Genomic DNA, 114,622 nt, shown 5'->3' with positions numbered 1-114,622 from the left:
GGCGAGGGGGCCGGATGGACGGGGGGTCCGGCCCGTCGGGGACGGGTGCGCCTCAGGCCAGGGCCGCGGCGCGCGCGTCCGGGTCGCTCGAGCGCTCGTGCTCGATCAGGGACCCGATGATGTCGTCCAGGCTGCGCTGGGGCCGGTAGCCGATGAGCGAGCCGGCCAGCGAGGTGTCGGGCATGCGGCGCTGCATGTCCTCATAGCCCTCGCCGTAGGCGTCCTCGTAGGACACGTAGTCGATCCGGCTGGACGAGCCCGTCTTCGCGATGACCCGGTCGGCCAGGCCCTTGATGGAGACCTCCTCCTTCCCGCCCAGGTTGACCGCCCGGTTGTAGGCCGCCGGTGTGTCCAGCAGCCGCACCACGGCCGGGACCACGTCGAACACCGACCCGAAGCAGCGGCGCTGGGCGCCGGTGCCGTAGACGGTGATCGGCTCGCCGCCCATCGCCTGGGAGACGAAGCGCGGCACCACCATGCCGTAGCGGCCGGTCTGGCGCGGCCCCACGATGTTGAAGAAGCGGGTGATGACGCAGGGCAGGCCGGACTCCTCGCCGTAGATGTAGGCGACGAGTTCGTCCAGGCCCTTCGCGGCGGCGTAGGACCAGCGGCTCTTGAGCGGCGATCCCAGGATCCGGTCGGCGTCCTCGGTGAGGCCGTCGACGTCGTTCTTGCCGTAGACCTCGCTGGTCGAGGCGACCATGAACCGGGCCCGGCGGCGCGCGGCCGCGGCCACGACGTTCTCGGTTCCGTGCAGGTTGGTGTGCAGCGACTGCAGCGGCTTGTCCACGATGGTGTGCACGCCCACCGCCGCCGCCAAGTGGAAGACGGTGTCGCACTCGGCGATCACATCGTCCACCAGGCGCGCGTCCAGGATCGATCCTTTGACCAGCTCGAACCCGGGGTTCCCGGCGAGCTGGGCCAGGTTGGACTCGCGTCCGGTGGACAGGTCGTCGAGCGCCACCACGGTATGCCCGTGGGCGATGAGGTGGTCGCACAGGTGCGATCCGATGAAGCCTGCTCCTCCGGTGACAACGGCCTTCAACGTAGCTTCCCCTCCTGAGGGTCACGGTGCTCTGTGTGCGCGCCGGCGCGGGGGCGCCGGCGGTATGCGCCGCTCAGGCGAGCATGCGCATGGCGTAGAAGCCTTCGGCCAGAGCCACCCCCGCCTGCATGCCGCGCAGCACGGCGAGGCTGCGCAGCGTCGGTTCGGAGCGGGTGTGCGGGTGTTCGTGGATCTGGGTGCCGTACAGCCGCATCCCGGCCAGCTTGGCCTCCATGTCGGCCTCGTCGAGGCCGACCATGAGGCTCGGGGAGCCGGCGGCGTCGTAGCGCCACTGGTCGGCGGCCTCCTCGTAGGCCAGCACGACGGCCGGGTGGTGCCGCTTGCGGATGTTCGACGGGCGCAGGGCCGTGTGCACGGCCTCGGCGGTGACCTGGTGGTCCTGGTTGTAGCTGGTGCGGTGCGGGGCGATGACGACCGTGGGCTCGACGGCGGCGATGGAGACCGGGCTGTGCCGCTCGACGGCGTTGGCCAGCTCGAAGCGTGGGAGGGCGTCGAGCTTGAGGTGGTACTCGTCCCCCGGGAACGCGATGTGCCAGTCGTCCCAGCGGAAGTGGTCGGCGACCTCCTTGATCTCGGCATGGCGCTCATTGGCCGTGGAGAAGCCGCGCGGGGAGACGTCGGCGGTGTCGCCCACGGTCATGAACTGCACGTAGACCTCGGCGCCGGCGGCCTTGGCCCGGTGCATCAGGCCGCCGCAGCCCAGGGTCTCGTCGTCGGGGTGGGGGGCGAAGATGAGGATGCGTTGCTGAGACCAGTCGATCGTCATGACTGCGTTCCTTACCAGCGGGGGATCGTGTCCTCGGCGCGCCGTGCGCTTGCCACGGAGACGTCCGGTGGACGGTGTCGGTTGCCACACCGGGGCGGGCACGGGTCGGCCTGTCCCCGGCGGGGTGCGGGAAGCGGGGAGGAGCCGGCCGTCAGCCGGAGCGGGCCTCGCGCAGGACGCCGATGCCGTCGGGTCCGACGTTGAGCAGCAGGTCCAGGGCGGCCATGCGGGGCAGGAACTCGGCGCCCCGTCTGCTGTGCTGCGGGTACTCCGGGTGGCGGAACCCCTGCCACTCCACGGCGACGCCGTAGCGCTGGAAGATCTCCTGGTCGACGTAGTCGCGGGCGCCGTCCCCCGAGAGCATCGTCCCGGCCCCGACCTTGGCCGAGAGCTGGGCGAGGAGCTCGCTCTTCTGCCCGGGGAACTCGCCGAGCTCGCTCGCGCGCACCACGGGCGTGTCGATCCCGAAGGCGTCCAGGACCAGTGACGTGGTGGCCCAGGCCAGGTCGGCCAGGTGGGTCCAGTCCCGCTCGTACACCGAGAGGACCCGCTCGCCGTAGTCGTCCCAGAACGGCGCGTTGCGGTAGCAGTGTTCCGCCAGGGAACGCCTGTGCTTTTCCCGCCAGGGGTGGGAGCTGTCGATCTCCTTGTCCATAATGCGCTCGTGGCGGCCGCGCTGGATAACCGGGACGGTGAGCAGCACGGGCCCGTTCTTCGAGGCGACGTAGTTGCGGTTCTGCCACCCTTTCCGCTCGTACTGGACGTGATCGAGCACGACGAAAAGATCGCTCCTGTCGATCTTGTCGATGAGGCCCAGCCAAGGCAGATAGTGCGGCTGGTGCATGGCGACGCGCACTGAGGTTCCTCTCCGAGGCGGGGACTGCACGCTCTGTCCGGGCGCGGATGCCGGTGCCGGGGCCGTCGCCCCTGCTCGGCGGTCCGGTCCTGCTCCTCTGGGGGATCTACGGGTCGGTTCTACAGCATCTCGGGATCGGCTCGCTGGAAAACGAAGAAAGTGCGTAGCGTGGGCGGTACCGTGCCGTCCCTCCCGTATTGCATCAACGGGGCTCACCCGCCGCAAGGCCGCGTCTACGATTCGAGTGGCCTACTTAGGTCGCCCGTACCGGTGAACTTCCGCTGTGGAGGAAACGTCAACCTAATGCTGGTCTTGTCGGTTATCGTCGGTCCGAAACGGGTCGGCGGTCCCCCGACGAACGTCCCACTCGGCTCTTGCGTCCCCCCGGCCCATCTGGAGGCGTCCCCGTGCGTACAGCTCGGTTCATAGGAAGCTGGGCGGCAGGGCTCATCGCCCTGACCCTGGCCGTGTCATTGTTCGTGCAGTGGTTGCAGTTCGCCCTGGCAGCCGGGGGCGGCGGTGCCACCCCGCTCCTGCTGTGGATGGCGTTCGGGGTCAACCTCCTGGTGTGGAGCCTGGTCGGCGCGGTCCGCCTGGGCGACGACACGGTCCGCGGCGTCGCCGCGCGGCGGGCGCTGCGGCGCGGACCGCGTCGTCGCAGGCCGGCCGTTGGCGCGACCGAAAACAGCGGCGCCGAACAGCGGGTCCTGGTCCGGGCACGCCCCGCCGAGGCGGCGGCGGACGGCGGTGCGGCCGGATCCGGCCCCGTCTCGGGGGCCTCCGGCGGTACCGGGCCGGTCGCGGGGGGCGTTCAGGACGGCTCCCCGGACCCCGGCGCCGCCCTCGCCGAGGCCGACGGCGCCGGCGGGGCGCCCGCCACGGCCGTCGCCGACCCCGAGCAGCTCGCGATGGCGGTGATCATCCCGGCGCACAACGAGGAGCCGGTGATCGACGGGGCCATCGCCTCGGCGCTGCGGCTGTTCAACCGGTGGGACATCTACGTGGTCTCCGACAGCTCCCGCGACGCCACCGCCGACATCGCCGCAGAGACCGGTGTCAACGTGCTGGAGCTGCTCACCAACCGGGGCAAGGCCGGGGCGATCGAGGCGGTCATCGAGGAGTTCGACCTGACCGGCAACTACGACGGGGTGGTCATCCTCGACGCCGACACCGAGCTGGACGAGCGGTACGTGGAGGGGGCGCGCCGGCAGCTGGCCGACCCGACGGTGGCCGCGGTCGCCGGGTTCGTGGTCGCCGAGTGGAAGCCCTGGGAGCGGACCATGGTCGGGCGGCTCATCTCCGCCTACCGGGACCGGCTCTACTGGATGCTGCAGTACCTGCTGCGCTTCGGCCAGACCTGGCGGCACACCAGCACCACCTTCATCGTGCCGGGGTTCGCCAGCGCCTACCGCTCCAGCGTGCTGCGGCGGCTCGACATCAACCCCAAGGGGCTGGTGATCGAGGACTTCAACATGACCTTCGACGTGCACCACAAGCGGCTGGGGCGCATCTCCATGCGGCCCGACACCAAGGCCTACTGCCAGGACCCCTTCACCATGGGGGACTACGTCAAGCAGGTGCGGCGGTGGACCCTGGGCTTCTGGCAGACGGTGCGGCGGCACGGGGTCTGGCCGAGCCTGTTCTGGTTCGCGCTGTTCTTCTACATCCTCGAAGTCCTGCTGGTGGCGGTGACGCTGATCCTCATCTCGCTGCTCGCGGTGTTCATGCTGCTGCCCGTGGTCACCGGCGGAGCGGTGCTCTCGGCCGGGTGGTACGCCACGGCCTACGGCGCGGTGGGGGCGGTGCTGCCGCTGACCGCGATCGCCGTCGGGCTCTTCGTCCCCGACTACGTGCTCACCTGCGTGATGGCCACCATCCGGCGGCGGCCCAGCTACCTGCTGTACGGGCTGTTCTTCCTGCCGATGCGGCTGGTCGACTCCTACCTGACGCTGCGCACCATCCCGCAGGCGTGGACGGCGTCCTCGGACGGGCGCTGGAAGAGCCCCACCCGGGCGGCAGGGCGGCTGTAGGCGGGGCGGCCGGAGGTGCGCCCCGGGGGCGCACCTTCCGCCCGACCTGCACCGACGAGCGTGACCAACCCCGCGCAGGACAGGCGTTGTACAGCACTTAGGGTCGAAGGGCAAGAGGGGGTCCGGAGACGGTCGTGCCAGGCCGGCGCCGGGCCCGCCTTACCGTCCGAGCCCACGAGGTGCCCTGTGGACAAGAAGAGCCTCCCTTTCACGCTGTACCGCGTGCTGGCCTACATCACCGGTATCGCCCTGATCCTGCTCGCGTTCGTCGCGATGCCGGCCAAGTACCTGGTCGGCGAGGCGTCGGCGCTGGCGCTGGTGCCCGCCCCCGCGGGGATGGAGCACCTCTTCGGCCCCGAGTCGGTGCTGATGCTGTTCATCGCCATCCCGCACGGCTACATCTACATGGCCTACGTGCTGGTGGTGATCTGGCTGGCGCTGGGCCGCCGCTGGAGCGCCGGCAAGACCGTGGGCGTGGCGCTGGCCGGGACGATCCCGTTCGTGGGGATGGTCGTCGAGCACCGGCTGGCCAAGGCCGAGAAGGCGAAGATGGAGGCCGAGGCGGCCCGGACTCAGGGCGCGGCGGCCGAGGCCTGACCCTCCGGGGCGCCCTGGGCGGCGTGCTCGTCCGCGCCGTCCTCCAGCTCCCGGCGCATCAGGGAGATCCAGAAGACGATGACGGCGCCGCCGAACACCGTCCACTGCGCCGCGTAGCTGACGTTCTTCCAGTTCCAGGCGATGCCCGGCTCGGGGGTGGGCGGCGGCGCCGGGGCCATGGCGATGCCCCCGTCGGGCACAGCGCCGTCGGCCGGCTCCTGTTCGCCGACCACGAGGTAGCCGCCGTAGAGGCGGTAGGGCCACTCGTTCACCAGCAGCGACGGTGCGATCCGCGCGATGTGCCGCTCGGGCAGGTCCATCGGGACCACGCCCTCGTCGTCCTTCTGCGGGGGCTGCAGCCAGCCGGTGACGGTCACCTCGCCCTCCGGCGGGGCGGGGAGGCGCTCGGTGAAGCCCGGGTCCTCGGCCTCGTCGGCCGGGATCCAGCCGCGGTTCACGGCGACCGCGGTGTCGTCGCCGGTCACCAGCGGTGAGACGACGTAGTAGCCGAGCTCCCCGGGGTCCTCGGCGTCGGCGCCCTCGGAGTAGCCGGGGGCCAGCAGCGGCTCGGTGTCGGCGAAGCTCCCGGTCGCGGTGACGGCGGTGTTGCCGAGGGTCTCGGGCATGTACGCGGTGGGCTCGACGACCTCGTCCAGCTCCTGGGCCCCCGACAGCTCCTCGGCCGGGTTGACGATCTCCCCGCGCTCGGGCTGCTGGGCCCGCTGGAACTGCCAGTAGCCCGCGGCCAGGCAGACCGCGAAGGCGAGGAGCGCCACCAGGTGGAGGCCGATCCACCTGGGAGTCAACAGTCGGAATCGCACGTTCCCCAGGCTATGTCCGCCCCGGAGGGACCCGCCCCCGCCCCCGTGACTGGGCCCCCAGGGGCCCAGTCACGGGACGACCCCTGTCCGCTTGGTCCCGAGTAGAGGCATCGATGGCGATTACTTTAAGTAATTTTCTGTGACGGAGGGTTGTTGAAGGCCGGTGACGTGGGTAATCTATGTACCAGCGCGGGAGGGAAATCACCGAAAACGCGCTTCGCGAGCTTTAAAGGCCGCGACTCCAGGGGGGAGGAGTCGCCGGCCGTTCCCAGGCGAGGGCTGCCTCCGTGATTTTGAGGGGGGACACGGAGGCGGCCCTCGCATTTTCTTGCCTGAGAGCGGCCCGACGGCCACGCCCGCCCTCACCCCCGGTCACCCCGCCCGGCCCGGCGGCAAGGGCCGCCCGCAGGGCCGTCGGCTCACCAGAGCGCATCGATAGTGGTGACATCACCACTATCGGCGGCCTGAAGTGGTGAAACCACCACTATCGATCACCGCCCGCTCCCCGGCGGACCCCTCGCAGGGCAACGGCCACCCCACGGAGCCGGCGGCGACCTCGGTGAGAGGACGCGGAGTCAGGTGGGCAACCCCACCGCCCGCCGCGGTCCCCTCCTCCCTCAGTCCGTGAGTGTGAGTGCGGTGAGCGGTCCGGCGAAGCCGGGCGGTGGGGACTTCAGCTGGGCTTCGAGCCGCTCAAGGCTGGTTTCGTGCAGGGTCGGCGCGGCCCGTGGGACGCCGATGTTGGTGGCCACCCATGCGGCGGGGCGGCCGTGCTCGTCGGAGGAGCGCCAGATGCGCCAGAGTCCGGCGTGCTCGGCGTTCAGGCGCCGCAATGCCGCATCGTCGGGGGTGGGCGGAACGCGGCATTCAGCGGTCGCGTGGTCGGAGCGGACGGTGGAGACGTCGGCGGTCGGTGTTCGCTCGGACAGCTCGACGCGGCCCTCCACGGCGGTCGCCCAGTCGTAGAGGTCGGCCAGGTCGTCGAAGCGGATCGGCTCGGCGGGGCTCATCGCGCGGCCACCGCCACGGCGCCGCGCGGGCGGGGGCGGTTGGTGCGCTGCCAGACGAGCATCGTGATCGCGTCGAGCGTCGGGCGCTCGTGCAGGCCGGAGGCGTCCATCGCGTAGAAGCGGCCGGAGGTCTCCCCGAACCAGATCACCATCTGCGGGTACCGGGCCTGCAGCCGCGCAGCGGCGGCGTGGGCGTCGGCGTACTCGGGAGAGCGCCCCCATCGCGTCGCGACCTGCCCATGGGTGCGGTTAAGGTCTGCCATGTCGTCAGCTCCAGTCAGCTGGTGGCCACGCCCCCGGACGCCTGCCAGCGTCGCGGGGGTCCTTCAAGAGCACGGCGTTTCACCTGTTCAAAAGCCCAAGTGGGGATCGCCGTGGTCGACATGGCAGGAGACTATGGGCGCTCAACGCGCTGCAACAGACACGGAGCGTGTCTGTTCGGCTTGCGGGTGCGGTCTAGGGACATGTGTCGTGTCCCTAGGGCTATCCGTCGACGGCCAGATGTGCGGCGAGCTTGCGCTGCTCCTCGGTCAGGGTGCGCTTCCGCGTCTTCAGCACGTCTGCGAGCGTGTCGGCGGCGAGCCGCTGGTGCTTGAGCCATTCCGGAGCGTCGGAGTACAGCGCCATCAGCACGCGTGTGGCCTCGTCGCCGCGGTGCAGCGTCGCGTTCGCCCGGGCCACGTCCAAGCGGTGGCGGTTCCAGTTGTCCGACGTCGCTCGGCCGACGCCGTCCGGCAGGCGCGACGACATCGTCAGGACACGGTCGGGGCGATCGGCGACCATCTCGTTCTCGATCGCCTTCAGCGCCACCGTCAACGGTCCGAACGTGCCCCAACCGCGCAGGTGATCGGTGACCCCGGTGCCGACGGCGCTCCCCGCCGTCCGGGCGAGCCGTGCCAGTTCCGTGGCCTCATCGGGGCGGTTGTTCCGTGCGGCCGCGGCCGAGGCGCGCAAGAGCAGCCAACCCCAAGCGGCCAGTTCCTCACGGGGGGCGCAGGAGATGCGTGGTTCCATGCTGTCGGCGGTGTGGGAGGCGAGTTGCTCGGCCTCGTCCAGGCGGCCCTGCCGCAGCAGTATCCACGCCTGCCCGATGATCCCGGAGGCGGCGTTCAGCCTGTCGCCTGCGTCGGCGGCGTCTCTGACCGCGTCCCGCAGCGCCATGTGCGCCAAGTCGTAGGCGCGAACCTGAGTGAGATAGCGCCCCGCCATCTGGAGGACTTCGGAACGTACCGCCAATGCCTCTGCCCGCTCCGGGCCGGAGGTGTAATGATCGACGGCGGTGTGCGTCGAGCGCACCAAAGCGGGCAGCAGCTCGCCCATGGCAGGGTATTTGTCGCGGTGATATGCGATCGCGGCCGACTCGGCCGACGCCCGCAGCCGGACGAGGTCGGGTTCCTCGTCGGGCATGTCGAGGCCGGCACGTCCCGAGAGGGTGATCGGTGGTGAGATCGCCTGCCGCAGCGGGAGCAGGTCGAGCTTGTCGTCATCGGCGCGCGGGTTCTGCCGAGGACCCGCAGAGTCGAACAGGGCCGAGGTCCTGACCTTCAAGGCGCGCGCGAGGGCATGGTAGGTCTCCAGGCGCGCCGTGCCTCCGCGTTCGATCTTCTTGATCACGCCGGGACTGAGTCCCGCCAGTTCAGCGAGCTTCTCCTGGCTCAGGCCGCCTCGTCTCCGGAACCTCCGGAGCCGTTCCCCGATCGCGCCGACGTCGTTCATGGGCGTCCCCCTTGCCGACGTGTGCTCCGTGCGGCCCAGCATAGGCGGCCGTACTGTCAGGGAACCCGTTCCGGAGGACCGGGGGCCGCCCGGGCTGTCGGGCCGGGCGGCCCCCGGGGGTCGGCTAATGGCCGCTCACCGTGAAGCCGAAGCGGTTGGCCTGAGGTGTGGCCGGTTCCCACTTGGTGCCGCCGCCGTCGCCGAAGGGCAGGGCGTGCACCGCGCCGTGGCCGTCCTCCCGGGGTGCTCCGGCCAGCAGGACCTGGTCGTCACCGGCGCCCGCACTGCCCACGGAGGCGCCGAACCGGTCGCGGTCCTCCGGCTCGTCCGGGACGCCGCCCGCGCCCTGCTGGTACCAGCGGTCCTCGTAGCCGACCGCGTCCAGCGAGAACGACTGGACCGCCCCGGCGTCGAGCGCGCCGGCGATGTCCTCGGTGGGCACACCGACGGCCAGCCGGGCGTCCCCGCCCGCGACGGGCCGGGTCACCCCGTGCAGCACGCTGCCGAAGTAGTCGTCGGTCTCGATGCCGTCCGAGGTCCCCGGCTTGCCCTGGTGGAGGGTGCGCTGCGGTTCCAGCCCCTCGCCCGAGGTGCGGAACACCTGGGCCATGCCGCCGTTCTGCACGCCGGCCAGGTCCTCGCCCGGCACCCCGACGGCCACGTAGCCGCCTTCCGGGGTCACCACGAACCGCGGGTCGGTGCCGAACAGGTCGCCCGCCTCGACGCTTCCGGCCACCCCGGGCGAGCTCTGGTCCCACCAGGTGGACGGGTATTCGTACACCGCCTCGGCGATGTCCTCGACCACGGTGACGGCGCCGGCCTCCTGGGTCGAACCCAGGTCCTCGTACGGCAGGCCGACGACCAGGTCCCAGCGCCCGGTGGAGCCCGAGACCTCGGCCAGCTCCACGTCCGAGCCGAACAGGTCGTCGGCCTCGGGGCCGCCGGGCACGCCCGGGGTGTCCTGGTCGAACCACCGGGCCGCCCCGATCCTGTCCGGGCTGGTGATCCAGATGGCGGTGGCGGAGCCGGCGTTCCGGGTGGAGCCGATGTCCTCGTACGGGGTGCCGGCCACGATGGTGGCGGCGTCGGGCCCCTTCGCCGGGGCGGCCGCCAGCTCGTAGCCGAACTGGTCGGCGGTCTCGTGCGCGCCGGGGATGCTCGTGGTGTCCTGGTCGATCCACATTGTGGGATGCCCCTGCCCGAGCCCGTCGGGCGAGCCGTACAGCACCACCAGGGCGCCGGTGTCCGCGACACCGGACAGGTCCTCGCCGGGGATCCCCACGACCAGGTCCGTGCAGCCGTCGCTGTTCAGATCGACCGCCTCGGTGGCGAAGCCGAACCGGTCGCCGTCCTCGGCCCCGCCCGGGACGCCGGGCGTCTCCTGGGTGATGCGGCCGCGGTCGCCCGCCCCGACGCCTCCGTCGGCCTCTCCGTACAGGACCGTGACGGCCCCCGCGTCCGGATGGCCGTCCGCGCTCGCGAACGGGTCGCCGGTGGCGAGGTCCGCGTGTCCGTCGCCGTTGAAGTCGCTGGTGCCGGGGGTCAGATCGCCCGAGCAGGACTGCGCGGGCCGCTCCGACGCGGACGGCTCATCCGCGGCGGCGGGAGCGGGCGCGGCGAACGCGCCCGTCACGACGGCGACACCGAGGACTCCCAATTCTCCGATTCTCATGAGGTCGGATCTCCTCGTGTGGGGGGGATAGGGGATGCCCTCTCCCCTAACCGGTGGGCGCCGGTGCACACGTGCCGTCGGACCCGTCGGGCCTGTGCGGTCAGCGCGGCCTGTGCGGTCAGTGCGCTCACTCCAGGCGGCCCCCGGCGAGGATCCCGTCCATCGCCTCGATCCCGTAGTTGTCCACCAGCAGGATCTCCGACTCCGGAAGGAACCGGTAGCGCCGGTCGTACCCGAACAGGATCGGGCTCCCGTCGGCCGCCGTGCTGTTCTCCGGGTCGATGCACACCGCCGTCACCTCGGCGTAGGCGGCCCTCTTGTCGCCCACCGGCCTCGTCGTGAACGCGGCGCACTCCCCTGCCTCCGCGGCGATGTCGGTCCGCCGGGTCACCACGCCGATGGGGCAGGGGGACGGGTTCGTCGACGGGTCGTACGGGATCGCCGGCCCGTCGGCGCTCAGCGCCATTCCGTGCCCCGCCCCCGCGATGGCCTTGGGGCCGAGGACCTTCACGTGCGGACAGGCGGCCTCGTCGGAGTTGCCGAAACCGGCCCTGTCGGCCTCGCACTCCCCAGGGATGAGGATCGTCCACTCCTCAGGGCCGATCCCGATTTCCGCCGGGTGACTGAAGTCGTCCTCCTGAACCCGTACCTCCCAGTCTTCAGGGACGGTCAGCGCCAGGTTGCGGTAGGCCGCCTCCTTCCCCTCGGGGGCAGGAGGGGAGGAGGACGCGGAAGGGGAGGGCGAGCCGGAAGGGGACGGGGAGGGGAGACCTGTCGGGCGTCGTCCGTGCCTGACCCGCATCCGGCGGCTGATGCGAACACGACACAGACGATCGCGGCGGCTTTAGGGGCGAGCATGGTGCCTCTCGGGGGATGGGGACGGGCGGCCCCGGCCGTCGTATGCTGCCGATGAGTATGCCTACTCATGCCGGGACGCCCTGCGCAGGGGAGGATGGCGGTATGGACACGATGGTGAAGAGCGAGACCTCTTCCACGGTTCTCCAGGGCGGAGCGCTCCTCCTCGGTGCGGCCCCCGCAGCCTGGTGGATGTCCCGGACCCCGCCCGCCGAGGTGGCCGCGCGCCACGGGTTCCCCCTGTCCGAGGCCGATTACGCGGTCGCTCCCCCGGCGGTGCCCGAGGGAGCGGTCATCGCGATCGGCATCGCCGGGACCGCGGTCGCGCTCGCCGGCCTCGCCCTGCTCGTCCGGCGCGCCGCGACCGGGCGCATCGGCGGCCTGCACCTGGCCGCCGTCCTCCTCCTGGTGCCCCTGCCGGTGATGGCGGGCGTGTGGTGGGCGATCGCCACCGCACCGGTCATCGGCGCCAACATCGGCTTCGGCGCCGCGACCGTCGTGTTCCCGGTGGTCGGTGCGGTCTTCCTGGCGGCCGCCTGCGTCACGGGCCTCCTGGCGCGGCGCGGGCGCGCATAGCCCGCGCCCCGTGTCCCCTCAGGCCTCCGCGCTGCCGATCCTGGGGAAGGGCTCGGTGGAGAAGACCACCTCCACCGGCACCTCGAAGAACTGGGCGATCCTCAGTGCCAGGTACAGGCTGGGGCTGTACTCGCCGCGTTCCAGGTAGCCGATGGTCTGGTAGTGCACCCCCAGGGCCTCGGCCAAGGCGCGGCGGGAGATGCCGCGCTCCGCGCGCAGCACCGCGATGCGGTTGTAGATCCGCTCCGCGTTCGCCCCGGCCTTCGACCGGTTGGACACCGCACCACTAGACACGCTGCATCGCCTTCTGCCGCGCCTTCTCCACGTTCGATCCGGACACCCGGCGCGCCATCCGGCGCAGCAGCCACGGTGCCAGGGCCAGCCCGGCCACCGACCACGCGCCCAGCACCCCCACCATCTCCAGGTGCCGCCAGGACTCGCCGATCTCCGCGCTGAGCATACTGTCGGGCAGTACCGCCGAGCGCAGCCCCAGTCCGATCCAGTAGATCGGGAACGCCTGCGCGATCGCCTGGACCCACCCGGGCAGGACCGTGATGGGGTAGAAGACGCCGGAGATCATCGTGAGCCCCATGACCGGGATCATCCCGATGCCGTTGACCAGGCGGGGGTTGTCGAACATCGACCCCAGGACCGTCCCGGCCGGGATCGAGGCGACCATGCCGAGCAGGAGCACCCCGAGCAGCAGCGGCCACCCGGTCGCCAGCCCGGCGGCGAGCCCGTCGAACAGGAACAGCCCGGGCAGCACCAGCAGGGCCACGGTGGTCAGGACCAGGGCCGCCGCGAAGACGACCTTGCCGACCAGGTAGACGGCCATGCCGTCGGGAAGCGCCTTGGCCCGCAGCAGGGTGCCGTCCTCCCGCTCGGTCGCGAGCACCATCGCCGTCGACAGCACCCCGACGAAGACGACGGCCATGCCCAGCACGCCCGGAAGCGAAGCCGTCGCGGCGGCGACACCGGTCCCGTCGACGGTCTGGTCGCGCACGAACGACAGCCCGATGATGAACGCCGCGACGAACACCGCGGTGCCGAACATCTCCTGCCTGCTGCGCAGGGAGGCCAGGAGGGCGAGCCTCCCCTCGGCCAGGCCGCGCCGCAGGATGTGCCCGTTCAGGTTCATCGCCTTCATCGTCCGATCCCCTCCGTCCCGTCCAGCACCGCGGCGGCCTCGTCCGCCCGCCCCGACTCGTGCCGGGCCACCAGCTCCATGTAGGCGTCCTCCAGGCTGGCCCGCTTCACCTCCAGGTCGGCGACCTCGTCGCCGTGCTGCGCCAGCAGCTCGCGGACGAACGCGGTCCCGTCCTGGGCCGTGTGCACGAACCGCTGCCCGGCCCGCGTCCAGCGCACCTCGCTTTCGCCGCCGACCTGCCGGGCCAGCCGCTCGGCGCTGCCCTCGGCGACGATCCGCCCGCCGGCGAGGATGAGGATGCGGTCGCCCAGCTTCTCGGCCTCGTCCAGGTCGTGGGTGGTCAGCAGGATGGTGGTGCCCTCCTCGTCGGACATGCTGTGCAGCAGGTCGTGGAAGTCGCGCCGGGCCTGCGGGTCGAACCCGGCGGTGGGCTCGTCCAGGAAGAGCACCTCGGGGCGGCCGACGATGCCGATGGCCACGTCCAGGCGCCGCCGCTGCCCGCCGGAGAGCGAGGCGATCCTGGCGCCGGCGTGGCCGGCCAGCCCGACCTCCGCCAGCAGCCCGTCCACGTCCCGCGGGCGCGGCCGCTCGGCCGTGGAATAGGGGGTGTAGTGCGCGGCGAAGTGCGCCAGCAGCTCGCGCACCCGCCAGTTGCCGTGGTCGCGCCAGGACTGCAGGACCACCCCGAGCCGGGCCCGCCACGCCTCGTTCCCGGTCGCGGGGGCGGTGCCGAGCACCGACACCTCGCCCGCGGAGGGCATGCGGAAGCCCTCCAGGATCTCGACGGTGGTGGTCTTCCCTGCGCCGTTTGGACCGAGGAGCACGATGACCTCGCCCGGGTCCGCGCGCAGGTCCACCCCTTTGAGCACGTCGTTGGTGCCGTAGCGCATGCGCAGCCCGCGTACCTCGATGGCGGGCCCCGCCCCCGGGGAGCCCGCCGGGACCCGGGTGGGCCCCTCGTCGGTGAGAGCCATGGACGCCGTCCTTCCGTGGGAGGTGTACGTTCATTTGTAGCACATGTACTACATATGCTCGTAAGGCTGCTGTCCGGATGCGGACAGCGGTGCGGATCTCGCCGGAGACGGGCCCGACGGCGCCTGATCCGCAGTCGGGGCGGCGGCGCCGCGGCCGTATCGGCGGAACCGACCGGCCTGTTCACGGGCTGTTCGGACGCGGTGACAGAATCGGTCGACCGCTCCGGTTCCCGCCACAGCGGCGTGAAGGGAAGCTCTCGTGTCCGACGGTTCCGATCCCCCTCCTCGGCCCGCGACCGCGACGCGCCCGCCCCCGGTGCCCCGGACCGGGACGGCCCCGGCCACGCCGCGCGCAGCAGGCGGGACTTCCGCTTCTTCCTGGCCTCGCACGTCAGCAACGAGCTCGGCGGCGCGGTCACCGAGGTCGCCCTCCCGCTGACCGCGGTGGTCCTGCTCGGCGCCGCCCCCTTCGAGGGGGCCTGCTCGCCGCAGCCGAACAGGCGGCCTTCCTGCTCCTCGGCCTGCCCGCCGGGGTCTGGGTCGACCGGATGCGCCGGCGCACCGTGATGATGGCCGCCGACGCCGCGCGCCTGGTGCTGCTCGCCTCGGTCCCCCTGGCCTACGCGTTCGGGCTGCTGGACCCGGCGTTCCTGGTCGGTGTCGCGCTGCTGCTGGGGTGCGCCCGGCTCTTCGGGGACGTGGCCGACCGGACGTACCTGCCCAGCCTGGTCGGGGCGGACCGGCTGGTCGACGGCAACTCGCGCCTGCAGGCGGTGCGCTCGGCCTCCGGGTTCGCCGGGCCGGGGATCGCCGGAACGCTGGTCCAGGTGCTGGGCGCGGCGGGGACGCTGGGCGCCAACGCGCTGACGGCGCTGGTCTCGCTGTCCTTCCTGGGGCCATCCGCACCCGCGAGCCCGCCCCGGAGCCCGTGCGCGGCGCCGGAATGGCGGGGCGGATCCGCGAGGGCGTGGCCTACCTGCTCGGCCACCGGCTGCTGCGGCTGATCGTGCTCAACACCGCGCTGATCAACCTCTTCATGAGCGCGATCTTCGCCCTCGAGGTGCTGTTCCTGACCCGCACCGCCGGCCTTCCCCCGGCGGCGGTGGGGTGGATGATGGCCGGGGCGACGCTGGGCGCGATCGCCGGTGCGGCGGTGACCCGCCGGCTGTCCGAGGCGATGGGGCAGGCCCGGCTGACCTGGGTGTCCGGGCTGGTGACGATGCCCTTCGGGCTGCTGCTGCCGCTGGCCGCGCCGGATTGGAAGGCCGGGCTGTTCGTCCTCGGCTCGGCCGTGCTGGCGGCGGGGACCGCGATGTACAACACCTGCCAGATCGCCTACCGCCAGCGGGAGTGCCCGCCCGAGCTGCTGGGGCGGCTGACCGCGACCATCCGCACCATCGTGTGGGGGCTGATCCCGCTCAGCGCGCTGCTGGGCGGCGCCGTGGCCGAGCTGATCGGGGTGCGCGAGGCGATCGCGGTGTTCGCGGTGGGCATGGCCCTGAGCCCGCTGGTGCTCGTCTTCTCCCCGCTGCGCCGGATGCGCGACTTCGCCGTGCCCGAGCGGGAACAGGGCGGCGGCGAAGAGGGGGACGGAGGCGAAGGCGGCGCCACCGAGGAGGCACGGCCTCCGGTGGCGGGGAGCTGACCCGGCGACCGGAGGCCGCACGGCCGGTCGTGCCGGATCCGGGCCCGGGGTGCGGGGAGCTCTTCGCCCTCCGGGCGAACACGGAGCGCGGGGAACATCGATCCGGGGGCAGCGGTGCGGCCGCTCCGCGGCCCCCGGTGTCGCCGGCCGGCGTGCTCGCCGGTTCCTACTCGCCGGCCTTCAAGGAGGCCGTCATGGCGGCGAGCGTGCGGGTGATGAAGTCCGCGGCCGCCTCCTTGTCCACGCCGGCCCCGGACAGCGGCCCGTTCCCGTCCTCCTGCTCCAGTAGGGCGAGCAGGATGTGCTCGGTGCCGACGTGGCCGTGGCCCAGGCGCAGGGCCTCCCGGAAGGTGAGTTCGAGCGCCTTGCGCGCATCGGTGCCGAAGGGGACCGGCTCGGGGACCTCGTCGGCGGCGGCCGGCAGCGCGGCCTCGGCGGCCTGCCGGAGGCCGTCCAGGTCGACGCCCTGGTCGGCGACGGCCCGGACGGCGATCGCGTCGCCGTCCGCGAGCAGCCCCAGGACGAGGTGGCCGCACACCAGCTCGGCGCTGCGCGTCCGCTGGGCCTCGTTGCCGGCCGCGACGACCGCGTTCCGCGCGCGGGGGGTGAAGCGGGAGAAGCCCTCCTCGGGGTCGAGGGGCTCCTTGGGCACGAAGCGCTTCTGGGCCGCCTGCTTGCTCACGCCCATGCTCCTGCCGATCTCGGTCCAGGAGGCGCCCGAGCGCCGGGCCTGGTCGACGAAGTGGCCGATGAGGTGGTCGGCGACGTCCCCGAGGTGCTCGGCGGCCACGACGGCGTCGGTGAGCTGCCGCAGCGGGTCGGTGCGGGACTTCTTGATCGCGTCGATGAGGTCGTCCAGCCGCACGGGGACCGTGTTCTGGACCGGTTCGTTCTCGCTCATACGTCAACGGTAAGTTGACGTTCTCTTGTCGTCAACCGTGTGTTGACGGTAATCGTGCGGCGGCCCGCCGCCGCGGGTGCGGCGGGCGCGTGCACCGGAGGGGAGGGCCCCGTCCGGTCCGGGACGGCCGCGCCGGACCGTCCCGGACCGTCCCGGACCGGGCCGAACGGCGGCCGGCGTCCTCAGTCCTCCGTACGGTCGCCCCATTCGACGGCCTCGCCCATCACCGCGGTCGTGGTGGCGCCGTCCAGGGACTCGCGGATGATGTCGGCGTGGCCGCAGTGCTGCGCGGTCTCCCGGATCAGGTGCAGCAGGATCCGCCGCGCCGACCACGCGGCGTCCTCGGGGAACCACGGCGCCTCGGGCAGCCTGGCGGGGTGGTCGAGCGAGGGCAGCGCGGCCACGGCCCGCTCCGTCTCCGCCTCCACCTCGGAGTAGAAGGCCAGGACGTCCTCCAGCGACTCGTCCCTGACCAGCCGGAAGTCGTCGCCCCAGGCCGCCTCGCGGTCCGGGTCGCCCTCCGTGCGGCCGTTCATGATCGCGATCCAGCCCTTTTCGGTCCGGGCGACGTGCTTGACCAGGCCGGCGAGTGTCAGCTCGCTGGCGGTGGTGCGGCGGCTCGCCTGCTCCCCCTTCAGGCCGCGGACGGTCAGGCGGAGGAAGCGGCGCTGCTCGCGCAGGATCTCCAGGATCTCGTCGCGCTCGGTCGTGTGCGCGGGCGCGGTGTGCTCGGCCATGGGGTCCGCCTTTCACGCGGTCGTTCTCAGAGTCGTTCTCGCGGTCGTTCTCGCGGTGACGTCCCGACGGTAGAAGGCATTGCGGTCGGTTTCGGTCCGCGATGACGCAGGCGTGGTGGCGGCGCCAGGGGACTGTGGCGGGACGGGGTCCTCCACATCCGGCCCGGAAGACCGGTCGGCCATCATGACCGGCACGCGGCCCGTCTTTGACCGCCCGATGGTGCGCGCCTGCCTAGATTCGCTGAATGGGACCCGAGCGCATGGGGGAGCGGGCGCGGCGGGACCCAAGCGCATGGGGGTGCGGGCGTGATGGGATCGGCTGCGGTGTCGGTCGTCCACCTGGTGCGGCTCTCGGCGGTCGCCGGACTGCTCGTCGCCGCGATGGTGCTGGCCACCGCCGGCGGCGGGGCGGTGGTGGCGCGGGACGCCGCCCGGTCGGCGCTGCAGATGCCGGAGGGGTTCGCCCCCTCGGGCATGATGCAGCAGTCGGTGCTGCTGGACGCCGACGGCGAGGAGTTCGCCACGGTGCACGACCGCCGCCGCGAAGCGGTGGCGCTGGACGCCATCGCCCCGGTGATGCGCCGGGCCGTGCTCGCCGTAGAGGACCGCCGCTTCTACGAGCACGCCGGGGTCGACATGCGCGCGGTGTTCCGCGCAGCGCTGGCCACCCTCGGCGGCAGTACCCAGGGCGGCTCCACCATCACCCAGCAGTACGTCAAGAACGTGCTGGTGGAGGCGGCCGAGACGCCCGAGCAGGCCGCGCGCGCCACCGAGACGACCCTGGCCCGCAAGATCCGCGAGCTGCGCTACGCCCTCGGGGTGGAGTCGGCGCTGCCCAAGGAGCGGATCCTGGAGGGGTACCTCAACATCTCCTACTTCGGCAACGGCGCCTACGGGGTGCAGGCCGCCGCGCAGCGCTACTTCGGGGTGGACGCCGCCGACCTGGACGCCGTGCAGGCGGCGACGCTCGCCGGACTGGTCAAGGGCCCGGCGGTGTACGACCCGGTGGAGCGCCCCGAGGCGGCGCTGGACCGCAGGGCCACGGTGCTGCACAGCATGGCCGAGGTCGGCGTGATCAGCGAGGAGGAGGCCGAGAGCGCGGCGGACCGGCCCCTCGGCCTGGACATGACGCCGCTCGGCGGCGGGTGCTTCGAGAGCGACCACCCCTACTTCTGCGAGTACGTGATCGCCTGGATCGAGAACGACCCCCGCTTCGGGGCGACGGCCGAGGAGCGCGCGCGCTGGGTGCGGCGCTCAGGACTGACGATCCGCACGACTCTGGACCCCGACGCCCAGCAGGCGGCCCAGCGCGCGGTGGACCGCCACGTGCCCCGCCATGCGGACGCGGGCAAGGTGGCGGTCCAGGCCATGGTCGAGCCCGGAACGGGGGACGTCACGGCCATGGCGCAGAACCGGGAGTACGGCTTCGACGGCGACGAACCGGACCAGACCTCCCTCAACTTCGCCGTGGACGCCGGCCACGGCGGAGGGACCGGTTTCCAGGCGGGCTCGGTCTTCAAGGCCTATACCGTCGCCGCGGCACTGGAGAAGCGGATGGGCGTCGCCACCACGTTCGACTCGCCCGAGTCGACGACGGTGACGGGGCAGCGCACCTGCTCGGGCGAGCGCCTCGGGGAGTGGAAGGTGCGCAACTCCGGGGACAGCGACGAGGGGCGGCAGGACATGGAGGAGGGCGTCAAGCACTCCTCCAACACTTACTTCGCCCAACTGCAGAAGCGGGTCGGGCTGTGCGACACGGTCCGGATGGCCGAGCGCCTCGGCGCCAAGCGCGCGGACGGCAAGCCCTTCGGCGAGTGGAACTCCTTCACGCTGGGGGACCAGGAGGTCGCGCCGCTGGACGTGGCGGTCTCCTACGCGACGCTCGCCGCGCGCGGTGTCCGCTGCGAGCCGCGCCCTGTGGCCGAGATCGTCGCCGCGGACGGAGAGGAGCACCCGGTCGACCCGGTGTGCGAGCGCGCGCTGGAGGAGGCGACCGCCGACGCCGTCAACGACGTGATGCGCGCCCCGCTGACCGACGGCGGGACCGCGCACGGGCTCGCTCCCGGGCGCCCGGCGGCGGGCAAGACCGGCACCACCGACGCGTTCGCCGCCGCCTGGTTCGCCGGGTACACGCCCGACCTGGCCTCGGCCGTCGCGGTGGGGGACCCGCGCGGCGGCGCCCGCCACCCGCTGCGCGGGGTGTCCATCGGCGGCCGGTACCACTCGGTGGTCTACGGCTCCACGATCCCCGGGCCCATCTGGCGGGACGGCATACGCGGCGCCCTGCGGGGGACCGACGCCACCGCCTTCCCCGAGCCCCGCCCTTCCGCGCTGCGGCCGGGGTTCTCCGTGGGGTCGGCGCCCCGGCGCCAGCCGGGACCGCCCGTGCCCGACGTGCGGGGCCGGAGCTTCGAGGAGGCCGAGGCCGTCTTGGAGAAGGTGGGGTTCCGCGTCCGCGAGGGCGGCGTCCGCGTCCCCTCCGAGCATGGGGAGGGCATGGTCGCCTCGACCAACCCCTCGGCCGGGACGCCCCTGCCCGAGGGGGCGGTGGTCAACATCTTCCGCTCGCGCCCGGCCTGAACGCGCGTCCGCCGGCCACGGCGCCCGGGGCACCGGGGGCGGCACGGCGCGCAGACCCGCGACGGGCTTCCCGGCCGTCCCCAGCGCGCAGGGAACCGCGGAGTCCTCCTGCCGAGGGCCGTGTCCGGAGCGCATTCTCAGTGCTCATGTGGCGTGTGTCACTCATGTGCTAGGTTGGGCGATCATGTCGTGAGGATCGGCCCCCGGAGGGGTCGCATGACCGCAGTTCCCCTGCAGCACCGATTCGACGGGCCGCCTGACGGCCCGGTCGTCCTGCTCCTTCCCCCCTTCGGCGTGAAGTGGACGGTGTGGGAGCCGCAGATGCCCGAGCTCACCCGCTGCATGCGCGTACTGCGCATCAACCACCGGGGCCACGGTGCCACGCCCGCGCCGCCGGGCGGCGTCGGCCTCGACGACCTCGGGCGGGACGTGAGCCGACTGCTCGACGTCCTGGACCTGGGACCGATCCGGGTGGTCGGCGCCGGCATGGGGGGCGCGTCGTTGGCCACCTGGCTGGCGGTGAACGCTCCGGAACGGCTGCGGCGGCTGGCCTACCTGTCCGGGGCGGCGCGGGTGCCGCGCGCCGGGGAGTGGTTGCGCACGGCGGCCCGGGCGCGCACGGAGGGCATGGCCGCGGTCCGGGGGGAGGCGACGCTGTCCTGGTTCACCCCCGGCTTCGCCGAGGAGCGCCCGGACGTGGTGCAGCGGGTGGGCGAGGAGTTCACCGGGGTGGACCCGGCCGGGTTCGCCGACTGCTGGGAGGCGGTCGCCCCGGCCGACCAGTTCCCGTGGATCGCGCGGATCCGCGTGCCCGCCCTGGTGGTGGCCGGGGCGCACGACGCGCAGCTGCCCCCGGGGTACGGCCGCAGGCTTGCCGCCGGCATCCCGGGCGCCCGGTTCGAGCTGGTGCGCGGCGCCGCCCACATCGCCGGCGTGGAACGCCCCGAACGGGTGAACGAACTCCTCCTCGACCACCTGGCGGACTGACCCGGGCCCGGATCCTCGTTGATCTCGGGGAACCCGGCCTTATGACGGCCCTCTTAAGCCCGACTTCCCCGAGATCAACGAGGGAGGGTGCGGCGGTGCCGCGCACTGGAGCCGGGATGGCGGTCGTTTCGACGGCATTTCGAGTTCGGCAGGGGAAATGCGATTTCTGTCGTTGATCCGCCGGAATATGGTCGAATGCCGGAACTACGGTGCGCGTTCCCCTGCGCGGGCGCACGCGCGGTCGACCGGAGCAACCCCGACGCGCCGCTCCCGCCCGGCCCTGTCCCGGGGATGCGGGGCGCGGGCGGTTATCATCGCCTGGTGGCGGTGGGGCCCGCCGCCCCGCGCGGTGCGCGGGGGAACCGCGGCGATCGGCCGCCAACGGTCCCTGTCAGCGACGGCCCCGTACCCGGGGCGGCCCGCGACTGCTGATGGGAGACGTCCATGACCACCGAACCCGCGCGCACCGGGGCGACCGCGGCCCCGGACCGGGGGCCCATCGACCCCGACGTCGACCTGCGCTCGCCGCGCCAGGTCCGCGAACTCGCCCGCGCCCCCGGGGCCGTGCTCGGGGCGGTCGCCGCCGGGGGCGCGATCGGCGCCCTGGCCCGGCACGGCGCCGACGTCCTGGTGCCGCACGGACCCGGCGGCCTCCCGCTGTCCACGCTGCTGGTCAACGTCACCGGGGCGCTGCTGATCGGGGTGCTCATGGTGGTGGTCGAGGCCCGCCCCGGCTCCCGGCTCATGCGCCCCTTCCTGGGCACCGGGGTGCTGGGCGGCTACACCACCTTCAGCACCCATGCGGTCGACGCCCAGCAGCTGCTGGAGGCCGGCCGGGCCGGCTGGGCGCTGGCCTACCTGGCCGGCACCCTGCTGGGCGCGCTGGCCGCGGTGGCGCTCGGCGTGGCGGCGGCGGAGGCGGTCGCCACGGCCGTCCGGAACCGGAGGGGGAACCGATGACCTGGCTGATGGTCGCCCTGGGCGCCGCCGTGGGCGCCCCGCTGCGCTACCTGACCGACCGCTTCGTGCAGGCCCGCCACGACTCGGTGTTCCCGTGGGGCACCCACGCCGCCAACGCCACCGCCTGCCTTCTGCTGGGCGCGGCCGCCGCGCTGGCGCTGCCGCCGGCGCTGCAGGCCTTCGCCGGGACGGGCCTGCTGGGGGCGCTGTCCACCTACTCGACGTTCGGCTACGAGACCTTCCGGCTGGCCCGCACCGGCGCCCGCTTCCTGGCCTTCGCCAACGCCGCGGCCTCGGTCGCCTCCGGGCTCGGGGCGGCCCTCATCGGCGCCGCCCTCGCCCGCGCGATCACCGGGTGAGGCCCGTCCCCGCCCGCGCCGATACCCCCGTTGATCTCGGGCGAGTCGGGGTAATACTCGCCGGTATTACCCCGACTCGCCCGAGATCAACGGCGAGGAGGGGGTGCGCACCGGGGCGGGGTCGCCGATCACGTCGCAGCGGTCGCACCGCTCACAAGGACGCGGCCGAGAGTTCCACCACTCCAGCGGACACGACCGGTCAGGCGGCCGGGGCGGTCGCGGCCTCGGGGCGCGGGGCCGGGCGGCGGCCGCGGAACTGCAGGGCGACCAGGGCCGCCGTCACCGCGATGCCGACCAGGTCGGTTGTGGTGCCGGGCATGAAGACCAGCACGCCCGACACCAGGAGCAGCGCCCGCTCCCACAGCCGGGCGGGCCGCAGCAGGAAGCCCTCCAGCGCCACCGCGAACGCCACCAGCCCCACCATGCCGCCGACGACGGAGAACACGATCTCGCCCAGGCTCCCGTCCAGCATGATCGCCGAGTAGGCCATCAGCACCGGGATCAGGTACAGCCCCTTGGCGAACTTCCAGGCGGCGAACCCGGTGCGGGTGGGCGAGGCGCCGGCGATGCCCGAGGCCGAGAACGCGGCCAGCGCCACCGGCGGGGTGACGTTGGAGTCCTGGCTGTACCAGTAGACGATCATGTGCGCCACGATCAGCGGCAGCCCCAGCTCGGTCAGTGCGGGGCCGGCCAGCACGATCAGCACGATGTAGGCGGCGGTCACCGGCAGGCCCAGCCCCAGCACCAGGGAGGCCAGCGCCACCAACACCAGGGTGAGCAGCAGGCTGCCGGCGGCCGCGCCGACGATCATCCCGGACAGCTTCAGCCCCAGACCGGTCAGGCCCACCACGCCGACGATGATCCCGGCCACGCCGGTGGCCACCGACACCGCCAGCACGTTGCGGGCGGTCAGCGCGAACACCTCGCCCATGTCGGCCAGGGTGAGGCGGCTGGCGCTGCGCAGCATCGCCACGGCGAACAGCGCGCCGATGGCGTACATGCCCGCCTGGAGCGGCGGGACGTAGGCCAGCAGCAGGGTGATCAGCAGGACCAGCGGCGCGATGAAGTGCCACCCGGCGGCCAGGGTGGTGCGCAGCCGCGGGATCTGGTCGGCGGGCAGCCCGCCGATGCCGTTCTTGCGCGCCAGGATGTCCACGAAGAGGAAGACCACCGCGAAGTACATCAGCGCCGGGATGATGGCGACCTTCACGATGTCGGCGTAGGGCACGCCCATCATCTCGGCCATGACGAACGCCCCGGCGCCCATCACCGGGGGCAGCAGCTGCCCGCCGGTGGAGGCGGCCGCCTCCACCCCGGCCGACTCGTGCCGGGAGTAGCCGACCCGCTTCATCATCGGGATGGTGAAGGCGCCGGTGGTGACCGTGTTGGCGATCGCGCTGCCGGTGATCGAGCCCATCAGGGCGCTGCCGACCACCGCCCCCTTGGCGGGGCCGCCGGTGTAGCGGCCGGTGAGCGCGTAGGCCAGGCCGATGAAGAAGTCGCCGCCGCCGGACTTCTGCAGCAGCGCCCCGAAGAAGATGAAGGCGAAGACGAAGGTCGCCGCGACGCCCAGGGGGACGCCGAAGACGCCGTCGGCGGAGAAGTAGGTGTAGGCGACGATCCGCTGGTACAGGTAGCCGCCGTGGGCCAGGGCGCCGGGCAGCAGCGGGCCGATCCAGGCGTAGAAGAGGAAGACCGCGCCGAGGAAGGCCATGAACGGGCCGATGGTGCGCCGGCAGGCCTCCAGGAGCAGGACCAGGGCGATGGCGCCCACCGCGATGTCGGCCGGGGTGGGGGCGGCCACGCGCTCCAGCAGCTCGGTGCGGTTGAGGACCGGGTAGAGCGAGACCCCCACCGCCACGGCCACCAGCAGCAGGTCCACCGCGGCCATCGGGGCGCTGCGCGCCCAGCCGAACCGCGCGGCCGGCTTGAGCAGGAAGACCAGCACCAGCACGAACATCAGGTGGACCACGCGCTGGACGTAGATGTCGATGCCGACGAAGAGCGCGGTGTAGCCCTGGAAGAGCCCGAAGGCCACCGCGATGGCCAGGGTGGCCGCGCCGACGGCGCGCGCCGCCCCGCCCTCGCCCCACCGCTGGGCGGCCATGCGCTGCCACAGCGGGCCGGTGCCCTCCTGCTCGTCGTCGGCGACCGGGAGGCGGCCGCCGGCGGTGGCGGAGCCCGCCCCGGACGGGGCCGCGTCCTCGGCGGGCCGCTCGCCGGGGGCCTGCTCGCCGGGCTGTCCGGCGCGACTGTCGTTCATGGGTTCTCTCCGAGGAGGGCCCGCCCATGGGGCGGGGAGGGATCGGGCCCCGGGAGCGGGGCGGGAGCCGGCGGGCGGGCCGGGGCGCCCCGCGGGTGCGCGGCGGAGGGCCCCGGCCGTCGGCTCAGGAGCCGGACTCGGGCAGGACCTCGGCGGGCAGCTCCACGCCGTTGTCCTCCGCCCAGCGGACCGCGCCCGGGTGCATGGCCACCGAGGACTCGGCCATGGTCTCGGGGACGAAGTAGTCCTCGCCGTTGGCGTAGACCGCGGTCAGGTCGCCGACGTTGCCGTAGATCGCCTCCAGCACGTCGTAGGCGGCGTCCTCGGGGAAGTCGGAGGGGACCACCAGCAGGTTCCACAGCGCGATGGTGTCCACGTCGTCCTCGACGGTGGAGTAGGTCCCGCCCTCGATGACGTGGTCGCTGTAGTAGGGGTAGCTGTCGGTGATCTGTTCCCGCTCGTCGTCGCAGAAGGGGACGAGGTGGATGGGGTCGGTCGCCTCCAGCTCCAGCAGGGTGTTGTGGCCCTCGCCCACCACCCACGAGCCGGCGTCGATGGTGCCGTCGCGCAGCGCGGTGGAGGTGTCGGCGTAGTCCAGGTGCTGGACGTCGGTGCTGGTGAAGCCGAGCTCCAGGGCGTTGAAGATCAGCTCCGAGGCCAGGGCGTTGCCGCTGCCGGCCGGGCCGGCCGAGAACCGGTCGCCGTCCACGTCGGAGAAGCACTCATAGTCCTGGTCCTCGTTGATGGATTCCAGGGTCACCGCGTGGTAGACGTTCGGGTAGAGCGCGGTCAGCACCTTGCCGTCGACCGGCGTGCCCTCGAACTCCATCTGTCCGGCCACCGCCTGGGAGACGGCGTCGGACTGGGCGATGGCCATCTGCGCCTCGCCGCTGTCGATCAGTTTCATATTGGCCACCGAGGCCTCGGTGGAGGTGGCCGAGGCGGTGACGCCGTCGACCTCGGCGGAGATCACCTCGGCCAGCGCCCCGCCGAGCGGGTAGTACACGCCGGAGGTGCTTCCCGTCCCGATGGTGACGCTGCCGTAGTCGTCGTCCCCGCCGCCCTGTTCGGCGGGCTGGGCGCCGCAGGCGGCCAGCAGGACGGCACAGGCGGGGAGGGTGGCCAGGGCCAGGGGGTTGCGCATCGTGTGGGGGGTCCTCTCGAAGGCGGGGCGGGCGCGCGGGCGCTCCGGGGGCCGACGCCCCCGCCGGGCCGTGTCACTCTCCCGGTCGGGCCCGTCTGCTGCCCCTTCGTGAGTTATTTGTCTGATTCATCGTTGAGATGCGCGAGAAGTCTAGTGATCTTCGGCCGGATTATGCCAGTGGGTCGGATGCGGCCGGAGGGATTCCGGAATTCGTCCCTGATCCGGATATGAGAAAACCCCACGGGAAATCCTCCGGAATTCAGAGGCCTCACGTGGGGTCCGGTGGTGTCCGGGCGCGGCCGCGCCGGTCAGCAGGGCAGGAACGGATCCGGTCCGGCCCAGCCCTCGGCGTCGCGGCGGCGCACCTCGGCCAGCTCCTCCTCGGAGAGCACCCGCGGCGCGCCGAGCGTGCGGGCGCGGGCGTAGACCCCGCACAGCCACTCCAGCAGGCGCATGTTTTCGTAGGCCCGGTCGGCGTCGGCCCCGGTGGCGGCCCCGCCCAGGCAGGCCAGCAGCGCGGCGCTGCGGCCCTTGAACGCCTTGACCGCCTGGTCGGCGAGGTCGGCCGAGCCGTAGGCGGCGTAGCCGGCGACCGGGACCGCTCCGCCCAGCCGGGCGGCGGCCTGGTGCACGGGCGGGAGCTCGGCCAGTACCGCCGAGAGCGCCGAGGCGTGCTCTCCGGCCGCCTGCACCAGCGCGCCGGGCCGGGCGCAGCGGTGCACGGCGATGTGCAGCGTGGTGTCGGCGGCGGGGGCGCGACGGCCCTCCAGCACGCCGCCCTCCAAGGAGAGCACCGGGCAGTCGGCGGGCTCGACGCGGTCCAGCGGGACGCCGGCGGGGGTGACGGCGATCAGGTCGCCGGAGCGGACGCTGACGGTGCCGGCCCCGCCGGTGGCGAGGCCCTCGGCGGCCAGTCGGCGGGCGGTGCGGGAGACGTCCCTGCGCTCTTGCTCTAGAAGCATGGTCGCTCGCGTGGTCGGGCCGGTGCGGTGCGGCCGGCGGTTGCGGGGTGCGTGGGGGACTGGGCGTGCCCGGCGGCGGTCCGCCGTATTAGGCATGCCTTATCTACGTTACCCCTCCTTGGGGCGGTGTTGTCCAGGGTGGGGGAGGGGGCCGGGGGCGGACGGTGACGCGGGCCGTCACCGAGGGTCATCACTTACAGTGACCAAATCTTGATCTGTTGCGTGATGTGAACCACGGTTGCGTGTCGGCCTTGCGGATGTTTTCGCAGGTCAGCATCGTGATTTTAGAAAGTCACGATCGAATAACGCCTAGTTTAAAGTGTTTTGAGGCGTTTCTGCTGGGCAAGAGGGGTCCGTGATGCAACCCTACGTAACCCTTCCGAGTAAGCAGTACCTGTCGGATGCGGGATCGCCCGCCGCCACGAGCATGTTCGTCGGCGGTACCTGGCGCGCGGCGGCCCAGGGCGGCACCCGTGACGTCCTCAACCCCTACGACGCCTCGGTGCTCACCGTGGTCAGCGAGGGGACCCGGGCCGACGCCGACGCCGCGGTGGCCGCCGCCCGCCGCGCCTTCGACGAGAGCGACTGGCGCCTGCGCCCGGACGCCGAGCGGGGCGCGATCCTCGGCCGGATCGCCGACCTGCTCCAGCGCGACCGCGAGGAGATCGCGGTCATGGAGTCCCTGGACACCGGCAAGACGATCGAGGAGGGCCGGATCGACGTCGACGACGTCACCGGCGTCTTCCGCTACTACGCCGGGCTGGCCGACAAGGACGCCGGGCGGATCGTCTCCACGCCCGAGGGGATCTTCAGCCGCGTCGTCTACGAGCCCGTGGGCGTCTGCGCGATGATCACGCCCTGGAACTACCCGCTGCTCCAGCTGGCCTGGAAGGTGGCCCCGGCCATCGCCGCCGGCAACACCATGGTGATCAAGCCCAGCGAGATCACCCCGGTGACCACCTGCAAGCTGGTCGAGCTGTGCCTGGAGGCGGGCGTGCCCGCCGACGGCGTGGTCAACCTGGTGCTGGGCACCGGCGCCGAGGTCGGCTCGGCCATGGTCGAGCACCCCGACGTCGACCTGGTCTCCTTCACCGGCGGCCTGGCCACCGGCAAGCGGATCATGGCCGCTGCGGCCGAGACCGTCAAGAAGGTCGCCCTGGAGCTGGGCGGGAAGAACCCGAACATCGTCTTCCCCGACGTCGACCTGGACACCGCGGTCGACTACGCGCTCAACGCGGCCTTCTTCCACTCCGGCCAGGTCTGCTCGGCCGGGGCGCGGCTCATCGTGCACGAGGACGTCCACGACGCCTTCACCGCCGAGCTGGCCCGCCGCGCCGAGGCCATCGTGATCGGCTGCGGCCAGAAGGAGGGCGTGCAGTGCGGCCCCCTGGTCTCGGCCGAGCACCGGGCCAAGGTCGAGGCCGCGGTCGCCCGCGGCGTCGAGGAGGGCGCCCGGATCATCGCCGGCGGCAAGCGCCCCGACGACCCCGAGCTCGCCGACGGCTACTTCTACCGCCCGACGGTCTTCACCGGCTGCTCGCGCGAGATGGACATCGTCCAGACCGAGGTCTTCGGCCCGGTCGTCACCGTCGAGACGTTCCGCACCGAGGCCGAGGCGATCGAGCTCGGCAACGACACCGACTACGGCCTCTCCGGCGGGGTGTGGACCAACGACCCGGGCCGAGGCGACCGCGTCGCCGCCGGGCTGCGGCACGGCACCGTGTGGATCAACGACTACGGCCCCTACTTCCCGGGCGCCGAGTGGGGCGGCTTCAAGCGGTCCGGCATCGGGCGCGAGCTGGGCCACGCCGGGCTCGACGAGTACCGCGAGGCCAAGCACATCTACCGCAACCTCGCCCCCGAGCCGCAGCGCTGGTTCGGCGAGGTCTGACCGGCCGCGCCCCGCGGAACGCCTCGACCGGAAGACATGGAGCGTCCATGACTCAGAACGCGAAGACCTACGACTACGTGATCGTCGGCGGCGGCACGGCCGGCTCGGTGATCGCCAACCGCCTGACCGAGGACCCCTCGGTCAGCGTCTGCGTGATCGAGGGCGGCCCCTCCGACCGCGACCTGGACCGGGTGCTGAACCTGCGCGAGTGGCTGGGCCTGCTGGAGAGCGACCTGGACTACGGGTACACCACCACCGAGCAGCCGCGCGGCAACTCGCACATCGTGCACTCCCGCGCCCGCGTGCTCGGCGGCTGCTCCTCGCACAACACCCTGATCAGCTTCCGCCCCTTCGCCCAGGACCTGGACGAGTGGGTGGCGGCCGGCGCCGAGGGCTGGGACAACGCCACCGTCCAGGCCTACGCCGACCGGATCAAGAACAACATCGTCCCCATCGCCGAGAAGGACCGCAACGACCTGGTCAAGGACTGGGTCGAGGCGGCCTCGGAGGCCACCGGCGTGCCGGTGGTGGAGGACTTCAACGCCGAGACCTCGCACGGCGGCGGGTTCCGTGACGGCGTCGGCTTCCTGTCGATCGCCTACGACCCCTACACCGGGCGGCGCTCCTCGGCGTCGGTCGCCTACCTGCACCCCGTCATGGACGTGCGGGAGAACCTGACGCTGATGCTGGAGACCTGGGCCGAGCGGATCGTCTTCGACGGCGACCGCGCCACCGGCGTCGAGGTCGTCACCTCCGACGGCGAGCGGGTGACCGTCTCGGCGGACAGCGAGGTCATCCTCAGCGCCGGGGCGATCGACACGCCGCGGCTGATGATGCTCTCGGGCGTCGGCCCCAAGGACGACCTGGAGCAGGTCGGCATCGACGTGCGGCACGACCTTCCCGGCGTCGGGGAGAACCTGATGGACCACCCGGAGTCCATCATCATGTGGGAGACCGACCGGGACGTTCCGGACGAGACCGTCATGCACTCCGACGGCGCGCTGTTCATCCGGCGCGACGAGTCCGATCCGCGCCCGGACCTGATGTTCCACACGTACCAGATCCCCTTCGACGACAACACCAAGCGGCTGGGCTACGAGTCGCCGGGGTGGAAGCGCGCCATGTGCATGACGCCGAACATCCCGCGCTCGCGCTCCCGGGGGAAGCTCTGGCTGAAGAGCTCCGACCCCCGGGAGAAGCCGGCCCTGGACTTCCGCTACTTCACCGACCCCGAGGGCTACGATGAGCAGACCATCGTGGACGGGCTGAAGATCGCGCGGAAGATCGCCGAGACCGAGCCGTTCAAGTCCTGGATCGCCCGCGAGGTCGCTCCGGGGCCGGACGTGGTGACCGACGAGCAGTTGTCGGAGTACGGTCGGCGGGCGGCGCACACCGTCTACCACCCGGCCGGCACCTGCAAGATGGGCGCCGCCGACGACGGTGCCGCGGTCGTGGACCCGCGGCTGAAGGTCCGCGGCCTGCGCGGCCTGCGGATCGCCGACGCCTCGGTCTTCCCGAGCATGCCCTCGCCGAACCCGATGGTCACGGTGCTGGCCGTCGGCGAGCGTGCGGCCGACCTGATCCGCGCCGACCGCGCCTAGCGCGGCCGGCCCGTCCCCGACCGTCCCCCCGACCGGGCGCCGGCCCTCCCGGCGCCCCTGAACCCGACGACGCGCCGCCCTGCGCACCGCCCTGTGCGGTGGTGCGCAGGGCGGCCCTCAGAGGTGGCTTTCTGTCATGAGTTCCGTAGTGAACGATCCACAACTCAACAGCGAACAACCGAATACCCCCGCCGACGGGGAGGCCAAGCTCTCCGTCCAGAACCTGTGGAAGGTCTTCGGCAAGCGCGCCGAGCGCATCATCGGAGGCGAGCACGAGCGCCGCCCGCGTGAGGAGGTCCGCGAGGCGACCGGCTGCACCATCGCGGTGCGCGACGTCTCCTTCGACGTCCGCCCGGGCGAGACGTTCGTGGTGATGGGCCTGTCCGGGTCGGGCAAGTCCACCCTCATCCGCTGCCTGACCCGGCTCATCGAGCCGACCTCCGGTTCGCTGCTGCTCGACGGCGAGGACATCCGGCAGATGTCCCCGGCCGCGCTGCGCGAGCTGCGCCGCCGCAAGGCGGCCATGGTCTTCCAGCACTTCGGCCTGCTCCCCAACCGCACCATCATCGACAACGTCGCCTACGGGCTGGAGGTGCGCGGCGCGTCCAAGGCCGAGCGCCACGCCCGGGCCTCCGAGATGATCGAGATGGTGGGCCTGTCCGGCTACGAGTCCTCCCGCCCCGGCCAGCTCTCCGGCGGCATGCAGCAGCGCGTCGGCCTGGCCCGCGCCCTGGCGGTCGACCCCGAGGTGCTGCTCTTCGACGAGCCCTTCAGCGCCCTGGACCCGCTGATCCGCCGGGACATGCAGAACGAGGTGCTGCGCCTGCAGAACGAGCTGCGCAAGACCTCGGTGTTCATCACCCACGACCTGGACGAGGCGCTCAAGCTCGGCGACCGCATCGCGATCATGCGCGACGGCGACCTGGTGCAGGTGGGAACCGCCGAGGAGGTCGTCGGCGCCCCCGCCGACGACTACGTCCGCGACTTCGTCTCCGACGTCTCGCGCATCGAGGTGCTGACGCTGCGCTCGCTGATGCGCCCCGCCCGCGACGACGAGCCGCTGGACGGCCCCGAGGCCGCCCCCTCCACGCTGGCCGGGGAGGCCGTCGCGGCGGCCGCCGGCGCCACGGCGCCGGTGCGCGTCACCGAGGACGGCCGCCTGCTGGGCGTCGTCGGCCGCGAGGACCTGCTGCGCGTCATCGCCGAGGACCGCGCGCAGGCGCCCGCCGCCACCGCGGGGGTGTGAGCATGTCCGCTCCCACCGTGACCTCCGAGACCCCTGAGAGCCCTGAGACCCCCGGGACCGAGGGGCCGGGCGGTGCGGACCGCGCGGAGACGGCCGCCGCCCCCGCCCCCGAACCGGCCCCGGCGCTGCGCGCGGCCCTGTCCCGCACCTGGGTGCAGGCCGCCGCGGTGGTGGCCGTGCTGGCCGTGGCCGCGGCCCTGCCGCTGCCCGGCAGCGCCACCGCCTTCCCCGGCGGGCCCGGGGAGGCGCTGGACGGCTGGCTCAAGGAGCTCTACTCCTGGGTGGTCTCCAACCGGGACACCAGCCCGCTGTTCGTCTACGGCTTCAACTACCTGTCGGTCTACCTGGGCTCGGCCGTCGTCCTCATCTCCGACCTGCTGGCCACGCTGACCTGGACCGGGGTCGCCGTGATCGGCGCCCTGGGCGCCTGGCGGCTGGCCGGGTGGCGGGTGATGCTCGTCGTGGCGGCCGCGTTCGCGGTCTTCGGGCTGACCGGCCTGTGGGACGAGGCCATGCTCACCCTGGCGCTGATCACCGCCGCGGTGGCGCTGGCGCTGGTGGTGGGCCTGCCGCTGGGCGTGTGGGCCGGGCGCAGCGACCGCGTGGAGCGGGCGCTGCGGCCGGTGCTGGACTTCATGCAGACCATGCCGGCCTTCGCCTACCTGATGCCGATGCTGCTGCTCTTCGGCATCGGCAACCCCTCGGCGGCCGTGGCGACCGCGATCTACGCGCTGCCCCCGGCGGTGCGCATCACCTCCATGGCGCTGCGCGGCGTCGACAAGGGCGCGGTCGAGGCCGCCGAGTCGCTGGGCTCTACCCGGTGGCAGATGCTGGCCAAGGTCCGGCTTCCGCTGGCCAAGCGCACCATCATGCTCGGCGTCAACCAGACCATCATGCTGGGCGTGTCCATGGTCGTCATCGCCTCGGTCATCGGCGCGGGCGGCCTGGGCGACGCCATCTACCAGGCCCTGCAGAAGGGCGACATCGGCCGCGCGCTGGAGGCCGGCCTGGCCATCGTCCTGCTGGCGATCGCCATGGACCGGGTCACCGGCGCCATGGGCGCCGGGCGCCCCGTGCCCGCCCCGTGGCAGCGGATCGCCTTCGCCGGCGCCCTGGTGGCGTCGCTGGCCGTGTTCCTGCTTCCCACGCCGCTGCGCGCCCCCGACGGGTGGCCGCGCGCCTGGCAGCTGGACCTCGCCGGCCCGGTGAACGCCTTCTACGAGGCGCTCAAGGACGCCATCGGCGGCTTCACCTCCCTGGTGGGCGACTGGACCGTGGTCTGGGTGCTCGAACCGCTGCACATGCTGCTGGCCGGCCCTCCGTGGTGGCTGGTGATCGCCGCCGCCGCGGTGCTCGGGTACCTGTTCGCCGGGGGCCGCGCGGCGGCCGTCGGCGCGCTGTCGCTGCTGGCCGTGGGCCTGATGGGGCAGTGGGGCAACGGCATGGACACGCTGTCCCAGGTGCTGCTGGCCGCCGTGCTGGTGGTGGCGCTGGGCCTGGTGCTGGGCATCGCCATGGCGCGCAACGACCGGCTCGCCGCCGTGCTGCGCCCGGTGCTGGACGCCATGCAGACGCTTCCGCCCTTCGTCTACCTCATCCCGGCCGTGGCGCTGTTCAGCGTGGGGCGCGTCCCCGCGCTGGTCGCCGCCGTGGTCTTCGCTCTCCCGCCGGTGATCCGGCTGGTGAACGACGGGATCCGCGGGGTCCCGGCCAACACCGTTGAGGCGGCCCGATCCCTGGGCTCCTCACGGGGCCAGCTGCTCTCCAAGGTGCAGCTCCCGCTCGCCCGGTCCGCACTCCTGATGGCGGTCAACCAGGCGATCATGCTCATCCTCTCCATGGTCGTCATCGGCGCCCTGGTCGGCGGCGGCGCGCTCGGATACGACGTCGTCTTCGGCCTCAAGCAGAACGAGTTCGGACAGGGACTGACCGCCGGCCTGGCCATCGTGTGCCTCGGCCTCCTCCTCGACCGCATGACCCAAGGTAGGAAGAACAATGCGTAGAACCACCTCCCCCATCTCCCCCCGTACCGCCTCCTTCGCGCTCAAGGGCGTCGCGGCCGCCTCGGCCGTCGCCATGCTGAGCGCCTGCGGCGGGGCCACCAGCGGCGACGTCTCCGGCAGCGACGAGACGGTGAACATCGCCGTCAACGGCTGGGTCGGCTACGAGGCCTCCGCCGCCGTCCTGGCGCACCTCCTCGAAGAGGAGGCGGGCGTCAAGGTCGAGCAGAAGAAGCTCGACGAGCAGCCCTCCTGGCAGGGGCTCAACGACGGCGACCTGGACGTCATCGTGGAGAACTGGGGCCACGAGGACCTGATGGAGCAGTACGGGCCCGACGGCAACGACACCGTCGTGGACGGCGGCCCGAACGGCAACATCGGCACCCTGGGCTGGTACGTGCCCGAGTACCTGGTGGACGACAAGCCCGAGCTGGCGACCTGGGAGGGGATCAAGGACAACACCGACCTGTTCCAGACCCCCGAGAGCGGCGACAAGGGCGAGTTCCTGGCGGCGGACCCGGCGTTCGTCACCCAGGACCAGGGCATGATCAACCACTTCGAGATGGACCTGGAGATCGTGCACGCCGGCTCCGAGGCGGCCCAGATCACCGAGATGCAGGAGCGGTACGAGGAGGAGGAGCCGTTCCTGGCCTACTTCTACGACCCGCAGTGGCTGCACAACGAGCTCGACCTGGTGCACGTGGAGTTCCCCGAGTACGAGGACGGCTGCGCCGAGGACGAGGACGACGTCTCCTGCGGCTACCCCGAGTACGACCTGAACAAGATCTTCCGCAAGGACTTCGCGGAGGAGGGCTCGGTCGCCTACCAGCTGCTGGACAACTGGAAGTGGACCAACGAGGACCAGAACGCGGTCGCCAAGATGATCGCCGACGAGGGCATGGACCCCGAGGAGGCGGCTGAGAAGTGGGTCACCGACAACGGTGACGTCTGGAAGGAGTGGATCCCCGCGGACGCGTGACCCGCGCGGATCCCTAGAATTGTCTGGTATGTGCGGCGACGGGCGGTGTTCCCGTCGCCGCACATGTCTGTCCGGTTGTCGGCCGGACGTCCCCGTGCCCGGCCCCGAACCCGAGACGATCACCGAGGCGGTTTCCCCATGTCCGCAGTCCCCACCCGATCGACCACGCCCTCGAGGGCGGTGCAGGCCCTCGCCCTGACCCTCGCGGCCGCGCTCGCCGCCTCGTGCGGCGCGGAGGAAGGCGGCGGCGACGCCGGCGGCTCCGACGGCTCGGCCCCCGTCCGCATGGCGGTCAACGGCTGGGTGGGCTACGAGGCCTCGGCCGCCGTCCTGTCCTACCTCATCGAGAAGGAGCTGGACCGGAAGGTCGAGTACGTGGAGGACGACGAGGTGTCCTCCTGGCACGCGATGGCCGAGGGGTCGGTCGACGTGATCCTGGAGAACTGGGGCCACGAGGACCTGATGGAGCTGTACGGCGCCGAGGAGAGCCCCCTGGTGGTGGACGGCGGCCCGAACGGCAACGAGGGGCGCATCGGCTGGTACGTGCCCCAGTACGTGGTGGACGAGTACCCCGAGGTCGCCACGTACGAGGGCCTGGCCGAGCACACCGACCTGTTCCGCACCGGCGCGGGCGAGGGCCCCGGCCGGTTCCTGGGCGCCGACCCCACCTTCGTCACCCAGGACCAGGGAATGATCAACCACTTCGGCCTGGACCTGGAGATCGAGTACGCCGGGTCCGAGGAGGAGCAGATCGCGGAGGTCGAGGCGGCCTACGCCGAGGAGGAGCCGGTCCTGTTCTACTTCTACGAGCCGCAGTGGCTGCAGGAGGAGATGGACCTGGTGAAGGTGGAGTTCCCCGAGTACGTCGACCTGTGCGAGATCGACTCGGAGGACATCGCCTGCGACTACCCCGAGTACGAGCTCAACAAGGTCTTCGCCAAGCCCTTCGCCGACGCGGACTCGCCCGCCTACCGGCTGCTCGACAACTGGACCTGGACCAACGAGGACCAGGACGAGGTGGCCAAGATGATCGCCGACGAGGGCATGTCCCATGATGAGGCGGCGGCCGCCTGGGCCGAGGAGCACCCGGACATGTGGAAGGAGTGGATCCCCGCGGACGCCTGATCCCCCGGGCGCGCGGGAACCGGTCCTCCACGGCGGCCGGGCGGGAGCGGACACCGCTCCCGCCCGGCCGTTCGCCGTTTCAGGGCTCGTGCAGGACTCATGGAACGGGCGCGGCGATCGGGAGCGGTGAATCCTCCGTTCCCGCCCGGCCGCGAACCCCGGTAGCGCCTCAGCAGCGTCTCAGTAGCGGCCGACGCCGCCCTGCGGCGGATAGGGGGCCTGCTGCGCCTGCGGGGCGGGGGCGCCGTTCGGCGCGCCGGGGCGGACCTGGCCGGGCTGCGGCTGCGGCGCCTTGTCCGCGCCGGTCCCGACGTTCTGCCGCTTGAGCGTCCACTTCGAGGGGGAGAACACCAGCGCCAGCACGGCGAAGATGATGAAGGTGTTCGAGATCAGCACGTCCTCGGCCACCATCTGCTCGCCGCCGGTGGCGAACACGAGCATGGAGACGCCCCCGAACACGGCGATGATCAGGCAGATGACCTGCAGGGCGTGCAGAACGATGCGCAGTGCGATGTTCACGGGCTTCTCTCCTCGGTGGTCAGCGGACGGAGGTCGGGGCGGGCAGTACCGCCGCGCCCGTCCGGGGGCCCTTCGGTCGTCATCGGGGCAGGGGCTCCTCGCTCGTGGTCGCCGCTCCCTCCGCGGATCAGCGTGCGGCGGTGAGGGGGACGGCGTCGTCGGAGCCGCCGGGGACCGGGGGCGAGCCGACGGCGTAGCCGCCGTCGATCTCCACCGTCCGGACGGCGCCCCACGACCGGTAGGGCTGCACGGGCAGTCCGTCGGCGAGCACCCGGGCGCTGCCCTCGCCGTCCGGGGGGAGGCTCAGGACCCGGACGACCTCGTCGTCCCCGTCGCCGTACTCGGCGACCGCCAGGATCCGGTCCCCGTCCGCGCCGACGACCTGCACGTCGTGGTCCTCGATCCGCCGGTCCCAGAGCACCCTTCCGGCCTCCAGGTCGATCGCCAGCACGCGCTCGTCGGTGTCCCAGTCGCCGGGCGAGGCGTACAGCACGCCGTCGTGCACCGTCGTCGCGGTCTCCGCATCGCTCAGGCTCCACTCCCCGCCGACGGCGCCCACGCCCGTCTCCCCGGTCGCCGCGATGCGCCTCCAGCCGCCCTCGCCATCGGCGACCAGGAGCGCGTCCTCGGGCGCGCCGCCCTCGTCCTCGTCGTCCAGCAGCAGCGACGCGGCCGAGGAGTACACCACCGCCACCGGGTCGGCGCTGACGAGCGCGGTCGAGGCCAGGAGGTCCAGGGGCAGGTCGTCGGGGAGGGCCTGGGCGCCGGAGACCTCGCCCGTCTCCATGTCGAGGACGGCGGTGAACGGGGCGCCCTCGTCGGGGCCGGACGCGCACGTCCCCAGGAGCGCGGCGGTTCCGCCCCCGTCCGGCAGGACCCGCGTGCGGTGGGAGGGGCAGTCGCCGCCGGGGCCGGGGACCTCGGTCTCGGCCCAGAGCACCTCCCCGTCGGCCGCGTCCAGCCCGACCAGCATCGGCCCCCAGGAGGCCAGCGCATGCGGACCGGCGGCCCGGACCCGGACGTCCCGCGGCGACAGCCCCTCGACCCCGTCCAGGTCCGGAGGCGACCAGCGCCACCGCTCCTCGCCGGTGTCCAGGTCCAGGGCGACCAGCGTGCCGCAGGCGGCGCCGTCGTCCCCGGTCCCGCCCTCGCGCTCGACGAGCACCAGCCCCAGGTCCCCGTCGGCCCCGGCGGTGCCGGCGGCCGCCGCGCACAGGCCCTCGCCCTCATCGAAGCGCCAGGCCCGCTCACCGTCCTCGGCGCCGTAGGCGGTCACCCCCGCGCGGTCGGCGCGCACCGCGCCCCCGCCGCCCGGCCACAGGGCGAAGGCCTCGCCGAAGGGGGAGCCGCCGGTGGGCGGGGCGTGGGCGTCCTCCAGTGGGGCCTGCCAGGCGGGCTGTGCGGCCTCGGAGGCGCCCTCGACCGAGATCGGCGCGTCCAGGAAGACGCTCAGGTTCCTGCTGCCCCAGTAGTAGACGAGGCCCGGCATCAGAGCGAGCCCGACGAGGAGGAAGGGGAGGCGCTTGAGCGTGAAGAGGCCCTTGAAGTCCTTGCGGCCGGGGCCGGAGAGCATCCGGAGCCAGCGGGAGTCGTGGGCGTACAGGCCGGAGCGCACGTGCCTGCGATCGATCGGCACGCCCCATTCGTCGCGGGGGACGTCCGCCCCGCCCTCCTCGTCGCGGCCCGCGCCGGGGTCCGTACCGCGGGCCCTGCGGCGGGCCTCGCGGGCGCGCCTCTTGAGTTCGTCTTCGTCCATGGGGGATGCGTTCTCTCCGGGTGTTCGTGGAACGGCCGGGGCTCCCGTTCCCGGTCACTTCGGACGCCGCCGTGTGCCGGGGGTTCCGTCGCCGGTCGCCGGGCGGTGCCGGAACCGGGGGGATCGATCCGCGCACCGGTTCGGAGGCACCACGGGACCGAGGGAACGCCCCCGCCGTACGGAGAGGAGGGATGGACGACGGAGACGCCCTCGGTGCGGTCCCCATGATGCCCGCAGGGGAGCAGGGGGCGGCAAGGTGTTTCGACGGCCGTGGAAACACCCTGGCCGGCGGGGGGAGAGGCATGCGCGCGGCCGTTCGGCCCGGCCCAGGGGCGGGCCTCCCGCCCCTCGGCCGGGCCCGGGGCTCAGAGCCCGTCCAGGAAGCCCGTCACCAGCCGCTCCCAGCCTTCGGCGTCCTCCTCCCAGATGAGGTGGCCGGTGGACAGCTCGGCGGTGCGGGCCCCGCGGATCCCGGCCGCGAGCTCATCGGAGTTGCCCGGGAGCACCAGCTCGTCCTTGAGGGTCTTGATCACCAGCACGGGGACGTCGATCGAGGCCAGGTCTCCGCGGACGTCGTTGGAGAGCAGCAGGTCGACGTGGTCGAGCGCGCCCGGCGGGTCGAAGGGCGGCCCGGCGGCGGCGATCTCGGCCCGCCACGCCTCGAAGGTCCGCCGGTTCTCCCCCTCGGCGAAGGCCAGGCCCGCCGAGAGCACCAGCGCCTCCACCCGCTCGGGGTGGCGGGCCGCCGCGCGGATCGCCACCTGGGTGCCCATCGAGAAGGCGAGCACGGGGAAGGTCCGGGCGCCCGCCCGGTCGGCGGCCGCCACCAGCCGGTCGGCGAGGTCGTCCAGGTCGAGCGGGCGCGGGTCGGGCGGGGTGGAGCCGCTGCCCGGGTAGTCCGGCGCGATGACGGTGCGCCGGGCGGTCAGCGCCCCCATGATCGGGCCGAAGTTGTCGGCGGTGTTCCCGGTCGCGCCGTGCGCGAGCAGCAAGGCCGGGCCCTGCCCGGCCACGGTCGTCGCGAGCGGGGCGGAGGGCGCCGTCCCGCCGGAGGTGTCGTCGTTCATGGAGTGGAATCTAGGCGCAGTCCCGTCCGGGCCGGGCGTGCGGCCGGTCACCCCTGCCCGCCGTAGGGGCCGTTCGGCGGGGCGGGGGCGGTGTAGCGCGCCTGCTGAGGGGGTGCCTGCCGGGCGGGGGCCCCGTTCTTGCGCTCGACGGGTGGGATCGACCACAGGGTGGGCGAGAACGCGATCGCCAGGAGCCCGAACATGGTGAACGACCCGATCATCAGGTGGTCGTTGGGGCCCGGGTCGTCACTGGCGGCGATGATCGCGATGGTGCCGATGACGGCGAATCCGAGGCAGACGGCCTGCACCAGGTGCAGGACGACGCGGGCGACGGTGATCATTGATGTGCTCCTTGTGCGGTGGTTCGGGCGGGGCCGGGCGCAGGGCGGTTCCCTGCGCGTGCCCCGCGGCTACATCCGTGCGGCCTCGGTGATGAGGAGGGCCAGCGCGGTCGCCTCGGCGGCCGCGGCGAGGCCCGCCACCGCGGCCAGGCGGCGCCCGTCCGGCGCTGCGGCCGAGGCCCGGGCGGGGCCGATCGCGACGTCCGGGCCGGGACGGAACAGCTCCGGATGGTGCAGGCCGGCCAGCGCGGCGGTCGTCCGGACGGCGTCCTCCGCCGACGGACCGCCTCCGCCCAGGCGCAGCAGGAAGGGGGCCAGGGGGCGCCCGTCGCCGCCGCGCGCGTCCTCGGGGCCGGCGTCGACACAGAGGGCGAAACCGGGCAGGCCGATGGGCCGCCGGCGCAGGAACAGGTCGAGGACCCCGCACCGGCGCGGCCAGGGGCCGGCGTTCGCCACGGCCTCCCGGTGCAGGACCAGCGCGACGTCCTCCCAGGGGACGGCGGCCGCGCGCTCCTCCCGCCAGAGCAGGCCGTGCTCGGTGAGCACCAGGCCGTCCGCGTCCACGGCCACCTCGCGCCGCGCGAGCATCCCCGGCAGGGCCAGGAGGGCGCCGGTCAGGAAGCCGACCGCCGCCAGCGCCACGACCAGGCCTGCGGCCCGTCCGAGCGGGGCTTGTGCGGCCGATGCCAGAAGCAGGGCCCAGCCGACGCCGTCGGTCTCCCGGTGGAGGGGGAGGACGGCCGCCACCGCGACCGGGGGGACGGCGGCGCCGGCGAGGCAGACCGCGAAGGCGTTCCGGTACAGGGTGTGGGCCCCCGGGATCCTGACCGTTCGCGGCCGGGGCCGCCGTGGCGGGGCCTCTCGGCGGCCGCACCTCACTGGACCGAGAATTGGACGACGGCGGCCGCCGCCAGTCCGATGAAGGAGGCGCCGAGGTAGCAGAGGGATGCCGGGGCCGCGATCCGGGTCGCCCAGGGGGCCGAGGGCCCGATGACCGTACCCGGGGCCGGGTGGAACAGGTCCGGGCGGTGGGTCCCCGCGAGTCCGGCGACCTGCCGGACGGCGTCCTCCAGGGACGCCGAGGAGGCCCCGATGCGCAGGAGGTGGGAGCCGACCGGGCGGCCGTGGGCGTCGTGGGCGCCGTCCGGGCCGGTCGGGCGCGACGTGGCGAAGGCGGGCAGGGCGGTGAAGGGGCGGTCGGTGAACAGGTCGAGCACCGGGCGGGAGACGGTGGCCTTCCTCCTCCGGAATTCGGCCGTACGGAACACGGCGAGCCGGACCGCTTCCCAGGGGACCCGGGTGGTGCGCCCGGACCGCCACAAGGAGGGGGGCTCGGTGACCTCCAGAGCCGCGCCCCCGACGGTGACCGAGCAGCGGGCGAGCGCGGCGGGCAGAAGGCCGACGGCGACCGTGACCAGCCCGACCGCGGCGATGCCCAGGCAGGCCAGGGCGAGCCAGGCCGGGACCGGAAGCCGCTCGGGGGAGGCCAGCGCGGCCGCGGTGGCGGGGAACTCGGCGGCCAGGACCGCCAGGGGGGTGGCCAAGGCGACCTCGGCGAAGAGGCACAGCACGACGTGGCCCGCGCGGTGGGCCCGTCCCAAGGGCACGCTCTGCGGCGCCGCGGCGGGCAGGGGCGTCGGGGAGGCGTCGCGGGGGTGCATGGGCTCCTTCACCGGGGGTGGCATGGGCCGCACCGCGCGGCCCGCGGCAGGCGGGAAGGGCGGGCGGAAGAGGCAGGGCGCCGACCGCGTGCGGGGCCCTGCCGCGAGGTCCGTCGGCAGGGCCGCAGTCGGCATGTGGGCCCGCTGGGGGCGGCGCCGCAGAGCATGCTTGCAGTGGGAGAACGCGGAGGGCAACGGTTTTCGATCACCGTCGAAAGACACTGCGGGGCGTGGTGCGCAATGGCGGATCGGCCCGCGCGTGTCCGGGGCCGTGCCCACCGACCTCCGGACGGCGACCGCCCGGCGACCGCTCAGGTCCGGACAGAGGGAATCGACACCACGTCAGTGCAAGGACCTGCGGAGATGGTGCGGAAAAGGGGGCCACGGGAACCCCCTGCCCGCCGCCCGGCCGGGTCCGTCCCGTCCCCGGCCGGGCCCGGCCGGGGACGGCCATGGGGGCAGGTCAGTCGTCCAGAACTTCGGTGAAGTGGAAGGCGGGGATGCGCATACCGGAGGAGAGGTAGAACCGGTGTGCGGGGTGGCGGTCGGTTCCCGAGTCCAGGTGCACCTGGCCGCACCCTTGGGCACGGGCCTCGGCGCGCACCCAGTCCATCACCATGCGCCCGAACCCGGAGCCTCGGGCGTCGGCGACGGTGACCAGGTCGTCCACGTACAGGTAGCGCCCCCACATCAGCGAGGTGCCGACGCGGAACCCCGCGACGGCCCGGGCGGGACGGTCCGGGCCCTCGAAGACCCCGGCGAGCCGGTACCCCTCGGGCCGGAGGACGTCGTCGACCGTCTTGGCGAACGCGTCCGCGGAGGTGAGAAAGGGGCGCAGCTCCGCCATGGCGGCATGCGCGAGGTGCGTCCGCCCGGTCGGAATCTCCTCGACGAAGGGGGAAAGGGGGGTGTCGGTCATGACCGGGACCCTACTGGAGCCCTCGTTCAACGGCTGCGACGACGTCACCGCCCGCCGACCACCACCGACCCCGGCGCCCCGCTCCGCCCTGCTCCCGGACGGCTGCGCCCCTGCGGATCAGGCAACAGGCGGCGACGAAGTGGCGGGAGCGACCCACGCGACAGCACTGCCGACCGACGGGGCGTGTGAGCGGCCGGGGCCGACCGGCAGCGACGACAGAGCGGGGCGGTTCCCCGCTCCTGCTGGTCGGCCGCCGGGTCGCTCGCGGTCCAGGTAGAGGGCGGCGACGGAGCAGCCGGTGCCCCACTCACGGCCGCTCGCCGGGCGCCGGGCCGCCGCCGGTCCAGGTCAAGAGCGGCGACGGAGCAGCAAGTACCCCGCTCACGGCTGCTTGCCGGGTGGCGGGCCGCTGCGGATCCGGGCGGGAGGGCCGTGTCCACCCGGGGCAGAGGGTCGTGTCCGCTGGCGTGGTGGAACCCTCCGGGCCCCGGCCGCCCGCACCGGCACCCCCGTTGATCTCGGGCAAGTCGGGGTAATACCGGCGAGTATTACCCCGACTTGCCCGAGATCAAGGCCAAGGAGGGGCGCACCCGGGCGCGCGAGCCCCTCTGGGGCGCCTCGAACCGGACATCTCGTGGCGCATCGGGCGCCGGGCAGAGGGCGGGTGTATCGATAGTGGCGAAATCACCACTCAACTGCACATCGGGTGGTGATACCACCACTATCGATGCGTTGGCCGCTCCTCCCGCCCCGACCGGCGGCGGCCCGCCGCCCGGCAAGCGGGCGCGAGCGGGGTACCTGCTGCTCCGTCGCCGCCTCTGGCCTGGACCGCGAGGGGTCCGACAGTCGACCGACAGGGACAGGGAACCGCCCGGCTCCGTCGTCGCCGCCCCTCCCGCCCTGACCGGCACAGACCCGGTGGCCGGCAAGCAGGCGTGAGCGGGGTACTGCCTGCCCCCTTCGTCGCCCCCGCCCCGACCGGCGGTGACCCGCCGCCCGGCAATCGAGCATGAGCGAGGGCCAGCCGCTCCGTCGTCGCCTGCTGGTCCTGGCTGTTCGTGTGCCCGGTGGTCGGCAGCGCTGCCGGTGGGCCCGCCGCCTCTGCGTCGCTGCCCGATATCTGTACCGCAGGGGCCCCGCCGCTCGGGAGGCAGGCAAGAGTGGGACGCCTGTCGCCACGGGGAAGTTCGGCGGGCGGGCCTGGAGGGGAGGAGGTCCGCCCGCCGGGCGGTCACAGGGCTCCGGTGCGGGATTCGGCGGAGGCCATGCCCAGCCAGGTGTGCGGGTTGCCCTCCCAGCACCAGCCCAGTTTGGGGGAGCGCTTACCGATCCACACGGCCGGGACGCGCCGGTCGCCGCAGCGCGATCCGGCCAGAGAGAAGCACTTGTTCTTCTCCAGCGCCTCCGGGAAGAGCGTCACGAACGCGATGCCTTCCTCGATGGTGAGCGGCGACCGTCCTCGGCGGCGGATCTCTTCCAAGGCGTCGTTGGGAACCGCCCCGCAGAACTCCTCGCCCCGGTCGGCGCCGAGGAGCAGGTAGGCCCGGGGTGCGGTGCCGGGCTCTCCCGGCCCGGTCGGCGTTACGGGTGGCGGTGCCGACTCGGGGACGGTCGTGAACCGGGCCAGTGCGCCCTCCTCGAAGGTGTGGTCGACGAAGCCCGGCCGGGTCCCGCGGATGAGCCTGGTCAGCGGCATCGTCTCCTCGATCGGGACGGCCTCCCGCGTGATCACCAGCAGGAACGGCGCCCGGCCATGGGCGGGTGGCTCGGTGGCCTCGCCGGACTCGGTCGCGCCGTGGGCCCCGGACGGCGCGTGCGCGAGGGCGTGCGCGCGCAGGGGCTCCACGAACGCGGCGAAGCCCTCCGCGTCCGTGCCGCAGAGCCCGGGGTAACCCTTGTCGACCAGGACGCGGACCTGGCGGTCGAACTCCTCTGAGGCGGCGCGGGCGGCGCCGGTGGTGCGGGGAGGCGCGTTCTCCCCGGTAGTCGGGGCGTCGGGGATGGTCGTGGCGGCGGGTGTGTGGGCCCTCCTCTCGTCGTACGCGGTGTCGGCGGTCCGGGGTGTGCGCGTCACGGGCACGGGGGGCGTCCCTTCTTGGTCGTACAGCGTACGAGGAACCTAACGCGGGGCGGGCCCGTCTTGTTCCCGAGGGAGGGATTTTTCGAAGTGGCGGGGATTCAGCCCGTTTCGCGTAACGGACGACCGAGGACAGCGTCGAACCGTCCACTCATATGGCCGTGGGTGTCCGTTTCCGCCCGGCGCACCGTCGAGGGCGAAGCCGCGGTGCCAGGGGCGGCGCGACCGCGTCCTCCACGCGGGACAGGCCGGATCCCGGGCCCGGACCCGGGCCTGAGGCGGGATGACGGATGTCATCGCCGCCGCACACCGGTCCGTCACCGAGCGCCGGTGACAGTGGTGTCTGGCCGTCGGCCCCCGTCCGGCGGGATGCTTGAGGCCGCGGACAGGAGAGGGAGGACGGAGACATGAACGAGCCGACGGAGCGGGGCCCCGACCGGCACGGGGACTCCGACGGAGGCGCCGCCGCCCCGGACGGCCCCTGGTACGCGCCCCCGGGCGGCCAGGCCCCCTCCGGTGGGGCCGTTCCGCCGCCCGTACCTCCGCCCCCGGAGCAGGCCGCCCCCGGCGGCTACCCCTGGGGTGCGCCCCCGGTGGCGGCCCCGCCGCCGCCGAAGGTCGACCCGGTGCCCGAGGGCGAGCCCTACCACCTGCTGGCCCGCACCGCGCGGAACCGGTGGTGGCGGCCGGTCGTGGGGACGCTGCTCATCTTCGGCTCCGGCCTGGTGACGGTGGTGGGGCTGAGCATGGTCCTCGTCGTGGCGGCGGCGTTCGCCGGCGTCGACATGACCGACCCCGAGGCGCTCTTCAGCGAGATGCCCGTCGCCACCCTCGTGGCCACCGCGCTCGGGCTGGCGCTGGCCCTGCCGCCGGTGCTGTTCGCCGTGCGGTTCGCCCAGCGGCGCCCGGTGGGCTCGGTCTCCTCGGTGGCCGGCCGGCTGCGGTGGCGCTGGATGGGCGTGTGCGCCGGTGTCGCCGTGGGCGCCATGCTGGTGGGCTGGGGGGTCGCGCTCACCTATGACCTGCTGTCCGGACAGGGCCTGGGGGAGTTCGGCGGCTGGGCCGGCTGGGCGGCCTTCCTGCCGCCGGCCGTGGCGATCGTGCTGCTCATCCCCTTCCAGGCGGCCGCCGAGGAGTACGTCTTCCGCGGCTGGCTGATGCAGGCCTTCGGCGCCTTCATGCGCACCCCGTGGCCGGGGGCGCTGGTCAGCTCGGTGATCTTCATGTCCCTGCACGGCTACCGGGACTGGGGGATGGTCTGGGTCCTCCTCTTCGGGCTCTGCCTGGCCTGGGTGACCATCCGCACGGGCGGCCTGGAGGCGGCGATCGGCCTGCACGTGGTGCACAACGTCGGCGGGTTCCTGCTGGCCGCCTCGGCGGGCGAGGCCGCCTCCCCGCTGGACCAGGGGGCGGTCTCCTGGGAGATCATGCTCGGCCCGGGGGTGGAGCTGGTCCTCTACCTGGCCGTGGTCTTCTTCCTGGCCAAGCGGATGGGCGTTCGCACCCGGTCGTGACCCGGGGCCGGTGCCCGGCCGGACGGACACCGGCCGGGACGCCCCGCTGCGACGACGGGGGGCCGGCGGTGCGGGCGGCGACGGTCGGCCCGCTGCCGGATGCCGCAGTGGAGCGCATCGCGCCCGGCATGCGGCGCGGCACCTCCGGAGGGCCGCCGACAGGTCCCCTCGGCTGGGCGGGACAGGCCCGGCCGGTGGGTGCGCGTGGCCCGAACGGCCCGTTCGAAGCCCTCCTCCGACCGCGGCGCCGGGCTCAGGACGCGCAGCGGATCCGGGAGCGGGGCGGCGGCAGTCCCGCAGGTGGCGCGGTGCGGGTGATCCAAGGGCCCGTTCGCGGAGGCGGGGTGCTCATCCGGTCTCCGCCGCCGTCGACGGGGCGGGACCCCGGCGCCGCCTCAGCGTTCGTGGCGCAGGCGCTGGCGCACCCAGTAGATGTTCAGGCAGGCGCCCAGGAACCCGGCCGCGAAGACCACCGCCAGCAGCGTGTGGTGGGCCCACACCACCGCCAGCACCGTGGCCGAGAGCAGGACCGCAGCGCCGAACCAGGCCAGGATCAGGCGGAAGGCCAGGGCGCTGGCCGGGCGGTCGTGGCTGCCCAGGGCGCCCTTGAGGCGGCCGCGCCTGCCGCGGCCGCCGCGGTGCCCCCGTCCCGCGGCTCCCCGGCGCAGCCCGCCCGAACCGCCCGCTCCGCCGTGCGCCATGCCCGCGTCCGTCATCATCCACCTCCGAAGAGATCCCCGGCCGCGCCCGGAGGGGGAGTCCGAGCCCTTCGCCGCCGGGCAGCGGACCCGGTCCCGTCTTCAGGCTACGCCTGGGGCGGCGGGCCGCCGAGGGGCCTTCGGTACCGGAGAGTCCGCGGGGTGCCGCGGTCGGCGCCTCGACCGTGCCCGCTCCCCGCCTCCGCTCCCTCCGGCGGCGCTGTGCGAGGGACCCGCCGCGCGGCGGGGCTGGGCCGGTCCGCCGGACGCGCCCTACTCGGCGTCGAAGATCCCGGGGAGCGTGGCGGTGTGCGCCCGGCGCAGCTCGTCGACGGGGATCTCGAAGCCGCCGCCCTCGTAGGCGACCGCCACCGCGGTCCCGCCGACCGTGCCGATCGCCGCGGCGGGGACCCCGTTCCGGGAGCACAGCTCGCGGAAGGCGTCCTCGGCGTCCGGGCGCACCGCCACCACCGCGCGGGCCGTGGACTCGCTGAACAGCATGGTGAAGGCGTCCTCGACGCCGCCCTCCAGGCGGACCGAGCACCCGGCACCGCCGCGCAGCGCCGACTCGGCCAGCGCCACCGCCAGCCCGCCGTCGGACAGGTCGTGCGCGGCCGCCGCCACCCCGTACTCGGCGGCCGAGGCCAGCACCTCGCCCAGCGCCCGCTCGGCCTCCAGGTCCACCCGCGGCGGCAGCCCGCCCAGGTGGCCGTGGACCGTCCCGGCCCAGGCCGAACCGCCCAGCTCCGCGCGGGTCTCGCCGAGCAGGTACAGCGCCGCGCCGTCGTCGGCGGCGCGGAACGCCGAGGTGAGCCGGTCGTGCACGTCGCCGATCACGCCCAGCACGCCGATCACCGGGGTGGGGTCGATGGCGCTGTGGCCGGTCTGGTTGTAGAAGCTGACGTTGCCGCCGGTGACCGGGGTGCCCATGTCCCGGCAGGCCTCGGCCAGCCCGCGGGTGGACTCGGCGAACTGCCACATCACCCCCGGGTCCTCCGGCGAGCCGAAGTTCAGGCAGTTGGTCACCGCGATCGGCCGCGCGCCGGTGGCGGCCACGTTCCGGTAGGCCTCGGCGTAGGCGGCGCGGGTGCCGGTGTAGGGGTCGAGCCGGGTGAAGCGGCCGTTGCCGTCGGTGGCCAGCGCGATGCCCCGGTCGGAGTCCTCGGCGATGCGGACCATGCCGCCGTCGGCCGGGGCGCCCAGCACCGTGTTGCCCATCACATAGGAGTCGTACTGCTGGGTGACCCACGTCGGGTCGCACACCCCCGGCGCCGCCAGCACCGACAGCAGCTGCTCGCGCAGCGCCGCGGCGTCCTTGGGCCGGTCCAGCCGGTCGGGGGTGTCGGCCTGCAGCGCGTCCTGCTCGGCGGGGCGTGCGTAGGGGCGCTCGTAGACCGGCCCCTCGTCGGCGGCGGTCCGCGGCGGGAGGTCGACGATGGTCTCGCCGTGCCAGGTCATCCGCAGCCGCCCGCCGCGCTCGGCCTCCTCCGGCGACACCTCGGTCACCTCGCCGATCACCGCGGCCTCGATGTTCCACTTGGCGCAGGCGGCCAGGAACGCCTCCAGCTTGGCGGGCTCCACCACCGCCATCATGCGCTCCTGGGACTCGCTCATCAGGATCTCCTCCGGCGTGAGCGTGGAGTCCCGCAGCGGAACGCGGTCCAGTTCGATCCGCATCCCGCCGGTGCCGCCCGCGGCCAGTTCGGTGGTGGCGCACGAGACGCCGGCCGCGCCCAGGTCCTGGATGCCCACCACCAGGTCCTCGGCGAACAGCTCCAGGCTGCACTCGATGAGCAGCTTCTCCAGGAACGGGTCGCCGACCTGGACACTGGGCCGCTTGGCCTGGCTCTGGTCGTCGAAGGTGGCGCTGGCCAGCACCGACGCGCCGCCGATGCCGTCGGGGCCGGTGGTGGCGCCGAAGAGCACCACCTTGTTGCCCGGGCCGGGGGCCTGGGCGAGCTTGATGTCCTCGTGCCGCATCACGCCCACGCACAGCGCGTTGACCAGCGGGTTGGCCGCGTAGCCCGCGCCGAAGCCCAGCTCGCCGCCGATGTTGGGCAGCCCCAGGCAGTTGCCGTAGAAGGAGATGCCCGAGACCACCCCGGGCAGCACCCGGCGGGTGTCGGGGGCGTCGGCCGGGCCGAAGCGCAGCGCGTCCATCACCGCGATGGGGCGCGCGCCCATGGTGAGGATGTCGCGCACGATCCCGCCGACGCCGGTGGCCGCGCCCTGGTGCGGCTCGACGTAGGACGGGTGGTTGTGCGACTCGATCTTGAAGGTGACCGCGCGGCCCTCGCCCACGTCCACCACGCCCGCGTTCTCGCCCATGCCGACCAGGAGCGCGTCGGACTCGGGGGCCGTCTCCCCGAACCTCTTCAGGTGCACCTTGGAGCTCTTGTAGGAGCAGTGCTCGCTCCACATGACCGAGTAGATCGCCAGCTCGGCCGCTGTCGGGCGGCGGCCCAGGATCCGCCGGACGCGCGCGTACTCGTCGTCGGCCATGCCCAGTTCGGCGTAGGGCTGGGGGGTGTCCGGCGTGGTCTCGGCGTGGGCCACGGTGTCCATGGCGCGGGTGTGGGACATGCGGAGATCTTCCGTTCGGTGCGCTGCGGTTCGTGGTGCGCCGCGGTCGGCGCGCGCGGTGGTCGTGCGGGTGCGCGGCGGGGCGCCGCGCGGGGCCGCCGGGGCCCGGGGGCGGCGGGCCGGGGCGGGGGCGTGCTCGGCGGGCGGGCTCAGTAGTGGGCGAGCACCACCGCCGCCGGTGTCGAGGAGTCCTGGGAGGCCGTGCTGGCCAGGGCCATCACCGAGCCGTCGGAGAGGACGAACTCGCCGGCGGGGACCTCCTCGTCGGGGTCGGCGCCCTTCGGGAGGAGCGGCTCCCACCCCTGGTCCATCAGGTGTCCGCGCACGTCCTCCAGGGCCTCCTCGGCCTCGAGGTCCCCGTCCCCGGCGGCCTCCAGGCCCACGGTCCGGTAGCACTCGCCCGGACGGTCCGGCGAGGCGGCCTGGCACTCCTGCCCCAGGTCGACGAAGCCGACCGAGGAGGGCGAGGTGCCCAGGGCGGACACCGGCGGGGCGTCGCGCGGCGGCTCCTGCTCCTGCGGAGACGGCGTGCTGAGCGCGTTGAACAGCCCGGCCGCGCCGGTGGCCACCATCGCGAGGACGACCAACCCCACCACCACGGCCATGGTCCGGCGGGACCGCATCAGCGCCATCATCGGGGTGCACCGCCTCCGGTTTCGCGTATCGGTCCGCTCGGTCGGCTCAATCCGCGCCGACCGGCACGGATCCGGCCAGGTGCGCCAGGACGGAGGTGAAGAACCCCAGCCCGTCCTCGGAGGGCCCGGTCAGGGCCTCGACGGCGTGCTCGGGGTGGGGCATCAGACCCACCACGTTGCCGTGCTCGTTGGCGACCCCGGCGATGTCGCGGTCGGAGCCGTTGGGGGCCCCGCCGCTGTAGCGCACCACCACCCGGCCGGAGGCCTCCAGGGCGTCCAGGGTGGCGGCGTCGGCGGTGTAGCGGCCCTCGCCGCTCTTGAGCACCACCGTGATCTCCTCGCCCGGGGTGTAGCGGGCGGTCCAGGCGGTCGCGCCCGACTCCACCCGCAGCCGCTGCGGGCGGTTGACGAAGTGCAGCGACCGGTTGCGGGCCAGCGCGCCGGGCAGCAGGCGGCTCTCGCACAGGATCTGGAAGCCGTTGCAGATCCCCAGCACCGGCAGCGCGCCCGAGCGGGCGGCCGGCACCAGTTCGCCCATCACCGGGGCGAACCGGGCGATGGCGCCGCAGCGCAGGTAGTCGCCGTAGGAGAAGCCGCCGGGCAGCACCACCGCGTCCACCCCCTTGAGGTCGGCCTCGGCGTGCCAGAGGGGGACCGGCTCGGCGCCGGCGATCCGGACGGCGCGCATGGCGTCCCGGTCGTCGAGGGATCCGGGGAACGTGACGACGCCCACACGGGCTGTCATGGGCACTCTCCGATGATGCGTCGGTGGTGGTGCCGCGGCTCGCGGCGCGGCGGACGGACCGGCCGGTGCCCGCGCGGCGGGCGGGACCTGGTCACGAGGTTACCGGTAGCCGGGGGCCGGGCGCGTCCCGCCCCCCGGGCCGGAGCTCCTCGGTGAGCAGCACGGTGGTGCGCCCCGGGCGGCCCGGCGGCGGCGTGCGGACCTCGACCTCGGAGACCAGTCCGCGCATCAGCGGCAGGCCGCGCCCGGACTCGGCGTCGGGGCCGGGCGGGCGGGGCGGCGGCACGGAGAAGCCGCGGCCCCGGTGGCTGACGGCGATCCGGCACCGCTGTTCGTCGGCGCTGACCTCGACCCGGTACTCCCGCGCCCCGTCGTTGTGCTCCACGGCGTTGGCGCACGCCTCCGAGGCGGCGGTGAGCAGGCGGAAGACGCGTTCGTCGTCGAGCCCGAGGGAGTGCAGCACCTTGCCGACGCACTCGCGCATCACCGGAACGGAGGAGGTCTGCGTCGGTAGGGCGAACGAGACGTCGACGTCCATCGTGGAAGTCACCCGGTCCCCGCTTTCGGTGGCGCTACCGGTTCCGCTTCCCGAGGCCGGGGCGATGAAACGGGTACTTCGGGGGCGAGCGGCGCGGAATCGGGCACCGGCGCGTGCGGGGACGTGCCCCTCCGCACCGGGGGCGCGCTCCCGTCGCGGGGACGGCGCCTCCCCCGGCGGCCCCGTGGACCGTTCGGCGCTATTCGGCCACGCGCAGCTCGAAGTCCTCGATCACCGGGTTGGCGAGCAGGGTCTCGGCGAGCCGGCGGACCTCCTCCAGGCGGGCCGCGTCGGCCTCGCCGTCGATCTCCACCTCGAAGCGCTTGCCCTGGCGGACCTGCTCGACGCCGGAGAAGCCGAGGCGGCCGCAGGCCCCCACGATCGCCTGCCCCTGCGGGTCCAGGATCTCGGGCTTGAGCATGACGTCGACGATGACGCGGGCCACAGTTCCTCCGGCATGGTCTGGGAGTGGAGTCGAGGGAGCAGGGAAAGCGTACGGTACCTGCGGCGTCGCACAGGTAGCGGGACGGCGGAAGGGAGCGGGGCGGCACGGGCCGGGCCTGCGAAGGCAAAGGATCGCGGCCGCCTCGCCCGCAACCGCGGGAAGAGAGGTGATCCGTGACGGGCATCACCCGGGCAGCGGTCATCATTCGGCGCTAGTCTGCGCGTCTAACAGTTCGGTACCGATCGGTACCGACCACCGGTCGTCCTAAGGGGGAGTTTTGACGACCATCGAGATGGAGCGCACCGCCCCGCACGCCGAGGAGCAGAAGGGCCTCGACTTCGCGGAGGCCGTGACCCCGTACGCGGACCAGCTCTACCCGACGGCGCTGCGGATGACCCGCAACGCCGCCGACGCCGAGGACCTGGTGCAGGAGACCTTCGCCAAGGCCTTCGCCAACTTCCACCAGTTCCGGGCCGGCACCAACCTGAGGGCCTGGCTGTACCGCATCCTGACCAACACCTTCATCAACGGCTACCGCAAGAAGCAGCGCGAGCCGCGCCAGGACTCCACCGACGAGATCAAGGACTGGCAGCTGGCCGCCGCCGAGGCGCACACCTCCACCGGGGCCCGGTCCGCCGAGGCCGAGGTGCTGGACCACATGCCCGACTCCGACATCCGCTCGGCGCTGGCCGCGCTCCCCGAGGAGTTCCGCCTGGTCGTGTACCTGGTCGATGTCGAGGGCTTCCCGTACAAGGAGGTCGCCGCGCGCATGGGCACCCCGCTCGGCACGGTGATGTCGCGGCTGCACCGCGCACGCCGGCAGCTCCGGGAGCAGCTGGGGCACTACGCCCGCGAGCGCGGGGCGGGCGCCGCCGCCTGAGCGGTCCCGCCCGCCGTCCGCGGCGCGGTCCGCCCCCCGGTTCCGGCCCTCCTCGATCCGTCCTCCCGCGACGCTCACCTCAGGTGACCACCGGTGACCGTCGCCACTCCGGACGGTCACTCTCGGTAGGCATATTTGCGGCGTTCGTGGCCGGTCCCCACTCCCCGGGGACCGGCCGCGCGTGTGTGCAGGGGGTGCCCGCCGCGGGTCCTCGGGGGTCCGAATTTTTCTTCGGACGGCCTTGTGGATCCTAGGAAGTCCTGGTAGTTGCGCTTTCTCCGGCGTCGGGGATCATGGGCCCGCAGCCGAAAAGGTGACGCCGGGGCTTGCGCCGGGCATGGTGAGGTCTGTCACGATATGCACCAGGGCCGCCCGTCAGACCCGTTACCCCGGGTGAGCGGGCGGAGGACCGGCCGGGCAGCGTCCACCCACGCGGCGTCGGCCCCGAGTACCCGAGGAGCGACAGGTGTCGGACACCACCGCGCACGACGAACCGGAGCTCGTCCAGCTCCTGACCCCCGACGGGGAGGTGCACACGCACCCCGACTACCCGCTGGAGATCGGCGGCGAACAGGCCCGGTCGCTCTACCGCGACCTGGTCCTGGTGCGCCGTGTGGACACCGAGGCGGTCGCCCTGCAGCGCCAGGGCGAACTGGGCCTGTGGGCGTCCCTGCTGGGCCAGGAGGCCGCCCAGATCGGCTCCGGCCGCGCCCTGCGCGATGGCGACATGGCCTTCCCCTCCTACCGCGAGCACGGCGTCGCCTGGTGCCGCGGCGTCGCCCCCAGGGAACTGCTGGGCATGTTCCGGGGCGTCACCAACGGCGGGTGGGACCCCGCCGAGCACGGCCTCCAGCTGTACACGATCGTCATCGGCAGCCAGGCGCTGCACGCCACCGGCTACGCCATGGGCGTCCAGCGCGACGGTGCGCTCGGCGAGGAGGGCGGCGACGCGGTCATCGCCTACTTCGGCGACGGCGCCACCAGCCAGGGCGACACCAACGAGGCGTTCAACTTCGCCGCGGTGAACAACGCGCCGGTCGTCTTCTTCTGCCAGAACAACCAGTGGGCCATCTCCGAGCCGCTGGACCGCCAGTCCCGGGTGCCGATCTACAAGCGCGCCTCCGGGTTCGGCTTCCCCGGCGTGCGGGTCGACGGCAACGACGTCTTCGCGACCCTGGCGGTCACCCGGGCCGCGCTGGAGAACGCCCGCGAGGGCAACGGCCCGACCCTGATCGAGGCGTTCACCTACCGGATGGGCGCGCACACCACCAACGACGACCCCACCCGCTACCGGGCCTCCGCCGAGCTGGAGGAGTGGAAGCGCAAGGACCCCATCCTGCGTCTGCGGGCCTACCTGGAGAAGCAGGGCCTGGCCGACGAGGAGTTCTTCGCGGGCGTCGACGAGGAGGCCGACCGGATCGGCGAGCAGGTCCGCGCCGAGTGCCGCGCCCTGCCCGACCCGGCCCCCCTGGAGATCTTCGACGAGGTCTACGCCGAGCCCAACGTCCACATCGACCGCCAGCGGGCGGACTTCGCCGACTACCTCGCGTCCTTCGAGGACGCCGGGGCCGAAGGGGGTCGCTGACCGATGAGCGCCAACCTCACCATCGGAAAGGCCATCAACGCGGGGCTGCGCCGCGCCATGGAGGCCGACCCCAAGGTCCTGGTCATGGGCGAGGACGTCGGCCGCCTGGGCGGCGTGTTCCGGGTCACCGACCAGCTGCACAAGGACTTCGGCGCTGACCGGGTCATCGACACCCCGCTGGCCGAGTCGGGCATCGTCGGCACCGCCATCGGCCTGGCGCTGCGCGGCTACCGGCCGGTGTGCGAGATCCAGTTCGACGGGTTCTTCTTCCCCGCGGCCAACCAGACCTTCACCCAGCTGGCCAAGCTGCGCCGCCGCTCGGCCGGCAAGGTCAGCGTGCCGATCGTGCTGCGCATCCCCTACGGCGGCGGGATCGGCGCGGTCGAGCACCACAGCGAGTCGCCCGAGGCCTACTTCGCGCACACCGCGGGGCTGCGGGTGGTCACCGTCGCCAACGCGGTGGACGCCTACTGGATGATCCAGCAGGCGATCCGCAGCGAGGACCCGGTCGTCTTCCTGGAGCCCAAGCGGCGCTACTACGAGAAGGCCGAGGTGGACACCGACGCGGCGCTGGAGAGCGCGGAGCCGATGGGGCGCGCCCGCATCGCGCGCCCGGGCACCGACGCCACCCTGCTGGCCTACGGGCCCATGGTCAAGACCGCCCTGCAGGCGGCCGAGGCCGACGAGGAGCGCTCCATCGAGGTGATCGACCTGCGCTCGATCGCGCCGGTGGACTACGACACGGTGACCGAGTCGGTGCGCCGCACCGGACGCCTGGTGATCACGCACGAGGCGCCGCTCAGCCACGGCGTGGGCGGCGAGATCGCCGCGCGCGTCACCGAGGAGTGCTTCTACCACCTGGAGTCCCCGGTGATCCGGGTCGCCGCCTTCGACACCCCCTACCCGCAGTCCCGGCTGGAGGAGCACTACCTGCCGGACCTGGACCGGGTGCTGGACGGGGTCGACCGGGCGTTCGCGTACTGAGCCGAGGGAGTCGGAGAAGAGCATGGCGCAGAGTGGCATTCAGGAGTTCCGGCTGCCCGATGTCGGCGAGGGGCTGGTCGACGCCGAGATCCTGCAGTGGTACGTCCAGCCGGGCGACCGGGTCGAGGTCAACCAGATGATCTGCGAGATCGAGACCGCCAAGGCCGCGGTGGAGCTGCCCAGCCCGTACGCGGGCACGGTGCACGAGGTGCTGGCCGAGGCGGGGGCCACGGTCGAGGTCGGAAGCCCGATCATCCGGGTGGACGACGGCAGCGGCGGCGGGGCGTCCGCCTCCGCGGAGTCCGCCGGGGCCGGGTCCGCCGGGGACACCGAGGAGAAGGAGAAGCCCCTCGTCGGCTACGGCGAAAAGGCCTCCTCCACCAAGCGGCGCCCGCGCCGCCGCCCGGCGGCCGCGGCCAACGGCGGCGCGCAGGCGAACGGGAGCGCCCCCGAGGCGCCGGCGGCCCCCGCCGCGGAGGCCCATGAGGCGCAGGGCCCCGTGCTCACCAAGCCGCCCGTGCGCAAGCTGGCCAAGGACCTGGGCGTGGACCTGCGGGCGGTCGATCCCACCGGCGAGGGCGGCCTGGTCACCCGCGACGACGTGCGCCGCGCCGCCGAGGGCGCGGCACCCGCCGCACCCGCCGCACCCGCCGCGCCTTCGGAGGCGCCGGCCGCCGCCCCCGCGGCCCCGGCCTCCGCCGCGCCTTCCGCCGCACTGTCCGTCGACCGGTCGGCGCTGGAGGAGCGGATCCCGGTCAAGGGCGTGCGCAAGCGCACCGCCGCGGCGATGGTGGGCAGCGCGTTCACCGCCCCGCACGTCACCGAGTTCCTGCAGGTGGACGTCACCAGGACGATGAAGGCGGTGCGGCGGCTGCGCGAGCGGCCCGAGTTCGCCGACACCAAGGTCTCGCCGCTGCTGATGGTGGCGCGGGCACTGCTCACGGCGGTCCGGCGGCACCCCGAGGTCAACGCCTCCTGGGACGAGCAGGCGCAGGAGATCGTGCTCAAGAAGTACGTGAACCTGGGCATCGCGGCGGCGACCGAGCGCGGCCTGGTGGTCCCCAACATCAAGGACGCCCACGCCAAGCCGCTGCCGGACCTGGCGCGGGACCTGCAGGCGCTGACCGAGGCGGCGCGGGCGGGCAAGACGTCCCCGGCGGACATGACCGGCGGGACGATCACCATCACCAACGTCGGCGTCTTCGGCGTCGACGCGGGCACCCCCATCCTCAACCCGGGCGAGGCGGCGATCCTGGCCTTCGGCCAGATCCGCGACATGCCCTGGGCGCACAAGGGGAAGCTGAAGCTGCGGAAGGTGACGACGCTGTCCCTGTCCTTCGACCACCGCCTGGTCGACGGCGAACTCGGCTCCAAGGTCCTCCGCGACATCGGCACCATGCTGGAGGACCCCGAACAGGTCGCCCTGGCCTGGGGCTGAGGTCCTGAGCCGGACTCCGGCGGCTCGGGAGGCGCACGGCGCCGCCCGAGCCGCCGAGTACGGTCGCATCGGCGGGTTCCCCGGCTTCACGCTCCTGTCCCTCGCCTCGGCCGACAACGATGAGCGGGCGCACATGCCGATCCCGGCCGGGGCACCCCACCGCTGAGCGGAGCGATGACACGGTCGACGCGCCCGTGCCGCCGCGGCGGCACGGCAGGGGGATCAGGCGGATCGGTGCGTCGCCGGGGCGGGGAGGCCGCCGTCCTCCGCGAGGGCGACACCGCCTCCGAGGTCGATGGTGCCGTCGGGGCCCGGGCGGGTGCGGATGAGGGACGCACGGCCCTGCCGGATGTCGAGGGGGCGCCCCAGCTCGCCGGCCAGGACCAGGGCGGCGGCTCCGGTGGCCTCGTCCTCGACGATGCCGTCGCCCCGGCGGGGGAAGCCGCGCGCGCGGACCAGCCCGGCCTCCTCGTCGGCCCACGCCCAGGCGTACAGCCACCCCTCGCCCTCGGGCGGGCCGGGCAGGGCCTCCAGCGCATCGGGGGAGGGGTGGCGCTCGGTGCGTCGCCCGGCGGCCCATTCCGGGCGGGCGCGGATCCACACGGTCCCGTCGGCGTCCTCCCGCACCGGCACGGTGCCCGCCTCGGGGCGCAGCGCCTCGACGGGGTGCCCGGACCGGCGGAGCAGCCAGGCGGTTCCCACCAGCGGGTGGCCGGCGAAGGGCAGGCGCACGCCCGGGGTGTAGATGTCGACGGCCCCGGTGTCCGGGTCGTCGACGAACACGGTCTCGCTGAAGCCCAGCCGCGCGGCCAGCGCCTGGCGCTCCTCCCGGGCGGGGAGCGCGCCCCCGTCGGGGACGACGCCCAGGGGGTTGCCCCCGGCGCCGTCGGGGCCGGTGAAGACGCGCAGGACGCGTACGGTCGGGCCTGCGGTACTCCGGGTTGCGGCGGTGTCGTCGTGCACAGGAGGATTCAACCACCGCCTCGGAGGCGGACGGGTCCGCCCCCCGGCCCGCGGCGGTGACCCCTGTCCGTGTCCGGCCGCACCGAGGGCCTCCCTCCGTGCCCGCACGGGTGGTAAGACGACGCGTGAGGGCGCAGCCGCAGGTGAAGGGAGCATGGTCGCGTGACCATCGTCGAGTTCCTCAACGCACGCTTGGACGAGGACGAGAGGGCCGCGCACGCAGCCTCCCCCGCCACCGGCGGACCCGGGCGCGCCCGTGCGGACGCGGCGGCCAAACGGCGCATCGTGCAGGAGTACGTGCGCGCCTACCGGGCGGGCCTGAACGCGATCGGCGGCCGCGGCGAGCCCGCGAGCGACGACTCGTGGGGCGCCCTCCACGCCTGGCGGAAGGCCTTGGAGCACCTGGCCTGGGCGTACTCGGGCCACCCGGACTTCGACCGTTCGTGGCTGACGCAGGAGCAGGGCGTCCCGAACCGGTGAGGCGCAGGGCCGCGGTCCACAGCCTGTGGACCGCGGCTCTCCCGCCGCGCCCGGTTCGTCCCTCCGGTCCCCGGGCTCCGCCGCCGTGGAACCGGTCAGGCGCCCGCGGCCTCCCCCTCCTCCACGTCCTCCAGCTCGGCGATCTCCATGGCCTTCTCCACGAGCGCCTCCACGATCTTGGACTCCGGCACGGTCGCGACCACCTCGCCCTTCACGAAGATCTGCCCCTTGCCGTTGCCGCAGGACACGCCGATGTCGGCCTCCCGCGCCTCCCCGGGGCCGTTGACCACGCACCCCATCACCGCCACCCGCAGCGCCGCCGGGAACCCGTCGAAGGCGGCCGCCACCTCCTGGGCCAGCGTGTGCACGTCCACCTGGGCGCGCCCGCAGGAGGGGCAGGAGACGATCTCCAGCCCGCGCTCCCGGAGCGCGAACGCCTCCAGGACCTGGATGCCGACCTTGACCTCCTCCACCGGCGGCGCCGACAGCGACACCCGGACCGTGTCGCCGATCCCCCGGCTGAGCAGCGCCCCGAACGCCGCCGCCGACTTGACCGTGCCCTGCGGCGGCGGCCCCGCCTCGGTCACCCCCAGGTGCAGCGGGTAGTCGCAGCGCTCGGACAGCAGCTCGTAGGCGGGCACCATCACCGCCGGGTCGTGGTGCTTGACCGAGATCTTGAGGTCCCGGAACCCGTGCTCCTCGAACAGCGAGCACTCCCACAGCGCCGACTCCACCATCGCCTCGGGGGTCGCTCCGCCGTGCCGCGCCAGCAGGCGCGCGTCCAGCGACCCGGCGTTGACGCCGATCCGGATGGGCACGCCCGCCGCGCCCGCGGCGGCGGCGATCTCGCCGACCCGGTCGTCGAAGCGCTTGATGTTGCCCGGGTTGACCCGCACCGCCGCGCAGCCGGCGTCGATCGCCGCGAACACGTACTTGGGCTGGAAGTGGATGTCGGCGACCACCGGGATCTGCGACCGGGCGGCGATGACCGGCAGCGCCGCGGCGTCGTCGGCGGTGGGCACCGCCACCCGCACGATCTGGCATCCCGCCGCGGTCAGCTCGGCGATCTGCTGCAGGGTGGCGTCGACGTCGGCGGTGACGGTGGTCGTCATGGACTGCACCGACACCGGGGCGCCGCCGCCCACCGGGACGCCGCCGACGTCGAGCCGTCGGGTGGGGCGGCGCTCGGGGGCGCGGGGCCCCGTCCACGGCTCGGGGTCGGAGGGCAGGCGGGGGAGGCCCAGTTCGGTCGGGCTCATCGCGGGCTCCTTTCCCGGCGGACCCCCGAGTGCCCGGGGGCTGCGGCCCGGGACCCGCCGTGCGGAAGGTGGTCGAGGACGGCGGCGGCGATGCCCGCCGGGTCGAGTCCGTGCTCGTCGAGGATCCCCGCGCGCGGCCCGTGCGGCAGGAACCGCGGCGGCAGCGCCAGGGTGACCGTCCGGGTGGCCGACCCGCGCCGGGCCAGCTCCTGGCCGAGCCGGGCGCCCAGGGAGTTGGCGGCGGTCGCGTCCTCGGCGGTCACCACGAGCGGGTGCGCGGCGGCCAGCTCCACCAGGGCGTCGTCCAGCGGGGCGATCCACCGCGGGTCGGCCGCGGTGGCGGGCGCCCCGCGGGCGGCCAGCATGCGGGAGGCCTCCAGGCAGGCCCCCGCCATCGGCCCCGTCCCGAGCAGCAGCACCTCGGCGGCGGGGTCCTCCCACAGCAGGTCGCAGTGGCCGATCCGGGCGCGGGCGGGCACGTCCGGGCCGGCCGACGCCTTGGGGTAGCGCAGCGCGGCGGGGCCGCCCTCCTCGGCGAGGGCCTCGCGCAGCAGCTCCCGCAGCGAGGAGCAGTCCCGGGGCGCGGCCAGCCGCATCCCCGGCACCACCGGGAGCAGCGCCGCGTCCCACATGCCGTGGTGGCTGGGCCCGTCCGGGCCGGTCACCCCGGCGCGGTCCAGCACCAGCACCACCGGCAGCCGGTGCAGGGCCACGTCCATCAGCACCTGGTCGAAGGCCCGCCCGAGGAAGGTGGAGTACAGCGCCACCACCGGCCGGGCGCCGCCCAGGGCGAGCCCGGCGGCCGAGGTCACCGCGTGCTGCTCGGCGATGCCCACGTCGTAGACCCGGTCGGGGAAGCGGCGGGCGAAGGGCTCCAGCCCGGTGGGGCCGGCCATGGCGGCGGTCACGCAGACCACCTCCGGGCGCTCGGCGCCGATCGCGGCGATCTCCTCGCCGAACACCGAGGTCCAGGACGGGCCCGAGGGGGAGCGGGAGCGCCCGGTGCGCGGGTCGACCACCCCGACGGTGTGCAGGCGGTCGGCGCGGTCCCGTTCGGCGGGCGGGTACCCGAGCCCCTTGCGGGTGACGCAGTGCACCACCACCGGCCGCCCCAGGGCGGACGCCCGGCGCAGCGCCTCCTCCAGCGCCTCGGTGTCGTGCCCGTCGACGGGGCCGAGGTAGGCGAGTCCGAGGGCGGAGAACACGTCCCCGGCGCCCGGCGCCTCCCGCCCGTCCCGTTCCCTGCCGTCCCCGCCGTCCCCTGCGGCGCCGCGCAGCCGCTCCAGGTGCGCGGCCAGGCCGCCCGAGGTGCGGGCGTAGGAGCGGCCGTTGTCGTTGAGCACCACCACGACCGGGCGGTCGGGGGCGGCGCCCAGGTTGTTCAGCGCCTCCAGGCTCATCCCGCCGGTCAGTGCGCCGTCGCCGACCAGCGCCACCACCCGGCGGCGCCGGTCGCCGCGCAGGGCCAGCGCCTTGGCCAGCCCGTCGGCGTAGGACAGGGCGGTGGAGGCGTGCGAGTTCTCGATGACGTCGGCCGCCGACTCGGCGCGGCTGGGGTAGCCGGAGAGCCCGCCCTCCGAGCGCAGGCCGTCGAACCCCTCCCGCCGTCCGGTGAGCAGCTTGTGCACGTAGGACTGGTGGCCGGTGTCGAACAGCAGCACGTCCCCGCCCTCGCGGACGTCGAAGACCCGGTGCAGGGCCAGCGTCAGCTCCACCACGCCGAGGTTGGGCCCCAGGTGGCCGCCGGTCCGGCAGACCCGGTCGATGAGGAAGGCGCGGATCTGCCCGGCGAGGTCGGGCAGCAGTCCGGCGGGCAGGGCGCGCAGGTCCGCGGGGCCGCCGACGCGGTCCAGCAGCGGCGTGCGGGGCCCGGTCCCCTCGTCGCCGCCGCCCGCCGCGGCCTGCGGCCGTGGTGTCCCCTGTGCCCGCGTCATCGGCGCCTCACCGGGGCGGGCAGGGTGAAGTGCACCGTCTCGCGGGCGGTCTCGTACTCCTCGACCGACAGCGGGCCCAGCCCCCGCAGGGCGTCGACCACCGCGTCCACCAGGGCGGGCGGGGCCGAGGCGCCGGCGGTCAGGCCGATGGCGCGCGCCCCCGCCAGCCACTCGGGGCGGATGTCGCCGGGGCCGTCGATCAGGTGCGCCGGTGTCCCGTGCCGCTCGGCCAGCTCGACCAGGCGCACCGAGTTCGAGGAGTTGTCCGAGCCGACGACGAGCACCGTGTCGGACTCGGCGGCGATGGCGGCCAGGGCGTCCTGCCGGTTGGTGGTGGCGTAGCAGATGTCGTCGGAGGCGGGCCCGCGCAGCGCGGGGAACCGGGCCCGCAGCGCGTCCACGATCTCCGCGGTCTCGTCCACGGCGAGCGTGGTCTGGGTGAGGTAGGAGACCCGGCCGGGGTCGGGCACCTCCACGCGGGCGGCCTCCTCGGGGGTCTGCACCAGGACGGTGCGGGAGGGCGCCTCGCCCAGGGTCCCCTCGACCTCCTCGTGCCCGCCGTGCCCGATGAGCAGCACGGTGTCCCCGCGCGAGGCGAACCGCCGGGCCTCGGCGTGCACCTTGGTGACGAGCGGGCAGGTCGCGTCGATGACGGACAGGCCGCGGCGGTCGGCGTCGTCACGGACCGCGGGCGAGACGCCGTGGGCGGAGAAGACCACGGTCTCCCCTTCGGGGACGGCGTCGAGCTCGTCCACGAAGACCGCACCGCGCTCTTCCAGTTCGGCGACGACGCGGGTGTTGTGCACGATCTGCTTGCGCACGTAGACCGGGGAACCGCGCTGTTCGAGCGCGCGCTCGACGATCTCGACGGCGCGCTCCACTCCCGCGCAGAAGGAGCGCGGGGCCGCCAGGAGCACCTGGCGGGGCGCCCCGGCCACCTCCTGCCAGGCGGAGAAGGCGGCCTGGACGGCCTCCCCGGCGGCGGGGCCTCCGTCGGGCCCCTCGACCTCGACCCCCAGCCCGACGCCGGAAGCGGTGCCGGAGGCCCCCGCTCCTCTCGCGGTGCCCGCCCGCCCATGTGCGCCCTCGGGCCCGGGAGCGTCGAGAACGGTGGCGAGCACGGCACCCGCGCCGCCGCCGGTTCCGGGCAGGGCGACCGGGCCGCGCCGGACGGGCACCCCGGCGCGGGTGAGGGAGCCGGCCAGCAGGTCGGCCGCGGGGCAGGGGACGGGCGGTCCGTCATCGGGGACCAGGACGTCGGCGACCAGCGCCGCCGTGCGCCAGGGGGGACCGGGTGGTCCGTTGTCGCGGAGCGCCGGTTCGGCGCCGCCGGAAGGGGCTGCGGTCATGGCTTGCCTGCCTTTCTTCGGGGAGTGCGTTCCCGGCCCTCTGCGGGGCGGGGCGACCTGGGGCGCACGGCACGGACGGGCGGTCCCCGCGGTCAGCCGTCGCGGTGGGCGGCCAGGCGGGCCAGGGAGGACAGCTCCTCCCGGTGGCGGCCGTACGGCACCGCCGTCCGCAGGGCCTCCAGGGCGTTCTCCAGCAGGGCGTCCGCGCGCTCGACGGCCCAGGTGCGGCCGCCCGCCTCCTCCACGAGGGCCGCCGCGCGCTCCGCCTCCTCGTCCGAGAGCCGCTCCTGCCCGCTCATCAGAGCGTGCAGCTCGTCCCCCGCTCCGGTCCGGGACGCCACCGCCGCCACCACCGGCAGGGTCTTCTTGCGGCTGCGCAGGTCGGAGTGGACCGGTTTGCCGGTCGCCTCCGGGTCGCCCCAGATCCCCAGCAGGTCGTCGGCGATCTGGAAGGACAGACCCAGGTCCGCGCCGAAGTCGCGCATCGCCCCGACGCGGGCCGGCCCCGCGCCCGCCCACAGGGCGCCGAGCGCGGTGCAGCAGGCCAGCAGCGCACCGGTCTTGCCGCGCGCCATCGCCAGGCACTCCTCCAGCCCGACGTCCCCGCGGCGCTCGAAGGACAGGTCGGCCGACTGGCCGCCGATCAGGTCCTGCACCGCGGCGCCCACCATCCGCCCGGCCTCGGCGGCGCGGTGCGCCCCGACCTGCGAGCCGCCCCGCGAGAGCACCTCGAAGGCCAGGGTGAGCAGCGCGTCCCCGGCCAGCACCGCCGGGCCCGCGCCGAAGACGGTCCAGGCCGTGGGCCGGTGCCGCCGGGTGGTGTCGCCGTCCATCACGTCGTCGTGCAGCAGCGAGAAGTTGTGCACCAGCTCCACGGCGACCGCGGCCGGCAGCGCCCGCCGCGCGTCGCCGCCGACCGCCTCGGCGGACAGCAGCACCAGGGCCGGGCGCAGCGCCTTCCCGCCGCCGTCGGCGACGGGGCGGCCGTCCTCGTCGCACCAGCCGAAGTGGTACCCGGCGATCCGGCCCATCGCCGGGGGCAGGCCCTCCACGGCCTCCCGCAGCGCCGGGCCGGCCAGGTCGCGGGAGTCGGTGAGCACGTCGGCGGCGCCGCGGGCGGGGCCGGCGGCGCGCCGCGCCGCCGCATCCGCCGCGGCGGCGGGGTCGAGGGAAGCGGCGGGGGACTCGGTGGCGGATTCTGTGGGGGACATGGAACCTCCCAAACGGGTCGGCGCGGCCGGGCGGACCGGTCGGGACCGGTGAACGGCCGGCGCGGGCGGTGGAGGAGACCACCGGCCGGCGGGCCGGGGCTCTGCATGCGCGTCCGTGGAATCGGTGCGGTCAGGGGTCGTCGGGGGCCTCGGCCCGGGACGTCGCGGCCCGGAGCGTCGTCCGCGCCTCGTCGGCTCCGTCACACGGGTCCTTCACACGGGTTCCTCGCCGGTCTGCTCCTCTCGGTCGTCGGGTGGCCACGGGGGTGCCTCCACCGACCGGGCCACGAACCCCCGTCGACGATCGAGGGGGTGGTCGGTGGACGCCTTTCGGTAGGCGAAGGCGCCGTAGGGGCAGGGCCGCATGCCGGGGAGCGCTCGGATGCCGCCGCCATCGGTCGCCCCCTTCCCGTGCGCGTGCGCCGTCGCCGGACACGGGGAACCTCCGCCCCGTGCGGCGGGTCACCGGCCCAGTTCGACGTCCTCCAGCAGCCCCAGCGCGTCGGGCACCAGCACGGCGACCGAGTGGTAGGCGGTCACCAGGAAGCGGCGGATCGCCTGGTCGCCGATGTCCATGGCGCGCACCGACACCCCCGGCACGTGCTCGTCGGGCAGCCCCGTGCGGTGCAGCCCGATCACCCCCTCGTCCTGCTCGCCGGTGCGCATCACCAGCACCGACGTGGTCCCCGAGCGGCTGATCGGGATCTTGTCGCAGGGCAGCAGCGGCACCCCGCGCCACGTCGTCACCGCCTGCCCCTCCACCCGTGCCGTGCCGGGCATCACCCCGCGCCGGGTGCACTCGCGCCCGAAGGCCGCGATCGCCTTGGGGTGCGCCAGGAAGAACTCCGACTTGCGGCGCCGGCTGAGCAGCTCGTCCAGGTCGTCGGGGCCGGGCGGGCCCGACCGGGTGGACACCGTCTGGCGCGGGTCGGCGTTGTGCAGCAGCCCGAACCCCCGGTCGTTGACCAGGTCGTGCTCGCGCCGCTCCATCAGGGCCGCGACCGTCAGGCGCAGCTGCTCGCCCTGCTGGTCCATCGGCTCGCTGTACAGCTCGGCCACCCGGGTGTGCACCCGCAGCACCGTCTGGGCGATGCCCAGCTCGTACTCGCGGGGCGCGGGGTCGTAGTCGACGAACGTCCCGGGGATCGTCGGCTCCCCGCGGTGCCCGGCCGCCATCGCGACCGCCGCCTCGCCGAGCTTGTTGGTCCGCGGCCGGGGCGCCGACGCGGCCCTGCGCACCACCGCCTCCAGCGCCGGCACCCGGTCACGCAGCGCGGCGAAGTCGGCCGCGGACAGCGCCAGCACCGTGCACGCGGTGGCGGCGGTCAGGGTCGCGTCCCACGGCTCGGCCTGCGAACGGGGCCCGGACAGCGCCGCCGACCCGGCGACCTCCCCCGAGGAGAGCAGCCCCAGCCGCGCCGGGTCGCCGAACTCCCCGGAGCGGGTGCGGCGCACCTTGCCGTGCGCGACGAGCAGCACCCGGTCGGCGGGGCTCCCGGCCTCGGCGATCACCTCGCCGGGCCGGTAGCGCACCGCGGTGAAGGCGTCGGCGACCGCGTTCAGCGCCTCCATTCCCTGCGGGCTCCCCTCGTCGGCGCCGCGCAGCAGGGACAGCTCGCGCAGCCCCGCCGGGAGGGGGCGGTGCTCGGTGCCGACGCGGACGATCGGGACCCGCCCGTCGCCGACGGTATGGGTGAGCCGGCGGTTGACCCGGTAGGCGCCGCCGGGGACGTCCGTCCAGGGCAGCATCCGGGACAGCCAGCGGGGGGTGGTCTCCAGGGTGGCCGGCGGGGTCTTGGTGGTCGTGGAGAGTTTGCGCGCGGCACCGGTGGTCAGGCTCTGCGGGGGCGGGGGGACCCCGTCCGCGGCCGCGCCGGGGCCGTCGTGCGTCTGGGTCATGGTGCGCACCGTTCGTCGAGGGGCGGTCGGTCGAAGAGGGGGTGGGCGGGGCCGGAGACGCGGGCTGCCGCGGGCGGCCGGTCGGCTCTGGTGCGGTCGGTCTCGGTCGGGGGCACGGGGCCGCCGCGCGCGTCGGGCGCGTCGGGGCGGGGCGGACGGGCGGCCGCGGTGCCCGGGCCGCCCGGGCCGCCGAGCAGGCGGCGCAGGGCCGGGCCCCCGGACCCCGGCGCCGCCGGGGCCCGGTAGCGGCCCGTGGCCCGGGACCACTCGTGGTCCCCGGCCAGCCAGAGGCGGAGGTCGTTCATGTACCGCTCTACCCGCGCCGCGGCCCCGCGCCCCAGCTCCAGCTCGGCGCAGAGCGCCGGGACGTCCTGCCGCGCGGCCCGCTCGAACTCCTCCAGACGGGCGTCGGCCGCCGCCGCCACCATCCGCGCGCCCTCCTGTGCGGAGGTCCCGAAGAACCGCTGCGCCACCAGCACGCCGTTGTTGACGTCGCCCTCCTCCTCGATCTCCTTGCGGAAGGAGAGGATGTCGTTGCGCAGCGGCCCCACGTCGGCCCAGGACTCGGTGAGCGCCCGGACCGCGTCGTCGGCCAGGAACTCCTCGGGCAGCGGGTCGCCCCCCTCGCCCTCGGCCGCCAGCCGGGCCAGCCCCAGGGAGAAGGAGGTGCCGGCGGTGCGGCGGCGCATCTCGATGTAGTCGATGGGGTCGGGCACCCGGTGCTGGGCGTCGTTGGCCAGCTCCCACAGCCAGGACTCCGCGAACCCGCCGACCAGGTCGGGGAAGGCATCCCGGGCGGTGGGCCCCAGCAGCGGCGCGGTGCGCCGCCACAGGTCGGCCAGGCCGCGCTGGGCCGGGTCGGCCGGGGCCGGGCCCGCCGCCGGGTCCGGCCCCAGGAACGCCCGCAGCCCCTCCAGGTAGGCCCGCGCCCCCGCCCGGTCCCGGCGCAGCTTGAACTCCTGGACCACCATGTCGTCGAGGTAGAAGCCCCACACGTGCCAGTCGCCGACCAGCTCCAGCTCCTCGGCCCCGGCCCGGGGGTGGGTGAGGGCGGCGAACCGGCCGTAGTCGGCGTCCTCGAAGGCGCCGGGGCCCCACACCGGGGTGGAGAGCATGCCCATCGCGCCCGCCCACTCCCGCACGTGCGCCCGCACCTGCTCCAGCCGGGGGTTGGTCCGGTGCGGGTAGGGCATCGTGAACTCCGGCGCCTCGACGGGTTCGGCCGGGGCGCGCGGCACCGGGCCGTGCGAGGCGGCCAGCGCCCGCGCGCCCAGGGCGGCGGTGGCCCCCGCGCGCACCGCGGCCGTGCCCGTCCCGGAGGGGACCGGCAGGCCGCTCGCGGCGGCGGTCGAGGCCGCCCCCGGGTAGCGCCCGGACTGCAGGTGCCACTCGTCGGTCCCGGAGAACCACTCCTGCAGCCCCTTGACGTACCGCAGCACGCGGGCCTTCTCCTCCTCGTCGAGCGCGTGCTCGGCGAACAGCGCCGGCAGCTCGGCCACCGCGGTGTTCTCGATCAGCCGCATCCGCGACCCGACGACGTCGCGCATCACCTCGGCCGCACGCTGCGGCCCGCAGCCCAGGAAGGTGTCCATCACCAGGACGCCGTTGTCGAGCTCGCCCTCCTCCTCGACCTCGCGCTGGTAGGAGTACACGTCGTTGTGCATCCCGGCGGCGTCGGCGAAGGCGTCGGTGATCACCCGCATCGGCCGGGTGCGGGCGACCCGGGCGGGCAGCTCGGCCCCGATCACCGCCTCCACCAGCCCGGCCGACCACTCGGCCCCGCCGGCGCGGCGCCGCATCTGCAGGTAGTCGATGGGGTTGGCGACCTCGTCCTTGGCGATGGAGACCAGCTCGCGCAGCGACTCGTCGGTGAGGTTGCGGGTGTAGCCCAGGAACCGCTCGCGCCAGTCCCGGGACATCGCCGGTGCGGTGCGCCGCCAGAGGTCGGCCAGGGACCGCTCGACGGGGGCGGCGGTGGCGGGCACCCGGGCCTCCGGGTCGAGCGGCATGAACGCCCGCAGGCCCAGGAGGTAGTCCCGGGCGGCCCGCCGGTCCCGGGTCCGCTTGAACATCTCCAGGAAGTGGTCGTCGAAGTAGAACACCCACACGTACCAGTCGGAGGCCAGCTTCATCAGCCGCTCGTCGCAGTCGGGGTGGGTGTAGGCGGCCAGCAGCGGGAAGTCGTGGGCCTCGTACTTCCTCCGGCTCCACACGGGCGCGCCGTCGGGCCCGGTGTCGTCGAAGATGCCCATCTCCTCGCTCCAGGCTCTGGAGTGCTCCCGCGCGGCCTCCACGTGGGGGTTCAGCCGCGCGGGGTAGAGCGCGTAGAACGGCGGGATGCGGTAGGGGTGCATCAGGCCTGCCCGTGCTCCCGGCCGATCTCGACGTGCTCCAGGATCCCCAGCGCGTCGGGCACCAGCACGGCCGCGGAGTAGTAGGTGCTGACCAGGTAGGAGATGATCGCCTTCTCGTCGATGCCCATGAACCGCACGGACAGCCCGGGCTCGTACTCGTCGGGCAGGCCGGTCTGGTTCAGCCCGATCACGCCCTGGTTCTGCTCGCCGGTGCGCATGAGCATGATCGAGGAGGTGCGGGTGGAGCTGACCGGGATCTTGTTGCACGGGAAGATCGGCACCCCGCGCCAGGCCGGGATCTGGTGCCCGCCGTGGTCGACGGTCTGCGGGTAGAGGCCGCGCTCGGAGCACTCGCGCCCGAAGGCGGCGATCGCCCGCGGGTGGGCCAGGAAGAACGCCGGCTCCTTCCACACCAGCCCGAGCAGCTCGTCCATGTCGTCGGGGGTGGGCGGCCCGGTCCGGGTGGGGATGCGCTGCTCCAGCGCGGCGTTGTGCAGCAGCCCGAAGTCGCGGTTGTTGACCATCTCGCTCTCCTGGCGCTCGCGCAGCGCCTCGATGGTCAGCCGCAGCTGCTCGCCGACCTGGCTCATCGGCTCGTTGTACAGGTCGGCCACCCGGGTGTGGACCCGCAGCACGGTCTGGGCCACGCTCAGCTCGTACTCGCGCGGCGCCAGCTCGTAGTCGACGAAGGTGCCCGGCAGGTCGGGCTCGCCGACGTGGCCGGAGGACATGTCTATGGCGGCCTCGCCGTGCTCGTTGACGGGCGCGTCGAGCCCGGACAGGAAGGCCTCGACGTGCGCGCGCAGGTCCTCGGAGCGGTCGGCGAGCTCCTGGAAGGCCGTCCGGTGCAGGGAGAGCACGGTGGTGGGGGTGACCGCCTTGACGGTGATCTCCCACTGGTCGTCCCCGCCCACCAGCGACAGGTCGCCGAAGTGGTCGCCGTCGACCAGGGTCTCCAGCACCACCGGGTCGCCGAACTCCCCGGCGCCGATCTCGTTGGCCTTGCCGTGCGCCACCAGGTGGACCCGGTCGGCGGCGTCCCCGGCGGTGACGATCGGCTGGCCCGGCTCGTACTCGTGCTGCTCGAAGCGGGCGGCCAGCTCCGCGAGCAGGGCGTCGTCGTCGAACCCGCGCAGCAGGGGGAGCTCGCGCAGCTCCTGGGGGATCACCGAGATCTCGGCGCCGCGGGTGGTGAAGGTGACCCGGCCGTCGCCGACCACGGCGCTGAGCCGGCGGTTCACCCGGTAGGCGCCGCCCGCGGTGCGCACCCAGGGCAGCAGCCGCAGCAGCCAACGGGAGGAGATCTCCTGCATCTGCGGCTGGGACTTGGTGGTCGTCGCCAGGTTGCGCGCCGCGGCCGTACCGAGGCTGCGCTGGGGCTGGGGGGCGCCGTCCTGGGGTCCGGTACCGGTTTCGAGCTGCTCGGTCACAGTGCACCGCCGTTTCTGCAGTCGCGTGGACGTGTCAAAGGGGGGCGCCCGGGACGGTCCGCCCGGACGGCTCCGCGGGGGCGCGGATTCCTCCGGAAGGTCCGTTCGGGCGTACGGGGGTCGAAAGCCCGCTCGGTCGACCGACGTCCTACCCCCGCCTTTCTGGGGACATGCCGGAGCATATTCACGACGGGCGGTGAAATGCGTGCGATCCGGTGTGGTGTGTGTGATTCGGTCCCGGGTGGAGCGATCCGGAGAAGTGCGGTGTACCCCCTTCGGGCTGCGAAGGAACGGGGGAGGTCCGGGTTGCGGCCATGCATCAACCATTTCCGGAAAGAAGTGGTGAGTGCGGGTTTTCGTCCCTGTGGATCCGCCATGTATTCGGCGTACATCCCCGGAGGCGGCGCATCCTCATCCTCTTTGTCTGAGTGAATTGTTTTGAACCGTTGATCGGGTATAGGAGGACACGGCGGGCACAGCCGGAATGCGCGTGCGGGCGCAGAGTGAGGGGAATGTCCGACGGTAGGGTCGGAGTCGGATTCGGCCGGAGGGGGTGCGCGGTGGCGCGGTCGGTGCGGCGGTGGGCGCTGGACGTGCTCGTCTTCCTGTTCGTGTTCGCCTGGGCGCCGCTCATGGTGCTGGTCGCGGCGGCCGAGGAGGTCCCGCGCCAGGTCCCCCCGGCCCTCGTCACCCTCGACCAGCTCGCGTGGCTGGTCTCCCTGGGGGCGGTGTGGCTGCGCCGCCGGTGGCCGGTGGGGGTGGCCGTGGTGCTGGTCGCGCTGAGCACCTTCTCCGAGTTCGCCGGCGGCGCGATGCTGGTGGCCCTGTACGGGGCGGCGCTGCGGCGCCCGCCCCGGACCGCCCTGGCGATCGGCGGCGCGGCGTCGGCCGCGGCCCTGGTCTTCGGGGTGCTGCGCCCCGACCCCGCCCTGCCCTACGCCTTCAACCTGCTGTTCAGCCTGGTGGCCGGCGGCGGGACGTCGTTCGCGGTGCTGGGCTGGGGCATGTACGCCCGGACCCGCCGCAGCCTGGTGGACTCGCTGCGCGAGCGCGCGGTGCGGGCCGAGGGGGAGGCGCGGGCCCAGGCCGAGCGGGTGCGGCTGGCCGAGCGGGAGGCGGTGCTGCTGGCCGACCGGGCGCGGCTGGCCGAGCGCGAGCGCATCACCCGGGAGATGCACGACGTCCTGGGGCACCGCCTGTCCCTGCTGAGCGTGCACGCCGGGGCGCTGGAGTACCGTCGCGACGCCCCGCCCGAGGAGGTCGCCCGCGCGTCCGGGGTGATCCGGGAGAGCGCGCACCGGGCCTTGGAGGACCTGCGCGAGGTGATCGGCATGCTGCGGTCCGACGGCCCGGACGGCGGTGCGGGCGGTGCGGGCGGCGCGCCCGGCCTGGAGGAGGCCGGGCCGGGGGAGTGCCCGCAGCCCGGGCTGGAGGCGGTCGGCGGCCTGGTGGAGGAGTCCCGCCAGGCGGGCATGGACGTGGCCCTGGAGGAGGAGGTCGGCGCCCCCGGTGAGGCGCCGGGGGCGGTGGGGCGCAGCGCCTACCGGATCGTGCAGGAGTGCCTGACCAACGCGCGCAAGCATGCTCCGGGCGCGCGGGTCGCGGTGCGGGTGTCCGGCGGGCCGGGCGCCGGGCTGGAGGTGGAGGTGGTCTCCGGGCCGCCGGGGGAGGCCGGGGGAGGCTCCGCGCCCCCTGCCGGCGCCGGGTCGGGCAGCGGCCTGGTCGGACTGGCCGAGCGGGCGGAGCTGTCCGGGGGGCGCCTGGAGCACGGGCGCCGCGCCGACGGCGGGTTCGGGGTGCGGGCCTGGCTACCCTGGGCGGCATGGTGAGCACCCCGCAGGACACCGGGCAGGGCGGCGACTCCGCCCACGGGCCGCGCACCCGGGTGCTGCTGGCCGACGACGATCCGATGGTCCGCTCCGGGCTGGCGCTGATGCTCGGCGGGGCGCCCGACATCGAGGTGGCCGGCGAGGCCGGGGACGGCGACGAGGCCTGTGCACAGGTCCGGCGGCTGCGCCCGGACGTGGTCCTGATGGACATCCGGATGCCCGGAACCGACGGCCTGGCGGCGACCGAGGCGCTGCGCGCCGCGCCGGACGCGCCCGAGGTGCTCATCCTGACCACGTTCGACACCGACGAGCACGTGCTGCGGGCGCTGCGCGCGGGCGCGGCCGGCTTCCTGCTCAAGGACACCCGCCCCGAGGAGATCGTCGGGGCGCTGCGGCGCCTGCGCGCCGGTGAGCCGGTGCTCTCCCCTGCGGTCGCCCGGCGCCTGATCGCGCACGTGGCCGGCGGCGGGGACGAGGCCCTGCGGCGGCGCGACCGGGCGCGCGGGCGGCTGGCCCTGCTCAGCGACCGGGAGCGCGAGGTGGCCTCGGCGATCGGCCGGGGCGCCTCCAATGCCGAGATCGCCGAAGCGTTGTTCATGAGCCTGCCCACCGTCAAGACCCACGTTTCCCGGATCCTCGCCAAGCTCGATCTGAACAACCGTGTGCAGATCGCGCTGCTCGCCAATGACGCCGAGCAGCCCTCCTGAGGCGACGGCGCTGAATCCGCAGGTGGTCGACCCTTCCGCGGATATCCTGTCCGAAAGTGGACAATTGTGAAAAGTCGGGATGAGGCCGGGGCCTATAAGGTGTCCGAAGGCGGCCACCGCCCCCGTGGCGGCGGAGAGCGGGCCGCTGCCGTTCACCGCCGAAAGGAAGAGAACACAGCAGTGATCCGGGTGATCCTGGCCGAAGACATGCACATGGTCCGGGGAGCGCTGGTGTCCCTCCTCGGCCTTGAGGACGATATCGAGGTGGTGGCGGAACTGGTCTCGGGGGACGAGATCCTCCCGGCCGTTCTGCGGCACCGGCCCGACGTCGCGATCATCGACATCGACCTGCCGGGCAAGGACGGGCTCACCGCCGCGACCGAGATCCGGGACAAGGCGCCCGACACGCGCACCCTCATCCTCACCAGTCTGGGCAAGCCGGGGACGATGCGGCGCGCCCTGGAGGCCAAGGTCGGCGGCTTCCTGCTCAAGGACGCCCCGCCCAAGGAGCTCGCCGACGCCGTGCGCGGGGTGAACTCCGGGCGCCGGGTCGTCGACGGGGAGCTGGCGCTGGCCGCCTTCGAGACCGAGGAGTGCCCGCTGACCCCCCGCGAGCTGGACGTGCTCCGGCTGGCCGCGGACGGGATCGACGTCACCGACATCGCCGGGCGGCTCTTCCTGACCGCCGGGACGGTGCGCAACTACCTGACATCGGCGACCACCAAGCTCAACGCCCGCAACCGGGTGGACGCCATCCGCATCGCCGGGGAGGCCGGCTGGATCTGACCGGTCGGCCGCCGGCCCTCACCCGGCGCCGACGTCGCCGGTGGGGATCTCGGCGATGCCGTCCAGCCGCAGCGCCCGGGCCGAGGTCTCGCCGTCCCCGGTGACCAGGACCGAGGCGGCCAGGCGCATGTCCTGGGCGGCCTGGCGCAGCCGCTCCTGCAGCGCGCCGGTCAGCAGCAGCGCGGTGGCGTAGGGGCTGGCCTCGACCGACCGCGGGATGGCCGGCATCCGGGCCGCGATGGTGATCAGCACCGCCGGGGCCGGACCGCCGCCGCCGGCCACCCGGGCGCAGTCCAGCAGCGCCCGTACGTCCTGCTCGTCGGAGTTGACCAGCCACAGATCGTGCCCCCGCGGGGAGTAGCGGTAGATGCCGCGCTCCACGTCGCGGCTCCGGTTGACGGTGACGTAGAAGTCCAGCGAGCGCTCCGTCCCCAGCACCGCCGGGACCGCGTCCAGCACGCCGGGCGCGCCCTGGTCCAGGGCCCGGGAGAGCAGCGTGCCCAGGTCGACGGCGCGCAGCGGGCGGCCCGGCCCCGGGGGCGCCGAGCCGCCCGCCGGCGCCGCCGCACCGGGGAGGGGGACCCGCCGGGGCGGCGGCCGGTGCCCGCGGGTGGCCCGGGCGGCCGCGGCCAGCGACCGGCCGTCGCGCCCGGGGCGGCGCCGGGAGTGGAACAGCAGGTCGTGCGGGGACCAGGGGGCCAGCCGGGCATCGGTGTCCTCCAGCAGGACCGGGCGGCCCCCCTCGGACCCGCGCCGGCCCCGCACCGCCACGCCGGCGGCGGTGAGGTGGGCGAGCACCTCCCACAGCACCGGGGGCGGCACGTCGTCCAGCGCCTCGGCCAGCTCCTCGGGCCCCACCGGTGCGGCCAGCGCCCCGATCACCCGCAGCGCCTCGGGCCGGTGCAGCACCACGCGGTGCAGCGCCAGCGGGGACTCGGCCAGCATCCGGGTGCCCGAGGTGCGCACCACCGCGTACCGGGACACCCGCACCACCAGCCCCGGCGCGGGCTCGGTCGGCAGCGGCGGGGCGAACCGGGCCCGCGGCGCGACCGGCTCCACGGACAGCACCGGCCCGCCCAGCTTGCCGTCGGACAGCGAGTGGACCACGCACCCGTCCAGCTCGTGCAGCACGCGCCGGAGCTCCCCCCGCTCCCGGTCCCGCTCGGGGCCCTCCGGGGGGAGCACGTTGTCCGGGCAGACCGGGCCCAGCGACATCCGGTCCAGCAGCGTCCGCACGGCGGGTCCGGGTTCGGCGACGCGGACGTCCCCCCACTGCGAGGCGACGGTCAGCGAACCGTCGCCGCCCTGTTCGACCAGGGCGCCGTCGATGAGGGAGAGCAGTCGCTGGGGGTGTGCCCCGCCGCCGTGCTGGAACATCTGCCGTCCAAGGGTCACAGGAATATGGGGACCGGGTTCAGCTCCTCGTACGGCGTCGGCGCGGTGAGCCTGCCCAGCTCCACGGGGACGTCGAAGAGGCGGCCCGGGGCGAACCGGGACCAGAAGCCGCGCAGGCCGGGCACGATGACCTTGGCCACCGGGAGCCCGATGTCCGGCCGGGTCTGGTCGAGCACCAGCGTCTCCAGGCCCGCCGCGGCGAACCGGTCGCGCAGGGTGCGCACGTCGGCGGCGAGGTCGCCGCCGGCGGCCCCGGTGTAGTCGGCGGGCCGCAGCGGGCGCCGCTGCGGGTCGGGCAGCAGGTAGGGGGCGCCGTCGGTGCCGGGCCCGGCGAGCCAGCGGGCCGCGTCGGGGTCGTCCGAGCCCCGGACCCCCTCCGCGCACGGGATCATCTGGCAGGCCTCGGCCACCGCCCGGCGCAGTGCGGTGCGGGCGTCCAGGTGGGCGCCGAAGCCGAACATCACGTTCTGCGGCCCCGGGCCGGTGTTACGGTACACGGCGGCCATCGCGGGCACGCCCAGGTCGGAGGTGACGTCCAGGACCCACAGCCGCCGCCCGGCGCCGGCGAACGCCTCGCGCATCCGGTCCACCCACGGGTCGGCGAAGGCGTCCAGGTCCACGCCCGGCTGCCGGGTGCGGTTGTACCACCACAGCGCCACCGCGTCCCGCTCCACCAGTTCCAGGGCGCCCTGCAGGACCGCGTCCTCCAGGCTGGTCCCGGCCGCGTTGCCGTTGGAGTCGGCCACCACCGGGGCCCAGCCCGGCTCGTGCGGCGCGCCGAAGTAGAGCAGGGCGGTGGGCAGCAGGCGCGTGCGCTCGCCGGTCAGCGACCACACCGGGGTCCAGTCCAGGGGGGAGTGGTCGTCGAACGGGTCGCACACGTGCTGGAAGGGGCCGTGCTCGGCGTTCCAGCGCTCCCGGCCGGGGTACTGCCGGGGGTCGTAGAGCATGCACGCGTCCGGGTGCACGGCCCGGTCGGCCAGCTCGGCGTAGCTGCCGCGGACCACCTCCTCGTCGCCGTGGTAGGCGCCGCTGTGCCGCTCCAGGGCCTCGCACAGCGCGCTGACCCGGGCGTGCAGGTCGGTGGTGCCCTTGCCGCCGTTCTCCGCCCGGGTGACCATGCGCATCTGCTCCAGGTCGGTCCAGGCGGCGGCGATGTTGGGGCCGCTGCGGTAGATGTGCGCCCCGGGCGGCGCGGAGGGGTCGGCGCGCAGCTCCTTGACCAGGCCGGTGACCGGGCTGACCAGGTGGCCGAAGTCCGCCAGCACGTCCTCGGCGGCGCGCGAGCGGTGCCCGGTGGCGCCATCGGCCGTCTTGGGGCGGGGGTGCAGCTCCACGGGGCGCCGTGTCCGGGCGCGCACCATGCCGGGGTCGCCGCAGTAGGCGCACTGCGGGCGGGCGCGCAGCTCGTGGTGGCGGGTCTGCAGAGTGAGGCTGTCCAGGGTCCACACCGCGCGCTGGTTCCCGTCGCGGTGGCCCGCCGTCCACTTGGCCGCCTCCAGGGCGATGATCCCCAGTGCCGCTGAGGAGAGCGCGGGGACGGTGGGCGAGGGGCACGCGACGGGACCGGTCAGGCGCAGGTCGCGCTGGGCGCGCAGCTCCGCCTGGCGGTGGAAGCGCAGCCGGTGGGCGAGGCAGTGCCAGCAGGCGCCGCCCTGGCCCGGGGTGAAGAAGGGGCCGATCCACACCCGGGCCCCGGTGGGGCGGGCGAGCAGCCAGGGGCGGCCCCGGGCCCGGTGCGCGGCGTCGATCTCGTCCAGGCCGGCGTCCAGGTAGTCGCCGCAGAGCACCACCGACAGGGCGGAGCCGTCGGCCGGTGCGTAGCCGGTGCCGGGGCGGTGCGCGACCGCGTCGGCGGTACGCAGCCCGGTGCCGGCCAGGGCGCGCAGCGCCGCGGTGGCGTCGGCGCCGCCGACGGAGACCGGCTGGACGGGGGCGGCGTCGGTGGCGCGGGCGACCGCGGCCGGCACCAGCCCCGCGGCCTCCCAGTAGGCGGCCTGGGCGGGCGGCTGCGGCGCGGTCGGGGCGACCAGGCCGGCCTCGCGCAGACGGCCGACGATCCGGTCGACGGCGTCGGGGGGCAGGCCTGCGGGCGCGCTCCGCCGGAGCGCGCCGAGGTCGCGGGTGCCGTCCAGGAGCGGGGCGAGCGCCTCGATCCCGGCGCCGCGCAGGGTGGTCACGCCGGTCTCGGAGAACAGGTAGACGCCCTCGCCGGGGACGGTCTCGGCGCGCAGCCCGGCCCGGAAGCCCAGCGGCTCCGGGGCCGCGCCCCGGTCGAGGGGTTCCCGGCTTCCGCGGTCTTCGCGCCGGTCGCTGTCGGGTACGGCCGGGCGCATCTCAGACCGCCCTTTCGGCAGCGGCGGCAGTGGCGGCAGCGGCGGCAGAGGCGGCGCGGTCCAACGGCGTCGGTGTCGTCTCGGCGGTCGGTGCGGGGGTCATCCGGGGGGCCTCCTGCGTCCGGGGCGGAGCGTCCTGGGGTGCGTCGGTAGGGGTCCTTCGTTCAGGTCGAGCGGGCCGACTCATTGTGGCCCTCCTCAAGGCCGCACCTGCAGTGCGTTCGTCATGCAGGTGCATGTGAATTCCTCATGGCGCCGGGCGGAGGCGCGGCCGTCGATTCGGTCTCCGGGGGCGCCCACCGCCGCCGCGGGCAGGTGTCAGGGAGCCGAGCAGGCCGGTCGGCCCGGCGAGGGCCGCCATGAGCGCCGCGCCCATGGAGCCGGCCGTGCCGGGGTGAAGGTGACAAACTCCGGGCCGCCCGGCGGACGGGCGGCCCGGGGTCTGCTGCTCTGGTGGCCGGACCCGCCGCGACCGGTCAGGGCGGGCCCGTTCGGGTCGTGCAGGGCTCCGGGGACCGTGCCGGCCGGTACGGCCCCGGACGAGGTCCGCCCAGCGCAGGACATAGGGGGTTCTGCGCTGGGCGGTTCAGCGGAGGCGCCGGGTACCGGCGTTCACACCGACGCGGAGGCGGGGGCCGGTGCCCGCTCCGGGGCGGGGGCAGGGGTGCGGCGCGGTGCCGGCAGGCCGCAGCGGCAGCCGGTGGCGCCGGCGACGACCTCGGAGGGGAGGGTCCAGCTGTCGAAGACGTCGATCTGCAGCTCGGCCTCGGCGGGGGACTGGGGGGAAAGGGCGGTGGGGGACATTGCCGTCTCCTTTTCGATCCGGTTTGTGGTGATCCGAACAGGAGACATTCTCTACAGAAGGGGCTAGTCGGACATAGTGCGCATCTCACGGCCGGACGCATGGGTTTGTCATGTCGCACCCGTGAACCGCGGCCACCCGCCCCTGAGCAGGGCCTGCGCAGGCCTGCGGGCACGGGCGCGGACGGTGGTCCGCCCGCGCCCGCCCGGCGGTCCTCTCAGCCCGGGGCCCGGTCCCGGGGGACCAGCTCCAGCAGCATGAACCGCGCGGTGTGCCCTTCGCCGTAGGTGGTCGTCCTGCTCCGGAGCTCCTCCACGCGCAGGTCCGCCTCCTCGGCCAGGGCCTCGAGGCGGTCCCGGTCACCGTTGGTGTTGAAGCCCAGGAACAGCCGGCCCCGCTCGGTCAGGCGTTCCCGCCCCTGGGCGAGGTAGGCCCGGTGGGAGGCGTACTCCCGGTCGAAGATCGACCACTCGATGTCGCTGGTGTAGGTGAAGGTCGCCGGGGCGGGGATGGCGCTGGAGTTCCAGAAGACGACGTCGAAGCGCTCGTCGGGGTCGAGGGCGTCGAACATGTCGCTGCGCACGCTGCGGACCCGGTCGGCCACGCCGTGCCGGGCCGCGTTGACCGCGGCGTTGCGGACCGCGGCGGCGCTGATGTCGGCGGCGGTCACCCGGGCGCACCCGCGCAGGGCGGCGTACACCGCGGTCACCCCGGAGCCGCAGCCCATCTCCAGCATCGAGCCGCCCTCGGGCAGGGGCAGCCATTCGGTGTAGGACGCGGTCGAGTGCGAGTGGAACGGGGCGAACACCCCGGGCAGCAGATCCCAGCGGAGCCCGAGGAGGTCGAATTCCTTCGGGCCGTCCGCCTCGCCCTCGGCGCGGTGCCGCTCGGTCTCGGTCAGGCCGATCTGAAGGTCGGCGTTGTCACCCACTGTGGTGTCCTCTCATCCGGAACGGCCACGATCGTGTCCGGTTCCGGCCGCCGGGGCCAGGGGCGGCGTTCCCACTGTGTCACGTATGCGCGACCGGTCGTCGCCGACCGGACGCGCTCCGTGTGCGGCGGGGGAGGTGACAAGCCGGACCCGCGGCGGGGGTCGGCACGGCCGCCGTCTGCCAATCTCGGCGAGGTACTGGAGTCCAGGAGGAAGGACGGTGATCGACATGCCCGACGGCGGTACGGACGTGCTGCCCCCGGAGGCTGTCGGTGAGCGCTACGACGACCTGGGATGGCTGTACGACCTCATTCTCGGCGGAAACCTGCACATCGGCTGGTTCGACGACGAGGCGCCCGGCATCTCGCCCTCGGACCGGATGACCGACGTGCTCATCGGCCGCACCCCCGTCGCGGGCGGGGACGCGGTGCTCGACCTGGGGTGCGGCACCGGGCGCCCGGCGGTGCGCCTGGCCGAGGCCACCGGCTGCTCGGTGACCGGCGTCACCGTCAGCGCCGACCAGGTGCGGTCCGCCCGCGTCCGTGCCGAGGCGGCGGGGCTGGAGGACCGCGTCCGGTTCGAGGTCGCCGACGCCTACGGACTGCCCTTCCCCGACGCCTCCTTCGACGCCGTGTGGGCCGTGGAGACCTTCATGTACCTGGGGGACCGGGAGGCGGCCATGAGCGAGGTGCGCCGGGTGCTCCGGCCCGGCGGGACCCTGGTCCTCGCCGACTATGTGGAGCGGGAGGGCGCGGAGTTCTCCGACGACGAGCGCCGGACCCTCATGGAGGGCTACACCGTGACGTCCTTCCCCCGCTCCGTCGAGTACGCGATGCTGATGGCCGGCGCCGGGCTGCGGATGGAGGAGTGCGTCGACGCCACCTCCCACCTGCGGCGGTTCGACGCGTCCGTGCGGCGGGTGATCTCCGACAACCTGGGCACCGTGGGCCGGCGCGCCGGCGACGGGTTCGCCCGGGAGTTCGCCGTGCTGAACGAGCGGCTCGGCGTCGTGCGGCGACACCACCTGGGCTACCTCGTGTGCCGCGCCCGGGGATGACCGCGCCGTGCCGCGCGCCCGTCCGCCGCGCTCCGGTCCGGGACCTGACAATCGGGGGCCGCGGGCATGGCGGTGCGGGACACGGCACGGCAACCTCCACAGTGGCCGGGTTCTCCGGCGCGTGCCGATTCGGTGCGTTCAGGCTCACCATCCGCAAGGAGAGACGCGATGACCTCCACATCCGGACCGGCAGGGGCCACGGCGGCCGAGTGCCGCATCTGCGGCGGAGCGGTCGAGGAGTTCCTCGACCTGGGCCGCCAGCCGCTGTCCGACGCCTTCCCCGAGCCGGGTGACACGGACGGGGAGTTCTTCTACCGGCTCGCCGTCGGCGCCTGCGGGTCCTGCTCGATGGTCCAGCTGATGGAGGAGGTGCCCCGGGAGCGGATGTTCAACGGGGACTACCCCTACTTCTCCCAGGGGTCGGCGGTGATGCGCGAGCACTTCGCGGCCACCGCCCGGCGCTTCCTGGAGACCGAGGCGACCTCCGCCGACCCCTTCATCGTGGAGATCGGCTCCAACGACGGCATCATGCTCGGCACCGTCCGCGACGCGGGCGTGCGCCACCTGGGCTTCGAGCCCTCGGCGAGCGTGGCGGAGGTGGCCCGAAAGGCCGGCGTCCAGGTCCTCGGGGCGTTCTTCGAGGCGGCCACCGCGCGGTCGGTGCGCGCCGAGCACGGCCCGGCCGACGTCATCTTCGCCGCCAACACCCTGTGCCACATCCCCTACATGGACTCCATCCTCGAAGGGGTGGACGCGCTGCTCGGCCCCGACGGCGTCTTCGTCTTCGAGGACCCCTACCTGGGCGACATCGTCGCCAAGACCTCTTTCGACCAGATCTACGACGAGCACTTCTACCTGTTCTCGGCCTCCTCGGTCCGGGAGATGGCCCGGCGCTACGGGCTGGAGCTGGTCGATGTCGAGCGGCTGCCCGTGCACGGCGGCGAGGTCCGCTACACGCTGGCCCGCGCCGGGGCGCGCACCCCCGCGCCGGCGGTGGCGGCCCTGATCGCCGAGGAGGAGGCGTCCGGCCTCCACGCCCCGCAGACCCTGCGGGCCTTCGCCGACGCGGTCCGGCGCATCCGCGGCGAGCTGTCGGCGCTCCTGGTCCGGCTCAAGGAGGAGGGCAAGACGGTCGCCGCCTACGGCGCCACGGCCAAGAGCGCGACCGTCGCCAACTTCTGCGGGATCGGCCCCGAGCTGGTCTCCCGCGTCTACGACAGCACCCCGGCCAAGCAGGGGCGGCTGACCCCCGGCTCGCACATCCCCGTGGTGCCCGCCGACCGCTTCGCCGACGAGTACCCCGACTACGCGCTCCTGTTCGCCTGGAACCACGCCGAGGAGATCATGGCCAAGGAGTCGGCCTTCCGGGAGGCCGGCGGAACGTGGATCCGCTACGTCCCGAACGTGCACACGGTGTGAGCGTCCCGGGCGCGCCTCGGCGCGCCCGCCGGTGCGACGGCGGAGGGGCGGGGCCCGCGGGCCCCGCCCCTCCGCCGTCGCACCGGCGGACGGCGTCAGTCGGCGGCCAGGCGCTCCAGGTCGCCGACCACCTCGGCGGGCGGGGGCATCGCGGCGATCTCCGCCGCCAGCTTCCCGGCGCTCTCGGCGTAGCCGGGATCGGCCAGCACGGTGCGGCACGCGTCCACGATGTCGTCGGCCGACTGCCGCCCCTTGGGCAGGTCGATCACCGAGCCCATGCGGACCTGGGGCTCCATCTCGCCGACCGAGGGGATCTCCCGGACGATCACCTGCGGTACCCCCGCGGCCATCGCGGTCATGTTGGTGCCGGTGCCGCCGTGGTGGACCACCAGGTCGCAGGTGGGGGTCACGACGTCCAGCGGGATCCAGCCCGCGTGCGGCCCCGAGCCGTCCGGGCCGCGCAGTTCGGCGGCCACCTCGTCGGGCACCGCGACCACCACCTCCACGCCCAGCGCCCCGAGGCGCTCGGCGAGCAGGCGCAGCCCGGCGACCTCGATGGTGTGCAGCGTGCCCGCGCTGCTGACCCGGCTGCCCGAGGTCAGCAGCACCCGCTGCGCGGCGCCCTTGGTGTACATCCACGGCTCCAGCGGCCGGTACTGGTTGCCCGGGATCCACCGGATCGGCCGCCCGGCGGGCGCGTCGGGGCGCCGCAGGCTCGGCGGGGCCACGTCCAGGCGGATGTCGGGCTCGGGGACCGCGTCCGCGCCCAGCTCGGCCAGGGCCGGGCGCAGCACCTCCAGCGCCGCCTCGTCGTAGACCCGCGAGTCCAGCAGGCCCCACGGCTGCTGCACCGTGGGCAGCCCCAGCTCGCGCGCGAGCAGGGCGGCGGAGTAGAAGATGCCGCCGCCCACCACCACGTCGGGCCGCCACTGCTCGGCGAGCCGCAGCAGCGGCTCCCGGGTCTGCAGGGCGAGCTCGGCGTACCAGCGGCCGACGTAGCGCATCTGCTCGGCGGGGTCGTCCGGCTGGTCGGTGGACAGGGCCTGCCGGTCCCGCGGCGAGACCGAGACCGGGGGCAGGGCCGCCATCGCGATCGTCGGCACCACCATCTCCGGTCCGGCCATGATCACCCGGTGGCCGGCGTCCAGGGCGGCTCGGGCCAGCGGGGCCTGGGGGAACACGGCCCCCTTGCTGCCGCCGGTGAGGAACATTGCGCGCATCGGTATCTCCTCGGTCGAAGGGGAGCGGAGGAAGGGAGCGGCCCCCCGACGCAGGGCGCGCCGGCGGCCCACCGGGCACCGGCGCGCGTCCCGCGTACGGCGGGGCGGAGAAAGCGGGGAGAAGGGGCAGAGGGCTCAGAGGGCTCAGAGGGCTCAGAGGGAGGCGAGGACCTCGCGGACGGCGGCGATCACCTTGTCCTGGACGCCGGCGGGCAGCGAGGGGTACATCGGCAGCGAGAAGATCTCCTTGGCCAGTGCCTCGGTCACCGGCAGGTCGCCCTCCCCGTAGCCGAGGTGGGCGAAGCCGGTCATGGTGTGCACCGGCCACGGGTAGCTGATGTTGAGGTTGATGTCGTAGCCCTTGAGGGCCTCGATGATCCGGTCCCGCTCCGGGTGGCGCACCACGTACACGTAGTAGACGTGGTCGTTGCCCGGGGCCGTCGCCGGGAGCCGCAGAGCGGTGTCGCCCAGCCCCTCCTCGTAGCGGCGGGCCACCGCGCGGCGCCCCTCGATGTAGCGGTCGAGCCGGGTGAGCTTGCCCCGCAGGATCTCGGCGTGCACCTCGTCGAGGCGGCTGTTGTGGGCGGGGGTCTCCAGTGTGTAGTAGACGTCCTCCATCCCGTAGAAGCGCAGGCGCCGCAGCCTCTGGTCGGTCTCGGCGCTGCCGGTGACGGTCGCACCGCCGTCGCCGTAGGCGCCCAGCACCTTGGTGGGGTAGAAGGAGAAGGCGGCCGCGTCGCCCATGGTCCCGGCGAGCCGGCCGTGCCGGCGGGCCCCGTGGGCCTGGGCGCAGTCCTCCAGGACCGCCAGGCCGTGCTCGTCGGCCAGGCGCCGCAGCGGCTCCATGTCCACGCACTGCCCGTACAGGTGCACCGGCAGCAGCGCCTTGGTGCGCGGGGTGATCGCCGCGGCGACCTTGCCGGTGTCCATGAGGAAGTCCTCCTCGCGGACGTCCACGAACACCGGCTTCGCGCCGATCTGGTCGATCGCGACCACGGTGGGGGCGGCCGTGTTGGACACGGTGATCACCTCGTCGCCGGGGCCGACCCCCAGCGCCCGCAGGCCGAGCACGATGGCGTTGGTGCCGTTGTCGACCCCGACGCAGTGGGGCAGCCCGTGGTAGCCGGCGAACTCGTTCTCGAAGGAGCGCACGCTCTCCCCCAGGACGAGCTGGCCGGAGGCGAAGACCTTGTCCACCGCGCGGAGGATCTCCTCGCGCTCCTGCTCGTACTCTTCCAGGTAGTTCCAGACCCGTGTGGGCATTCCTTCGCCTTCCTTCCGTGGTGCGTACGCCGCGCGGAGCCGGGCCCGCTCGGGCCGGCCCCGGCGGAGGGGGTGCTGCGGCGGGGGACGGTCCGCTCAGACCGGCTCCGGCGCCTCGGCCCATGGGGAGCTCTGGTCCCCGGTGAGGGCGGAGGCGCGCGAGTCCGGGGCCCCGGGGCCCCGGAAGGGCGGGGAGAGCGCCGCCCCGATGGCGAATTCGGACGGCCGCGTGGCGTCGAAGGACGAGGCGACGCTCATCACGTACCGCCCGTAGCCCGAATTGGACTGCCGCTCACCGAGCCGCAGGCAGCTCTCCGCGTCGATGAAGCCCATCCGCAGGGCGATCTCCTCCAGGCAGGCGACGCTCACCCCCTGGCGCTGTTCGAGGATCTGCACGAACTCCCCGGCCTGCACCAGCGAATCGTGCGTCCCGGTGTCCAGCCAGGCGAAGCCGCGGCCCAGGTCGACCAGTCGGGCGCGCCCCTGGCGCAGGTACGCGAGGTTGACGTCGGTGATCTCGAGTTCGCCGCGGGCCGAGGGCTCCAGGTCCCGGGCGATGTCGACGACCTGGTGGTCGTAGAAGTACAGGCCGGTGATCGCCCGGTTGGACCGGGGGTTGGCGGGTTTCTCCTCCAGGGAGACCAGGCGGCCCTGCTCGTCGGCCTCGCCGACCCCGTACCGCTCGGGGTCGGAGACGGGGTAGCCGAAGAGCGTGCACCCGTCCAGGGTGTGCACGGTGTGCTGGAGGAGCGCCGAGAGGCCGGGCCCGTGGAAGATGTTGTCGCCCAGGACCAGCGCCACCGAGTCCGACCCCACGTGGTCGGCGCCGATGCGGAAGGCGTCGGCCAGTCCGCGCGGCCGGTCCTGCTCGGCGTAGTCCAGCGCCAGCCCCAGGTCCGATCCGTCGCCGAGCAGGCGCCGGAAGCCGGGGAGGTCGTCGGGGGTGGAGATCACCAGGATCTCCCTGATCCCGCTCAGCATCAGCACCGAGAGCGGGTAGTAGATCATCGGCTTGTTGTAGACCGGGAGCAGTTGTTTGGAGACCCCTTTGGTGACGGGGTACAGCCGTGTTCCGCTGCCCCCCGCGAGGATTATCCCTTTCACAAGAACCACCTTCGTGTGACGGCCGGGGCCGACGGTCCGCGGCGGTGCTCCACGCCGCCGGCGGCGCTCCGGCGCCGCGGGCCGGGGGCGGCCGGGGGCGCCTCAGGCGCCCGCCGGCGCCCGGGTCCCGGACATGAGGACGGCGAGGATGTTGGCGGGCCCGTTCTCGGTGGTCAGGTGCCGCTTGCGGACGTTCCAGGTCGCGGCGGCAGTGAGGAACCAGGCGACCTCGCTCACCCATGCCGCGGTCAGGTCGTCGCGGAAGACGCCCTCCTTCTGCCCGCGCTGGATGAGCCCCGTGACGCGGACACCGATCCGGATGAAGGCGTCATCGAGCTCGCCGGGGCCGTGCAGGGTGTTCTCCCCGTACAGGAAGGCCAGGAAGGGGGCGAACCTCCAGGACTCCTCGACCAGCCGGCGCAGTGCCTCGTCCGCCGGTCCCTCGTCGATGCGCGCGGAGTCGAGGGCGGCCTCCATGAGATCGGTCCCCCTCTTGCCCAGCGCGTAGACGAGGGAGAACCGGTCGGGGAAATGGGCGCGCAGTTCCTCGTGCGTGATTCCGATCGCGCGGGCGACTTCGTCGGGGGCGGCCTGGACGTTCTCGGAGATGACGTCGGCGGATGCCTGCAGAATCTGTTCGCGGTCCATGGGAGACGATGATGTCCGGCTCCGGCCAGGGGCTCCAGGGACGGAACACCGCTTGTGTCATGTCCCCGCCGCCGGTCCCCGCCCCTCCAGGGCGGACACGCGCGTGCGGCCCGGCCCCCGGCGGGTGCGCCGGGGGCCGGGCCGCAGTGGCACCGCAGGTCAGTTCCGGGCCGTGATCCCGTCGAGCAGGAGGGCGGCGATGCTCGGCGGACCGTCCTGGGCCTCGATGAACGAATCGGTCACGCACCAGGCCGTGACCGCGAGCAGGGCCCAGAAGGACTCGCTCATCCAGGCGGCGGGCACGTCGGAGCGGAAGACCCCTTCCTGCCGTCCCCGCTCGAACAGGTCCACCGTGGCGGCCTCGATGGCGGCGAAACCGGTGTCCAGCTCCGGATCGCCGTGCAGCTGGTTCTCCCCGTACATGAACGCCCGCAGGGAGGCGCGGTCCCAGGTGGCCTCGACGAGGCGCTGCAGGGCGGCGTCGGCCGGCCCCTCCTCCAGCCGGGCCGCACGGATCCGCTGCTGCACCTCGGAGATCCCGAAGGTGCACACGGCCCTGCGCAGGGAGCGGTCGTCGGGGAAGTGCTCCCGGAGCACCGATGGAGCGACGCCGATGCCCGCGGCGACGTCGTCGGGGGAGGAGTTGACGTTGAAGACGATGTGTTCGGCTACCGTCCGGGTGATTTCCGCGCGTTCCATGGTGTGCATCCTTAAACCGGAACCCGCCCGCCTCCACGGGCGGGCGGCGAGTGTGTCAGTTCGTGTTCTCCGCCCGGGCGGCGCGGTCCTCGTCGCCGACCTTGAGGAAGAGCAGGGTGGCGACGGTGAGGAGCACCGCGACGGCCGCGCTGATGTAGCCCACCGCGGACAGTCCGGAGGCGAACGCCGTCCGTGCGGCCTCCATCAGGGCCGCGGCCGTCTCGGCGGGCAGCCCCTCGGCCGCCGAGGCGGCGCCGGCGAGGCTGTCCGCGGCGGCCGCGGCGGCCTGCTCGGTCAGCCCGTCGGGGACGGTGAAGCCGGACCGGTAGACCGCGGTGCCGACCGCCCCCAGGGTGGCCACGCCCAGGGCCAGGCCCAGCTCCGAGCAGGTCTCGGTGAGCGAGGCGGCCGAACCGCTCTTCTCCTTCGGCGCCGCGGCGATGACCATGGTGGTCACCAGCGTCATCAGCGGGCCGCTGCCCAGCATCACCACGATCGCGGCCGCCATCCCGAACAGGGATCCCGAGTCGGGCTGGACCTGGGAGACCACCAGGTAGCCGGCGGCGCTCACCAGCAGTCCGCCGGCCAGGGTGGGCCGGGGGCCGAAGCGGTTCGCCAGCGCCGGGGTGAGCAGCAGGGAGACCACGCCGGCGACGGCGTGCGGAAGCATCCGCATCCCCGCCTCCAGCGGCGACAGGCCTTGGGCGACCTGCAGGTACTGGGCGATCAGCAGGAGGAACGCGCCCTGGGTGAGGGCACCGACGAGCAGCACCGCCAGGCCGACGCTGAAGGCGCGGAACCGGAACAGCCCCAGGTCCAGGAGCGGCGCCTCCAGCGTCCGCTGGCGCCGCAGGAAGACCCATCCGAAGAACGCCCCCGCGGCCAGGGCGGCCACCGCGGGCAGGCCCCAGCCGTTCTTGGCCGCCTCCTTGAAGGCGAAGACGAACGGCAGGATCGCCAGCAGGGAGAGTGCGACGCTGGGCAGGTCGAAGCGTCCGGGGGACGGCGCCCGGTACTCGGGCAGCACGAACGGGCCCACGGCCAGCAGCAGCGCCATGACGGGCACGGCCATGAGGAAGACCGAGCCCCACCAGAACCACTCCAGCAGGGCGCCCCCGACGAGCGGGCCGATCGCGGTGCCGCCCATGAAGCACGCGGTCCACACGGCGATCGCGAAGGCCCGCTGCTTCTCGTCGTGGAACATGTTGCGGATCAGGGAAAGCGTGGAGGGCATGAGCGTGGCGCCGGCGATGCCCAGCAGCGCGCGCGAGGCGATCAGCAGCTCGGGCGTGGGGGAGTAGGCCGCGATCACCGAGGCCGCGGCGAAGGCCGCGCCCCCGACCATCAGCAGCCGCCGGCGCCCGATGCGGTCGCCGACGGTGCCCATGGTGATGAGGAAGCCGGCGATCAGGAACCCGTAGATGTCCAGGATCCACAGCTGCTGGGTGCTCGTGGTCCCCAGGTCGGCGGACAGGTGCGGCAGCGCCAGGTGGAGCGCGGTCATGTCCAGGGCGAGGATGGTCACGGGAAGGGCGAGGAGCGCGAGCCCGAGCCATTCCCGGGGGCCGGCTCTGAGGGAGGTCGTCGGATCGTTCAGGGCTGACATTTCACCTTCCGTTCGTCGTGCGGTCTGCTGCTGTCATCGGATTTCGGTCGGCCGGCCCCGCGGCGCCCGGACGGCCGAGAGCATTCCGGTCACGAGGCGGCGGCGGGAAGTGACGGCGGTCGTGCAGGCGCCGCGAATTTCCTATCGGTCCTATCGGAGGGTCTCCGTCCGCCGCCGCCGGCCGGGGGCGGCGTATGGGAAATCCATTGGTCGAATGTGAGGATTCCATGTCGGAATCCGTGGCTCCTGTACTCCTCGGTGCCGGCCCAGGGGGCGAACGATCGCGGTGTGAAGCGGGCGCCGCCCGGCAGGGCAGCGGTTCCCCGCGCACATCGTGCTCCGCGGGGGCGGCGCCCGGTAGTGCGGCGGGCACCGATGGGCCTGTGAATTCCTCACGGCCCCCTCGCGCGTCGGGCGCCGGCCGCCCCTCCGGGAACCCCGCGGCTCCGGGGCGTCCCCCCGGTCGGGGCCGCGAATGGGCGGTGGGTCTTCCTCATCCCCCGGTATGAATTATTCACGGTCGGTCCCGGCTGCCCGCCGAGTGAATGCCTCGAAAGGGGTGGATAAGGGGCGCGGGAGGTGACATAGCGGTCTCCGGCGGCTTTCCCGCAGCGGTTTCGGGGTCGAGGGTTGTGGCGAATTCGCGGCCTCAGGAATCGGGTCGCGTCGCTTCCGTGCCCGGCCCCGGCCGGGTACGGAAAAAGGAGGTGTCCAAATGAGGATCCTGGTGACCGGAGGTGCGGGGTTCATCGGTTCGCACTACGTCCGGACGCTGCTCGACGACGGCTACCCGGGCTACGAGGGCGCCGAGGTGACCGTGCTGGACCTGCTCACCTACGCCGGCAACACGGCCAACCTGCCGATGGGCCACCCCCGCCTGACCTTCGTCCGCGGCGACGTGTGCGACGCGGCCCTGCTCGCCGGGCTCGTTCCCGGGCACGACGCCGTGGTCCATTTCGCCGCCGAGAGCCACGTCGACCGCTCGATCACCGGTGCGGGCGCGTTCGCCCGCACCAACGTGCTGGGCACCCAGGCGCTCATGGAGGCCGCGCTGGAGGCGGGCACCCACCGCGTCGTGCTCGTGTCCACCGACGAGGTCTACGGCTCCATCGACGACGGGTCCTGGGACGAGGCCGAGCCGGTCGACCCCAATTCGCCCTACTCCGCCTCCAAGGCCGGCGCCGACATCATGGCCCTGGCCTACCACCGCACCCACGGCCTGGACGTGTCCGTCACCCGGTGCACCAACAACTACGGGCCCTACCAGCACCCGGAGAAGCTCATCCCGCGCTTCATCACCAACCTGATGGAGGGGCACAAGGTGCCCCTGTACGGGGACGGCGGCAACGTGCGCGAGTGGCTGCACGTCGAGGACCACTGCCGCGCCGTCCACCTGGTGCTCACCCGCGGGCGCGCGGGCCGGGTCTACAACGTCGGCGGCGGCGAGGACCGCACCAACCTGGAGATCACCGAGCTGCTGCTGGAACTGTGCGGCGGCGACGAGTCGGCGATCGAGTGGGTCAACGACCGCGCCGGCCACGACCGCCGCTACTCGGTGGACGACACCCGGATCCGCGAGGAGCTCGGCTACGCCCCGCTCGTGCCCTTCGAGCGCGGCCTGGCCCGCACCGTCGCCTGGTACGCCGACAACCCCGCCTGGTGGAAGCCGCTGCGCCGGAGCGGTGCGCGCACCTGAGCCGCCGGCCGATCGAGAGGAGCAGCCGATGAACCCGCGTACGGCGCCGGCACCGGCCGGCGCCCGCCCCGACGCCCGAGGGCTCGGGCCCGCCCTGCAGTGGAGGAAGGACGCCGCCGCCGGCGCGCGGCTGCGGCGCTCGGTGGAGGTGTACTCGGCCCCGCCGCCGCTCACCGGCCCCGCCGACGTCGCCGACTGGGTGGCCGAGCGCCGCGCGGCGGGGGGCTTCCGCGTGGAGCGGGTGCCCTTCGACGCGCTCGACGGCTGGGGCTTCGACCGGCGCACCGGCGACCTGGCCCACCGCAGCGGCCGCTTCTTCACCGTCTCCGGGCTGCACGTGCGGGTGGAGGGCGGTGCGCCCGTCCCCGAGTGGCACCAGCCGATCATCGACCAGAACGAGGTCGGCATCCTGGGCATCCTCGCCCAGGAGATCGACGGCGTGCTGCACATGCTGATGCAGGCCAAGATGGAGCCCGGCAACGCCAACACCGTCCAGCTCTCGCCGACCGTCCAGGCCACCCGCAGCAACTACACCCGCGCGCACGGCGGCCGGGCCGTGCGCTACATCGAGTACTTCACCGAGCCCGGCCGCGCCCGGGTGCTGGCCGACGCGCTGCAGTCCGAGCACGGCTCGTGGTTCTTCCGCAAGAGCAACCGGAACATGATCGTGGAGGTGCCGCCGGGCACGGCCGTGCCCGTGCACGAGGACTTCCGCTGGGTCAGCATGGGCGCGCTCGGCGAGCTGCTGCGCCGCGACGACACGGTCAACATGGACGCCCGCACCGTGCTGGCGTGTGCCCCCGTCGCCGAGGACGAGCCGCAGGCCCTCCACCCCGACCACGAGGTGCTGTCCTGGTTCACCGGTGAGCGCTCCCGGTACCGGGTGCGCGCCGAGACCGTCCCGCTGGCCGGCATCCCCGACTGGGTGCGCGAGCCGGACCGCGTCCGCCACCGGGAGGGGCGGTACTTCGACGTGGTCGGGGTGCGGGTGCGGGCGGGCACCCGCGAGGTCGGCGGCTGGACCCAGCCGCTGATCGAGCCCTGCGGGATGGGCGTCACCGCCTTCCTCACCCGCCGGATCGGCGGGGTGCCGCACGTCCTGGTCAACGCCCGGGTGGAGGGCGGGTTCCTGGACACGGTGGAGCTGGGCCCCACGGTCCAGTGCACCCCGCGCAACCACGCCCACCTGCCCCCGGCGGAGCGCCCCTCCTACCTCGCGGCGGTCCTGGGCGCTCCCCCCGAGCGGATCCGCTACGAGGCCGTCCACTCCGAGGAGGGCGGACGCTTCCTCAACGCCCGGAGCCGCTACATGGTGGTCGACGCCGAGGGGCTGGTGCCGCTGGTGCCGCCGCCCGGGTTCGTCTGGGCCACCCCCGGCCAGCTGAACGCGCTGGTGCGGCACGGGCACTACGTCAACGTCCAGGCGCGCACCCTGCTCGCCTGCATCAACACCGGCGCCGTGCGGCTGTGACACGGCGCCGGCCGGGGCGGGGCGGCGGTCTCCGGCGGGGCCGCCGCCCCGCCGCCTCAGACGGGCACGGCGTCCGGCTGCACCACGCCGGCCAGGGTCCGGGCCAGGATGCCCACGCCGTCCCGGGTCAGCAGCGACTCGGGGTGGAACTGCATCGAGGCGAAGCCGGGCCCGCGCAGGGCGTGCACCTCCCCGGTCCCCGCGTCGCGGGCCGCCTCGACCGGGCCGGGGCAGGCCCCGGCGGGGACGAACTCCGGTTCGGCGCAGCGCGCGGCGAAGGTGTTGTAGAAGCCCACGCGCTCCGGGCGGCCGAACAGGTCGACGGTGTGCTGGGCGCCCTGGTTGGGGGTGTCCCTGCGCACCACCTCCAGCCCCAGCTCCAGGCAGAGCGCCTGGTGGCTCAGGCACACCGCCAGGAACGGCGACCGGGACCCCAGCAGCTCCCGGACGGCCCGGCGCACGGCCGCGATCTTGGGGTGCGCGGTGTCCCGCGGGTCGCCCGGACCGGGGCCCATCACCACCAGGCCGCGCCCCTCCAGCCGGAACGGCTCGTCGTAGCGGCGCACCTCCACGCGCGGGCCCAGGGCGCGCAGCTGGTGGGCGAGCATCGCGGTGAAGGTGTCCTCGGCGTCCACCACCAGCACGTCCAGGCCGGTCAGCTCCGGGACGGCCGCCCGCTCGGCCTGCCCCAGCCAGAACGCGGACACCTGTTCGTTGCGGCGGGCCAGCGCCGAGCGGACCTCGGTGTGCTCGGCCAGCCCGCGCGACCGGTCCGCCTCCAGGGCGGCGAGCATCCCGGCGGCCTTGGCGCGGGTCTCCTGCACTTCGGCCTCGGGGTCGGAGTGGCGCACCAGGGTCGCGCCCACCCGCAGGCGCAGCCCGCCCTCCGGCGAGATCTCCGCGGTGCGGATGAGGATGGCCGAGTCCAGGGCGCGCCCGCCGCCGGCGTCCCGGCCGATCAGCGCCACCGCGCCGCTGTAGTGGCCGCGCCCCTCGGGTTCGTGGCGGGCCACCACCCGGCAGGCGCTCTCCAGGGGGCTGCCGGTGACGGTCGGGGCGAACATGGTCTCGCGCAGGATCTCCCGCGGGTCCCGGGAGCTGGCCCCCTCGATGTGGTACTCGGTGTGCGCGACCCGGGTCATCTCCTTGAGCCGCGGACCGACCACCCGGGGGACCGAGTCGCAGATCCGGGCCATCATCTTGAGCTCCTCGTCCACCACCATGTAGAGCTCGTCGGCCTCCTTGCGGTCGGCGAGGAACGCCTTGACCCCCTCCAGCGCCGGGCCCGAGGACGGGTAGCGGTAGGTGCCGCTGATCGGGTTCATCACCGCGGTGCCCCGGTCCAGGCTGACGTGCCGCTCGGGGGAGGCGCCGACGAACGTCCCGTGCGGGGTGTGCACCACGAAGGTCCAGTACGCGCCGGACTCCTGGCGCAGCAGCCGGCGGAACAGGGTGAGGGCGCTCGCCGCGGAGAACCCGTCGATGGTCGCGGTGAAGGAGCGCTTCAGTACGAAGTTCGCGCCCTCCCCGCTGCCGATCTCCCCGTCGATGATCCGGCGGGCGGTGGCGGCGTAGGAGGCGTCGTCCACGTCGAACCCGCCGTCGGACAGCGCGATCCCGGTGTCGGGGACGCGGTCGCAGAACCCGGACAGCGGCACCCGCCCCTGCTCCCGCACGCGCAGCGCGATCAGCGGGGCGCCGTCGTCGGCGCAGGCGTACCCGCGCTCGCGGATCTGCCGGTAGGGGACCAGGGCGAGCAGCTCGTGCCGCTCCGGGGACGCGTCGGACGCGGCGGATCCGGGGTCGGCGGCGGGCGCGGGGTCGACGGGCAGGTCGGCCAGGGCCTCGGCGGTGGAGGCCGGACCGGCCAGCACCTCCACCGCGTCCGGGCCGGCCGCCGACTCGGGCCGGTGCAGCAGCGCGAAGGCGTCCCGCCGGCCGGCCAGAACCTCCTCCAGTAGGGCGTTTCCGGTGCTCATACCCTCACCTCCTCGCGGGCCGCCGCGTCGGCGGCGCCCTCCAGGGCCTCGACCAGGGTCCCGGTCAGCGCGACCACCCCGCAGCGCTGGGCGGTGTAGTCCAGGGCCAGGCGGTGGAAACCGGGGGAGAAGTCGGCGACCGCGTCGGCGGCCACGAAGGTCCTGATGTCGTTGGTGAACGCGTCCACGGCGGTCATCAGCACACCGACGTGGGCGTAGACCCCGGCGACGATGAGCTGGTCGCGCCCACAGGCGCGCAGCCGCTCTAGCAGGTCGGTGCGGTGGAAGGCGCTGTAGCGCCACTTGGTCAGCGTCCAGTCGGCGGCCGCCGGCGCCAGCTCGGGCACCACCTCGCGGTCCTCGGGGGACACGGTCATCCCCGGTCCCCAGAAGTCCTTGAGCAGGCCGCGCTGGTCGGCGGACATGCCGCCGGGCTGGGCGGTGTAGGCGACGGGCACGCCGAGCGCGGCGCAGGCGCGGCGCAGCCGGGCGCAGTTGCCGACCAGGTCGTCGTGGAGCGCCCCGGTCCCGGCGAAGGGGCGCAGGAAGAAGCGCTGCATGTCGTGCAGGAGCAGGACCGCGCGGTCGGGGTCGGGCGTCCACGCGGCGGTGTTCGCCGGCAGGTCGCCCTCGGCGGGCATGGGGTAGGCGGGGATGGGCGGGATCGCTGGCATGGTCGTCCTCCGGTGGGCCGGGGAGGCCGCGGGCGTCAGGCGCCCAGCGTCGCGCCTCCGTCGACGGTCAGGGTGTGCAGGGTGATGTGCCGGGCCGCGTCGGAGAGCAGGAAGGCGACGGCCCCGGCGATGTCGTCGGGGGCGGCCACGCGTCCGAGCGGGATGCCGAGCCGGTGGTGTTCGAGGTTGCCGCGCAGGGTGGCCTGCCGGTCGGCCTCGCCGCTCCACATGGAGCGCAGCATCGGGGTGTCGGTGGAGCCGGGGGCCACCACGTTGCAGCGCACCCCCTGTGCGGCCAGCTCCAGGCCGAGGCACTTGGTGAAGGCGACCGCGGCGGCCTTGGAGGCCGCGTAGGCGGCCATGCCGGTGCGCGGGGTGGCGGCGGCGTTGGAGGCGACGGTGACGACCGCACCGGACCCCCGGTCGGCCAGGTGCGGCACCGCGGCCTGCGAGACGGCGAACACCCCGGTGGCGTTCACGGCCAGGCTCGTGTGCCAGTCCTCCTCGGACAGGCCGCGGGCCTCGCCGAGCCGGAGCACGCCGGCGGCGTTGACCAGGTGGTCCAGGTGCCCCAGGCGGGCGACGGCGGTCTCCACCGCGGCGCGGGCCTCCGCGGTGCGGGACAGGTCGGCGGGGACGGCGGCGATCGTGCGGCCCTGGTCGGCGAGCTCCTTCTCCAGCTCCTCCAGCGCCGCGGTGTCGCGGTCCACCGCGGCCACGGCCAGGCCCTCCCGGGCCAGGGTCCGCACGACGGCGGCGCCGATGCCGCCGGCCGCGCCCGTCACCAGGGCGGTGCGCTTCGGGTCCGGTCTCACGCCGTCCATGCCGAGGCCACCTCCGCCGCCTGCGCCGGGTTGAGCCGCGGGTCGCAGAAACTGGTGTACTTGCCGGTCACCTCGTGCTCGTGGCCGCTGTCGCGCACGCACTCGGTGACCTGCTCGGGGGTGGCCTCCAGGTGCAGCCCGCCGGCGACGCCGCCGGCGCCGCGCACGGCCTCCTGGAACTCGCCGATCTCGCGGACCATCGCCTCGATGTGCCGCGTCTTGAGCCCGGATCCGGTGGTGACGGTGTTGCCGTGCATCGGGTCGCACAGCCACACCGCGGGGTGGCCGGCCGCGCGCACCGCGGCCGCCAGCTCGCCGAGCCGCTCGGCGGCGGTCCGCGCGCCCATCCGGGCGACCAGGGTGAGCCGCCCGGGCGAGCGGTCGGGGTCGAGCCGGTCGCACAGCTCCACCAGCTCGGCGGGGTCGATGGAGGGGCCGATCTTGCAGGCGACGGGGTTGGCCACGCCGGCCAGGATGGCGGTGTGCGCCCCGTCCAGGCCGCGGGTGCGGTCGCCGATCCAGGGCCAGTGGGTCGAGGTGAGCAGCTGGCGGCCGTCCCCGACGGGGCGGATCTGCGGCAGCTCGTAGTCGAGCAGCAGCGCCTCGTGGGCGGTCCACACGGCGGGGTCCCCCTGGGAGCCCGAGCCGATCCAGCCCAGGTGGCCCATCACCGAGCGGGCCGAGGAGTAGGCGGTGAGCAGGCGGGAGGGGGAGGGCGTCCGCACGGACGGGTCGGGCTCGGGGCCGTTGACCATGTGCCCGCGGTAGGAGGGAAGCTCGACGCCGTCGAGGACCTCGGTCGGGCGGGACCGGGGCTTGGCGGCCTGGCCGGCGATGCGCGCCGCGCGGACGACGGGGCGCCGCGCGGCGATCTGCAGGGACGCCGCCACCAGCTCCACCAGTCCGGACTTGGCGGCGACGTCGGACGCGGTGCACTCGGTGATGTCCTCGGCGCAGTCACCGGCGATCACGGCGAGGGCGCGGCCCTCGGCCACGTCGGCCAGCCGGCGGCGCAGGCGGTCGGTGTCGCTCGCACGCACCAGCGGCGGGCGGGTGCCCAGAGTGCGCCGGACGGTGGGCAGGTACGGGTCATGGGACCAGTCGGGTTGCTGAAGGGCGGTCCGGGAGTCGATTTCGAGCAGGGCGGTGTCGTCCACGACGGACTCCTCAACGGGCCTTGGTGTGATGGAGAGAGCGGGCGTTCCCGGGGCGGGGGAAGGGCCCCCGGCGCCGCCGGTCGCACGGCTGCTTGCGGGGCTCATCATGTGCGGGCCGCGCAAGGGGCGGCCAAAGCCCGTAGGGGACTTCGTCAGGTACGTGACGCACACGACTCCATACGCCCTCTGTGATCGGTGCACCGCAGGGGCATGAAGATCTCATGGGCCGCCCTGCCTGTTCCGGGGGACCGGCCGGCGGATCCGGGAGTCGAGAATTCGCTGGTCATAGCGGCAGAGAGAGGGGAGGCGGGGGAGGCGCCCCACCCGGAGGCAGCGTCGGGGCCGGGCCTCTCGCGGTCCGGGCCGGAGGCGGCGACGGAGCAGCTGGTGCCCCGCTCATGCCTGCTCGCCGGGCGGCGGGCCGCCGGTGGGCGGGGCGGCGGCGACGGAGCAGCCGACGCCCCGCTCACGCGTGCTCGCCGGGTGGCGGGTCACCGGTGGCCGGGGTGGAGGAGCGGCGACGGATCGGCAAGTACCCCCCTCACGGCTGATTGCCGGGTGGCGGGTCCGCGCCCGTCAAGACGGAAGGCGGCGACGAGGGAGCAGGGCGGTTCCCCGGTCCTGTCGGCCGGCTGTCGGGCCCCTCGCGGTCCGGGCCAGAGGCAGCGACGGAGCAGCTGGTACCCCGCTCGCGGCCGCTTGCCGGGTGGCGGGCCGCTGCGGATCCGGGCGGGAGGGCCGTGTCCACCCGGGGCAGAAGGTCGTCTCCGCTGGCGTGGTGGAACTCTCCGGGCCCCGGCCGCCCCCGGGGAGCACTGCCTGCCGCCCGCACCGACACCCCCGTTGATCTCGGGAAAGTCGGGGTAATACCGGCGAGTATTACCCCGACTTTCCCGAGATCAACGCCAAGGAGGGGCGCACCGGGGGTGGGGTACCAGCTGCTCCGTCGCCGCCTGCGGCCGGGACCGCGAGGGGCCCGGCGGCCGACCGGCGAAGCCGGGGAACGGGTACGGCCGGGAGCGCCTTTCGGGCGCTTCCCGGCCGTTTCGGGTTCCTCGGCCTCCCTTCTCCAGGGCGAGCGCGGTCAGGGTGAGAGCATGGCCACCGCGTGCGCGGCGGAGGCCAGGGTGGCGTGGCGGTGCCATCCGGCGTAGGAGCGCCCCGCGTAGTCGCGGAGCCCTACGCGCTCGCCGACGGTGTCCTGGGCGTGGTCGGTCAGGCGGAGCAGTCCGCCATAGGCCGGGACCGCGACCGTACTCTGCGGGTACGGCAGGGCCGACAGCCACATCTCCCGCGGCCAGTAGCGGTCCGCCGGTCCGATCCCCACCAGAACGAGCCCCGCCCCCGCGCGGGACCGGTCCGCCAGGCCGACGCGAACCGCGGCCGCCATGTCCGGCCGCCCCGCATGGGGGCGGCGCGGCGCGCGCGGCCGCGTGTGCGGTCCGCCGCCGGTGCCGCGCACCGGGCGGCGCAGGTCCTGCGCGGCGCGCAGGACCTCCTCGGCCCGCATCACGCGCCCGCGGTGGCCGACCAGTGCCGGCTCGACCACCTGCAGCGGAACGTCGCCGGTGATCCGGGCGACCGGGTGCAGCCCCGCCGCGCGCAGTCGGCGCATCGCCGGCGCGGCGGCGTCCCCCTCCAGGTCGAGCACGACCGGGCGGGGCGGAAGCCCCCATTCGGTGAGCACCTCCAGCCCCGCGTCGACGCCGTCGGCGACGGGGGCGGGGGCGTCCTCGGACGCCGGCAGGTGCAGGTTCCAGTGGACCGGTACGGCGACGTTCTCGGAGGCGGCCCACACGCCCATCGCCATCTGGGCGCTCATCGGGTACTCCTTGCCGCCGTAGCGGCCCACGCCCACCGAGTGGCGGCCGGTCTTGGGGATCAGCAGGGGCCGGACCACCCAGGCGCGCGGGGGCGCCGTGCGGACCAGGTACTCGGCCAGCGCCCGCCGCACCGGCACCCAGTCCCAGGTGGAGCTGCAGATGAAGTGGTGCAGGCTCTGCCCGGTCCCGGTGCCCCCGATCAGGGCCGCCATGTTGCGGATGGACTTGCGCCCCGGCGTGGCCAGCAGGCCGCGCAGGTAGGCGGCGCCCCTGCGCCGCTGGTCCGTGCGGCGCAGGGAGGCGAACAGTTCGTCGGACAGTTCATCGAGGATCTTCTCGGTACCCACCGCGCCGGGCGGGGCGGGGACCGGTCCGGGGAGGCGCGGGGTGTTCCGCGTCTTGACGGCGGGCGCCGAATCGACATCGGCCGACGCCCCGAATCTTTTCACTGCGTGCTTTTCTGCGGTATCGCTCATTCTGCCCCTCCGGAGAGGTCGGTCAGGCGAGAGAACAGCGCCCGGGTTCACGGGGAGCTGATGCGACATTAGAAAACGGGCGGTATCGGGATAAATGGCAGAATGTGTGCAATTAATTGTCAGGGGGGTGGTGCCGTTCTTTCGGGAGGGCGGTGCGGCCCGGAGGGCGCCGCACCGCCCGGCGGGACCCACCGGCGGACGGGGGACGGGCGTTCACGCGCTCTCCCGCGCGTCCGCCCCGCCGCGGCGAGGCGGGCAGCCCCCTTCAGGCCGCCGCGGCGGGTGTGCCGGTGGTGGCCACGGCGCCTGCGGGGTGGTGGTCGGCCCCCCGGTCACCGGGCCGGGCCGTCCCCGGCCGGGGCGGCGCGGGTGAACCAGCCCGCCACCTGCACGCGGGAGGTGCAGTCGAGCTTGCGCATCACCTTGCGCAGGTGGTTGATGGCGGTCCACTCGGCGATGTCCAGGCGCCGGGCGACCTCCCGGTTGGTCAGGCCTTCGGCGACCAGCTCGGCCACCTCCAGCTCGCGCGGGGACAGCCGGTGCCCGGGCCCGGACTCCGCCGCCGAACGCGGCGGCCGCGGCGACGGCTCCGCGGGCGCCAGCGTCGCCGCCACCGCCGAGCGCAGCCCCATCTCGCTGCCCCGGGACCACGCCCGGGTGTGCCGGGAGGGGCCGAGCAGCTCCCGGGCGCGCCCGGAGGCCTCCTCCACGGCCGCGTGCAGCCCCGCCGGGGCGGTGCACCCGGTGGAGGTGCGCATCGCGTCGGCCGCCCCCAGGGCGGCCACCGTCTCCTCCAGCTCGGCGCGGACGTCGGCGCCGCCGCGCCCCGGCGCCGCGTCGGCCCGGCGCACCCGCAGCACCGCCAGCCGCTCCACGGCCACCGCGCAGCCCGCCAGGTCGCCCAGCCGGCGCAGCCGGTCCAGGCAGGCGCGGTGCCGCCGCTCGGTCGAGGCGGTGCCGTCCTCCGCGGCCAGCGCCTCGGCCAGCGAGGACTCGGCGAGCGCCGCCGCGCGCTCGTCGCCCAGCCGCTCGGCCAGCCGCAGCGCCTCCAGGGCGGCCTCGCGGGCCGGTCCGCAGGCGCCGGTCAGCAGCAGGGCGTCGGCCAGCTCCCGGGAGGCGGCGGCGCGCTCGTGGTCGGCGCCGGCCTCGGCCAGCCGGTCGCGGGCCGGGGCCAGCAGCCCCACCGCCCGCTCGGCGTCCCCGCGGTGCAGCGCCAGCGCGCCCCGGCGGCGGTCGTCCGCGGCCTCCCCCGCCGCGTCCCCCAGCGCCCGGTGCAGCGTCCGCGCCCGCGCCAGCCGCCGCTCGGCGTCGGCGTGCTCGCCCAGCCACATGAGCAGCTCACCGAGCACGGCCAGCCCGTCGGCCTCGGTGCGGGGCGGCGCGCCGCGCCCGTCCAGGACCTCCTCCAGCAGTGCGGCGGCCCCCCGCAGGCCGCCGTAGCCGCGCCAGTACAGCCCCAGGGCCGAGGCCAGCCGCACCGCCTCGGCGTCGTCGCCGGAGACCAGCAGGTACCGCATGGCCTCCTCCACGTCCGCCCGCCAGTGCCGTACCCGGGGCGGGCGGTGCCGGTGCTCGCGGGGCGCGGCCGGGCGGCGCAGCGCCCGGGCCATGTCCAGGAAGTGGTCGGCGTGGGCCCGGCGGACCCGGTCCGCCTCCCCCTTCCGGAGCAGGACGTCGGTGACCAGCCGGCGGACCAGCTCCGGCGGCCGGAACAGCGCCACCCCGTCGTCGGCCTCGCGGGTGTGCAGCAGGCCGCGGTCGGCCAGCCGCTCCAGGCCGCGGCGGGCCTCGACGGGCGGCAGGCCCGCGACCGAGGCGGCCGCCTCCACGTCCGCGCCCGCCCGGAAGACCGCGATGCGGGCCAGCAGCTCCCGGTCGCCGTCGGCGAGCCGGGCGAGCGACCACTCCAGCGCCTGGCGCACCCCGCCGTGCCGGGAGAGCGTCTCGCCGCCGCCGTCGCTGAGCACGTCCAGGTCGGTGTCCAGCGCGTCGACCACGCCCTGCGGGGAGTCGAGCCGCATCCGCGCCGCCGCCAGCTCCAGGGCCAGCGGCAGCCCGTCGGTGCGGGCGCACAGGCGCGCCACCGCGCCGGCGTTGCCGCGGTCGAGGACGAACCCGGGGCGCACCGCGCGGGCGCGGCCGAGGAAGAGCCGCACCGCGGGGACCTCGGCCAGCCGGTCCGGGTCGGCGCCGGCGCCGGGGCCGGGGAGGGCGAGCGGGTCCAGCCGGAGCATCTCCTCGCCGTACACCCCCAGCGGCTCGCAGGCGGCGAGCACCACGGCGGCCTCCGGCCGCTCGGCCACCAGCGCCGGGACCAGGGAGCGCAGCTCCGCGAGCGCGTCGTCGCACCCGTCCAGGACCAGCAGGAACCGCCCGCCGCCGGGGGCGGGCAGGGCGGCGCGGACCGCGGCCCGCACGTCGGCCCCGGCCAGGCCGGCCAGGTCCGCCGTGCGGGCGGCCCCGGCGAAGGCGCCGTCGGCCGCGGCCGCGGCCACGAGCCGGCTCTTGCCCACCCCGACCGGGCCGGTGACGGTCAGGACGCGGGTGTGCGGGTCGGCCAGGCGGGCGTGCAGCAGCCGCAGCTCGGCCTCGCGCGCGATGAGCGGTGTGCCGCAGGGCGCGGGCGGGGGAGCGGCCGGCGGGGTCGCGCCGATGCCCGCCGCCTCGTCTCGGAAATCGAGGGCAGTCTTCATGTGCCGTCCTTCGGAACGTCCGTCATCGGTCTTCCGGGCACGCTTCGCCCCGCCGGTCAGACGGGAATCTGTGAAAGGTCTCCGGGGTGGCCCCAATGAATGAGGGGAATTGCTGGCACTTTCCTTTCGATCGTACGGCAAGACTATTTTCTGCCCTGTTCCGGGACAATATGCAGGAATCATCTCCTGCATTGCCCGAATTCATCGCGCCCCCGGTCCGCCGTCACCGGCGCCCCTATGAGGGGGTCATGGGCGGGAGCTGACAAACGCCTGCCACGGCTCCTGCCATGGCAGGCCGGGCAAGGACACAATCCTTTGCCATGCGCTCCGCTTACATCGAGGACCTGGGACCCAGTGAGACCATCCGCAGCGGCGAGCTGCCCGACCCCGAGCCCGGCCCCAGCGACGTGCTGGTGGACGTGGAGTACACCGCCGTCAACCATGTCGACACCTTCGTGCGCTCGGGGGCCTGGCGGACCCCGGTGCCCTTCCCCTTCGTCGTCGGCCGCGACCTGGTCGGCACCGTGGTCCGCGCCGGCCCCGGCGCCCCCTCCTTCACCCCCGGCACCCGGGTGTGGAGCCTGAGCATGGGCTACGCCGGCCGCCAGGGCGCCTGCGCCGAACGGGCCGCGGTCCCGGCCGACCGGCTCTACCCGCTGCCCGAGGGCGCCGACCCCGTCGAGGCCGTCGCCCTGGCCCACCCCGCGGCCACCGCCCACCTGGCCCTGTTCGTCCACGGGCGGCTGCGGCCCGGCGAGACCCTGGTCGTGGTCGGCGCCGGCGGCAACGTGGGAAGCGCGCTGGTGGCCATGGCCGCGCACGCCGGCGCCCGGGTGGTGGCGGTGGCCGGCGCCCGCGACGCCGAGTACTGCCGGGGGCAGGGCGCGCACGAGGTGGTGGACTACCGCGCCCCCGACGCCGCCGAGCGGATCGCCGCCGCCTGTCCGGGCGGCGCCGACCTGTACATCGACGCCGCCGGCCGCAACGACGTGGAGCGGGCGCTGCCGCTGCTCGCCCACCGCGGCCGGATGGTGGTGCTGGCCGGCATGGGCACCCGCCCCACGCTGCCGGCCGGCTCGCTGTACCTGCTCGACCGCACCGTCACCGGCTTCGCCATCTCCCAGGCCACCACCCCCGAGCTGGCCGAGGCCGCGCGGCACGTGGGGCGGCTGGCCCGGGCCGGCGTCCTGCGGCCGCGCCGCTGCCGGGTGCTCCCCCTGGACCAGGCCGCCCGCGCCCACCGCGACCTGGAGGAGGGGCGGGCGCACGGGGTGCGCTACGTGCTCCGGGTGCGCTGAGGCCGCGCCGCCGGGACTTGACCTATCCGCCCGAGCGGCGTGGCCGCGGCGCCCGGGCCGCGGCCAGGATCGCCGCCATGAGCACTTCGATCGTGGACAGCACGCCCCTGTTCGAACTGAACGCCCGGATCCGCATCGAGGCCTCGCCCGAGGAGGTCTACTCCGTCGTCAGCGACCTGCCGCGCAGCGGCGAGTGGAGCCCCGAGTGCCAGGGCGGGGAGTGGATCGGGCCGCCGGCGCAGGTCGGCTCGGTCTTCCGCGGGGAGAACCTGCGCGCCGACGACGTCGTCGGCTGGGCCCCGCTGGTGCGCGGCACCTGGCACACCGAGGCGCGGGTGGTCGCCGCCGAGCCCGGGCGCACCTTCCGCTGGATGATGCTCTCCCACGCCCAAGAGGACCAGGAGAGCGTCTGGGGATTCGACACCGAGCCCGCCGACGGCGGCGCCTGCACGCTGGTCCACCACTTCCGGATGGGCAAGGCCACCGCCGGAATCCACAAGATCGTCGCCGACCTCGACGAAGAGGCGCGCAAGCGGTTCATCGAGGAGTGGACCGCCAAGCTCGCCGGGGACCTCGACGCCACCCTCGCCCGCATCAAGCGCGTGGTCGAGGCCGGCTGAGCCTCCCCGGGGCCACGGTACGCACACGACCTTCAGGACGGACCCATGCTCCTCCAGAGAATCGGCAACAAGGGCATCCGGCTGGGCACCCTGTTCGACCGGGCGGCGGCCCGGCACCCGGCGAGCCCGGTCATCCTCGACCACGACCTGGACATCGCCCCCGAGCGGGGGCGCCGACTCACCCTCACCGAACTCGCCGACGTGGTGGACGACGCCGCCTCCCGGCTGTGGTCCCTGCGGGTGCGGCCCGGCGACCACGTCGTCGTGCACAAGACCGACGGCTTCGACATCTCCCTGCTGGCCTGCGCCACCGCGCGGATCGGCGCGATCCCGGTGATGCTCTCGCCCAAGCTCGACGGCGCCACCGTGGCCGAGCTGCTGCGCCGGGTGAACCGCCCCTACCTGCTCACCGACCGCGCCAAGCTCGACACCGAGCTGCCCGCCGAGGTCTTCGACCTCAGCGAGAAGGTGGTGCTGGCCTCCGGCGAGCACGAGCGGGCCACGGCCCTGGCCGGCCTGGCCGGAGCCCCGCGGGTGCGCCCGGTCACCATGCCCCCCGACCACCCGACCCTGATCACCCACACCTCCGGCACCACCGGCGTGCCCAAGCTGGCCGTGCACACCGGCCGCACCTTCCAGGCGCGCTACCGCCCCCAGGCAACCGTGGTCGGCGCTGCGCTGCGCCGCAGCGAGCCGGTCGCCGTCCACGTCTCGTTCGTGCACTCGCGGATGTACACCGCGATGCCCATCGCGATCCTGCAGGGCCACCCGCTGATCGTCCTGCGCGACGACGAGCCCGAATCGGTCGCCGACACCTTCGCCCAGGTGCCGCCGGGCTTCATCGAGGCCCACCCCAACACCTTCCTGCGCTGGGAGGTGCTGGCCGACGACGAGCGCGCCCCGCTGGCCCGCGTCAAGTACTTCAGCAGCACCTTCGACGCCATCCACCCCCGCACCGTGCAGCGCATGCTGGCGGCCTCGCGGCGCCCCGGTGCGCTGTTCGCCCAGGCCTACGGGCAGAGCGAGGTCGGGCCGATCGCCGCGCGCACCTACTCCCGCGCCAAGGGCGCCGACTTCGACGGGCGCTGCGTGGGCCGCCCCTTCCCCGGCATGACCGGGGTGCGGGTGGTCAGCCGCGACGGCCGCCCGGTGACCAAGTCCAACCCCGGGTTCATCGAGGTCAGCAGCGACGGCCGGATCGTCACCTACCTCGGCGAGCACCACCGCTGGACCAAGCAGGCCGACGGCTCCTGGTGGCGGATGGGCGATCTGGGCTACCGCACCAAGTGGGGCTGCCTGCACCTGCTCGACCGCGAGGTGGACGAGATCCCCGGCATCGAGAGCACGCTGGAGATCGAGGACCGCCTGTTCACCCGGATGCCCGAGCTGGTCGAGGTGGTCATCGTCCCCTCCGAGCAGGGCGAGCCGGTGCCGGTCGTGGCCACCCGCGACGACGTCCCGCTGGACGACGTGGCGTGGAAGAAGGCGGTGCAGGGCCTGCCGCCGCTGGCGCCCCCGGTGCAGTGGCGGCTGGAGGACCTGCCGCAGACCGCCACCACCAAGATCAAGCGCCTGGAGCTGGCCGCGCGGCTGGCACCCGGCGGTGACGGCGCCTGACCCCGGCCGGCGCGGCGGGCCCCGACCCCGTCCGCCGCGCCCCCCTCTCTTCGCGAACGGAGGAACCACGCGATGTCCCACGACACGCGCCGCGGGTTCGAGGTCGCCGTCGTCGGCGCCGGCCCGCGCGGGCTGTCGGTGCTGGAGCGGCTGTGCGCCAACGAGCGGCACGCCCCCTCCGCCCGGTCCGTGACCGTGCACATGGTCGACCCCCACCCGCCGGGCGCCGGCGGGGTGTGGCGCCCGGACCAGTCCCGGCTGCTGCTGATGAACACGGTCGCCTCGCAGATCACCGTCTTCACCGACGACAGCGTCCGCATCGGCGGCCCCGTCGAGCCCGGGCCGAGCCTGTACGAGTGGGCCCGGAAGCCGGCGGAGGCCGGAGGCCCCGCCGACCCCGAGGACCTGCAGGAGGCCCGGCGGCTGGGCCCCGACTCCTACCCGAGCCGCGCCTTCTACGGCCGCTATCTGCACGCCTGCTTCACCCGCATCACCGCGGGCGCCCCCGCCCACGTGCGGGTGCGCGTGCACCGCTCGCGGGCGGTGGCCATGGCCGACGTGCACGGTGTGCCGGGCGGCCCGCAGGGGGTGCGGCTGGCCGACGGCACCCGCCTGAACGCGCTGGACGCGGTCGTCCTGGCCCAGGGGCACGTGCCGTCCCGGCTCACCCCCCAGCAGGCCCGTACCGCCAGCCTGGCCCGGATCCACCACCTCACCTACATCACCCCCACCAACCCCGCCGACGTCGACCTGGACGCGCTTCCGGCCGGCGCGCCCGTGCTGGTGCGCGGCCTGGGGCTGAACTTCTTCGACTACATGGCGCTGCTGACCGAGGGGCGCGGCGGCCGCTACGAGGAACAGGACGGCCGCCTGGTCTACCGGCCCTCCGGGCGCGAGCCCCGGATCTTCGCCTTCTCCCGCCGCGGCGTGCCCTACCAGGCGCGCGGCCGCAACGAGAAGGGCGCCACCGGGCGCTACTTCCCGCGCCTGCTCACCGCCGGCCTGGTCGAGGGCATGCGCGCCCAGGCCCCCGGCGGCCTGCAGTTCTCCACCGACCTGTGGCCGCTGATCGCCCGCGAGGTGGAGAGCGTCTACTACGGCGCGCTGCTGGAGGCCCGGGGCCGCGGCGCGGAGCGGGAGATGCTGGTGGGGCGCTATCTCAAGGCCGAGCCCGAGGAGCTGGACGCGCTCCTGGAGGAGTACCGCATCGCCCCTGAGGACCGGTGGAGCTGGGAGCGGCTCGCCCGGCCCTGCGCCGGACGGGAGTTCGCCGACCGCGACGACTTCCGCGCCTGGCTGCTCGACCACCTGCACCGCGACGTGCGCGAGGCCGAGGCCGGCAACCTGCGCGGCCCCCTCAAGGCCGCCCTGGACGTGCTGCGCGACCTGCGCAACGAGATCCGGCTCGCGGTCGACCACGGCGGCCTGGACGGCCGCTCCCACCGCGACGACCTGGAGGGCTGGTACACCCCGCTCAACGCCTACCTGTCCATCGGCCCGCCCGCCTCCCGCATCCGGGAGCTGGCCGCGCTCGTGGAGGCCGGGGTCGCCGACGTGCTGGGCCCGGGCACCCAGGTGCGCTTCGAGACCGCCCCGCCGGCCTTCGCCGCCTCCTCCGAGCAGGTCCCCGGGCCGCCGGTGCGCTCGACGGTGCTGATCGAGGCCCGGCTGCCCGAGCCCGACCTGCGCCGCGCCGACGACCCGCTGATGGAGCACCTGCTGAACAGCGGCCAGGTCGCCCCCTACACCGTCCGCGGCTCCGAGGGCGACCACGCGACCGGGGGGCTGGCCGTCACCGACCGGCCCTACCGGGTCCTCGACGGCCGCGGCCGGGCGCACCCGCGCCGGTTCGCCTACGGGGTGCCCACCGAGTCGGTGCACTGGGTCACCGCCGCCGGCACCCGCCCCGGCGTCGACTCGGTCACCCTCGGCGACTCCGACGCCATCGCCCGCACCGTGCTCGGGCTGCCGCCCGCGGCGCACGTGCCGGCCGAGGTGCGGCCCGAGGCCGCCGACACCGACCTGACGGGGGTGGTGGTGTGAGCACCGCCCCCGCCCCCGGCCTGGACACGGGGCTGCTGTCCCCGGTCCGGGCCGGGACCCCGGTCGAGGCGCTGGTCGGCGACGAGGCGTGGCTGCAGGCGATGCTCGACGCCGAGGCGGCGCTGGCCCGCGCCCAGGCCGGGCTGGGGACGCTGCCCGCCCCGGCCGCCCGGTCCATCACCGCCGCCGCCCGGGACCACGGGCTGGACCTGCGGGCGGTGGCGGTGGCCGCGCGGGAGCACGCCAACCCGGTGGTGACGCTGGTGCGCGCCTTCACCGGGGCGGTCGCCGAGCGCGACCCCGGCGCCGCCGAGTACGTGCACCGCGGCTCCACCAGCCAGGACGTCTTCGACACCGCGGCCATGCTGGTGGCCCGCCGCGCGCTGGAGGAGATGCGCGGCGACCTGCGCGAGGCCGCCGCCGCGCTGGCCCGCCTGGCGCGGCCGCACACCTCCACCCCGATGCCCGGGCGCACCCTGGCGCTCCAGGCGGTGCCGACCACCTTCGGCCTGAAGGCGGCCGGGTGGCGCTCGCTGGTGGTGGACGCGCTGGCCCGGGTGGAGTGGCTGCTGGACGGCGGCCTGCCGGTGTCCGTCGGCGGGGCCGCGGGGACCCTGGCCGGGTACCTCGCCTACGCCGACCAGGACGGCGGCGCCGACGGCACCGGCGGTGCCGGGGACTACGCCGACCGCCTGAACACGGCCTTCGCCGCCGAGACCGGGCTGGCGCCCCAGCGCCTGCCCTGGCACGCGCTGCGCACCCCGGTCGCCGACCTGGCCTCGGTGCTCGGCTTCACCGCCGGGGCGCTGGGCAAGATCGCGGTCGACGTGCTCACCCTCTCGCGCACCGAGATCGGCGAGGTGGCCGAGCCGGGGCCGCCCGGGCGCGGCGCCTCTTCGGCCATGCCGCACAAGCGCAACCCGGTGCTGGCGACGATGGTGCGCAGCGCCGCCCTGCAGGTGCCGGCCATGGCGGGCGCCCTGACCCAGTGCCTGGGCGTGGACGACGAGCGCTCGGGCGGCACCTGGCACGCCGAGTGGCAGCTGCTGCGCGAGTGCCTGCGGGTGACCGGCGGCGCGTGCTTCACCCTGGCCGAGCTGGCCGGGGGGCTGCAGGCGCGTCCCCAGCGGATGGCGGACAACCTCGGGATGATCGCGGGCGCGGTGACCGGCGAACGGCTGGTGGCGGTGCTGGCACCGGCCCTGGGGCGCCCCCGCGCCCGGGACCTGCTCGACCGGTGCTCGGCGGAGTCGGTGCGCACGGGCGCGCCGCTGGCCGGGGTGCTGCACGCCGCCCTCTCCGGTGAGCCGGGGGCGCCGTCGGAGAAGGAGCTGGAGGAGCTGTGCGACCCGGCGGGCTACACGGGCGCCGCCGAGGACCTGGCGGTGCGGGCGCTCGGCGGCGGGCGCGGGTCCTGAGCCTCAGGCGGCCGCGTCCACCCGGCCCGCGCCGTCGGCGTCGAGGGGGCGGCGCTTGGGCAGCTCCACGGTGACCCGGAACCGGCCGTCGGGGTCGACGCCGCAGGTCAGGGTGCCGCCGAGGGCCGCCGCGCGGTCCGCCAGGTTGTCCAGGCCGCCGGAGGAGCCTGAGGCCCCCGGCCGGAGGGCCTCCCCGGAGCGCACCCCGTCGTTGGCGAACGTGGCCGTGACGCGCTCCCCCTCCTCGCGGATGGAGATCTCGCAGTTCTCGGCCTTGCTGTGGCGCAGCAGGTTGGTGGCGCTCTCCCGCAGCACGGTGGCGACCACCGTCCCCACCTGGGTGGGCAGCTCGCCGTGGTCGACCTCCATGCGCACGTTCACGCCGGCGGTGGTCAGGACCGAGCGCACCGACATGCACTCCTCTTCCAGGGACAGGTCCCGGTAGCCGTGAGCGACGGCGCGCACGTCGCTCAGGGCCTGGCGGCCGGTGTCCAGGAGCTCGGAGAGCTCGCCCCGGGCCTGCGCGGGACGGACGGGGATCAGCCGGTGCGCCAGCTCGGCCTTGAGGGTGAGCGCCGAGAGGCTGTAGCCGAGCAGGTCGTGCAGGTCGCGGGCGAACCGGAGCCGCTCGCGGACCACGGCCGCCTCGGCGAGCGCGGTGCGCGCCTCGTGCAGGTCGACCACCATCTTCCGGAACCGGGTCAGGCCGTAGACGATCAGCCCGGTCACCACCACCTGGACGGACATGAACAGCGGCCCGGCGGGGGTGCTCACCGGGAGCGGGTTGTACCAGGCGTGGACCGCGGCCACGCCCGCCACCGTCGCGGCGAAGGCGATCCAGCCGGCACGGGGCCCCAGGACCAGCAGGGCGCTGCCGGCCAGGAACCCCGAGACGCCCATCCAGGCCTCCTGGAAGAGCGGCGGCGGGGCGAAGACCAGGACGGCCTGCGCGGCCAGGGCGGTGCGGGAGGCGGCGCGCCGCTCCGCCCGGCCGTACCAGGCGCACACCAGCAGCTGCAGGACGAGCAGGACGAGGAGCACCGCGAACGCGGCGGCGTGGTGGGCCGGCTCGGTGAACGGGTGGACGTAGGTGATCTGCAGGTTGTTCAGGAAGAACCCGGCCACGGCGGTGAGCGACATGGCCCAGGCGAAGGTCGGGGCCATACCGTCGTGCGGGAAGGAGGAGGGTGCGGCGGAGGAAGGGGCGGTGGTGGGCGCGTCCGGTCCCGTCGTCACGGAATCGTTCCCTCTCGCAGGCGGCGGCCGGTCGGCGCGATCGGCCGACCGGGGGTCCATTTTCCGTCCCATGGGCGCCGAGCGGGAACGCCCGGAATCCGGTTCCCGGATCAAACTAACGCGGAAAGGGTTTCCCGGAGAAGTGGGGGACGTGCGGCGGGCCCCGCCGGGCCCCGCCGCGCCTGCGGTCACTCGTCCGCGCCGCCCGTGTAGGGCTTCTCGGCCCGGGCCCGGCGCAGGGCCCGGGCCCACCAGGTGAGCTGCTCCAGGAACCCCTTCGCCGCGCCGCTGACGGCCTCGGCCTCCGTGGGGCGGCCCTGCTCGTCGAAGCGCTCCCAGAAGTTCTGGAAGCTGATGGTGTTGCGGATGGTGTGGGCGTGGACCTCGTTGAACACGGGGCGGAGCTGCTCCACCGAGTGCAGGCCTCCGCCCATGCCGCCGTAGGACACGAACCCGACCGCCTTGGCGCCCCACTCGTCGAAGTACCAGTCGATGGCGTTCTTCAGCGATGCCGGGTAGCCGCGGTTGTAGACCGGGGTGACCACGATGAACGCGTCCGCCGCGGCCAGCCGGGGCCGCAGGGCCTCCACGGGCTCGGGAACCGGGGCGTTCTCGTCGTCCCCGTTCAGGATGTAGGGCAGGTCGGTGTCGGCCAGGTCGATCATGTCGACGTCGAGGTCTCCGCGCTGTTCGGCCTGCTCGGTGATCCACTTGGCGGGGGTGGGGCAGAACCGGTCCTTGCGGGTGCTCCCGACGATCACGGCGATCCGCAGCCGATCGGTCTCAGCCATCTCGTCCTCTCTGTCTGCGCAACGGTGTGCTGGGACGGTCGCGGCCGGGGCGGCGGGCGCCGCCCGTGGGCGTGCGGAACGTGCGCACGGACCGGACCGGACGCCAGTCTCCGGTCGCGGGCGGTGCGCGGTGTAGTGCGCCGGACACCTCACCGGGTGTGAATCGCTCACATCAGGGGCAGTTCCAGGGCCAGCCGGAAGCGGTCGCCGTCGAGGTACTCGGCGGTGAGCGCCCCGCCGAGGGCGCCCGCGCGGTCGGCGAGGTCGCCCAGCGCCCCCGTGCACCGGGGGCCGTCCGCGTCCCCGTCCCCGGGGGCGGGCGCGCCGTCGTTGACGATCTCGGCGCTGATCCGGTCCCGCGTCTGGACCAGGGAGATCGTGCAGGTCTCGGCCCGGCTGTGGCGGAGCAGGTTGGTGGCGCCCTCGCGGACCAGGGTGGCCACCACGGTGCCGATCCGCGGGGGCAGGCCCCGGTAGTCGGCGCGGAGCCGCAGTTCGACGCCGGCCGCGGTGAGCACCGACCGCACCGACCGGCACTCGTCGTCCAGGGACAGGTCGCGGTACCCGTGGGCGACCGACCGGGCGTCGGACAGCGCCTGCCGCCCGGTCGCCAGGACGTCCTCGACCTCCTGCTGGGCCTGGGCCGGGCGGGTCGGGACCATCCGGTGCGCGAGCTCGGCCTTGAGGATGATCGAGGAGAGGCTGTAGCCGAGCACATCGTGCAGGTCGCGGGCGAAGCGCAGGCGCTCCCGGGTGACCGCGGCGCCGGCCAGGCGCTCCTGGGCCGCGCGCATCCGCTCCATGACCACGCGCAGGTAGGAGAGGCCGTACACGGCCAGGCCGAAGACGGTGGAGCTCGCCACGGCATAGCCCAGGACCGTCGGGTCGGAGGTGTAGGCGGTGTGGATGGCGACGTCGGCGGCGACGACCGCGGCGAAGCAGGACCAGCCGTACAACGGCGGGAGCACGAGGGGGGCGCTGCCCGCGAAGAAGATCGGCATCGAGGTCCACGCCATGTCGAAGTAGGGGATCGGCGCGTAGGCGAGGACGGCCTGCACGGCCAGGGTGGCCCGGGCCGGGCGCAGATGGGCGGGGTCGCCGGCGAAGCGGCACTGCGCCATCTGCAGGGCGAACAGCGCGGCCATGCCGGCGGCGGCCGCGGCGGTGATCCAGGGGGCGTGCCCCTGGTCGAGGACGATGGAGAACGACATCAGGCACATGCCGGTGAAGACGACCGCGGTGATGCCCCAGGCCAGCCGGGGCGCGATCAGGTCACCCGGCCCCGTGTCCACCCCTGCGGCCGCACGGCCGCGTGCCGCCAGCCGGGCAGCGGTGTCGCTCCGCTCCACCGTTCCCCCTCGTCTGATGTCCCCACACGGTGCGGGAACCCGGGGCGAACCCGGCCTCCCTGAGCAAACTAACCGCTCACGGACCGCAAAGTGAACCCTGCAAAGTCCGGCCGGCAATTGAATTCGGCCACACAATCATCGGGGCAGGGAATTTTCGCGATCCGGATCTTCGGTCCGAACATCGGATAACGGAAGAGGGGACGGTATTCGGTCCGGGAATTCCGGGCGGCCCCGCCCTCCTCCGGGGCGGGCGCCGCGGGCCGGAGGAGGGCCCCGACCTGACAGAGCCGGGCCCGGCGGCGCCCCCGGCGCGTGCCGCGGCAGGCACCCTCGTGGCGTCCTCCCCCGAATCCAGGAAGCCCGATACGCATGATGCGCCGCACCTTCATCACCTCCGCCGCGGCCGCGGCCGCGGCGGCCGTACTGCCGGGCACCGCGACGGCCGGTGCGGCCCCCGCCTCCGGGGGCCGCACCGTCACCGCCATCGAGAGCGGCTTCGTCAGAGGCACGCGCGACCAGGGGGTGTCGGTCTTCCGCGGCCTCCCCTACGCGGCGCCTCCGGTGGGCGAGCTGCGTTTCGCCTCGCCCCGGCCGGCCGAGCCCTGGAGGGGGGTCCGGGACGCCACCGCGTTCGGCGCCCCCTCGCTCCAGGGCGACTACCTGCCCGACAGCAGCGAGGACTCGCTGTTCGCCAACGTCTGGACCCCCGGCGTCCGGGGGCGCCGGCCCGTCATCGTCTACATCCACGGCGGCGGCTGGTTCCTGGGCGCCGGCAGCGAGCCCGATTACGACGGGGCCCGGCTGGCCGCCCGCGGCGACGTCGTCGTGGTCAACTTCAACTACCGCCTCGGCGCCCTGGGATGGGGCCTGCACCCGGACCTGGCCGACCCCGAGACCGGCCACAGCGCCGACTGGGGCCTGCAGGACCAGGCGGCGCTCGTGCAGTGGGTGCGCCGCAACGCCCCGTCCTTCGGAGGCGACCCGGACAACATCACGCTGTGCGGCACCTCCGCGGGCGGCTCCAGCACCTGGCAGCTGGCGCTGCTGCCGGAGGTGCGCCGGAGCATCCGCCGGATCGTCCCGATCAGCGCCAAGCACGTCTGGACGCCGGCCAGCTCGATGGACCCCGACGAGTCCGCCGCCGTCTACGCCGCCATCGCCGCCGAGCTGGGCACCACCGTCCGCGGGCTGCGCGAGGTCCCGGCCGACCGCCTCAAGGCCGCCTGGGAGGGCGTCTTCTCCGGGCCGCCCGGCGAGCGCGCCTTCCGCGGCGGCCGCGAGTACCAGGGACCGGTCGTGGACGGGCACTGGATGACCGGCCACGACCACGCGCTGCCCACCCCCGACCTGCCGTCGATGCCGGTCTACGCGCGCACCGAGGGCTCCTTCTTCACCACCGGCCCCGGCTACCCCTACGACGGGCCCATGCCCGGCGACGAGCAGGAACTGCGGGAGAAGGTCCGCGAGGTCCTGCTCAAGGGGGCCGTCGAGGTCGCCGACTCCGACGTCGAGGACTGCCTGGACGCCTACCGCGAGGCCGCCGACGCCGACGGGCTGCCTGCCGACCCGGTCTCGCTGTGGACCGAGATCTGGGGCGACGGCCTCTTCCGGTACCAGATCCTGCGCCTGGCCGAGCGGCACGCGCGCGAGGGCGGCGCGCCCCAGTACCTCATGGAGTTCGCGCACCCGGTCAAGGCGCCCAACAGCGGGACCCCGCACGAGGCGACCTCCAAGTTCCTCTTCGGCACCCACCGGCTGCCGGGCAACTCCGGCGACTACGGGGACGGGCCTCTGGAGCGCACCGTCTCCGACACCTTCATCGACCTGGTCTCCTCCTTCGCGCGGGACGGGTCGCCTTCCAGCCCCGGCGCTCCGGAGTGGCCGGTCTTCGAGCCCGGCTCCGACACCGCCATGATCCTCGGCGGCGAGGACGTGGCCCGGGTCGCGTCCCCGCCCAAGCAGCGCCAGCTGGGCTACTGGGACGAGGCCGGGTGGGTCCCCGTCCCCTGAGGCCCGACCACCGCTCCCCCCTGACCACGAAAGGACGGCACCACCATGTGCGGACTCACCGGCTGGGTGTCCTACGGACGCGACATCGAGCACAGCGCCGACATCCTGGCGGCCATGACCGACACGCTCGTCTGCCGGGGCCCCGACGACGGAGGGCTGTGGTCCTCGCCCCGCGCCGCGCTCGGCCACCGCCGGCTCTCCGTCATCGACCTGGAGGGCGGGCGCCAGCCGATGGGCGTCAGCGGGCAGGGCGCCCACGACGGCCTCCCGGTCATCGCCTACACCGGCGAGGTCTACAACTTTCATGAGCTGCGGGAGGAGCTGGCCGGTATGGGCCACGAGTTCCGCACCTCCAGCGACACCGAGGTGGTGCTGCACGCCTACCTCGCCTGGGGCGAGCACTTCGCCGAGCGCCTCAACGGCATGTACGGCATGGCGATCTGGGACCCGCGGACCGAGGAGCTGCTGCTGGTCCGCGACCGGATGGGGGTCAAGCCCCTGTTCTACTACCCCACCCCCGACGGCGTGCTCTTCGGATCCGAGGCCAAGTCGATCCTCGCCCACCCGGAGGCCGAGGCCGTGGTGGACGCGGAGGGCCTGGCCGAGATCTTCGCGATCATCAACACCCCGGGCCACGCGGTCTTCAAGGGCATGCACGAGGTCGTCCCCGGCACCGTGGTGCGCTTCTCCCGCCAGGGCGTGAGCGAGCGGACCTACTGGCGCCTGGAGGCCCGTGAGCACACCGACGACCTGGACACCACCGTCGCCCGGGTGCGCGAGCTGCTGGAGGACGCGGTCGGCCGCCAGCTCATCGCCGACGTGGAGGTCGGGACGCTGCTCTCCGGCGGGCTGGACTCCAGCGCGCTGACCGCCATGGCCGCCAAGGCCCAGCGCGAGAAGGGGATCGACGAGCCGGTCAAGGCCTTCTCCATCGACTTCGCCGGCAACGACGAGCGGTTCGAGGGCAACGGCATCTGGATGGACCCGGACACGCCCTACGCCGTGGACGTGGCCCGGCACAGCGGGGCCGAGCACATCGTCGTCGAACTCGAAAGCGACGACATGCTCGACCCCGACGTGCGCCGCCGCGTCCTGCGGGCCCAGGACCTGCCGATCTCCACCGGGGACATGGAGCACTCGCTCTACCACCTGTGCAAGGAGCTCAAGCGGCACGTCACCGTCGCGATCTCCGGGGAGACCGCCGACGAGCTCTTCGGCGGCTACAACTGGTTCCACGATGCCGAGGCGGTCGAGGGCGACACCTTCCCCTGGTTCGATGCCTGGCGCCGGCTCGGCGGTCTGCAGACGATGAAGGACATCGGGCTCTGGGACCGGCTCGGGCTGGAGGAGTACACCAAGCGCCGGTACACCGAGGCCCTGGAGGAGGTTCCCCGGCTGGAGGGCGAGGACCCGCGCGAGGCCCGCATGCGCGAGCTCCTCTACCTGAACATCACCCGCTGGGAGAACTTCCTGCTGGACCGCAAGGACCGGATCAGCATGGCGGTCGGCCTGGAGGTCCGGGTGCCCTTCACCGACCACCGGCTGATCGAGTACGTGTACAACACCCCGTGGGACATGAAGAACTTCGACGGCCGGGAGAAGAGCCTGCTGCGGGCGGCCGCGGCGCACGTCCTGCCCGAGTCGGTTCTGGAGCGCAAGAAGAGCCCCTACCCCTCCACCCAGGACGTGGAGTACGCCCGCGGGCTGCGCTCCATGGTGGAGGCCCTGCTGGAGGACGGGGACGCCCCCGTACTGCGCATCGCCTCGGAGGAGGGCATCCGCGCACTGCTCGACCGGCCCGTCGAGGAGTACGCCGCCAAGGGCGGGCTGTGGAGCCCGCGCGCGGTGATGGAGCGGCTCGTCGAGTTCAACGCCTGGGCCGAGGAGTACCGGGTGCGCCTGGAGATCTGAGGGCCCGCGGGGCCGGCGGGCGGGGAACCTGACAGACCCCGGGCGGGCGGTTGGTTCGCGCGGGCGCCGCGGTGCTTCGCTCGGCGGGGGCCGTTCCCGGCCGTGCGCGGGGCGGAGAGGGCGGCCCACGGCCGCACCCCCACTCCGGTACGGCGGTCGGACGCCTCGCGGCGCCGGCTCCTCCGCCCTGGAACCACGTCAGGAGTTGCACCGATGCTGCGAACCACGAGAAGGGCGGAAGGGCCCGCCGCGCCCCGGCCGACGACCGGGGCGCCGCCGCGCGGGCCCGCCCTCGCGCTGCTGCGCCTGGGCCTGCTCGAGTTCCTCATCACCGCCGCGATGTTCTTCTTCGCCGCGTCCGCCGTGCGCTGGGTGTTCGCCACCGATTCGCCGCTGAGCGAACCGCTGGCCGGACCGCCGGCGATGATCCTCTTCGGCCTGATGTTCGGGGCGGCCAACACGGTGGTCATCCATTTCTCGATGACCCGCCGGACCGCCGGGCACATGAACCCCTCGGTCAGCATCGGCCTGTGGCTCATGCGGGTCATCCCCGGCAGGAACGTGGCGCCGATGTGCCTGGCGCAGATGGTCGGGTCCGTGGCCGGCGTGGCCGCCAGCGGGCCCGTGTGGGGCGAGGTGATGCGCAGCGAGAGCGTGCGGTACGCGGTGATCTCTCCGGCCCCGGGCTGGACCACGCCGGCGGTGCTCGCGGTGGAGACCGCCGCCCAGTTCGGATGCATGACGATCGTGGCCGCCCTGCTCCTGCGGCCGCGGCTGAAGTGGCTCATCCCGGTGGCGGTGGGGTCGTGCATCGCCTCCTTCATCATCTTCCTCGGGCCGCTGGCCGGAGGATCGGTCAACCCCGCGCGGCAGTTCGGCCCCGCGGTGATGTCGGGCCAGTACGACCACCTGTCGGCCTACCTGATCGGCCCGATCGCCGGGGCCGTGCTGGCGGCCGTCGTGGCCGCGGTGCTGCGGCCGCCCGCCCGCACGGGCGCGCCGGA

95 protein-coding genes (1 of these 95 only partly in view) are annotated in these 114,622 nt (G+C 74.3%); 37 read left to right on the top strand and 58 right to left on the bottom strand.

Features of this window, described 5'->3' with window-relative positions; genetic code table 11:
- Positions 1-52: 52 nt before the first annotated feature.
- From C892_RS0105355 to C892_RS0105345, 3 genes are all read right to left on the bottom strand, one after another.
- Entirely contained in the window at positions 53-1,045 is a 993-nt protein-coding gene (locus C892_RS0105355) for an NAD-dependent epimerase/dehydratase family protein (protein ID WP_017539714.1), read from the bottom strand.
- A 73-nt stretch (positions 1,046-1,118) separates the two neighbouring features.
- Positions 1,119-1,832, bottom strand: coding sequence for a PIG-L deacetylase family protein (locus C892_RS0105350; protein ID WP_017556388.1), 714 nt, complete (start codon positions 1,830-1,832; stop codon positions 1,119-1,121).
- Between the two features lie 151 nt (positions 1,833-1,983).
- Positions 1,984-2,688: a WbqC family protein gene (locus tag C892_RS0105345; protein WP_017556387.1), complete on the bottom strand. Its 705-nt coding sequence runs from the start codon at positions 2,686-2,688 to the stop codon at positions 1,984-1,986.
- Between the two features lie 407 nt (positions 2,689-3,095).
- Between C892_RS0105345 and C892_RS0105340 the strand changes: the two genes are divergently transcribed.
- On the top strand, positions 3,096-4,718 hold the full coding sequence (locus C892_RS0105340; protein ID WP_026124144.1) for a glycosyltransferase family 2 protein: 1,623 nt from the start codon (positions 3,096-3,098) through the stop codon (positions 4,716-4,718).
- A 186-nt stretch (positions 4,719-4,904) separates the two neighbouring features.
- Positions 4,905-5,315, top strand: a complete 411-nt coding sequence (locus C892_RS0105335; RefSeq protein WP_017556385.1) for a DUF3817 domain-containing protein — start codon at positions 4,905-4,907, stop codon at positions 5,313-5,315.
- On the opposite strand, the gene C892_RS28615 is transcribed toward C892_RS0105335, so the two are convergent.
- The 6 genes from C892_RS28615 to C892_RS31180 all read right to left on the bottom strand — a co-directional run bounded on the left by C892_RS28615 (position 5,291) and on the right by C892_RS31180 (position 11,336).
- Positions 5,291-6,136 carry an SURF1 family protein gene (locus C892_RS28615; RefSeq protein WP_040685269.1) on the bottom strand — a complete coding sequence of 282 codons (846 nt, stop codon included), beginning with the start codon at positions 6,134-6,136 and terminating at the stop codon, positions 5,291-5,293. The two genes, C892_RS0105335 and C892_RS28615, sit on opposite strands and share 25 nt — an antisense overlap.
- A 617-nt stretch (positions 6,137-6,753) precedes the next feature.
- Positions 6,754-7,146, bottom strand: a complete 393-nt coding sequence (locus C892_RS0105325; RefSeq protein ID WP_017556383.1) for a hypothetical protein — start codon at positions 7,144-7,146, stop codon at positions 6,754-6,756.
- Positions 7,143-7,409, bottom strand: a complete 267-nt coding sequence (locus C892_RS0105320; protein WP_017556382.1) for a hypothetical protein — start codon at positions 7,407-7,409, stop codon at positions 7,143-7,145. Before C892_RS0105320 ends, C892_RS0105325 begins: the two co-directional genes overlap by 4 nt.
- Positions 7,410-7,629: 220 nt before the next feature.
- Positions 7,630-8,862 (bottom strand): helix-turn-helix domain-containing protein, encoded by a 1,233-nt coding sequence (locus C892_RS0105315; protein WP_026124143.1) that lies wholly within the window; start codon positions 8,860-8,862, stop codon positions 7,630-7,632.
- Between the two features lie 124 nt (positions 8,863-8,986).
- Positions 8,987-10,534, bottom strand: a complete 1,548-nt coding sequence (locus C892_RS0105310) for an integrin alpha (protein WP_040685268.1) — start codon at positions 10,532-10,534, stop codon at positions 8,987-8,989.
- Positions 10,535-10,661: 127 nt separating this feature from the next.
- Positions 10,662-11,336 (bottom strand): hypothetical protein, encoded by a 675-nt coding sequence (locus C892_RS31180; protein ID WP_152513341.1) that lies wholly within the window; start codon positions 11,334-11,336, stop codon positions 10,662-10,664.
- A 158-nt stretch (positions 11,337-11,494) separates the two neighbouring features.
- Here C892_RS31180 and C892_RS0105300 point away from each other — a divergent pair, with 158 nt between their 5' ends.
- Positions 11,495-11,965, top strand: coding sequence for a hypothetical protein (locus C892_RS0105300; RefSeq protein WP_017556378.1), 471 nt, complete (start codon positions 11,495-11,497; stop codon positions 11,963-11,965).
- Between the two features lie 18 nt (positions 11,966-11,983).
- Here the strand turns inward: C892_RS0105300 and C892_RS0105295 are convergent, their stop codons facing one another.
- Genes C892_RS0105295 through C892_RS0105285 form a run of 3 tightly spaced genes read right to left on the bottom strand, consistent with a single transcriptional unit; the run spans position 11,984 to position 14,086 of the window.
- Positions 11,984-12,244, bottom strand: a complete 261-nt coding sequence (locus tag C892_RS0105295) for a helix-turn-helix transcriptional regulator (protein ID WP_017539700.1) — start codon at positions 12,242-12,244, stop codon at positions 11,984-11,986.
- A 7-nt stretch (positions 12,245-12,251) separates the two neighbouring features.
- Complete coding sequence (locus tag C892_RS0105290) at positions 12,252-13,112, bottom strand: ABC transporter permease (protein ID WP_017556377.1); 861 nt, start codon at positions 13,110-13,112, stop codon at positions 12,252-12,254.
- Positions 13,109-14,086: an ABC transporter ATP-binding protein gene (locus tag C892_RS0105285; protein WP_017556376.1), complete on the bottom strand. Its 978-nt coding sequence runs from the start codon at positions 14,084-14,086 to the stop codon at positions 13,109-13,111. Before C892_RS0105285 ends, C892_RS0105290 begins: the two co-directional genes overlap by 4 nt.
- A 243-nt stretch (positions 14,087-14,329) precedes the next feature.
- On the opposite strand from C892_RS0105285, the gene C892_RS32110 reads away from it, so the two are divergent.
- Genes C892_RS32110 through C892_RS32545 form a run of 3 tightly spaced genes read left to right on the top strand, consistent with a single transcriptional unit; the run spans position 14,330 to position 15,731 of the window.
- Positions 14,330-14,653 carry a hypothetical protein gene (locus C892_RS32110; RefSeq protein WP_239647281.1) on the top strand — a complete coding sequence of 108 codons (324 nt, stop codon included), beginning with the start codon at positions 14,330-14,332 and terminating at the stop codon, positions 14,651-14,653.
- Positions 14,566-15,090 carry an MFS transporter gene (locus C892_RS32550; RefSeq protein WP_275041811.1) on the top strand — a complete coding sequence of 175 codons (525 nt, stop codon included), beginning with the start codon at positions 14,566-14,568 and terminating at the stop codon, positions 15,088-15,090. The genes C892_RS32110 and C892_RS32550 overlap by 88 nt, the downstream gene beginning before the upstream one ends.
- Positions 15,030-15,731: an MFS transporter gene (locus C892_RS32545; RefSeq protein WP_051060472.1), complete on the top strand. Its 702-nt coding sequence runs from the start codon at positions 15,030-15,032 to the stop codon at positions 15,729-15,731. Before C892_RS32550 ends, C892_RS32545 begins: the two co-directional genes overlap by 61 nt.
- 166 nt (positions 15,732-15,897) lie before the next feature.
- Here C892_RS32545 and C892_RS0105275 read toward each other — a convergent pair whose 3' ends face one another.
- Together C892_RS0105275 and C892_RS0105270 are read right to left on the bottom strand one after the other, a co-directional pair.
- Positions 15,898-16,632, bottom strand: coding sequence for a Clp protease N-terminal domain-containing protein (locus tag C892_RS0105275; protein ID WP_017556374.1), 735 nt, complete (start codon positions 16,630-16,632; stop codon positions 15,898-15,900).
- Positions 16,633-16,814: 182 nt separating this feature from the next.
- The gene (locus C892_RS0105270) at positions 16,815-17,369 is read right to left on the bottom strand and encodes a DinB family protein (RefSeq protein ID WP_017556373.1); all 555 of its coding nucleotides are present in this window, start codon (positions 17,367-17,369) and stop codon (positions 16,815-16,817) included.
- A gap of 309 nt (positions 17,370-17,678) precedes the next feature.
- On the opposite strand from C892_RS0105270, the gene C892_RS28605 reads away from it, so the two are divergent.
- The 4 genes from C892_RS28605 to C892_RS0105250 all read left to right on the top strand — a co-directional run bounded on the left by C892_RS28605 (position 17,679) and on the right by C892_RS0105250 (position 22,255).
- Complete coding sequence (locus C892_RS28605; RefSeq protein WP_083934317.1) at positions 17,679-19,949, top strand: penicillin-binding protein; 2,271 nt, start codon at positions 17,679-17,681, stop codon at positions 19,947-19,949.
- 216 nt (positions 19,950-20,165) lie between these two features.
- Positions 20,166-20,936, top strand: coding sequence for an alpha/beta fold hydrolase (locus C892_RS0105260; RefSeq protein WP_017556372.1), 771 nt, complete (start codon positions 20,166-20,168; stop codon positions 20,934-20,936).
- A gap of 444 nt (positions 20,937-21,380) precedes the next feature.
- Entirely contained in the window at positions 21,381-21,896 is a 516-nt protein-coding gene (crcB, locus tag C892_RS0105255; RefSeq protein WP_017556371.1) for a fluoride efflux transporter CrcB, read from the top strand.
- Entirely contained in the window at positions 21,893-22,255 is a 363-nt protein-coding gene (locus C892_RS0105250) for a fluoride efflux transporter FluC (protein ID WP_017539693.1), read from the top strand. The genes crcB and C892_RS0105250 overlap by 4 nt, the downstream gene beginning before the upstream one ends.
- 199 nt (positions 22,256-22,454) lie before the next feature.
- Here the strand turns inward: C892_RS0105250 and C892_RS0105245 are convergent, their stop codons facing one another.
- From C892_RS0105245 to C892_RS0105235, 3 genes are all read right to left on the bottom strand, one after another.
- Complete coding sequence (locus C892_RS0105245) at positions 22,455-24,518, bottom strand: TRAP transporter permease (RefSeq protein ID WP_017556370.1); 2,064 nt, start codon at positions 24,516-24,518, stop codon at positions 22,455-22,457.
- A 124-nt stretch (positions 24,519-24,642) separates the two neighbouring features.
- A complete protein-coding gene (locus tag C892_RS0105240; RefSeq protein WP_017556369.1) occupies positions 24,643-25,662 on the bottom strand; it encodes a TAXI family TRAP transporter solute-binding subunit in 1,020 nt (339 codons plus the stop codon).
- 308 nt (positions 25,663-25,970) lie between these two features.
- A complete protein-coding gene (locus tag C892_RS0105235; protein ID WP_017539690.1) occupies positions 25,971-26,624 on the bottom strand; it encodes a class II aldolase/adducin family protein in 654 nt (217 codons plus the stop codon).
- A gap of 358 nt (positions 26,625-26,982) precedes the next feature.
- On the opposite strand from C892_RS0105235, the gene C892_RS0105230 reads away from it, so the two are divergent.
- The 6 genes from C892_RS0105230 (at position 26,983) to C892_RS0105205 (ending at position 35,466) form a co-directional block, all read left to right on the top strand.
- A complete protein-coding gene (locus tag C892_RS0105230; protein ID WP_026124141.1) occupies positions 26,983-28,515 on the top strand; it encodes an aldehyde dehydrogenase family protein in 1,533 nt (510 codons plus the stop codon).
- Between the two features lie 47 nt (positions 28,516-28,562).
- Positions 28,563-30,116, top strand: coding sequence for a GMC family oxidoreductase (locus C892_RS0105225; RefSeq protein WP_017556367.1), 1,554 nt, complete (start codon positions 28,563-28,565; stop codon positions 30,114-30,116).
- Positions 30,117-30,252: 136 nt separating this feature from the next.
- A complete protein-coding gene (locus C892_RS0105220; RefSeq protein WP_040685266.1) occupies positions 30,253-31,362 on the top strand; it encodes a quaternary amine ABC transporter ATP-binding protein in 1,110 nt (369 codons plus the stop codon).
- Entirely contained in the window at positions 31,359-33,365 is a 2,007-nt protein-coding gene (locus C892_RS0105215) for an ABC transporter permease (protein ID WP_017556365.1), read from the top strand. The genes C892_RS0105220 and C892_RS0105215 overlap by 4 nt, the downstream gene beginning before the upstream one ends.
- A complete protein-coding gene (locus C892_RS0105210; protein WP_017556364.1) occupies positions 33,358-34,341 on the top strand; it encodes a glycine betaine ABC transporter substrate-binding protein in 984 nt (327 codons plus the stop codon). The genes C892_RS0105215 and C892_RS0105210 overlap by 8 nt, the downstream gene beginning before the upstream one ends.
- 138 nt (positions 34,342-34,479) lie before the next feature.
- A complete protein-coding gene (locus C892_RS0105205; RefSeq protein ID WP_239647265.1) occupies positions 34,480-35,466 on the top strand; it encodes a glycine betaine ABC transporter substrate-binding protein in 987 nt (328 codons plus the stop codon).
- Positions 35,467-35,646: 180 nt separating this feature from the next.
- Here C892_RS0105205 and C892_RS0105200 read toward each other — a convergent pair whose 3' ends face one another.
- From C892_RS0105200 to C892_RS0105165, 8 genes are all read right to left on the bottom strand, one after another.
- A complete protein-coding gene (locus C892_RS0105200; RefSeq protein ID WP_017556363.1) occupies positions 35,647-35,985 on the bottom strand; it encodes a hypothetical protein in 339 nt (112 codons plus the stop codon).
- A gap of 127 nt (positions 35,986-36,112) precedes the next feature.
- Complete coding sequence (locus C892_RS0105195; RefSeq protein ID WP_026124140.1) at positions 36,113-37,741, bottom strand: BamB-related PQQ repeat family beta-propellar protein; 1,629 nt, start codon at positions 37,739-37,741, stop codon at positions 36,113-36,115.
- Between the two features lie 365 nt (positions 37,742-38,106).
- Positions 38,107-38,808: an alpha/beta fold hydrolase gene (locus C892_RS0105190; protein ID WP_017556362.1), complete on the bottom strand. Its 702-nt coding sequence runs from the start codon at positions 38,806-38,808 to the stop codon at positions 38,107-38,109.
- Positions 38,809-38,855: 47 nt separating this feature from the next.
- The gene (locus tag C892_RS0105185; RefSeq protein WP_017556361.1) at positions 38,856-39,149 is read right to left on the bottom strand and encodes a hypothetical protein; all 294 of its coding nucleotides are present in this window, start codon (positions 39,147-39,149) and stop codon (positions 38,856-38,858) included.
- Positions 39,150-39,218: 69 nt separating this feature from the next.
- Complete coding sequence (locus C892_RS0105180; protein ID WP_239647264.1) at positions 39,219-39,896, bottom strand: hypothetical protein; 678 nt, start codon at positions 39,894-39,896, stop codon at positions 39,219-39,221.
- A gap of 128 nt (positions 39,897-40,024) precedes the next feature.
- Positions 40,025-40,810, bottom strand: coding sequence for a hypothetical protein (locus C892_RS0105175; protein WP_017556359.1), 786 nt, complete (start codon positions 40,808-40,810; stop codon positions 40,025-40,027).
- Positions 40,811-41,273: 463 nt separating this feature from the next.
- Complete coding sequence (locus C892_RS0105170) at positions 41,274-41,729, bottom strand: GNAT family N-acetyltransferase (RefSeq protein WP_017556358.1); 456 nt, start codon at positions 41,727-41,729, stop codon at positions 41,274-41,276.
- A gap of 1,231 nt (positions 41,730-42,960) precedes the next feature.
- Positions 42,961-43,803: a DUF5701 family protein gene (locus C892_RS0105165; protein WP_239647263.1), complete on the bottom strand. Its 843-nt coding sequence runs from the start codon at positions 43,801-43,803 to the stop codon at positions 42,961-42,963.
- Positions 43,804-44,213: 410 nt separating this feature from the next.
- Here C892_RS0105165 and C892_RS0105160 point away from each other — a divergent pair, with 410 nt between their 5' ends.
- Entirely contained in the window at positions 44,214-45,320 is a 1,107-nt protein-coding gene (locus C892_RS0105160) for a CPBP family intramembrane glutamic endopeptidase (protein ID WP_017556356.1), read from the top strand.
- Positions 45,321-45,715: 395 nt separating this feature from the next.
- Here C892_RS0105160 and C892_RS28600 read toward each other — a convergent pair whose 3' ends face one another.
- The 6 genes from C892_RS28600 to purS form a co-directional block, all read right to left on the bottom strand.
- Positions 45,716-46,039 carry a hypothetical protein gene (locus C892_RS28600; protein ID WP_394296666.1) on the bottom strand — a complete coding sequence of 108 codons (324 nt, stop codon included), beginning with the start codon at positions 46,037-46,039 and terminating at the stop codon, positions 45,716-45,718.
- Between the two features lie 252 nt (positions 46,040-46,291).
- Positions 46,292-48,601, bottom strand: coding sequence for a phosphoribosylformylglycinamidine synthase subunit PurL (purL, locus tag C892_RS0105150; RefSeq protein ID WP_017556354.1), 2,310 nt, complete (start codon positions 48,599-48,601; stop codon positions 46,292-46,294).
- 149 nt (positions 48,602-48,750) lie between these two features.
- Complete coding sequence (locus C892_RS0105145) at positions 48,751-49,224, bottom strand: hypothetical protein (RefSeq protein ID WP_239647261.1); 474 nt, start codon at positions 49,222-49,224, stop codon at positions 48,751-48,753.
- Positions 49,225-49,282: 58 nt separating this feature from the next.
- Positions 49,283-49,981 carry a phosphoribosylformylglycinamidine synthase subunit PurQ gene (gene purQ, locus C892_RS0105140; protein ID WP_026124139.1) on the bottom strand — a complete coding sequence of 233 codons (699 nt, stop codon included), beginning with the start codon at positions 49,979-49,981 and terminating at the stop codon, positions 49,283-49,285.
- Between the two features lie 91 nt (positions 49,982-50,072).
- On the bottom strand, positions 50,073-50,519 hold the full coding sequence (locus C892_RS0105135; RefSeq protein WP_017556351.1) for an ATP-binding protein: 447 nt from the start codon (positions 50,517-50,519) through the stop codon (positions 50,073-50,075).
- 199 nt (positions 50,520-50,718) lie between these two features.
- Positions 50,719-50,964, bottom strand: a complete 246-nt coding sequence (gene purS, locus C892_RS0105130) for a phosphoribosylformylglycinamidine synthase subunit PurS (protein ID WP_017556350.1) — start codon at positions 50,962-50,964, stop codon at positions 50,719-50,721.
- A gap of 277 nt (positions 50,965-51,241) precedes the next feature.
- Between purS and C892_RS0105125 the strand changes: the two genes are divergently transcribed.
- The 4 genes from C892_RS0105125 to C892_RS0105110 all read left to right on the top strand — a co-directional run bounded on the left by C892_RS0105125 (position 51,242) and on the right by C892_RS0105110 (position 55,851).
- A complete protein-coding gene (locus tag C892_RS0105125) occupies positions 51,242-51,844 on the top strand; it encodes a sigma-70 family RNA polymerase sigma factor (RefSeq protein ID WP_017541252.1) in 603 nt (200 codons plus the stop codon).
- 466 nt (positions 51,845-52,310) lie between these two features.
- On the top strand, positions 52,311-53,429 hold the full coding sequence (pdhA, locus tag C892_RS0105120) for a pyruvate dehydrogenase (acetyl-transferring) E1 component subunit alpha (protein ID WP_017556348.1): 1,119 nt from the start codon (positions 52,311-52,313) through the stop codon (positions 53,427-53,429).
- A gap of 3 nt (positions 53,430-53,432) precedes the next feature.
- Positions 53,433-54,413, top strand: coding sequence for an alpha-ketoacid dehydrogenase subunit beta (locus C892_RS0105115; protein ID WP_017541254.1), 981 nt, complete (start codon positions 53,433-53,435; stop codon positions 54,411-54,413).
- 22 nt (positions 54,414-54,435) lie between these two features.
- Positions 54,436-55,851 carry a dihydrolipoamide acetyltransferase family protein gene (locus C892_RS0105110; RefSeq protein ID WP_017556347.1) on the top strand — a complete coding sequence of 472 codons (1,416 nt, stop codon included), beginning with the start codon at positions 54,436-54,438 and terminating at the stop codon, positions 55,849-55,851.
- A gap of 222 nt (positions 55,852-56,073) precedes the next feature.
- Here C892_RS0105110 and C892_RS0105105 read toward each other — a convergent pair whose 3' ends face one another.
- Positions 56,074-56,814, bottom strand: coding sequence for a PhzF family protein (locus C892_RS0105105; protein ID WP_017556346.1), 741 nt, complete (start codon positions 56,812-56,814; stop codon positions 56,074-56,076).
- A gap of 162 nt (positions 56,815-56,976) precedes the next feature.
- On the opposite strand from C892_RS0105105, the gene C892_RS0105100 reads away from it, so the two are divergent.
- Positions 56,977-57,294, top strand: a complete 318-nt coding sequence (locus tag C892_RS0105100; RefSeq protein WP_017541257.1) for a DUF6221 family protein — start codon at positions 56,977-56,979, stop codon at positions 57,292-57,294.
- 95 nt (positions 57,295-57,389) lie between these two features.
- Here C892_RS0105100 and ispG read toward each other — a convergent pair whose 3' ends face one another.
- The 7 genes from ispG to C892_RS0105060 all read right to left on the bottom strand — a co-directional run bounded on the left by ispG (position 57,390) and on the right by C892_RS0105060 (position 68,730).
- A complete protein-coding gene (gene ispG, locus C892_RS0105095) occupies positions 57,390-58,553 on the bottom strand; it encodes a flavodoxin-dependent (E)-4-hydroxy-3-methylbut-2-enyl-diphosphate synthase (protein ID WP_017556345.1) in 1,164 nt (387 codons plus the stop codon).
- Positions 58,550-60,487: a 1-deoxy-D-xylulose-5-phosphate synthase gene (locus C892_RS0105090; RefSeq protein ID WP_017556344.1), complete on the bottom strand. Its 1,938-nt coding sequence runs from the start codon at positions 60,485-60,487 to the stop codon at positions 58,550-58,552. The genes ispG and C892_RS0105090 overlap by 4 nt, the downstream gene beginning before the upstream one ends.
- Positions 60,484-61,836 carry a 4-hydroxy-3-methylbut-2-enyl diphosphate reductase gene (gene ispH, locus C892_RS0105085; protein ID WP_017556343.1) on the bottom strand — a complete coding sequence of 451 codons (1,353 nt, stop codon included), beginning with the start codon at positions 61,834-61,836 and terminating at the stop codon, positions 60,484-60,486. The genes C892_RS0105090 and ispH overlap by 4 nt, the downstream gene beginning before the upstream one ends.
- 92 nt (positions 61,837-61,928) lie before the next feature.
- Entirely contained in the window at positions 61,929-63,047 is a 1,119-nt protein-coding gene (locus C892_RS0105080) for a family 2 encapsulin nanocompartment cargo protein polyprenyl transferase (protein ID WP_017556342.1), read from the bottom strand.
- Positions 63,048-63,509: 462 nt separating this feature from the next.
- Positions 63,510-64,946, bottom strand: a complete 1,437-nt coding sequence (locus tag C892_RS0105070; RefSeq protein ID WP_040685304.1) for a family 2B encapsulin nanocompartment shell protein — start codon at positions 64,944-64,946, stop codon at positions 63,510-63,512.
- Positions 64,943-67,300, bottom strand: a complete 2,358-nt coding sequence (locus tag C892_RS0105065; RefSeq protein WP_017556340.1) for a terpene synthase family protein — start codon at positions 67,298-67,300, stop codon at positions 64,943-64,945. The genes C892_RS0105070 and C892_RS0105065 overlap by 4 nt, the downstream gene beginning before the upstream one ends.
- Complete coding sequence (locus tag C892_RS0105060) at positions 67,300-68,730, bottom strand: family 2B encapsulin nanocompartment shell protein (protein ID WP_017556339.1); 1,431 nt, start codon at positions 68,728-68,730, stop codon at positions 67,300-67,302. The genes C892_RS0105065 and C892_RS0105060 overlap by 1 nt, the downstream gene beginning before the upstream one ends.
- 512 nt (positions 68,731-69,242) lie before the next feature.
- Between C892_RS0105060 and C892_RS0105055 the strand changes: the two genes are divergently transcribed.
- The 3 genes from C892_RS0105055 to C892_RS0105045 all read left to right on the top strand — a co-directional run bounded on the left by C892_RS0105055 (position 69,243) and on the right by C892_RS0105045 (position 72,052).
- Positions 69,243-70,559, top strand: a complete 1,317-nt coding sequence (locus C892_RS0105055) for a sensor histidine kinase (protein ID WP_204366441.1) — start codon at positions 69,243-69,245, stop codon at positions 70,557-70,559.
- Positions 70,553-71,266 carry a response regulator transcription factor gene (locus C892_RS0105050; RefSeq protein ID WP_017541266.1) on the top strand — a complete coding sequence of 238 codons (714 nt, stop codon included), beginning with the start codon at positions 70,553-70,555 and terminating at the stop codon, positions 71,264-71,266. The genes C892_RS0105055 and C892_RS0105050 overlap by 7 nt, the downstream gene beginning before the upstream one ends.
- Before the next feature lie 180 nt (positions 71,267-71,446).
- On the top strand, positions 71,447-72,052 hold the full coding sequence (locus tag C892_RS0105045; protein WP_017541267.1) for a response regulator transcription factor: 606 nt from the start codon (positions 71,447-71,449) through the stop codon (positions 72,050-72,052).
- 18 nt (positions 72,053-72,070) lie between these two features.
- On the opposite strand, the gene C892_RS0105040 is transcribed toward C892_RS0105045, so the two are convergent.
- The 4 genes from C892_RS0105040 to C892_RS0105025 form a co-directional block, all read right to left on the bottom strand.
- Positions 72,071-73,447, bottom strand: a complete 1,377-nt coding sequence (locus C892_RS0105040) for a nitroreductase family protein (RefSeq protein WP_239647260.1) — start codon at positions 73,445-73,447, stop codon at positions 72,071-72,073.
- Entirely contained in the window at positions 73,444-75,783 is a 2,340-nt protein-coding gene (locus C892_RS0105035) for a TOMM precursor leader peptide-binding protein (protein WP_017556336.1), read from the bottom strand. Before C892_RS0105035 ends, C892_RS0105040 begins: the two co-directional genes overlap by 4 nt.
- A 612-nt stretch (positions 75,784-76,395) precedes the next feature.
- The gene (locus tag C892_RS0105030) at positions 76,396-76,587 is read right to left on the bottom strand and encodes a hypothetical protein (protein ID WP_017556335.1); all 192 of its coding nucleotides are present in this window, start codon (positions 76,585-76,587) and stop codon (positions 76,396-76,398) included.
- A 215-nt stretch (positions 76,588-76,802) separates the two neighbouring features.
- A complete protein-coding gene (locus C892_RS0105025; RefSeq protein ID WP_017556334.1) occupies positions 76,803-77,516 on the bottom strand; it encodes an SAM-dependent methyltransferase in 714 nt (237 codons plus the stop codon).
- Positions 77,517-77,745: 229 nt separating this feature from the next.
- On the opposite strand from C892_RS0105025, the gene C892_RS0105020 reads away from it, so the two are divergent.
- Positions 77,746-78,573, top strand: a complete 828-nt coding sequence (locus tag C892_RS0105020; protein WP_040685301.1) for a class I SAM-dependent methyltransferase — start codon at positions 77,746-77,748, stop codon at positions 78,571-78,573.
- A 168-nt stretch (positions 78,574-78,741) separates the two neighbouring features.
- On the top strand, positions 78,742-79,992 hold the full coding sequence (locus tag C892_RS0105015; protein WP_017556332.1) for a class I SAM-dependent methyltransferase: 1,251 nt from the start codon (positions 78,742-78,744) through the stop codon (positions 79,990-79,992).
- A 95-nt stretch (positions 79,993-80,087) separates the two neighbouring features.
- On the opposite strand, the gene C892_RS0105010 is transcribed toward C892_RS0105015, so the two are convergent.
- The 6 genes from C892_RS0105010 to C892_RS0104985 all read right to left on the bottom strand — a co-directional run bounded on the left by C892_RS0105010 (position 80,088) and on the right by C892_RS0104985 (position 86,532).
- Positions 80,088-81,212 (bottom strand): nucleotide disphospho-sugar-binding domain-containing protein, encoded by a 1,125-nt coding sequence (locus tag C892_RS0105010; RefSeq protein WP_026124138.1) that lies wholly within the window; start codon positions 81,210-81,212, stop codon positions 80,088-80,090.
- A gap of 153 nt (positions 81,213-81,365) precedes the next feature.
- Positions 81,366-82,475, bottom strand: coding sequence for a DegT/DnrJ/EryC1/StrS family aminotransferase (locus C892_RS0105005; RefSeq protein WP_017556330.1), 1,110 nt, complete (start codon positions 82,473-82,475; stop codon positions 81,366-81,368).
- Between the two features lie 96 nt (positions 82,476-82,571).
- Positions 82,572-83,579, bottom strand: a complete 1,008-nt coding sequence (rfbA, locus tag C892_RS28595) for a glucose-1-phosphate thymidylyltransferase RfbA (RefSeq protein WP_083934316.1) — start codon at positions 83,577-83,579, stop codon at positions 82,572-82,574.
- A gap of 102 nt (positions 83,580-83,681) precedes the next feature.
- Positions 83,682-84,227 carry a TetR/AcrR family transcriptional regulator gene (locus tag C892_RS0104995; RefSeq protein ID WP_017556328.1) on the bottom strand — a complete coding sequence of 182 codons (546 nt, stop codon included), beginning with the start codon at positions 84,225-84,227 and terminating at the stop codon, positions 83,682-83,684.
- Positions 84,228-84,386: 159 nt separating this feature from the next.
- Positions 84,387-84,926 (bottom strand): TetR/AcrR family transcriptional regulator, encoded by a 540-nt coding sequence (locus C892_RS28590; protein ID WP_017556327.1) that lies wholly within the window; start codon positions 84,924-84,926, stop codon positions 84,387-84,389.
- A gap of 55 nt (positions 84,927-84,981) precedes the next feature.
- A complete protein-coding gene (locus tag C892_RS0104985) occupies positions 84,982-86,532 on the bottom strand; it encodes an MFS transporter (RefSeq protein ID WP_017556326.1) in 1,551 nt (516 codons plus the stop codon).
- A 715-nt stretch (positions 86,533-87,247) separates the two neighbouring features.
- Between C892_RS0104985 and rfbB the strand changes: the two genes are divergently transcribed.
- Positions 87,248-88,228, top strand: a complete 981-nt coding sequence (gene rfbB / locus C892_RS0104980) for a dTDP-glucose 4,6-dehydratase (RefSeq protein WP_017556325.1) — start codon at positions 87,248-87,250, stop codon at positions 88,226-88,228.
- A 28-nt stretch (positions 88,229-88,256) separates the two neighbouring features.
- Positions 88,257-89,699 (top strand): NDP-hexose 2,3-dehydratase family protein, encoded by a 1,443-nt coding sequence (locus C892_RS0104975; RefSeq protein WP_017556324.1) that lies wholly within the window; start codon positions 88,257-88,259, stop codon positions 89,697-89,699.
- A 56-nt stretch (positions 89,700-89,755) separates the two neighbouring features.
- Here the strand turns inward: C892_RS0104975 and C892_RS0104970 are convergent, their stop codons facing one another.
- From C892_RS0104970 to C892_RS0104945, 6 genes are all read right to left on the bottom strand, one after another.
- Positions 89,756-91,678 (bottom strand): phenazine-specific anthranilate synthase component I, encoded by a 1,923-nt coding sequence (locus C892_RS0104970; RefSeq protein WP_017556323.1) that lies wholly within the window; start codon positions 91,676-91,678, stop codon positions 89,756-89,758.
- Positions 91,675-92,352: an isochorismatase family protein gene (locus C892_RS0104965; RefSeq protein WP_017556322.1), complete on the bottom strand. Its 678-nt coding sequence runs from the start codon at positions 92,350-92,352 to the stop codon at positions 91,675-91,677. The genes C892_RS0104970 and C892_RS0104965 overlap by 4 nt, the downstream gene beginning before the upstream one ends.
- A 35-nt stretch (positions 92,353-92,387) precedes the next feature.
- On the bottom strand, positions 92,388-93,176 hold the full coding sequence (locus C892_RS0104960) for a 2,3-dihydro-2,3-dihydroxybenzoate dehydrogenase (RefSeq protein ID WP_017556321.1): 789 nt from the start codon (positions 93,174-93,176) through the stop codon (positions 92,388-92,390).
- The gene (locus tag C892_RS0104955) at positions 93,164-94,333 is read right to left on the bottom strand and encodes a 3-deoxy-7-phosphoheptulonate synthase (RefSeq protein ID WP_017556320.1); all 1,170 of its coding nucleotides are present in this window, start codon (positions 94,331-94,333) and stop codon (positions 93,164-93,166) included. Before C892_RS0104955 ends, C892_RS0104960 begins: the two co-directional genes overlap by 13 nt.
- 1,084 nt (positions 94,334-95,417) lie before the next feature.
- Entirely contained in the window at positions 95,418-96,605 is a 1,188-nt protein-coding gene (locus C892_RS0104950; RefSeq protein WP_017556319.1) for an IS701 family transposase, read from the bottom strand.
- A 359-nt stretch (positions 96,606-96,964) separates the two neighbouring features.
- Positions 96,965-99,325, bottom strand: a complete 2,361-nt coding sequence (locus C892_RS0104945) for an ATP-binding protein (protein ID WP_017556318.1) — start codon at positions 99,323-99,325, stop codon at positions 96,965-96,967.
- A 320-nt stretch (positions 99,326-99,645) separates the two neighbouring features.
- On the opposite strand from C892_RS0104945, the gene C892_RS0104940 reads away from it, so the two are divergent.
- From C892_RS0104940 to C892_RS0104920, 5 genes are all read left to right on the top strand, one after another.
- Entirely contained in the window at positions 99,646-100,623 is a 978-nt protein-coding gene (locus C892_RS0104940) for an NADPH:quinone reductase (RefSeq protein ID WP_017556317.1), read from the top strand.
- A gap of 77 nt (positions 100,624-100,700) precedes the next feature.
- Complete coding sequence (locus tag C892_RS0104935; protein WP_017556316.1) at positions 100,701-101,243, top strand: SRPBCC family protein; 543 nt, start codon at positions 100,701-100,703, stop codon at positions 101,241-101,243.
- A 45-nt stretch (positions 101,244-101,288) separates the two neighbouring features.
- Complete coding sequence (locus C892_RS0104930) at positions 101,289-102,860, top strand: class I adenylate-forming enzyme family protein (protein WP_017556315.1); 1,572 nt, start codon at positions 101,289-101,291, stop codon at positions 102,858-102,860.
- Positions 102,861-102,932: 72 nt separating this feature from the next.
- Entirely contained in the window at positions 102,933-104,903 is a 1,971-nt protein-coding gene (locus C892_RS0104925; RefSeq protein ID WP_017556314.1) for an FAD/NAD(P)-binding protein, read from the top strand.
- Positions 104,900-106,321, top strand: coding sequence for a nitrosuccinate lyase (locus C892_RS0104920; protein ID WP_017556313.1), 1,422 nt, complete (start codon positions 104,900-104,902; stop codon positions 106,319-106,321). The genes C892_RS0104925 and C892_RS0104920 overlap by 4 nt, the downstream gene beginning before the upstream one ends.
- A gap of 3 nt (positions 106,322-106,324) precedes the next feature.
- On the opposite strand, the gene C892_RS0104915 is transcribed toward C892_RS0104920, so the two are convergent.
- The 3 genes from C892_RS0104915 to C892_RS0104905 all read right to left on the bottom strand — a co-directional run bounded on the left by C892_RS0104915 (position 106,325) and on the right by C892_RS0104905 (position 109,697).
- The gene (locus tag C892_RS0104915) at positions 106,325-107,557 is read right to left on the bottom strand and encodes a sensor histidine kinase (protein WP_017556312.1); all 1,233 of its coding nucleotides are present in this window, start codon (positions 107,555-107,557) and stop codon (positions 106,325-106,327) included.
- Between the two features lie 188 nt (positions 107,558-107,745).
- A complete protein-coding gene (locus C892_RS0104910; RefSeq protein WP_017556311.1) occupies positions 107,746-108,348 on the bottom strand; it encodes an NADPH-dependent FMN reductase in 603 nt (200 codons plus the stop codon).
- A gap of 167 nt (positions 108,349-108,515) precedes the next feature.
- Positions 108,516-109,697, bottom strand: coding sequence for a sensor histidine kinase (locus tag C892_RS0104905; protein WP_017556310.1), 1,182 nt, complete (start codon positions 109,695-109,697; stop codon positions 108,516-108,518).
- A gap of 369 nt (positions 109,698-110,066) precedes the next feature.
- Here C892_RS0104905 and C892_RS0104900 point away from each other — a divergent pair, with 369 nt between their 5' ends.
- From C892_RS0104900 to C892_RS28585, 3 genes are all read left to right on the top strand, one after another.
- Entirely contained in the window at positions 110,067-111,707 is a 1,641-nt protein-coding gene (locus tag C892_RS0104900; RefSeq protein WP_017556309.1) for a carboxylesterase/lipase family protein, read from the top strand.
- A 45-nt stretch (positions 111,708-111,752) separates the two neighbouring features.
- A complete protein-coding gene (gene asnB / locus C892_RS0104895; protein WP_017556308.1) occupies positions 111,753-113,618 on the top strand; it encodes an asparagine synthase (glutamine-hydrolyzing) in 1,866 nt (621 codons plus the stop codon).
- A gap of 213 nt (positions 113,619-113,831) precedes the next feature.
- Positions 113,832-114,622, top strand: the 5' portion of a protein-coding gene (locus tag C892_RS28585) for an MIP/aquaporin family protein (RefSeq protein WP_017556307.1). The gene runs 67 nt beyond the window's last position; 791 of the gene's 858 nt are visible here — the first part of the coding sequence; it begins with the start codon at positions 113,832-113,834; the stop codon falls past the right edge of the window.

The organism is Nocardiopsis baichengensis YIM 90130, assembly GCF_000341205.1.
GTDB lineage: Bacteria > Actinomycetota > Actinomycetes > Streptosporangiales > Streptosporangiaceae > Nocardiopsis_A > Nocardiopsis_A halophila.
Note: the sequence above shows the minus strand (reverse complement) of the source record. Positions and strands in the feature narration are given on the sequence as shown.

Bases quoted from the DNA above. Each gene is read 5' to 3' on its own strand.
- C892_RS0105350 (WP_017556388.1), bottom strand. From the start codon at position 1,832: ATGACGATCGACTGGTCTCAGCAACGCATCCTCATCTTCGCCCCCCAC.
- C892_RS0105325 (WP_017556383.1), bottom strand. From the start codon at position 7,146: ATGAGCCCCGCCGAGCCGATCCGCTTCGACGACCTGGCCGACCTCTAC.
- C892_RS0105320 (WP_017556382.1), bottom strand. From the start codon at position 7,409: ATGGCAGACCTTAACCGCACCCATGGGCAGGTCGCGACGCGATGGGGG.
- C892_RS0105315 (WP_026124143.1), bottom strand. From the start codon at position 8,862: ATGAACGACGTCGGCGCGATCGGGGAACGGCTCCGGAGGTTCCGGAGA.
- C892_RS0105310 (WP_040685268.1), bottom strand. From the start codon at position 10,534: ATGAGAATCGGAGAATTGGGAGTCCTCGGTGTCGCCGTCGTGACGGGC.
- C892_RS31180 (WP_152513341.1), bottom strand. From the start codon at position 11,336: ATGCGGGTCAGGCACGGACGACGCCCGACAGGTCTCCCCTCCCCGTCC.
- C892_RS0105300 (WP_017556378.1), top strand. From the start codon at position 11,495: ATGGACACGATGGTGAAGAGCGAGACCTCTTCCACGGTTCTCCAGGGC.
- C892_RS0105290 (WP_017556377.1), bottom strand. From the start codon at position 13,112: ATGAAGGCGATGAACCTGAACGGGCACATCCTGCGGCGCGGCCTGGCC.
- C892_RS0105285 (WP_017556376.1), bottom strand. From the start codon at position 14,086: ATGGCTCTCACCGACGAGGGGCCCACCCGGGTCCCGGCGGGCTCCCCG.
- C892_RS32545 (WP_051060472.1), top strand. From the start codon at position 15,030: ATGGCGGGGCGGATCCGCGAGGGCGTGGCCTACCTGCTCGGCCACCGG.
- C892_RS0105275 (WP_017556374.1), bottom strand. From the start codon at position 16,632: ATGAGCGAGAACGAACCGGTCCAGAACACGGTCCCCGTGCGGCTGGAC.
- C892_RS0105270 (WP_017556373.1), bottom strand. From the start codon at position 17,369: ATGGCCGAGCACACCGCGCCCGCGCACACGACCGAGCGCGACGAGATC.
- C892_RS28605 (WP_083934317.1), top strand. From the start codon at position 17,679: ATGGGATCGGCTGCGGTGTCGGTCGTCCACCTGGTGCGGCTCTCGGCG.
- C892_RS0105260 (WP_017556372.1), top strand. From the start codon at position 20,166: ATGACCGCAGTTCCCCTGCAGCACCGATTCGACGGGCCGCCTGACGGC.
- crcB (WP_017556371.1), top strand. From the start codon at position 21,381: ATGACCACCGAACCCGCGCGCACCGGGGCGACCGCGGCCCCGGACCGG.
- C892_RS0105250 (WP_017539693.1), top strand. From the start codon at position 21,893: ATGACCTGGCTGATGGTCGCCCTGGGCGCCGCCGTGGGCGCCCCGCTG.
- C892_RS0105245 (WP_017556370.1), bottom strand. From the start codon at position 24,518: ATGAACGACAGTCGCGCCGGACAGCCCGGCGAGCAGGCCCCCGGCGAG.
- C892_RS0105240 (WP_017556369.1), bottom strand. From the start codon at position 25,662: ATGCGCAACCCCCTGGCCCTGGCCACCCTCCCCGCCTGTGCCGTCCTG.
- C892_RS0105235 (WP_017539690.1), bottom strand. From the start codon at position 26,624: ATGCTTCTAGAGCAAGAGCGCAGGGACGTCTCCCGCACCGCCCGCCGA.
- C892_RS0105230 (WP_026124141.1), top strand. From the start codon at position 26,983: ATGCAACCCTACGTAACCCTTCCGAGTAAGCAGTACCTGTCGGATGCG.
- C892_RS0105225 (WP_017556367.1), top strand. From the start codon at position 28,563: ATGACTCAGAACGCGAAGACCTACGACTACGTGATCGTCGGCGGCGGC.
- C892_RS0105220 (WP_040685266.1), top strand. From the start codon at position 30,253: ATGAGTTCCGTAGTGAACGATCCACAACTCAACAGCGAACAACCGAAT.
- C892_RS0105210 (WP_017556364.1), top strand. From the start codon at position 33,358: ATGCGTAGAACCACCTCCCCCATCTCCCCCCGTACCGCCTCCTTCGCG.
- C892_RS0105205 (WP_239647265.1), top strand. From the start codon at position 34,480: ATGTCCGCAGTCCCCACCCGATCGACCACGCCCTCGAGGGCGGTGCAG.
- C892_RS0105195 (WP_026124140.1), bottom strand. From the start codon at position 37,741: ATGGACGAAGACGAACTCAAGAGGCGCGCCCGCGAGGCCCGCCGCAGG.
- C892_RS0105190 (WP_017556362.1), bottom strand. From the start codon at position 38,808: ATGAACGACGACACCTCCGGCGGGACGGCGCCCTCCGCCCCGCTCGCG.
- C892_RS0105185 (WP_017556361.1), bottom strand. From the start codon at position 39,149: ATGATCACCGTCGCCCGCGTCGTCCTGCACCTGGTGCAGGCCGTCTGC.
- C892_RS0105175 (WP_017556359.1), bottom strand. From the start codon at position 40,810: ATGCACCCCCGCGACGCCTCCCCGACGCCCCTGCCCGCCGCGGCGCCG.
- C892_RS0105170 (WP_017556358.1), bottom strand. From the start codon at position 41,729: ATGACCGACACCCCCCTTTCCCCCTTCGTCGAGGAGATTCCGACCGGG.
- C892_RS0105160 (WP_017556356.1), top strand. From the start codon at position 44,214: ATGAACGAGCCGACGGAGCGGGGCCCCGACCGGCACGGGGACTCCGAC.
- C892_RS28600 (WP_394296666.1), bottom strand. From the start codon at position 46,039: ATGATGACGGACGCGGGCATGGCGCACGGCGGAGCGGGCGGTTCGGGC.
- purL (WP_017556354.1), bottom strand. From the start codon at position 48,601: ATGTCCCACACCCGCGCCATGGACACCGTGGCCCACGCCGAGACCACG.
- C892_RS0105145 (WP_239647261.1), bottom strand. From the start codon at position 49,224: ATGCGGTCCCGCCGGACCATGGCCGTGGTGGTGGGGTTGGTCGTCCTC.
- purQ (WP_026124139.1), bottom strand. From the start codon at position 49,981: ATGACAGCCCGTGTGGGCGTCGTCACGTTCCCCGGATCCCTCGACGAC.
- C892_RS0105135 (WP_017556351.1), bottom strand. From the start codon at position 50,519: ATGGACGTCGACGTCTCGTTCGCCCTACCGACGCAGACCTCCTCCGTT.
- C892_RS0105115 (WP_017541254.1), top strand. From the start codon at position 53,433: ATGAGCGCCAACCTCACCATCGGAAAGGCCATCAACGCGGGGCTGCGC.
- C892_RS0105110 (WP_017556347.1), top strand. From the start codon at position 54,436: ATGGCGCAGAGTGGCATTCAGGAGTTCCGGCTGCCCGATGTCGGCGAG.
- ispG (WP_017556345.1), bottom strand. From the start codon at position 58,553: ATGAGCCCGACCGAACTGGGCCTCCCCCGCCTGCCCTCCGACCCCGAG.
- C892_RS0105090 (WP_017556344.1), bottom strand. From the start codon at position 60,487: ATGACGCGGGCACAGGGGACACCACGGCCGCAGGCCGCGGCGGGCGGC.
- ispH (WP_017556343.1), bottom strand. From the start codon at position 61,836: ATGACCGCAGCCCCTTCCGGCGGCGCCGAACCGGCGCTCCGCGACAAC.
- C892_RS0105080 (WP_017556342.1), bottom strand. From the start codon at position 63,047: ATGTCCCCCACAGAATCCGCCACCGAGTCCCCCGCCGCTTCCCTCGAC.
- C892_RS0105070 (WP_040685304.1), bottom strand. From the start codon at position 64,946: ATGACCCAGACGCACGACGGCCCCGGCGCGGCCGCGGACGGGGTCCCC.
- C892_RS0105065 (WP_017556340.1), bottom strand. From the start codon at position 67,300: ATGCACCCCTACCGCATCCCGCCGTTCTACGCGCTCTACCCCGCGCGG.
- C892_RS0105055 (WP_204366441.1), top strand. From the start codon at position 69,243: ATGTCCGACGGTAGGGTCGGAGTCGGATTCGGCCGGAGGGGGTGCGCG.
- C892_RS0105050 (WP_017541266.1), top strand. From the start codon at position 70,553: ATGGTGAGCACCCCGCAGGACACCGGGCAGGGCGGCGACTCCGCCCAC.
- C892_RS0105035 (WP_017556336.1), bottom strand. From the start codon at position 75,783: ATGCGCCCGGCCGTACCCGACAGCGACCGGCGCGAAGACCGCGGAAGC.
- C892_RS0105030 (WP_017556335.1), bottom strand. From the start codon at position 76,587: ATGTCCCCCACCGCCCTTTCCCCCCAGTCCCCCGCCGAGGCCGAGCTG.
- C892_RS0105020 (WP_040685301.1), top strand. From the start codon at position 77,746: ATGCCCGACGGCGGTACGGACGTGCTGCCCCCGGAGGCTGTCGGTGAG.
- C892_RS0105015 (WP_017556332.1), top strand. From the start codon at position 78,742: ATGACCTCCACATCCGGACCGGCAGGGGCCACGGCGGCCGAGTGCCGC.
- C892_RS0105010 (WP_026124138.1), bottom strand. From the start codon at position 81,212: ATGCGCGCAATGTTCCTCACCGGCGGCAGCAAGGGGGCCGTGTTCCCC.
- C892_RS0105005 (WP_017556330.1), bottom strand. From the start codon at position 82,475: ATGCCCACACGGGTCTGGAACTACCTGGAAGAGTACGAGCAGGAGCGC.
- C892_RS0104995 (WP_017556328.1), bottom strand. From the start codon at position 84,227: ATGGACCGCGAACAGATTCTGCAGGCATCCGCCGACGTCATCTCCGAG.
- C892_RS28590 (WP_017556327.1), bottom strand. From the start codon at position 84,926: ATGGAACGCGCGGAAATCACCCGGACGGTAGCCGAACACATCGTCTTC.
- C892_RS0104985 (WP_017556326.1), bottom strand. From the start codon at position 86,532: ATGTCAGCCCTGAACGATCCGACGACCTCCCTCAGAGCCGGCCCCCGG.
- rfbB (WP_017556325.1), top strand. From the start codon at position 87,248: ATGAGGATCCTGGTGACCGGAGGTGCGGGGTTCATCGGTTCGCACTAC.
- C892_RS0104975 (WP_017556324.1), top strand. From the start codon at position 88,257: ATGAACCCGCGTACGGCGCCGGCACCGGCCGGCGCCCGCCCCGACGCC.
- C892_RS0104970 (WP_017556323.1), bottom strand. From the start codon at position 91,678: ATGAGCACCGGAAACGCCCTACTGGAGGAGGTTCTGGCCGGCCGGCGG.
- C892_RS0104965 (WP_017556322.1), bottom strand. From the start codon at position 92,352: ATGCCAGCGATCCCGCCCATCCCCGCCTACCCCATGCCCGCCGAGGGC.
- C892_RS0104960 (WP_017556321.1), bottom strand. From the start codon at position 93,176: ATGGACGGCGTGAGACCGGACCCGAAGCGCACCGCCCTGGTGACGGGC.
- C892_RS0104945 (WP_017556318.1), bottom strand. From the start codon at position 99,325: ATGAAGACTGCCCTCGATTTCCGAGACGAGGCGGCGGGCATCGGCGCG.
- C892_RS0104940 (WP_017556317.1), top strand. From the start codon at position 99,646: ATGCGCTCCGCTTACATCGAGGACCTGGGACCCAGTGAGACCATCCGC.
- C892_RS0104935 (WP_017556316.1), top strand. From the start codon at position 100,701: ATGAGCACTTCGATCGTGGACAGCACGCCCCTGTTCGAACTGAACGCC.
- C892_RS0104930 (WP_017556315.1), top strand. From the start codon at position 101,289: ATGCTCCTCCAGAGAATCGGCAACAAGGGCATCCGGCTGGGCACCCTG.
- C892_RS0104925 (WP_017556314.1), top strand. From the start codon at position 102,933: ATGTCCCACGACACGCGCCGCGGGTTCGAGGTCGCCGTCGTCGGCGCC.
- C892_RS0104910 (WP_017556311.1), bottom strand. From the start codon at position 108,348: ATGGCTGAGACCGATCGGCTGCGGATCGCCGTGATCGTCGGGAGCACC.
- C892_RS0104900 (WP_017556309.1), top strand. From the start codon at position 110,067: ATGATGCGCCGCACCTTCATCACCTCCGCCGCGGCCGCGGCCGCGGCG.
- asnB (WP_017556308.1), top strand. From the start codon at position 111,753: ATGTGCGGACTCACCGGCTGGGTGTCCTACGGACGCGACATCGAGCAC.